The sequence below is a fragment of the Ruegeria sp. BHSC276 genome, from assembly GCF_059612945.1.
In genome coordinates this window covers 165,771-274,360 of record NZ_JBXWRP010000005.1, presented here as the reverse complement: position 1 = coordinate 274,360, position 108,590 = coordinate 165,771, and the positions used below count along the sequence as shown (strand labels likewise).

117 protein-coding genes and 1 pseudogene (2 of these 118 cut by a window edge) are annotated in these 108,590 nt (G+C 63.9%); 58 read left to right on the top strand and 60 right to left on the bottom strand.

Annotated elements, in window-relative coordinates; translation table 11 throughout:
• Together AC2FMD_RS10470 and rsmI are read right to left on the bottom strand one after the other, a co-directional pair.
• Positions 1–248, bottom strand: the 5' portion of a protein-coding gene (locus tag AC2FMD_RS10470) for a YraN family protein (protein WP_496682081.1). Its footprint begins 124 nt before the window's first position; the window shows 248 of its 372 coding nt (coding positions 1–248); its start codon is at positions 246–248; the stop codon falls past the left edge of the window.
• Between the two features lies 1 nt (position 249).
• The gene (gene rsmI, locus AC2FMD_RS10465; RefSeq protein WP_496742213.1) at positions 250–1,107 is read right to left on the bottom strand and encodes a 16S rRNA (cytidine(1402)-2'-O)-methyltransferase; all 858 of its coding nucleotides are present in this window, start codon (positions 1,105–1,107) and stop codon (positions 250–252) included.
• Positions 1,108–1,195: 88 nt separating this feature from the next.
• On the opposite strand from rsmI, the gene AC2FMD_RS10460 reads away from it, so the two are divergent.
• Genes AC2FMD_RS10460 through murJ form a run of 3 tightly spaced genes read left to right on the top strand, consistent with a single transcriptional unit; the run spans position 1,196 to position 6,673 of the window.
• On the top strand, positions 1,196–2,356 hold the full coding sequence (locus AC2FMD_RS10460) for a penicillin-binding protein activator (RefSeq protein WP_496742212.1): 1,161 nt from the start codon (positions 1,196–1,198) through the stop codon (positions 2,354–2,356).
• Positions 2,316–5,135, top strand: coding sequence for a [protein-PII] uridylyltransferase (locus AC2FMD_RS10455; RefSeq protein WP_496742211.1), 2,820 nt, complete (start codon positions 2,316–2,318; stop codon positions 5,133–5,135). The genes AC2FMD_RS10460 and AC2FMD_RS10455 overlap by 41 nt, the downstream gene beginning before the upstream one ends.
• Positions 5,132–6,673, top strand: a complete 1,542-nt coding sequence (murJ, locus tag AC2FMD_RS10450; RefSeq protein ID WP_496688109.1) for a murein biosynthesis integral membrane protein MurJ — start codon at positions 5,132–5,134, stop codon at positions 6,671–6,673. The genes AC2FMD_RS10455 and murJ overlap by 4 nt, the downstream gene beginning before the upstream one ends.
• Before the next feature lie 3 nt (positions 6,674–6,676).
• Here the strand turns inward: murJ and AC2FMD_RS10445 are convergent, their stop codons facing one another.
• The gene (locus AC2FMD_RS10445) at positions 6,677–7,363 is read right to left on the bottom strand and encodes a rhomboid family intramembrane serine protease (protein WP_170342144.1); all 687 of its coding nucleotides are present in this window, start codon (positions 7,361–7,363) and stop codon (positions 6,677–6,679) included.
• Between the two features lie 86 nt (positions 7,364–7,449).
• Here AC2FMD_RS10445 and trpS point away from each other — a divergent pair, with 86 nt between their 5' ends.
• The gene (gene trpS / locus AC2FMD_RS10440) at positions 7,450–8,478 is read left to right on the top strand and encodes a tryptophan--tRNA ligase (RefSeq protein WP_496742210.1); all 1,029 of its coding nucleotides are present in this window, start codon (positions 7,450–7,452) and stop codon (positions 8,476–8,478) included.
• Positions 8,479–8,536: 58 nt separating this feature from the next.
• Here trpS and AC2FMD_RS10435 read toward each other — a convergent pair whose 3' ends face one another.
• Positions 8,537–9,586, bottom strand: coding sequence for a Glu/Leu/Phe/Val family dehydrogenase (locus AC2FMD_RS10435; protein WP_496794981.1), 1,050 nt, complete (start codon positions 9,584–9,586; stop codon positions 8,537–8,539).
• Between the two features lie 129 nt (positions 9,587–9,715).
• Between AC2FMD_RS10435 and AC2FMD_RS10430 the strand changes: the two genes are divergently transcribed.
• From AC2FMD_RS10430 to AC2FMD_RS10365, 14 genes are all read left to right on the top strand, one after another.
• Complete coding sequence (locus AC2FMD_RS10430; protein WP_496682099.1) at positions 9,716–10,177, top strand: Lrp/AsnC family transcriptional regulator; 462 nt, start codon at positions 9,716–9,718, stop codon at positions 10,175–10,177.
• Between the two features lie 58 nt (positions 10,178–10,235).
• Positions 10,236–11,099 carry a branched-chain amino acid aminotransferase gene (locus AC2FMD_RS10425; RefSeq protein ID WP_496682101.1) on the top strand — a complete coding sequence of 288 codons (864 nt, stop codon included), beginning with the start codon at positions 10,236–10,238 and terminating at the stop codon, positions 11,097–11,099.
• Between the two features lie 67 nt (positions 11,100–11,166).
• Positions 11,167–11,622 carry a universal stress protein gene (locus tag AC2FMD_RS10420; protein WP_005978853.1) on the top strand — a complete coding sequence of 152 codons (456 nt, stop codon included), beginning with the start codon at positions 11,167–11,169 and terminating at the stop codon, positions 11,620–11,622.
• Positions 11,622–12,215 (top strand): 2-hydroxychromene-2-carboxylate isomerase, encoded by a 594-nt coding sequence (locus AC2FMD_RS10415; RefSeq protein ID WP_496682103.1) that lies wholly within the window; start codon positions 11,622–11,624, stop codon positions 12,213–12,215. The genes AC2FMD_RS10420 and AC2FMD_RS10415 overlap by 1 nt, the downstream gene beginning before the upstream one ends.
• Positions 12,216–12,284: 69 nt before the next feature.
• A complete protein-coding gene (locus AC2FMD_RS10410) occupies positions 12,285–12,848 on the top strand; it encodes a NifU family protein (protein WP_496682105.1) in 564 nt (187 codons plus the stop codon).
• Positions 12,838–13,428, top strand: coding sequence for a tRNA (adenosine(37)-N6)-threonylcarbamoyltransferase complex dimerization subunit type 1 TsaB (gene tsaB / locus AC2FMD_RS10405; protein WP_496794980.1), 591 nt, complete (start codon positions 12,838–12,840; stop codon positions 13,426–13,428). Before AC2FMD_RS10410 ends, tsaB begins: the two co-directional genes overlap by 11 nt.
• Entirely contained in the window at positions 13,425–13,838 is a 414-nt protein-coding gene (locus AC2FMD_RS10400) for a GNAT family N-acetyltransferase (protein ID WP_496794979.1), read from the top strand. Before tsaB ends, AC2FMD_RS10400 begins: the two co-directional genes overlap by 4 nt.
• A 159-nt stretch (positions 13,839–13,997) precedes the next feature.
• The gene (locus tag AC2FMD_RS10395) at positions 13,998–14,996 is read left to right on the top strand and encodes a BMP family lipoprotein (protein ID WP_496682109.1); all 999 of its coding nucleotides are present in this window, start codon (positions 13,998–14,000) and stop codon (positions 14,994–14,996) included.
• Between the two features lie 113 nt (positions 14,997–15,109).
• Entirely contained in the window at positions 15,110–16,639 is a 1,530-nt protein-coding gene (locus tag AC2FMD_RS10390; protein ID WP_496682111.1) for an ABC transporter ATP-binding protein, read from the top strand.
• 1 nt (position 16,640) lies between these two features.
• Entirely contained in the window at positions 16,641–17,735 is a 1,095-nt protein-coding gene (locus AC2FMD_RS10385) for an ABC transporter permease (protein WP_496682113.1), read from the top strand.
• Entirely contained in the window at positions 17,735–18,703 is a 969-nt protein-coding gene (locus tag AC2FMD_RS10380) for an ABC transporter permease (protein WP_496742208.1), read from the top strand. Before AC2FMD_RS10385 ends, AC2FMD_RS10380 begins: the two co-directional genes overlap by 1 nt.
• Positions 18,704–18,790: 87 nt before the next feature.
• The gene (locus tag AC2FMD_RS10375; RefSeq protein ID WP_496794978.1) at positions 18,791–19,711 is read left to right on the top strand and encodes a sulfite exporter TauE/SafE family protein; all 921 of its coding nucleotides are present in this window, start codon (positions 18,791–18,793) and stop codon (positions 19,709–19,711) included.
• Positions 19,712–19,840: 129 nt separating this feature from the next.
• Positions 19,841–20,761 (top strand): sulfite exporter TauE/SafE family protein, encoded by a 921-nt coding sequence (locus tag AC2FMD_RS10370; protein WP_496682119.1) that lies wholly within the window; start codon positions 19,841–19,843, stop codon positions 20,759–20,761.
• Positions 20,762–20,783: 22 nt separating this feature from the next.
• On the top strand, positions 20,784–21,527 hold the full coding sequence (locus AC2FMD_RS10365; protein ID WP_496682141.1) for a TIGR02186 family protein: 744 nt from the start codon (positions 20,784–20,786) through the stop codon (positions 21,525–21,527).
• A gap of 3 nt (positions 21,528–21,530) precedes the next feature.
• Here the strand turns inward: AC2FMD_RS10365 and AC2FMD_RS10360 are convergent, their stop codons facing one another.
• The 7 genes from AC2FMD_RS10360 to AC2FMD_RS10330 all read right to left on the bottom strand — a co-directional run bounded on the left by AC2FMD_RS10360 (position 21,531) and on the right by AC2FMD_RS10330 (position 28,427).
• A complete protein-coding gene (locus AC2FMD_RS10360) occupies positions 21,531–22,259 on the bottom strand; it encodes an SDR family oxidoreductase (RefSeq protein ID WP_496742205.1) in 729 nt (242 codons plus the stop codon).
• A complete protein-coding gene (locus AC2FMD_RS10355; protein WP_496794977.1) occupies positions 22,256–23,788 on the bottom strand; it encodes an ATP-dependent DNA helicase in 1,533 nt (510 codons plus the stop codon). Before AC2FMD_RS10355 ends, AC2FMD_RS10360 begins: the two co-directional genes overlap by 4 nt.
• 51 nt (positions 23,789–23,839) lie before the next feature.
• Positions 23,840–24,478 carry an acyl-homoserine-lactone synthase gene (locus AC2FMD_RS10350; RefSeq protein WP_496682126.1) on the bottom strand — a complete coding sequence of 213 codons (639 nt, stop codon included), beginning with the start codon at positions 24,476–24,478 and terminating at the stop codon, positions 23,840–23,842.
• Between the two features lie 82 nt (positions 24,479–24,560).
• Positions 24,561–25,280 (bottom strand): helix-turn-helix transcriptional regulator, encoded by a 720-nt coding sequence (locus AC2FMD_RS10345; RefSeq protein WP_496742201.1) that lies wholly within the window; start codon positions 25,278–25,280, stop codon positions 24,561–24,563.
• Positions 25,219–25,437: a hypothetical protein gene (locus AC2FMD_RS10340; RefSeq protein WP_496682143.1), complete on the bottom strand. Its 219-nt coding sequence runs from the start codon at positions 25,435–25,437 to the stop codon at positions 25,219–25,221. The genes AC2FMD_RS10345 and AC2FMD_RS10340 overlap by 62 nt, the downstream gene beginning before the upstream one ends.
• 205 nt (positions 25,438–25,642) lie before the next feature.
• Entirely contained in the window at positions 25,643–26,929 is a 1,287-nt protein-coding gene (gene ccrA / locus AC2FMD_RS10335) for a crotonyl-CoA carboxylase/reductase (protein ID WP_496682128.1), read from the bottom strand.
• 112 nt (positions 26,930–27,041) lie between these two features.
• Positions 27,042–28,427: a 1-acyl-sn-glycerol-3-phosphate acyltransferase gene (locus tag AC2FMD_RS10330; protein WP_496688088.1), complete on the bottom strand. Its 1,386-nt coding sequence runs from the start codon at positions 28,425–28,427 to the stop codon at positions 27,042–27,044.
• Between the two features lie 146 nt (positions 28,428–28,573).
• On the opposite strand from AC2FMD_RS10330, the gene AC2FMD_RS10325 reads away from it, so the two are divergent.
• The 3 genes from AC2FMD_RS10325 to deoD all read left to right on the top strand — a co-directional run bounded on the left by AC2FMD_RS10325 (position 28,574) and on the right by deoD (position 31,704).
• Positions 28,574–30,541 carry a protein meaA gene (locus AC2FMD_RS10325; protein ID WP_496682131.1) on the top strand — a complete coding sequence of 656 codons (1,968 nt, stop codon included), beginning with the start codon at positions 28,574–28,576 and terminating at the stop codon, positions 30,539–30,541.
• Between the two features lie 115 nt (positions 30,542–30,656).
• The gene (locus AC2FMD_RS10320; RefSeq protein ID WP_496742199.1) at positions 30,657–30,974 is read left to right on the top strand and encodes an H-NS histone family protein; all 318 of its coding nucleotides are present in this window, start codon (positions 30,657–30,659) and stop codon (positions 30,972–30,974) included.
• Positions 30,975–30,993: 19 nt separating this feature from the next.
• The gene (deoD, locus tag AC2FMD_RS10315; protein ID WP_496682136.1) at positions 30,994–31,704 is read left to right on the top strand and encodes a purine-nucleoside phosphorylase; all 711 of its coding nucleotides are present in this window, start codon (positions 30,994–30,996) and stop codon (positions 31,702–31,704) included.
• A 30-nt stretch (positions 31,705–31,734) separates the two neighbouring features.
• Here the strand turns inward: deoD and AC2FMD_RS10310 are convergent, their stop codons facing one another.
• The 11 genes from AC2FMD_RS10310 to AC2FMD_RS10260 form a co-directional block, all read right to left on the bottom strand.
• Positions 31,735–32,580: an urea carboxylase-associated family protein gene (locus tag AC2FMD_RS10310; RefSeq protein WP_496742197.1), complete on the bottom strand. Its 846-nt coding sequence runs from the start codon at positions 32,578–32,580 to the stop codon at positions 31,735–31,737.
• A gap of 325 nt (positions 32,581–32,905) precedes the next feature.
• Entirely contained in the window at positions 32,906–33,052 is a 147-nt protein-coding gene (locus AC2FMD_RS10305; RefSeq protein WP_496688082.1) for a hypothetical protein, read from the bottom strand.
• A gap of 136 nt (positions 33,053–33,188) precedes the next feature.
• Positions 33,189–33,968, bottom strand: a complete 780-nt coding sequence (locus tag AC2FMD_RS10300) for a succinate dehydrogenase iron-sulfur subunit (protein WP_496683194.1) — start codon at positions 33,966–33,968, stop codon at positions 33,189–33,191.
• A gap of 12 nt (positions 33,969–33,980) precedes the next feature.
• Positions 33,981–35,786 carry a succinate dehydrogenase flavoprotein subunit gene (gene sdhA / locus AC2FMD_RS10295; RefSeq protein ID WP_496683195.1) on the bottom strand — a complete coding sequence of 602 codons (1,806 nt, stop codon included), beginning with the start codon at positions 35,784–35,786 and terminating at the stop codon, positions 33,981–33,983.
• A gap of 19 nt (positions 35,787–35,805) precedes the next feature.
• On the bottom strand, positions 35,806–36,177 hold the full coding sequence (gene sdhD / locus AC2FMD_RS10290; RefSeq protein WP_149776948.1) for a succinate dehydrogenase, hydrophobic membrane anchor protein: 372 nt from the start codon (positions 36,175–36,177) through the stop codon (positions 35,806–35,808).
• A gap of 13 nt (positions 36,178–36,190) precedes the next feature.
• Positions 36,191–36,577 (bottom strand): succinate dehydrogenase, cytochrome b556 subunit, encoded by a 387-nt coding sequence (sdhC, locus tag AC2FMD_RS10285; RefSeq protein ID WP_149776949.1) that lies wholly within the window; start codon positions 36,575–36,577, stop codon positions 36,191–36,193.
• 215 nt (positions 36,578–36,792) lie between these two features.
• Positions 36,793–37,455 (bottom strand): DUF1194 domain-containing protein, encoded by a 663-nt coding sequence (locus AC2FMD_RS10280; protein WP_496741600.1) that lies wholly within the window; start codon positions 37,453–37,455, stop codon positions 36,793–36,795.
• A gap of 60 nt (positions 37,456–37,515) precedes the next feature.
• Positions 37,516–38,544 (bottom strand): MaoC family dehydratase, encoded by a 1,029-nt coding sequence (locus AC2FMD_RS10275; protein ID WP_496741596.1) that lies wholly within the window; start codon positions 38,542–38,544, stop codon positions 37,516–37,518.
• Positions 38,544–38,750: a DUF1737 domain-containing protein gene (locus AC2FMD_RS10270; RefSeq protein WP_496683208.1), complete on the bottom strand. Its 207-nt coding sequence runs from the start codon at positions 38,748–38,750 to the stop codon at positions 38,544–38,546. The genes AC2FMD_RS10275 and AC2FMD_RS10270 overlap by 1 nt, the downstream gene beginning before the upstream one ends.
• A gap of 12 nt (positions 38,751–38,762) precedes the next feature.
• Entirely contained in the window at positions 38,763–39,317 is a 555-nt protein-coding gene (locus AC2FMD_RS10265) for an NnrU family protein (RefSeq protein ID WP_496741592.1), read from the bottom strand.
• A gap of 6 nt (positions 39,318–39,323) precedes the next feature.
• Complete coding sequence (locus AC2FMD_RS10260) at positions 39,324–40,181, bottom strand: HpcH/HpaI aldolase/citrate lyase family protein (RefSeq protein ID WP_496741590.1); 858 nt, start codon at positions 40,179–40,181, stop codon at positions 39,324–39,326.
• A 179-nt stretch (positions 40,182–40,360) separates the two neighbouring features.
• On the opposite strand from AC2FMD_RS10260, the gene AC2FMD_RS10255 reads away from it, so the two are divergent.
• Positions 40,361–40,666 (top strand): hypothetical protein, encoded by a 306-nt coding sequence (locus AC2FMD_RS10255; protein ID WP_496741588.1) that lies wholly within the window; start codon positions 40,361–40,363, stop codon positions 40,664–40,666.
• Between the two features lie 3 nt (positions 40,667–40,669).
• Here the strand turns inward: AC2FMD_RS10255 and AC2FMD_RS10250 are convergent, their stop codons facing one another.
• Positions 40,670–41,425, bottom strand: a complete 756-nt coding sequence (locus AC2FMD_RS10250) for a sulfite exporter TauE/SafE family protein (protein ID WP_496741586.1) — start codon at positions 41,423–41,425, stop codon at positions 40,670–40,672.
• Between the two features lie 160 nt (positions 41,426–41,585).
• Here AC2FMD_RS10250 and mdh point away from each other — a divergent pair, with 160 nt between their 5' ends.
• Positions 41,586–42,548 carry a malate dehydrogenase gene (mdh, locus tag AC2FMD_RS10245; protein WP_496683221.1) on the top strand — a complete coding sequence of 321 codons (963 nt, stop codon included), beginning with the start codon at positions 41,586–41,588 and terminating at the stop codon, positions 42,546–42,548.
• Positions 42,549–42,646: 98 nt separating this feature from the next.
• Here mdh and AC2FMD_RS10240 read toward each other — a convergent pair whose 3' ends face one another.
• On the bottom strand, positions 42,647–43,639 hold the full coding sequence (locus AC2FMD_RS10240; RefSeq protein ID WP_496794976.1) for a zinc transporter ZntB: 993 nt from the start codon (positions 43,637–43,639) through the stop codon (positions 42,647–42,649).
• 378 nt (positions 43,640–44,017) lie between these two features.
• On the opposite strand from AC2FMD_RS10240, the gene sucC reads away from it, so the two are divergent.
• The 7 genes from sucC to lpdA all read left to right on the top strand — a co-directional run bounded on the left by sucC (position 44,018) and on the right by lpdA (position 52,956).
• Entirely contained in the window at positions 44,018–45,211 is a 1,194-nt protein-coding gene (gene sucC, locus AC2FMD_RS10235; RefSeq protein WP_496683226.1) for an ADP-forming succinate--CoA ligase subunit beta, read from the top strand.
• Positions 45,212–45,295: 84 nt separating this feature from the next.
• The gene (sucD, locus tag AC2FMD_RS10230) at positions 45,296–46,180 is read left to right on the top strand and encodes a succinate--CoA ligase subunit alpha (RefSeq protein ID WP_496683228.1); all 885 of its coding nucleotides are present in this window, start codon (positions 45,296–45,298) and stop codon (positions 46,178–46,180) included.
• A gap of 44 nt (positions 46,181–46,224) precedes the next feature.
• A complete protein-coding gene (locus AC2FMD_RS10225) occupies positions 46,225–46,767 on the top strand; it encodes a DUF805 domain-containing protein (RefSeq protein ID WP_496688058.1) in 543 nt (180 codons plus the stop codon).
• Positions 46,764–49,718, top strand: a complete 2,955-nt coding sequence (locus AC2FMD_RS10220) for a 2-oxoglutarate dehydrogenase E1 component (protein WP_496683233.1) — start codon at positions 46,764–46,766, stop codon at positions 49,716–49,718. The genes AC2FMD_RS10225 and AC2FMD_RS10220 overlap by 4 nt, the downstream gene beginning before the upstream one ends.
• A 6-nt stretch (positions 49,719–49,724) precedes the next feature.
• Positions 49,725–51,224 carry a 2-oxoglutarate dehydrogenase complex dihydrolipoyllysine-residue succinyltransferase gene (gene odhB / locus AC2FMD_RS10215; protein WP_496741582.1) on the top strand — a complete coding sequence of 500 codons (1,500 nt, stop codon included), beginning with the start codon at positions 49,725–49,727 and terminating at the stop codon, positions 51,222–51,224.
• A 4-nt stretch (positions 51,225–51,228) separates the two neighbouring features.
• A complete protein-coding gene (locus AC2FMD_RS10210; protein ID WP_496711656.1) occupies positions 51,229–51,498 on the top strand; it encodes a hypothetical protein in 270 nt (89 codons plus the stop codon).
• A 69-nt stretch (positions 51,499–51,567) separates the two neighbouring features.
• Entirely contained in the window at positions 51,568–52,956 is a 1,389-nt protein-coding gene (gene lpdA, locus AC2FMD_RS10205; protein ID WP_496741580.1) for a dihydrolipoyl dehydrogenase, read from the top strand.
• 18 nt (positions 52,957–52,974) lie between these two features.
• On the opposite strand, the gene AC2FMD_RS10200 is transcribed toward lpdA, so the two are convergent.
• The gene (locus AC2FMD_RS10200) at positions 52,975–53,553 is read right to left on the bottom strand and encodes a TetR/AcrR family transcriptional regulator (RefSeq protein WP_496794975.1); all 579 of its coding nucleotides are present in this window, start codon (positions 53,551–53,553) and stop codon (positions 52,975–52,977) included.
• A gap of 102 nt (positions 53,554–53,655) precedes the next feature.
• On the opposite strand from AC2FMD_RS10200, the gene AC2FMD_RS10195 reads away from it, so the two are divergent.
• On the top strand, positions 53,656–54,249 hold the full coding sequence (locus tag AC2FMD_RS10195; RefSeq protein ID WP_490360231.1) for an NAD(P)H-dependent oxidoreductase: 594 nt from the start codon (positions 53,656–53,658) through the stop codon (positions 54,247–54,249).
• Here AC2FMD_RS10195 and AC2FMD_RS10190 read toward each other — a convergent pair whose 3' ends face one another.
• The 4 genes from AC2FMD_RS10190 to AC2FMD_RS10175 are packed head-to-tail and all read right to left on the bottom strand — an operon-like array spanning position 54,250 to position 57,155.
• Entirely contained in the window at positions 54,250–54,855 is a 606-nt protein-coding gene (locus tag AC2FMD_RS10190; RefSeq protein WP_496794974.1) for a pyridoxamine 5'-phosphate oxidase family protein, read from the bottom strand.
• Entirely contained in the window at positions 54,839–55,582 is a 744-nt protein-coding gene (locus tag AC2FMD_RS10185) for a lysophospholipid acyltransferase family protein (RefSeq protein ID WP_496741577.1), read from the bottom strand. Before AC2FMD_RS10185 ends, AC2FMD_RS10190 begins: the two co-directional genes overlap by 17 nt.
• A complete protein-coding gene (locus AC2FMD_RS10180; protein ID WP_496794973.1) occupies positions 55,582–56,481 on the bottom strand; it encodes a cell division protein FtsX in 900 nt (299 codons plus the stop codon). The genes AC2FMD_RS10185 and AC2FMD_RS10180 overlap by 1 nt, the downstream gene beginning before the upstream one ends.
• Positions 56,478–57,155 (bottom strand): cell division ATP-binding protein FtsE, encoded by a 678-nt coding sequence (locus tag AC2FMD_RS10175; RefSeq protein WP_496741573.1) that lies wholly within the window; start codon positions 57,153–57,155, stop codon positions 56,478–56,480. Before AC2FMD_RS10175 ends, AC2FMD_RS10180 begins: the two co-directional genes overlap by 4 nt.
• 182 nt (positions 57,156–57,337) lie before the next feature.
• On the opposite strand from AC2FMD_RS10175, the gene AC2FMD_RS10170 reads away from it, so the two are divergent.
• Positions 57,338–58,081 (top strand): zinc-ribbon domain-containing protein, encoded by a 744-nt coding sequence (locus AC2FMD_RS10170; protein WP_496741571.1) that lies wholly within the window; start codon positions 57,338–57,340, stop codon positions 58,079–58,081.
• A 6-nt stretch (positions 58,082–58,087) separates the two neighbouring features.
• Here AC2FMD_RS10170 and AC2FMD_RS10165 read toward each other — a convergent pair whose 3' ends face one another.
• The 3 genes from AC2FMD_RS10165 to AC2FMD_RS10155 form a co-directional block, all read right to left on the bottom strand.
• Complete coding sequence (locus AC2FMD_RS10165; RefSeq protein ID WP_496683255.1) at positions 58,088–60,625, bottom strand: TIGR02302 family protein; 2,538 nt, start codon at positions 60,623–60,625, stop codon at positions 58,088–58,090.
• A gap of 36 nt (positions 60,626–60,661) precedes the next feature.
• Positions 60,662–61,927: a diaminopimelate decarboxylase gene (gene lysA, locus AC2FMD_RS10160; protein WP_496741569.1), complete on the bottom strand. Its 1,266-nt coding sequence runs from the start codon at positions 61,925–61,927 to the stop codon at positions 60,662–60,664.
• 69 nt (positions 61,928–61,996) lie between these two features.
• Positions 61,997–62,602, bottom strand: a complete 606-nt coding sequence (locus AC2FMD_RS10155) for a TetR/AcrR family transcriptional regulator (protein ID WP_496741567.1) — start codon at positions 62,600–62,602, stop codon at positions 61,997–61,999.
• A gap of 140 nt (positions 62,603–62,742) precedes the next feature.
• Between AC2FMD_RS10155 and AC2FMD_RS10150 the strand changes: the two are divergent.
• Both AC2FMD_RS10150 and AC2FMD_RS10145 read left to right on the top strand, forming a co-directional pair.
• Positions 62,743–63,174 (top strand): annotated as a pseudogene (locus AC2FMD_RS10150) (DUF8051 family protein).
• 92 nt (positions 63,175–63,266) lie between these two features.
• A complete protein-coding gene (locus AC2FMD_RS10145) occupies positions 63,267–63,455 on the top strand; it encodes a hypothetical protein (protein WP_496741565.1) in 189 nt (62 codons plus the stop codon).
• A 440-nt stretch (positions 63,456–63,895) separates the two neighbouring features.
• Here AC2FMD_RS10145 and AC2FMD_RS10140 read toward each other — a convergent pair whose 3' ends face one another.
• Positions 63,896–64,078 carry a hypothetical protein gene (locus tag AC2FMD_RS10140; protein ID WP_496711645.1) on the bottom strand — a complete coding sequence of 61 codons (183 nt, stop codon included), beginning with the start codon at positions 64,076–64,078 and terminating at the stop codon, positions 63,896–63,898.
• The gene (argH, locus tag AC2FMD_RS10135) at positions 64,075–65,466 is read right to left on the bottom strand and encodes an argininosuccinate lyase (RefSeq protein ID WP_496741563.1); all 1,392 of its coding nucleotides are present in this window, start codon (positions 65,464–65,466) and stop codon (positions 64,075–64,077) included. Before argH ends, AC2FMD_RS10140 begins: the two co-directional genes overlap by 4 nt.
• 21 nt (positions 65,467–65,487) lie before the next feature.
• Here argH and AC2FMD_RS10130 point away from each other — a divergent pair, with 21 nt between their 5' ends.
• The 10 genes from AC2FMD_RS10130 to yddG all read left to right on the top strand — a co-directional run bounded on the left by AC2FMD_RS10130 (position 65,488) and on the right by yddG (position 73,481).
• Positions 65,488–66,054, top strand: coding sequence for a TlpA disulfide reductase family protein (locus tag AC2FMD_RS10130; RefSeq protein WP_496688019.1), 567 nt, complete (start codon positions 65,488–65,490; stop codon positions 66,052–66,054).
• Between the two features lie 81 nt (positions 66,055–66,135).
• Positions 66,136–66,465, top strand: coding sequence for a hypothetical protein (locus AC2FMD_RS10125; protein WP_496741561.1), 330 nt, complete (start codon positions 66,136–66,138; stop codon positions 66,463–66,465).
• Positions 66,466–66,524: 59 nt separating this feature from the next.
• Positions 66,525–66,911 (top strand): hypothetical protein, encoded by a 387-nt coding sequence (locus AC2FMD_RS10120; protein ID WP_496741559.1) that lies wholly within the window; start codon positions 66,525–66,527, stop codon positions 66,909–66,911.
• Complete coding sequence (locus AC2FMD_RS10115; protein ID WP_496741557.1) at positions 66,908–67,879, top strand: sterol desaturase family protein; 972 nt, start codon at positions 66,908–66,910, stop codon at positions 67,877–67,879. Before AC2FMD_RS10120 ends, AC2FMD_RS10115 begins: the two co-directional genes overlap by 4 nt.
• 89 nt (positions 67,880–67,968) lie before the next feature.
• Positions 67,969–68,160: a hypothetical protein gene (locus tag AC2FMD_RS10110; protein ID WP_496711640.1), complete on the top strand. Its 192-nt coding sequence runs from the start codon at positions 67,969–67,971 to the stop codon at positions 68,158–68,160.
• A gap of 86 nt (positions 68,161–68,246) precedes the next feature.
• Entirely contained in the window at positions 68,247–69,080 is an 834-nt protein-coding gene (locus AC2FMD_RS10105) for an EAL domain-containing protein (protein WP_496688011.1), read from the top strand.
• A gap of 196 nt (positions 69,081–69,276) precedes the next feature.
• Positions 69,277–70,452, top strand: a complete 1,176-nt coding sequence (locus AC2FMD_RS10100) for an acetyl-CoA C-acetyltransferase (protein ID WP_496682987.1) — start codon at positions 69,277–69,279, stop codon at positions 70,450–70,452.
• Between the two features lie 196 nt (positions 70,453–70,648).
• Positions 70,649–71,371 carry an acetoacetyl-CoA reductase gene (gene phbB, locus AC2FMD_RS10095; protein WP_496741553.1) on the top strand — a complete coding sequence of 241 codons (723 nt, stop codon included), beginning with the start codon at positions 70,649–70,651 and terminating at the stop codon, positions 71,369–71,371.
• A 299-nt stretch (positions 71,372–71,670) separates the two neighbouring features.
• Entirely contained in the window at positions 71,671–72,618 is a 948-nt protein-coding gene (locus AC2FMD_RS10090) for a transcriptional regulator GcvA (RefSeq protein WP_496682990.1), read from the top strand.
• Positions 72,615–73,481, top strand: a complete 867-nt coding sequence (gene yddG / locus AC2FMD_RS10085; protein WP_496741550.1) for an aromatic amino acid exporter YddG — start codon at positions 72,615–72,617, stop codon at positions 73,479–73,481. Before AC2FMD_RS10090 ends, yddG begins: the two co-directional genes overlap by 4 nt.
• Here the strand turns inward: yddG and AC2FMD_RS10080 are convergent.
• The 3 genes from AC2FMD_RS10080 to AC2FMD_RS10070 all read right to left on the bottom strand — a co-directional run bounded on the left by AC2FMD_RS10080 (position 73,471) and on the right by AC2FMD_RS10070 (position 74,747).
• A complete protein-coding gene (locus AC2FMD_RS10080) occupies positions 73,471–73,641 on the bottom strand; it encodes a YdcH family protein (protein ID WP_496682994.1) in 171 nt (56 codons plus the stop codon). The genes yddG and AC2FMD_RS10080 overlap by 11 nt on opposite strands.
• A 120-nt stretch (positions 73,642–73,761) precedes the next feature.
• On the bottom strand, positions 73,762–74,535 hold the full coding sequence (locus tag AC2FMD_RS10075) for a tRNA1(Val) (adenine(37)-N6)-methyltransferase (RefSeq protein WP_496741548.1): 774 nt from the start codon (positions 74,533–74,535) through the stop codon (positions 73,762–73,764).
• Positions 74,532–74,747 (bottom strand): putative signal transducing protein, encoded by a 216-nt coding sequence (locus AC2FMD_RS10070; RefSeq protein ID WP_496741546.1) that lies wholly within the window; start codon positions 74,745–74,747, stop codon positions 74,532–74,534. Before AC2FMD_RS10070 ends, AC2FMD_RS10075 begins: the two co-directional genes overlap by 4 nt.
• A gap of 56 nt (positions 74,748–74,803) precedes the next feature.
• On the opposite strand from AC2FMD_RS10070, the gene AC2FMD_RS10065 reads away from it, so the two are divergent.
• Entirely contained in the window at positions 74,804–75,802 is a 999-nt protein-coding gene (locus AC2FMD_RS10065) for a polyprenyl synthetase family protein (RefSeq protein ID WP_496683003.1), read from the top strand.
• On the opposite strand, the gene AC2FMD_RS10060 is transcribed toward AC2FMD_RS10065, so the two are convergent.
• From AC2FMD_RS10060 to soxR, 4 genes are all read right to left on the bottom strand, one after another.
• Positions 75,795–76,616 (bottom strand): 4-(cytidine 5'-diphospho)-2-C-methyl-D-erythritol kinase, encoded by an 822-nt coding sequence (locus AC2FMD_RS10060; protein WP_496711635.1) that lies wholly within the window; start codon positions 76,614–76,616, stop codon positions 75,795–75,797. The two genes, AC2FMD_RS10065 and AC2FMD_RS10060, sit on opposite strands and share 8 nt — an antisense overlap.
• Positions 76,606–78,273 (bottom strand): tetratricopeptide repeat protein, encoded by a 1,668-nt coding sequence (locus AC2FMD_RS10055; RefSeq protein ID WP_496741540.1) that lies wholly within the window; start codon positions 78,271–78,273, stop codon positions 76,606–76,608. The genes AC2FMD_RS10060 and AC2FMD_RS10055 overlap by 11 nt, the downstream gene beginning before the upstream one ends.
• Positions 78,274–78,423: 150 nt before the next feature.
• Entirely contained in the window at positions 78,424–80,070 is a 1,647-nt protein-coding gene (locus AC2FMD_RS10050) for an electron transfer flavoprotein-ubiquinone oxidoreductase (RefSeq protein ID WP_496687996.1), read from the bottom strand.
• 136 nt (positions 80,071–80,206) lie between these two features.
• Entirely contained in the window at positions 80,207–80,662 is a 456-nt protein-coding gene (soxR, locus tag AC2FMD_RS10045; RefSeq protein WP_496683011.1) for a redox-sensitive transcriptional activator SoxR, read from the bottom strand.
• A 90-nt stretch (positions 80,663–80,752) separates the two neighbouring features.
• Between soxR and AC2FMD_RS10040 the strand changes: the two genes are divergently transcribed.
• The 3 genes from AC2FMD_RS10040 (at position 80,753) to AC2FMD_RS10030 (ending at position 82,847) form a co-directional block, all read left to right on the top strand.
• Complete coding sequence (locus AC2FMD_RS10040) at positions 80,753–81,133, top strand: VOC family protein (RefSeq protein ID WP_496683014.1); 381 nt, start codon at positions 80,753–80,755, stop codon at positions 81,131–81,133.
• A 238-nt stretch (positions 81,134–81,371) separates the two neighbouring features.
• On the top strand, positions 81,372–81,842 hold the full coding sequence (gene greA, locus AC2FMD_RS10035; protein ID WP_496683017.1) for a transcription elongation factor GreA: 471 nt from the start codon (positions 81,372–81,374) through the stop codon (positions 81,840–81,842).
• A 12-nt stretch (positions 81,843–81,854) separates the two neighbouring features.
• Entirely contained in the window at positions 81,855–82,847 is a 993-nt protein-coding gene (locus AC2FMD_RS10030) for a hypothetical protein (protein WP_496741538.1), read from the top strand.
• Positions 82,848–82,936: 89 nt separating this feature from the next.
• On the opposite strand, the gene AC2FMD_RS10025 is transcribed toward AC2FMD_RS10030, so the two are convergent.
• The 5 genes from AC2FMD_RS10025 to AC2FMD_RS10005 form a co-directional block, all read right to left on the bottom strand.
• Positions 82,937–83,335 carry a GNAT family N-acetyltransferase gene (locus AC2FMD_RS10025; RefSeq protein WP_496794972.1) on the bottom strand — a complete coding sequence of 133 codons (399 nt, stop codon included), beginning with the start codon at positions 83,333–83,335 and terminating at the stop codon, positions 82,937–82,939.
• 113 nt (positions 83,336–83,448) lie between these two features.
• Entirely contained in the window at positions 83,449–84,708 is a 1,260-nt protein-coding gene (locus tag AC2FMD_RS10020) for a molybdopterin-binding protein (RefSeq protein WP_496741534.1), read from the bottom strand.
• A gap of 20 nt (positions 84,709–84,728) precedes the next feature.
• Positions 84,729–85,238: a molybdopterin-guanine dinucleotide biosynthesis protein B gene (mobB, locus tag AC2FMD_RS10015; RefSeq protein ID WP_496741532.1), complete on the bottom strand. Its 510-nt coding sequence runs from the start codon at positions 85,236–85,238 to the stop codon at positions 84,729–84,731.
• Complete coding sequence (gene mobA / locus AC2FMD_RS10010) at positions 85,235–85,891, bottom strand: molybdenum cofactor guanylyltransferase MobA (RefSeq protein WP_496741530.1); 657 nt, start codon at positions 85,889–85,891, stop codon at positions 85,235–85,237. Before mobA ends, mobB begins: the two co-directional genes overlap by 4 nt.
• A complete protein-coding gene (locus AC2FMD_RS10005; RefSeq protein ID WP_496741528.1) occupies positions 85,881–86,825 on the bottom strand; it encodes a formate dehydrogenase accessory sulfurtransferase FdhD in 945 nt (314 codons plus the stop codon). Before AC2FMD_RS10005 ends, mobA begins: the two co-directional genes overlap by 11 nt.
• On the opposite strand from AC2FMD_RS10005, the gene AC2FMD_RS10000 reads away from it, so the two are divergent.
• Positions 86,824–87,540 carry an AzlC family ABC transporter permease gene (locus AC2FMD_RS10000; RefSeq protein ID WP_496741526.1) on the top strand — a complete coding sequence of 239 codons (717 nt, stop codon included), beginning with the start codon at positions 86,824–86,826 and terminating at the stop codon, positions 87,538–87,540. The genes AC2FMD_RS10005 and AC2FMD_RS10000 overlap by 2 nt on opposite strands.
• The gene (locus AC2FMD_RS09995; protein WP_496683035.1) at positions 87,537–87,869 is read left to right on the top strand and encodes an AzlD domain-containing protein; all 333 of its coding nucleotides are present in this window, start codon (positions 87,537–87,539) and stop codon (positions 87,867–87,869) included. Before AC2FMD_RS10000 ends, AC2FMD_RS09995 begins: the two co-directional genes overlap by 4 nt.
• On the opposite strand, the gene AC2FMD_RS09990 is transcribed toward AC2FMD_RS09995, so the two are convergent.
• From AC2FMD_RS09990 to AC2FMD_RS09960, 7 genes are all read right to left on the bottom strand, one after another.
• The gene (locus tag AC2FMD_RS09990) at positions 87,858–88,490 is read right to left on the bottom strand and encodes a hypothetical protein (RefSeq protein WP_496687967.1); all 633 of its coding nucleotides are present in this window, start codon (positions 88,488–88,490) and stop codon (positions 87,858–87,860) included. The two genes, AC2FMD_RS09995 and AC2FMD_RS09990, sit on opposite strands and share 12 nt — an antisense overlap.
• Positions 88,491–88,506: 16 nt before the next feature.
• Positions 88,507–88,641: an aa3-type cytochrome c oxidase subunit IV gene (locus AC2FMD_RS09985; protein WP_496683040.1), complete on the bottom strand. Its 135-nt coding sequence runs from the start codon at positions 88,639–88,641 to the stop codon at positions 88,507–88,509.
• A 68-nt stretch (positions 88,642–88,709) separates the two neighbouring features.
• Positions 88,710–89,294, bottom strand: a complete 585-nt coding sequence (locus tag AC2FMD_RS09980) for a hypothetical protein (protein ID WP_496741524.1) — start codon at positions 89,292–89,294, stop codon at positions 88,710–88,712.
• The gene (locus tag AC2FMD_RS09975; RefSeq protein WP_496741522.1) at positions 89,281–91,119 is read right to left on the bottom strand and encodes a glycerophosphodiester phosphodiesterase family protein; all 1,839 of its coding nucleotides are present in this window, start codon (positions 91,117–91,119) and stop codon (positions 89,281–89,283) included. Before AC2FMD_RS09975 ends, AC2FMD_RS09980 begins: the two co-directional genes overlap by 14 nt.
• 64 nt (positions 91,120–91,183) lie before the next feature.
• Positions 91,184–91,636 (bottom strand): DUF6173 family protein, encoded by a 453-nt coding sequence (locus AC2FMD_RS09970; RefSeq protein ID WP_496741520.1) that lies wholly within the window; start codon positions 91,634–91,636, stop codon positions 91,184–91,186.
• Positions 91,637–91,640: 4 nt separating this feature from the next.
• Positions 91,641–92,687 (bottom strand): MBL fold metallo-hydrolase, encoded by a 1,047-nt coding sequence (locus tag AC2FMD_RS09965; RefSeq protein WP_496741518.1) that lies wholly within the window; start codon positions 92,685–92,687, stop codon positions 91,641–91,643.
• On the bottom strand, positions 92,687–94,390 hold the full coding sequence (locus AC2FMD_RS09960; RefSeq protein WP_496711624.1) for an acyl-CoA dehydrogenase: 1,704 nt from the start codon (positions 94,388–94,390) through the stop codon (positions 92,687–92,689). Before AC2FMD_RS09960 ends, AC2FMD_RS09965 begins: the two co-directional genes overlap by 1 nt.
• Positions 94,391–94,525: 135 nt before the next feature.
• On the opposite strand from AC2FMD_RS09960, the gene AC2FMD_RS09955 reads away from it, so the two are divergent.
• On the top strand, positions 94,526–95,476 hold the full coding sequence (locus AC2FMD_RS09955) for an L-threonylcarbamoyladenylate synthase (RefSeq protein WP_496727579.1): 951 nt from the start codon (positions 94,526–94,528) through the stop codon (positions 95,474–95,476).
• Here the strand turns inward: AC2FMD_RS09955 and AC2FMD_RS09950 are convergent, their stop codons facing one another.
• Positions 95,477–96,031 (bottom strand): YqgE/AlgH family protein, encoded by a 555-nt coding sequence (locus AC2FMD_RS09950; RefSeq protein ID WP_490359821.1) that lies wholly within the window; start codon positions 96,029–96,031, stop codon positions 95,477–95,479.
• A gap of 144 nt (positions 96,032–96,175) precedes the next feature.
• On the opposite strand from AC2FMD_RS09950, the gene AC2FMD_RS09945 reads away from it, so the two are divergent.
• Together AC2FMD_RS09945 and AC2FMD_RS09940 are read left to right on the top strand one after the other, a co-directional pair.
• A complete protein-coding gene (locus tag AC2FMD_RS09945) occupies positions 96,176–96,988 on the top strand; it encodes a protein-disulfide reductase DsbD domain-containing protein (RefSeq protein ID WP_496683057.1) in 813 nt (270 codons plus the stop codon).
• A 4-nt stretch (positions 96,989–96,992) separates the two neighbouring features.
• The gene (locus AC2FMD_RS09940; RefSeq protein ID WP_496741516.1) at positions 96,993–97,424 is read left to right on the top strand and encodes an NUDIX hydrolase; all 432 of its coding nucleotides are present in this window, start codon (positions 96,993–96,995) and stop codon (positions 97,422–97,424) included.
• Here the strand turns inward: AC2FMD_RS09940 and AC2FMD_RS09935 are convergent.
• The 6 genes from AC2FMD_RS09935 to AC2FMD_RS09910 form a co-directional block, all read right to left on the bottom strand.
• The gene (locus tag AC2FMD_RS09935; protein ID WP_496794971.1) at positions 97,391–100,792 is read right to left on the bottom strand and encodes an efflux RND transporter permease subunit; all 3,402 of its coding nucleotides are present in this window, start codon (positions 100,790–100,792) and stop codon (positions 97,391–97,393) included. The two genes, AC2FMD_RS09940 and AC2FMD_RS09935, sit on opposite strands and share 34 nt — an antisense overlap.
• Positions 100,793–100,796: 4 nt before the next feature.
• Entirely contained in the window at positions 100,797–102,251 is a 1,455-nt protein-coding gene (locus AC2FMD_RS09930; RefSeq protein ID WP_496687657.1) for an efflux RND transporter periplasmic adaptor subunit, read from the bottom strand.
• Positions 102,252–102,358: 107 nt separating this feature from the next.
• Entirely contained in the window at positions 102,359–102,901 is a 543-nt protein-coding gene (moaB, locus tag AC2FMD_RS09925) for a molybdenum cofactor biosynthesis protein B (protein WP_496684345.1), read from the bottom strand.
• Between the two features lie 4 nt (positions 102,902–102,905).
• A complete protein-coding gene (locus AC2FMD_RS09920) occupies positions 102,906–103,526 on the bottom strand; it encodes a LysE family translocator (protein WP_496712263.1) in 621 nt (206 codons plus the stop codon).
• Positions 103,523–104,122, bottom strand: coding sequence for a metallophosphoesterase family protein (locus AC2FMD_RS09915; RefSeq protein ID WP_496684340.1), 600 nt, complete (start codon positions 104,120–104,122; stop codon positions 103,523–103,525). The genes AC2FMD_RS09920 and AC2FMD_RS09915 overlap by 4 nt, the downstream gene beginning before the upstream one ends.
• Positions 104,119–104,886: a uracil-DNA glycosylase gene (locus AC2FMD_RS09910; RefSeq protein ID WP_496741615.1), complete on the bottom strand. Its 768-nt coding sequence runs from the start codon at positions 104,884–104,886 to the stop codon at positions 104,119–104,121. Before AC2FMD_RS09910 ends, AC2FMD_RS09915 begins: the two co-directional genes overlap by 4 nt.
• A 93-nt stretch (positions 104,887–104,979) precedes the next feature.
• Here AC2FMD_RS09910 and AC2FMD_RS09905 point away from each other — a divergent pair, with 93 nt between their 5' ends.
• The 5 genes from AC2FMD_RS09905 to pyrC form a co-directional block, all read left to right on the top strand.
• The gene (locus AC2FMD_RS09905; RefSeq protein WP_496741510.1) at positions 104,980–105,585 is read left to right on the top strand and encodes a scavenger receptor class F, member 2; all 606 of its coding nucleotides are present in this window, start codon (positions 104,980–104,982) and stop codon (positions 105,583–105,585) included.
• 65 nt (positions 105,586–105,650) lie between these two features.
• Positions 105,651–106,586, top strand: coding sequence for an aspartate carbamoyltransferase catalytic subunit (locus tag AC2FMD_RS09900; protein WP_005979082.1), 936 nt, complete (start codon positions 105,651–105,653; stop codon positions 106,584–106,586).
• A complete protein-coding gene (locus tag AC2FMD_RS09895) occupies positions 106,583–107,101 on the top strand; it encodes a hypothetical protein (protein WP_496741508.1) in 519 nt (172 codons plus the stop codon). The genes AC2FMD_RS09900 and AC2FMD_RS09895 overlap by 4 nt, the downstream gene beginning before the upstream one ends.
• A complete protein-coding gene (locus tag AC2FMD_RS09890) occupies positions 107,086–107,472 on the top strand; it encodes a hypothetical protein (protein WP_496684328.1) in 387 nt (128 codons plus the stop codon). The genes AC2FMD_RS09895 and AC2FMD_RS09890 overlap by 16 nt, the downstream gene beginning before the upstream one ends.
• Positions 107,469–108,590, top strand: partial view of a dihydroorotase gene (pyrC, locus tag AC2FMD_RS09885; protein WP_496741504.1) — the 5' portion only. It continues 159 nt past the right edge of the window; only the first 1,122 of its 1,281 coding nucleotides appear in the window; the start codon lies at positions 107,469–107,471; its stop codon lies off the right edge, out of view. The genes AC2FMD_RS09890 and pyrC overlap by 4 nt, the downstream gene beginning before the upstream one ends.

Sequence of the window (108,590 nt, the reverse complement as noted above, 5' to 3'; positions counted from 1 at the left end):
GCATATATCCGGTCGATCTGGCGCTTGCTGATCCGTGCCGCGGCGCTGTCAAAGGTTTGGCTTTTCTTGACCTCGACGAACACAAGACCTTGCGCATCCCGGACGATCAGGTCGATCTCGCCCCCCGCGCCGCGCCAACGCCTGTGACAGACCTCGAACCCTCGTCTTTCGTAGTCGGCAGCGACGCTGTGCTCGGCCGCTTGCCCGGCGTGATAGGAAACCGAGCCCTGGACCGACCGTCGCGCCATATCATCCCTTTCCCAGTTGCAGGGCCTTTTGGTAAATCGGCCGCCTTGGCAAATCATACATCTTGGACACCAGATCTGCCGCATCCCGCACCGAGTGCGTTTCCAGAGCCTGTCGCAGCGCCTCTTCTACATCCGAATCGTTAACGGCTTGTGAATGGGCACGCTCCACCAGCAAGACGATCTCGCCCTTCACGGTGGCATCTCGATACTGCTCGGACAGCTCTGCCAAGCTACCCCGCCGGACTTCCTCGAACTTTTTGGTCAGTTCACGACAGACCGCGGCGTGTCGCTCATCGCCCAAGACTTGCGCCAGATCCGACAGGCATGCCCCCAAACGCTTGGGGGATTCGTAGAATACCAGCGTCCCGGGAATGTCGCGCAGCGCCTCGATCCGTGTTCGGCGGGCGCCTGACGCATTCGGCAGGAACCCGGCGAAAAAGAAGGCGTCCGTCGGCAGGCCCGCCAGGGTCAGCGCCGTCACTACAGCTGACGCACCGGGGGCGCAGGTCACGGTGAATCCGGCCTCGGCCGCCTGCTTGCCCAGGTCGTAACCCGGATCGGCGATCAGCGGCATCCCCGCCTCGGAGGCGTAGGCCACCGACTTGCCCTGTGCCAGTTCGTCCATGATCCGCTCGCGCGCGCCCGTGCCGCTGTGATCGTGATAGGACAGAATGCGCCGCCCTTCGAGCGGCACGCCGTGGATCTCCATCAGTTTGCGCAGGCTTCGTGTGTCTTCCGCGGCGATCACATCCGCCGAGGCCAAAACATCCAACGCCCTCAGCGTGATGTCGCGCGCCGTTCCGATCGGTGTGGCAACGAAATACAGCCCCCCCGCCAATCTAACCTTTTGGAAATTCAATGCTGGACCCTCGCAGCGTGACGTTTATTATCGCGGCGGCACCAAACAGCAGCGTCCCGTGCCGCCGGATCAGGGAGTTTTCATCGAGATGTCCACCGTTTGCAACCCCGTTCGCAAGATCGCGAAAATCGCCATCGGCATTGCCACTGCTGCGTTTCTGGCCGCCTGCGAGCCGGGCGCGACCGGCCGGGGCCCCTCGATCGATACCTCCGAGCCGGTTCCCGTTGCGCTGCTGGTGCCTCAGTCCAGCGATCCGTCGCTGGCCCAAAGCCTCGAGAACGCCGCGCGTCTGGCGATGGCGGATCTTCAGAACGCCCGGATCGACCTGCGGGTCTATGACACGGCCGGAAATCCGAACACCGCGACCGCGTCGGCGCAGCAGGCGGTGGCCGACGGCGCCAAGGTCATTCTGGGGCCCGTCTATGCCCAGGCCGCCAATGCGGCGGGGCTGGCAGTGCTGAGCAAGAACGTGAACGTGCTTTCGTTTTCGAACAACACCAGCATCGCGGGCGGCAATGTCTTCGTGCTGGGGCCGACCTTCGACAACACGGCCCGCCGGCTGATCAATTTCGCAGGCCGGCAGGGCAAATCGAAAATGGTTGTCGTCTACAGCAACGACGCCGCCGGGCAGTTGGGACGCGCCGCGATCGCCAACGCCCTTAGTGGCAGCCGAGTCGCCAATGCCGGCGAGGTCGGCTTTGACCGGTCTCAGCAGGGCGTGATCGACGCGGTTCCGGCGATCAAGGCCACGGTGGATCAGACCGGAGCGGATTCGATGTTCCTGACCGCCACGACCGCCGGCGCGCTGCCGTTGTTCACCCAATTGCTGCCAGAGGCCGGCGTGTCCCCCGCCCTGGTGCAATATATCGGCCTGACACGGTGGGACATCCCGGCGCAGACTCTGGAGTTGCCCGGGGTCCAGGGCGGATGGTTCGCCCTGCCCGATCCGGCCAAGGCCCAAGCCTATCGGCAGCGCTACAACGCGACCTATGGCGAGGCCCCGCACCCGATCAGTGGGTTGGCCTATGACGGTATCGCAGCCATCGGCGCCTTGGCCAGCCAGGGCAATTCGAACGCCCTGTCAGCGGCCGCGTTGACGCAGAACGCCGGGTTCCAGGGGGTGGGCGGCATCTTCCGTCTACGACCGGACGGCACCAACGAACGCGGTCTGGCGGTTGCCACGATCCAGAACAAACAGGTGGTTGTGATTGACCCTGCCCCACAAAGCTTCTCCGGCGCCGGTTTCTGAACCGCTTGCGCTGGCTCTGCAGCCCAGCGGCCCGCTGATCTGTGACGCCTCTGAGATTTTCGACAGCGATGCGATCGGCGCCCGGTTGTCAGCGGCCCTTATGGATACCTCTGACACGGCGGCGGCCCGCGCTGCGGTGGTGCGCGTGTTGCGCGACGCGCAAAAGGCCGGGCGTCAGGCCATTGCCGAAGCGTTCACCGCCCGCCCTTTCGACGCCCGTCCATTGACCCGGTCCTACACCTATCTGACCGACGGGCTGGTCTGCACCGCGTTGCAGGTGGCCAGCACCCGGCTGCATCCGCTGGCGAATCCGACCCAGGGTGAAAAGATCGCCGTGATGGCGGTCGGCGGGTATGGGCGTGGGGAAATGGCACCGTTCTCGGATGTCGATCTGCTGTTCCTGACGCCCTACAAGATCACTGCCTGGGCCGAAAGCGTGATCGAATCCATGCTGTACATGCTGTGGGATCTGCGGCTGAAGGTCGGTCATTCGTCGCGCACGATCCGCGACTGCCTGCGCCTGGGCGAGGATGATTTCACGATCCGGACCGCGATGCTGGAGCACCGGTTTCTGGGCGGCGACGCGGCCCTGGCCGCCGAGCTCGAACAGCGGCTGAAATCTGACCTGTTCAAGGGCTCGGAACGCGAATTCATCGAGGCCAAGCTGCACGAACGGGACGCGCGCCACCTCAAACAGGGCGAGCGCTACGTGGTCGAGCCCAACGTGAAAGAAGGCAAGGGCGGGCTGCGCGACCTGCAGTCGCTGTACTGGATCGCCAAATATATCTACGGCGTGCAAGATGTGGCCGAGCTGGTGCCTCTCGGTCTGTTTACCGCCGACGAGCTCAGAACTTTCTCCCAAGCTGAAGAATTCCTGTGGGCGGTGCGCTCCCACCTGCATCTGGTTACCGGGCGGGCGACCGAGAAATTGACCTTTGATCTTCAGGTCGAAGTTGCCGAGCGTATGGGATACGAGGACCGCGCGGGACGTCGTGCGGTCGAAATCTTTATGCAGCGCTACTTCCGCGAGGCCACCCGAGTCGGTGAGTTGACACGGATTTTTTTGACGAAGCTCGAAGCGGCCCACATGAAGAGCGCGCCCCTGCTGGAACGTATCTTCAGCCGCAAACCGCGGGTCAAGCCGGGGTACAAGGTGGTGCACGGGCGTCTGGACGTGGCCGACCCCGACAGCTTCCTGTCCGACAAGCTGAACCTGCTGCGCCTGTTCGAAGAGGGCCTGCGCACCGGTATGCTGATCCACCCCGATGCCATGCGGCTGGTCACCGCCAACCTGCACCTGATCGACGATGACATGCGTAACGACAAAGAGGCGCGGCGCATCTTTCTGGATCTGATGCTAAAACACGGCAATCCCGAACGCGCGCTGCGCCGCATGAACGAACTGGGCGTTCTGTCGGCCTTCATCCCCGAATTCGAGCCCATCGTGGCGATGATGCAGTTCAACATGTACCACAGCTACACCGTGGACGAACACACGATCCAGTGCATCACAAACCTGGCGCAGATTGAACGCGGCGAGTTGGTCGAGGCGCTGCCCTTGGCCTCGTCGATCCTGAAGGGCGGCGTGAACCGTCGGGTGCTGTATGTCGCGCTGTTGCTGCATGACATCGGCAAGGGCCGCCCCGAGGATCATTCGATTCTGGGGGCCCGGATCGCCCGCACGGTGGCGCCGCGGCTGGGGCTAAACAAGAAGGAATGCGAAACCGTCGAATGGCTGGTGCGCTATCACCTGCTGATGTCGGACATGGCGCAGAAGCGCGACATTTCCGACCCGCGCACGGTCCGCGACTTCGCCAAAGCAGTGAAAACCGTCAAACGGCTGGACCTGCTGACGGTTCTGACGGCCTGCGACATCCGCGGGGTGGGGCCCGATACCTGGAACAACTGGAAGGCCACCTTGCTGCGCGCGCTGCACGCCGAAACCAAGCGGGCGCTGGAAACCGGGATGGAGGATCTCAACCGCGCCAACCGGGGCGCCGAGGCCAAGAAGGCGCTGCGCGAGGCGCTGGCGGGCTGGTCCAAGGCCGATCTCAAGACCGAGACCGCGCGGCACTATGACCCGTATTGGCAGGGTCTGAACCTCGAAACCCATGTCGAGTTCGCCGAAATGCTGCGAGCGCTGGAACACGGCGGCGACCCGGGCGCCATGGAAATCCGTCTGCACCCCGACGAGGACCGCGACGCTACCCGTGCCTGTTTCGCCATGGCCGACCATCCCGGCATCTTTGCCCGCATCGCCGGGGCGCTGGCGCTGGCGGGGGCCAACGTCGTGGATGCGCGCAGCTACACCACCAAGGACGGTTATGTCACCGATGCCTTCTGGATCCAGGATTCCGAAGGTCACCCCTTTGACACGGCCCGCTTGCCACGCCTGACCCAGATAATACACAAGACATTGAAGGGCGAAGTGGTCGCCCGCGACGCGCTCAAGTCTCGCGACAAGATCAAGAAGCGGGAAAAGGCGTTCAATGTTCCGACCCACATCACCTTCGACAACGAAGGTTCGGAAATCTACACCATCATCGAGGTCGACACCCGCGACCGCCCCGGCCTGCTCTACGATCTGGCCCGAACCCTTGCGGCGGCCAATGTCTATATCGCCAACGCGGTGATCGCGACCTATGGCGAGCAGGTGGTGGACACGTTCTATGTCAAGGACATGTTCGGGCTGAAATACCATTCCGAGTCCAAGCAGCGCGCGCTTGAGGCCAAGTTGCGCAGCGCCATCGCCGAAGGCGCCGAGCGGGCGGCCTCATGAAGCAGATCCGCCTGTTTTCGGGCCTGTTCACGGTCGGGTTCTGGACCCTGGCCAGCCGCATTCTGGGATTTGCGCGCGAAATCCTTCTGACCGCGCTGATCGGCCCGGGACCCGTGATGGACGCCTTTGTTGCGGCCTTCCGCCTGCCCAACATGTTCCGCCGATTCTTCGCCGAGGGCGCTTTCAACGCGGCCTTCGTTCCGATGTTTTCGAAACGGCTGGAAGGCGGCGAGGACGCGCAAGGGTTTGCGCAGGATGCGTTCAACCTGCTGGCAACGGCCGTTCTGGCGCTGGTCGGGCTGGCCATGGTCTTCATGCCGGGGCTGGTCTGGCTGACGGCCGAGGGGTTTTATGGCGACGAACGTTTCGATCTGGCGGTCGGGTACGGTTATGTCGTCTTTCCCTACATCCTGTTCATGTCTCTGGCCGCGCTGTTTTCCGGGGTTCTCAATGCCACCGGTCGCTTCGCCGCCGCTGCTGCGGCTCCGGTCCTGCTGAACATCTTCGCCTGCACGGCACTTATCGTAGGCGCGGTAACCGGGGGCGAGGTCATCCGTTGGCTCATTGCCGTCATACCCATTGCCGGGGTCGCTCAACTGGCGCTGGTTTGGGTCGCCACCGAACGCGCCGGAATTCGCATCCGGTTTGGCCGACCGAAGCTCAGCCCTGACATGCGCAAGATGGTTCGGATCGCGGTACCAGCCGCCCTTGCGATGGGGGTGACTCAGGTCAATCTGGTCGTAGGGCAGTTGGTCGCGTCAAAGACCGAAAATGCCGTCAGTTGGCTGTTCGCTGCAGACCGTCTGTATCAGCTGCCGCTGGGCGTGGTCGGCATCGCCGTGGGCATCGTGCTGTTGCCCGACCTGTCGCGTCGTCTGCGCGCGGGTGACGGCGATGGTGCGCGCAACGCTTTTTCCCGCGCCGGAGAATTCACCCTCTTGTTGACTATTCCGGCAACCGTGGCCTTCGTACTCGTCCCGGTCCCGCTGGTTTCGGTCCTGTTCCAACGCGGCCAGTTCACCCCCGAAGACACGGCTGCCACCGCACTGGCCGTGGCGGTCTATGGCGTCGGCCTGCCGGCCTTCATGCTGCAAAAGCTGCTGCAACCGCTGTTCTTCGCGCGCGAGGATACCCGTTCGCCCTTCCGGTATGCCGTGGTGGCTATGGTCATCAACGCCGTTCTGGCTTTTGGGCTGTACCCGATCGTCGGCTGGATCGCCCCTGCCATTGCGGCCTCGGCCGCCGGGTGGGGCATGGTGGCGCTGTTGGCACTGGGTGCCCGACGCATGGGCGACGAGGCCCGTTTCGACGACAGGTTCAAGCGCCGCGCGCCCAGAATATTGGTCGCTTCAATAGGAATGGGTGTGGCGCTGGTCGTGGCAATGCAGATGTTCGGCTGGGCATTCGACATTCCGGGTTGGCGGTATCTGGCGTTACTGGCCCTGATCGTGGTCGCCGCAGTGTCTTACTTCCTTCTGGGCCACCTGCTGGGTGCGTTCCGCCTGTCCGAGTTCCGGTCCGCCCTGCGAAGGTCCTGACCGTCAATCCCGCCGGATACGCCCCACCAGCCGCGCCCATCCTCCCGGTGCCACGAAAAACGACAGCCCGAACCCGGTCGCGAACCCACCCAGATCGGCAACCCAATCCGAGGTGCCGCCGAAGATCAGGCCGAACAGCAATTGGATGCCCATCAGCACCGCGATTAACTGGAATGCCCGTGCCTGGTTCTCTCCGACCAGCGACAGCCTGCGCCATAGCAGCCAGGTGAACGCGCCGATCAGGCCATAGACCGGCGGGAAGCCCCCGACCAGCGGATAGCGCGGGTCCAGCAGCACCGCATAGGCCAGCGCCCCGCCCACGCCGGACAGCACAAAGATCACCAGCATCGCAAAACCGCCAAACACCTCGCCCACCATCTTGCCCATCGCCAAAACAAAGACGCAGACAAAAAGCGCCTGGGTAAAACTGCCTGACACGAAGGGGTAGGTGAAGAACCGGATCACATGCTCGACCGGCCAACGCCCGTTCATCACCATCCAGTCGAAGATGTCGGCCGAGAAGGAATAGCGCTGGATCGCCTCCAGCCGCCAGCCTACCGCGCCGGGTCCGCCGACCAGGCCGCGCGTGCCGAGGGTGAAGGCCAGTTCGATCCCCATGATGAACAAGACCAGCGCCACCACCACGGGTGGCAGGGGGTTCACGGGAGGTGTGTAGTGCTCGCTGCTCATCGGGCGGGCCTTTCGCGGCTGTTGACGTCCCTTTGCCTCATGGGTAAGCGACGGAGGCTTATTTTTCCAGACGGGAGTTCCCTTCCATGACCGAGACCAAGTTCACGCCGCGCGTGTTTTCCGGCATTCAGCCCTCGGGAAACCTGCATCTTGGCAACTACCTTGGTGCGCTCAAGCGTTTTGTGGACATGCAGGGGCCGGAGATGGAGACCGTGTACTGCATGGTAGATCTTCACGCGATCACCGTCTGGCAGGATCCCAAGGAACTGGCGCATTCCACGCGCGAGCTGTGCGCGGGCTTCATCGCCGCCGGCATCGACCCCGAACAGTCGGTCCTGTTCAACCAGTCCCAGGTGCCCGAGCACGCGCAACTGGCCTGGATCTTCAACTGTGTCGCGCGCATGGGCTGGATGCAGCGCATGACCCAGTGGAAGGACAAGGCTGGCAAAAACCAGCAGAACGCTTCTCTGGGTCTGTTCGCCTATCCCTCGCTGATGGCCGCTGACATTCTGGTCTATCACGCGACCCATGTGCCGGTGGGCGACGACCAGAAACAGCACCTTGAACTGACCCGCGACATCGCCATCAAGTTCAACCACGACTATGGCGTCGATTTCTTCCCGATCACCGAGCCGGTGATCGAGGGCGCGGCGACGCGCGTGATGAGCCTGCGCAACGGGGCCAAGAAGATGTCCAAGTCGGACCCGTCCGACATGAGTCGGATCAACATGACCGACGATGCCGACACAATCGCCAAGAAGATCCGCAAGGCCAAGACCGACCCCGACGCCCTGCCCTCGGACGTGGACGGGCTGGAAGGCCGCCCCGAGGCGCGCAACCTGGTCAACATCTATGCCGCGCTCAGCGATCAGACGGTCGAGCAGGTTTTGTCCGAGGTCGGTGGCAAGCAGTTTGGTGAATTCAAGCCGATGCTGGCCGATCTTGCAGTCGCAAAGCTGTCGCCGATCTCGACCGAGATGGCGCGGCTGATGGGCGATCAGGCCGAGATCGACAGGATCCTGGACCGTGGCGCGGAACGGGCGCGGGAGATCGCGGCTCCGATCCTCAGCCGCACCTACGAGATCGTGGGGATGGTGGGCGCCGGCCGCGCCTGAGAACCAGATGGAAACAGCAACGCCGCCCCGGATCCGGGGCGGCGTTTTTCGTTGCAGATCAGGCAGCCTGCGGGTGAAGTTTTTCCTCGACGATGGATTCAGCCACCACATGGGGGCTGACGCCATCCACCTTGGCGCGGGTCAGGATGCGGTCCATCGTCCGCTCCAACGCCTCGAGCCGCTGACCGACCCAAGCTTCGCGGTCCTTGATCTTCAGGATTTCGGTCGCCACGTTCACGATCCCGCCGCCATTGGCCACGAAATCCGGGGCGTAAAGGATGCCGCGGTCATGCAGTCGCTGCGCGTCGACATCGGTTGCCAGCTGATTGTTGGCCCCTCCGGCCACTGCGCCGACCTTCAGCAGCGGAATGCTGGTTTCGTTCAGGATGCCGCCGATCGCGCAGGGCGCGAAAATATCCGCCTCGGCCGCATAGACCGCATCAGGCGCAACGGCCTGCGCCGCGAACCGGTCCGCCAGCCGGGTAGTCTGGCCCGCATCGATGTCGGTAATCACCAGTTTCGCCCCTGCGTCATTCAGCAGCGCACACAGGTGTTCGCCCACATGGCCCAGCCCTTGCACTGAGATGGTCTTGCCGCTCAGGTCGTCGGACCCGAACCGATGCCGCGCAGTCACGCGGATGGCGTTGAAGATCCCGCGGGCGGTGATGGGCGACGGGTCGCCGCTGGCGAACGGGCCATCGGACAGACCGGCGACATATTCGGTTTCGGTGCCGATCTGGGCCATGTCGGCCGGGGTCATCCCCATGTCCTCGGCCGTCCAGTACCGGCCACCAAGGCTTTGCACAACGCGCCCGAAGGCCTGCAACAGCCGGGGCGTCTTGTCCGCGCTCGGGTCGCCGATGATAACGGCCTTGCCCCCGCCCAGCGGCAGATCGGCCGCTGCGTTCTTGTAGGTCATGCCCCGCGACAGGCGCAGCGCATCGTCCAGCGCCTCGGACGGGTGACCATAGGTGCGCATCCGCACACCGCCCGCTGCAGGCCCCAATTGCGTGGAGTGGATCGCCACAAAGCCCGAAAGCCCGCTGGCGGCGTCTTTGAATTCGACCACACGCTCGTGATCTGGCGCGTCAATCGTGGTTATTTCCATTTTGCTCCTCCGGAAAGACAGATAGAGTTTGCCACATCGGACCGAGCGATTTTCGCCAATAGATGCTGGTCAGAACATACCTCTTGGCGATAGTAATAATCTGAGCCGATTATTTTAGGGATTTTCTCCATGGACCAGATCGACCGCAAGATCGTGCGCGCGCTGCAGCAGGACGGACGAATGACCGTTCTGGACCTGGCCGAAAAGGTGGGCCTGTCGCCCACGCCCTGCGCACGACGCCTGGAGCGCCTGCGCCGCGACGGGGTGATCACCGGATATTCGGCGCAGGTCGACCCCGAGAAACTGGGCTTTGGCGTCACGATTTTCGTGTCTGTCGAACTGGAGAAACAGGACCGCAACGCCATCGACGCATTCGAACGCGCCATCCTGCGCTGTGACGAGGTGATGGAGTGTTACCTCATGACCGGCTCGCGCGACATCCTGCTGCGCGTCGTGGCGCGTGACCTGACCGCCTTCGACGCGTTTCTGGAGAACCGGCTGATGCAGATTCCGGGCATCCGCAACCTACGCTCCAACTTCGCCCTGCGCGCGATGGTCAAGCGCGACGTGTTGCCATCGTCGGCCGGATAATCTGCTGGACCTCGGGCGCGCGCGCTCCTACGGTTCGGCGGAATTGACGGAGGGCACAATGGCAGTCGGCAAGAATATCCGCACCTATTTCGATGGAACATGGCACGATGGCGATGCCCCGATCATGCGGGCCGCGGACCACGGGGCCTGGCTGGGATCATCGGTGTTTGACGGCGCGCGCTATTTTGACGGAATGGCGCCCGATCTGGCGGCGCATTGCGACCGGGTGAATCGCTCGGCCGAGGCGCTGATGCTGACCCCAACGGTGTCAACGGAACGGATGGTCGAGCTGGTCCAGGAAGGGCTGGCGACCTATCCCAAGGATGCCGCGGTGTACATCCGCCCAATGTACTGGGGCATCGACGGCGACGCGACCGCGATCGTGCCGCAGGCCGGAAGTACCGGGTTCGCGATCTGCCTGGAAGAGATCCCGATGGCCCCCGAAACCGCTTCGGCCACCCTGACCACCACGCGGTTCCGCCGGCCGGTCCTGGAAAACGCCGTGGTCAACGCCAAGGCCGGGTGCCTGTATCCCAACAACGCGCGCATGCTGACCGAGGCCCGCTCCAAGGGGTTTTCCAACGCGCTGGTGGCCGATGCCCTTGGCAACGTGGCCGAAACTGCAACCGCCAACATCTTCATGGTCAGGGATGGCGAGGTCTTTACCCCCATTCCCAACGGCACCTTCCTTGCCGGCATCACCCGCGCGCGGCACATCGACAACCTGCGCCGCGACGGGGTGACGGTGCATGAAACGGTGCTGTCCTTCGACGATTTCCGTGCGGCGGACGAGGTGTTCATGTCCGGCAACATGAACAAGGTCACACCGGTGACGGCCTTTGACGATACCCAGTACCAAGTCGGCCCCGTCACGCGCCGGGTGCGGTCCTTGTACTGGGACTGGGCCGCAAGCGCCCGTTAGTTGGCCCGACCGAGTTGCCAGACTGCCAAGGCTGGGGCATGATCGCCAAAATCTTGAGAGGACAGTCATGCGCAAGTTCCTTGTAGTTCTGGATGACAGCCGCGAATGCCTGAATGCCATGCGCTTTGCGGCCATGCGGGCGGCGCATACGGGCGGCGGCGTGACCATCCTGTCGGTCATTCCGCCGGATGAGTTCAATCACTGGATCGGCGTGTCCGAAGTGATGCGCGAAGAGGCCCGCGAACGCATCCACGCCCATTTCGAGGTCTTCGCGAAATGGATGCGCGACAAGCAGGGGATCGAACCCGAACTGGCAATCCGAGAAGGCGAGCCGGTGGCCCAGATCATCGAACATATCCGCTCGGACCCGGAAATCGGGGTTCTGGTTCTGGGGGCCGGCACGGGCAAGAAGGGGCCCGGGCCGCTGGTCACACAACTGACCCGCAACGCCGGCGGCTTGCCGATTCCGATCACCATCGTGCCGGGCGACCTGAGCAAAGAGAAGCTCGAAGAGATCACCTGATGCCCGCCACCCTGCACTTCTGGTTCGATTTCGCCTCGACCTATTCTTACCTAAGCGCCATGCGCGTAGAACGGGAGGCGGCGCGGCGCGGGGTGCGCGTGGAATGGCAGCCATTTCTGCTGGGTCCCATTTTTGCCGAACAGGGCTGGACCACCTCGCCTTTCAACATCTACCCGACCAAAGGCCGGTACATGTGGCGCGACATGGAGCGGCTGTGCGCCTTGCGCGGCCTGCCGCTGACCCGTCCGGACCCGTTTCCGCAGAACAGCCTGAAAGCGGCGCGCCTGGCGCTGGCGCTTCCAGACTCCGGCCCACGGGCCGCGTTCGCGCGGGCCGTCTTCTCGGCCGAATTCGGAGATGGCCGCAACATATCCGACGACACAGTCCTGCAGGATGCGCTGTCCCAGGCAGGCGCCGCACCCGAGATGCTGGACCAGCTGTCAGATCCGGCCATCAAGGCCGCCCTGTTCGAACAGGTCGACCGCGCCAAGGCATTGGGCCTGTTCGGCGCGCCCAGCTTCGTGGCCGGCTCGGACCTGTTCTGGGGTGACGACCGTCTGGACATGGCGATCGAGCATGCAGCCCTGGATTAGAATCGTTCCAAATCTTGACTTCCCCGCGCCCGGCGCGCATATCAGACGCAAGCGATACGGAGCGCCGCCATGTTCATCCAGACCGAATCCACGCCGAACCCGGCAACTCTGAAATTCCTGCCCGGCCAGACCGTGCTCGAGGCGGGCACCGCGGATTTCCCGACGGCCGAGGCCGCCGAAAACTCGCCGCTGGCCAAACGCATCTTTGCGGTAAAGGGCGTAACGGGTGTGTTCTTCGGCAACGACTTCGTGACCGTCACCAAGGATGACGACGTTCAGTGGGACCACATCAAACCCGCGATCCTGGGCGCGGTGATGGAGCATTACCAATCCGGCCAGCCGGTCATGGGGGCTGGGGCGGATGCGGCCTCGGGTCACGCGGAACACACCGGCGAAGATTCGGAAATCGTCAATCAAATCAAGGAACTGCTCGACAGCCGCGTCCGCCCCGCCGTGGCGCAGGACGGCGGCGACATCACGTTCCACGGGTTTGATCGCGGTGTTGTCTACCTGCACATGCAGGGGGCCTGCGCGGGCTGTCCGTCTTCGACCCTGACTCTGAAGATGGGGATCGAGAACCTGCTGCGCCACTACATTCCCGAAGTGACCGAGGTTCGCCCCGTTGCCGTCTGAGCCCAAGGTTCTGGCCTTTGACACATCGGCCGCGCATTGCGCGGCCGCTTTGATTTGCGGCCCGGACATCATCGCCAGCCGTGCCGAACCCATGGCCCGCGGTCAGGCCGAGCGATTGATGCCCTTGCTGCAGGACATCCTGCCCGAGGCCGGGCTGGACTGGTCCGGGCTGGACGCGATCGGCGTCGGAACCGGGCCAGGAAACTTCACCGGCATCCGCATCTCGGTCTCGGCCGCGCGTGGTCTGGCGCTGGGCCTGAACAAACCCGCAGTCGGGGTGTCGGGCCTCGAAGCCCTGGCCGCGCTGGCCCCTTCGGGCCACATTCCGGCCATCCCCGCCCCGCGGGACCAGGTCTATTTGCAGAAGCCGGGAGCCGCACCGCAAGTTCTGCCTCGGGATCAGGCAGAATCACTGGGGCCGCTGTTTACCAACGACGACCCGGAGCAGCTGGCCTGCGCGATCGCGCGCATCGCCGCGCAACGCCGGACCCTGCCGCAAACACCGCCCGCGCCGTTGTATCTGCGCCCGGCCGATGCCGCGCCGTCGCGCGACGCGCCGCCGGTCCTACTGGATCCATGACGCCACAGGAGATGGCCGAAACCCATGCCGCGGCCTTTACCCAGTCGCGCCCCTGGACCGCGTCGGAGTTTGCCGATCTGACTGCAGGCCGTTTCACGCATGTGCTCGGAAACAAATCTGCTTTTGCCCTGTTCCAGGTCATTGGCGACGAGGCCGAGCTGCTGACCATTGCAACCCATCCCGACCGCCAGAGGCAGGGACTGGCGCGGGCGCTCATGCAGGGCTGGCAGACGCGCGCCAGCGCTCTGGGCGCGTGCCGCGCCGTTCTGGACGTCGCGGACGACAACATTCCGGCCATTGCACTCTATCAAAGTTGCGGTTATGCGCCCTGCGGTCTGCGCCGGGCCTATTACAGGCGTCCCGGGGCGAACAATGTCGATGCAATTATGATGGAGCGCACGCTGCCCTGACGAAAGCCGAGCGATTCCGAGACCAATTGGTCAAAAAGCGGTTGACCATGTCAGTTTCAGACGGCCTTAATTGCCGCTATCACAGCAGTTCTGCTCGCTCTGAGCGGGGCTGGGCGTAAGACCCGGTCCCGAAGTCATAATAAACAACGGGAGTATATGATGACCCTGATGAAATCCTTGATGGGCGCAGCCGCCGCCTTTGCACTGACGGCCGGCGCAGCCATCGCCGAACCGGCAATCATCTTCGATCTTGGCGGCAAGTTCGACAAATCGTTCAACGAAGCGGCCTATAACGGCGCCAAGCGCTGGGCCGACCAGACCGGCAAATCCTTCCGTGAAATCGAGCTGCAGTCGGAAGCGCAGCGCGAACAGGCCTTGCGCCGTTTTGCCGAAGCTGGTTCCAACCCGATCATCACCATGGGCTTTGCCATGGCCGATCCGCTGGCCGCTGTCGCGCCCGATTACCCGGACACCAAGTTCGTCGCTGTTGACGTAACCTGGCTGGACGCACCCAATATCCGCCAGATCGGCTTTGCCGAGCATGAGGGTTCGTACCTGGTCGGCATCCTGGCGGCCATGGCCTCGAAAAACGGCACCGTTGGCTTCATCGGCGGTATGGATATCCCGCTGATCCGTCATTTCGGGTGCGGCTACGCCCAGGGCGCCAAATCGGTGAACCCCGATATCAACGTCGTCGCCAACATGACCGGCACCACCCCGGCCGCATGGAACGACCCGGTGAAGGGCTCGGAGCTGACCAAAGCGCAGATCAGCCAAGGCGCTGACGTCATCTATGCCGCGGCCGGCGGCACTGGCGTGGGTGTCCTGCAGACCGCTGCAGACGAAGGCATCCTGTCGATCGGCGTAGACAGCAACCAGAACCACCTGCACCCGGGCAAGGTTCTGACCTCGATGCTCAAGCGCGTGGACGTTGCCGTGTATGACGCCATGAAAGCAGGCGAGGACGTCGAAACCGGCGTGTTCACCATGGGCCTGGCCGAAGACGGTGTGGGTGTTGCCATGGACGAGAACAACGCGCCGCTGGTGACCGACGAGATGATGGCCGCCGTTGAGAAGGCGCGCCGCGACATCATCGACGGCAATGTCACCGTCGTCAGCTACTACGAGAACGACAGCTGCCCGGCACTGCAGTTCTGATATCGCACGGGGCGGGGGAGGCCCTCCCGTCCCGCATCCACTCATGCCGCTGTTTCGCAACGACCCGATGATCGCGAGTTCAGCGCAGCTTTTTCGGCAATCGAGGACAAGACATGACAGTCCCCGCCATCGAGCTCAAAGGGATTTCCAAAGCCTTTGGGCCAGTTCAAGCGAACAAGGACATCTCGATCAGCGTCGCCCCCGGCACGATCCACGGGATCATCGGTGAAAACGGTGCGGGCAAATCCACGCTGATGAGCATTCTTTACGGCTTCTACAAGGCCGACAAAGGTGAAATCTGGATCAACGGCAAAAAGACCGACATTCCCGACAGCCAGGCCGCGATCGCCGCGGGTATCGGCATGGTCTTTCAGCATTTCAAGCTGGTTGAAAATTTCACCGTTCTGGAAAACATCGTTCTGGGCGCCGAAGATGGCGGGCTGCTGGCCCCCTCGCTGGCCAAGGCCCGCAAAGAACTGAAAGAGCTCGAGCAGGAATACGAGCTCTTCGTAGACCCCGACAAGCGCATCGACGAGATCGGCGTGGGCATGCAGCAGCGGGTTGAGATCCTCAAGGCGCTGTATCGCAAGGCGGAGATCCTGATTTTGGACGAACCCACCGGGGTGCTGACCCCGGCCGAGGCCGACCAGCTGTTTCGCATCCTCGATCGGCTGCGCGCCGAAGGGAAGACCATCATCCTGATTACCCACAAGCTGCGCGAGATCATGGAGGCCACCGATACGGTGTCGGTGATGCGCCGCGGCCAAATGACCGCCACGGTCAAGACCGCCGAGACCAACCCCGAGGAGCTGGCCGAGTTGATGGTCGGGCGCAAGGTTCTGCTGCGCGTCGACAAGGTGCCGGCCAAACCCGGCAAGCCCATTCTGGAAATCGAGAACCTGCGGGTGACGGATTCAACCGGTGTCGAGCGCGTCAAGGGCATCGACCTGACGGTTCGCGCGGGCGAGATCGTAGGCATCGCGGGCGTCGCCGGAAACGGGCAGTCCGAGCTGCTCGAGGTGTTGGGCGGAATGCGCCCCGGATCGGGGACGATCAGAATGAACGGCGTTCCTCTGGCGTTGAGCGGGCCGGGGTCGGACGGGCAAGCGCGCCGCTCCCAGGGCATCGCCCATGTGCCCGAGGACCGGCAGCGGGAAGGCTTGATCATGGATTTCCACGCCTGGGAAAACGTGGCGTTCGGCTATCACCGCGACCCGGCCTATCAGCGCGGGATCTTCATGGACAACGCCGCCCTGCGCGCCGACACCGAACGCAAGATCGAGAAATTCGACGTGCGTCCGCCGAATGGCTGGCTGTCGGCCAAGAATTTCTCGGGCGGGAACCAGCAGAAGATCGTCGTGGCGCGCGAAATCGAGCGAAACCCCGACCTGCTGCTGGTGGGTCAGCCGACCCGCGGTGTGGACATCGGGGCGATCGAGTTCATTCACAAGCAGATCGTCGCCCTGCGCGACCAAGGTAAGGCGATCCTGCTGGTCTCGGTCGAACTGGAAGAGATTTTCTCTCTGTCTGACCGGATTGCCGTGATGTTCGACGGACATATCATGGGCGAGCGCCTGCCCCATGAAACGGATGAAAAAGAACTGGGCCTGTTGATGGCCGGTGTTGCGGGGGAGGCCGCGTAACATGGACAAGATGCCAAAATGGGCCGACGTCATTCTGATCCCGCTGATCAGTCTGATCCTGGCCGCGATCCTGTCGACCCTGGTCATTCTGGCCATCGGCGAAAACCCAGTCGAGGCGGTGAACCTGATGGTCACCGGCGCGCTTGGGTCGACCTATGGCTGGGGCTACACCCTGTATTATGCCACCAACTTCATGTTCACCGGTCTGGCGGTCGCGGTGGCATTCCACGCGCGTCTGTTCAACATCGGCGGCGAAGGCCAGGCAATGTTGGGCGGACTGGGCGTCGCCATGGTTTGCCTGTATGTGCCGTGGCCGCACTGGAGCATCGCCCTGCTGGCGGCCATGGCCGCCGCGATGCTGTTCGGGGCGGCCTGGGCGGCGATTCCGGCCTATCTGCAGGCCAAGCGCGGAAGCCATATCGTGATCACCACGATCATGTTCAACTTCATCGCCGCGGCGCTGCTGAACTACATGCTGGTCAACGTGATGCGGCCGGCCGGTTCGCAAGACCCGGCGACCGCCCGCTTTGCCGAGGCGGTACATCTGCCCACGCTGCACGAAATGCTGGCACCGATAGGAATCAACTTCTCCAAGGCCGCCCCGGCCAACATTTCGCTGATCGTGGCGCTGTTGGCCTGTGTCGTGGTTTGGGCGCTGATCTGGCGCACCCGTCTGGGCTATGAAATCCGGGCCTATGGGCATTCGGAGACCGGTGCGGTCTATGCCGGTATCTCGCCGGTGCGCATCACCATCGTGGCGATGCTGATCTCGGGCGCTTTGGCGGGTCTGATGGCGATCAACAACGTCATGGGCGAGGCCGAGCGGCTGGTTCTGAACTCGACCGAGGGCGCAGGCTTCATCGGCATCGCCGTGGCCCTGATGGGCCGCTCGCACCCGTTCGGCGTGTTCCTGGCGGCCATCCTGTTCGGCTTTCTGTACCAGGGCGGCGCGGAACTGGCGCTGTGGACCTCGATCCCGCGCGAACTGATCGTGGTGATCCAGGCGCTGGTGATCCTGTTCACTGGGGCGCTGGACAACATGGTGCGCATGCCGCTTGAAAAGCTGTTCCTGGCCCTGCGCAAGGAGGCGAACTAATGGACTCCTTCCTGACACTGATTCAAGTTCTGGATTCGACCGTCCGCTTGGCCACGCCGCTGCTGCTGGCCTGTCTGGCAGGGCTGTATTCGGAACGCGCGGGCATTTTCGACATCGGCCTCGAGGGCAAGATGCTGATGGCTGCGTTCTTCTCGGCGGCGGTTGCGGCCGTCACCGGATCGGTCTGGCTGGGCCTGCTGGCCGGGATCGCAGCGTCGCTGGTGTTGTCGGCCCTGCACGGGCTGGCCTCGATCACCTTCCGCGGCAATCAACTGATTTCGGGCGTGGCGATCAACTTTCTGGCGGCAGGCCTGACCGTGCTGATCGCACAGGACTGGTTCCAGCAGGGCGGCCGCACGCCCTCGCTGTTCGGAGGCGGCCGGTTCGAACCGATCACATTCCCCTTTGCCGAGGCGCTGAGCGGCGTCCCGATCATCGGGCCCATCTACTCCGAACTGCTGTCGGGCCATTCGATTCTTGTATATGTGGCGTTTCTGATGGTTCCTGCCACGTGGTGGGTGCTGTTCCGCACCCGTTTTGGGCTGCGGCTGCGCGCGGTCGGGGAAAACCCCGCCGCCGTTGATACCGCAGGGGTTTCGGTGGTCGGCCTGCGCTATGCCGCCGTGGCCATCTGCGGTGTTCTGTGCGGGATCGCCGGGGCCTATCTGGCAACCGGGTTGCAGGCCGGTTTTGTCAAGGACATGACCGCCGGCCGCGGGTTTATCGCACTGGCAGCCCTGATCTTCGCCAAGTGGCGCCCATGGCACGCCATGTGGGCCTGCCTGCTGTTCGGGCTGCTGCAGGCGGTGGCGCTGCGGTTCCAGAATATCGATCTGGGAGGCATCGTGATCCCGGTGCAGGCCATGGACGCGCTGCCCTATATCCTGACGGTCGTGATCCTGGCCGGTTTCGTCGGCAAGGCCATTCCCCCGAAGGCAGGGGGCGAGCCGTACATCAAGGAGCGATAAGGCCAGTTCGGGACTGATTGGCAGTCCTGTTCGCTGCACAGCGGCATGCAGAGTTGATTTTGCATGCCGCAACCGCTCTAAAGGGGTATGCACGTCTACCTTCCCATTGCCGAAGTGTCCGTGAGCCCCTCCCTTTTGCTGGGTATCGGAATCACGGTCGGATTCCTGTCGGGAATGTTCGGCGTGGGCGGCGGTTTCCTGATAACCCCGCTGTTGTTCCTGATCGGCATTCCGTCGGCCGTCGCCGTGGCGACCTCGGCCAAGCAGGGGGTGGCATCTTCGTTTTCGGGTCTACTGGCCCATCTGAAAAGACGCACCGTCGATCTGAAGATGGGATCGGTTCTGCTGGGCGGCGGCCTGCTGGGCGCCACGATCGGAATGATCGCTTTCAACGCCCTCAAGCATCTGGGACAGGTCGATCTGGCGGTCCAGCTTTGCTATGTGGTGTTCCTGGGCCTGATCGGCAGCATGATGTTCGTTGAAAGCGTGCTTTCCATCCGTCGGGCTCGGCAGGCAGGCGGTACCGTTTCCGCGGGCCGCCGTCGGCGCGGATGGATTCATGGCATGCCGTTCAAGACCCGGTTCAGGGCCTCGAACCTTTATGTCTCGATCATCCCGCCGGTGATGGTGGGCTTTGGCGTCGGGGTCTTGTCGGCCGTCATGGGCGTGGGCGGTGGGTTCATCATGGTGCCGGCCATGATCTATATCCTGGGGATGCCGACCAAGGTCGTGATCGGGACTTCTCTGTTCCAGATCATCTTCGTCGCCGGCTTCACGACGATGATCCATGCCTCGACCAATTTCAGCGTCGATATCATCCTTGCCCTTTTCCTGTTGATCGGAGGCGTCGTCGGCACCCAGTTCGGAACCGGTCTGGGCGCCCGCCTGAAATCCGAGCAGCTGCGCATCCTTCTGGCGGTGATGGTCATGATCGTCGCCGCCAAGGTTGGGCTGGACCTGACCATCGATCCTGTCGAACACTACAACCTGTCTGAATTTCTTGGATAGAACTTATGGTCCGGCACCGCTTCGACACTCACTCACGACCGCCCCGAGAATCCACTGGGCTTGGGCCGGCACTGTCTCCGGCCCCCGCGTTCAGCCCTGCCCCCGCAGATTCAGGAGCGTGTTGACAGCATGTATATTTACCTTCCCATTGCCGAAGTCTCCGTAAATGCCTTTCTTCTGTTGGGGCTGGGCGGAATGGTGGGCATCCTGTCGGGCATGTTCGGGGTCGGCGGAGGCTTTCTGATGACCCCACTGCTGTTTTTCATCGGCATCCCGCCGGCCGTCGCGGTCGCCACCGAGGCCAACCAGATCGTGGCGTCGTCATTCTCGGGGGTGCTGGCGCATTTCCGACGAAAGACGGTCGATCTGAAAATGGGCTGCGTTCTGCTGGTGGGCGGCCTGTTAGGGGCCGCGCTGGGTGTCGTGGTGTTCAACTACCTCAAAAGCCTCGGCCAGGTCGATCTGCTGGTCAAGCTTTGTTACGTGGTATTCTTGGGCGTCGTCGGCGGCCTGATGTTCATCGAAAGCCTGAACGCGCTGCGCAAATCCCGCCGGGCCGGAGGGCCGGTGGCCAAACGCCGTCAGCGCGGATGGATCCATGCCCTGCCCTTCAAGATGCGGTTCCGGACCTCGGGCCTGTATATTTCGGTGATCCCGCCGGTTCTGGTGGGTCTGTGCGTCGGCGTACTGTCGGCCATCATGGGGGTCGGCGGTGGCTTCATCATGGTGCCTGCAATGATCTATCTGCTGGGCATGCCGACCAAGGTGGTCGTAGGGACATCTCTGTTTCAGATCATCTTCGTCACCGCCTTCACCACAATGTTGCATGCCACCACGAACTATACCGTGGATATCGTGCTGGCGGTGCTGCTGTTGGTCGGAGGTGTGATCGGCGCGCAAATCGGCACCGTCATCGGATCACGCATGCCCGCCGAACAGTTGCGCGTGCTGCTGGCCGCGCTTGTTCTCGCGGTCTGCGCCAAACTGGCACTGGATCTGCTTCTCCAACCGGCCGAGCTCTATTCGCTTGGCACCGACGGAGGGCACTGACGTGTTGCGCTGGATTCTAGCCATGGTGTTGCTGTCCCTGCCCGCCGCGGCAGCGCAGGAACAGGTCGTTCTAGGCCTCAGCCAGGACCGGGTTGCCATCACCGCCGATTTCGACGGTTCCGAAATTCTGATTTTCGGCGCCGTCAAGCGCGAGGCGCCCATTCCCGACGGGCCACCGCTGGAGGTGATCGTGGCCGTGGCCGGCCCGTCCGAACCGGTCATGGTCCGCCGGAAGGAAAAGAAATTCGGCATCTGGGTCAACACCGACAGCGTCCTGGTCGATTCCGCGCCCAGCTTTTATGCCGTGGCGACCAGCGCCCCGTTCAACGAGATCATCAGCGACACCGAGGACCTGCGCTATCGGATCTCGATCAAGCGCGCGATCCGCTCGGTCGGGGCCGCGATGCATATCCGGCAGGCGCAGGACTTTGCCGAGGCGGTCGTCAGAATCCGCGAGGACGAAGGCCTGTACTCGATTCGTGAAAACACCGTTGCCGTGGATGAACAGACGCTGTTCCGCACCTCGATCGACATGCCCGCTGACCTGACCGAAGGCGACTATCTGACCCGCATCTTCCTGATGCGCGGCGGTCAGGTGATTTCGGAATTCGAAACCACTATCGACGTACGCAAGGTCGGGCTGGAGCGGTTCCTGTACAACATGTCCCGCCAGCAGCCTGTCTGGTACGGGCTGATGTCGCTGGTGATCGCGATCGCGGCGGGATGGGGGGCATCCACGGCCTTCCGGCTGCTGCGTGAAAGTTGAGGCCTAGCCGCGGCCGATATAGGGCATCGTGGTCGCCATGACGGTCATGAACTGAACATTCGCCTCGGGCGGCAAGCTGGCCATGTGCAGAACCGACCGCGCCGCATCCTCGACCGCCATCGTCGGGTCCGGCTCGTGCCCTTCGGCAATGGCCCGTTCAACCAGACCCTGCACCATCGGGGTACGCGCGTTTCCGATGTCGATCTGACCGCAGGCAATGCCGAAGGCCCGCCCGTCCAAGGACAGGCTGCGCGTCAAACCGGTTATGGCATGTTTGGTAGCGGTATAATGCACCGAGTTCGGACGCGGCACATGCGCCGCGATCGAGCCGTTGTTGATGATGCGTCCACCTTGCGGGCTCTGCCGCCGCATCGCACCGAACGCGGCGCGGGCGCACAGAAACATCCCATTCAGATTCACGTTGACGCTCTGATACCAGTCGTCCAGCGCGATCTCGTCGATCGTTCCGGCGGGCGGAAAAATGCCGGCGTTGTTGAACAGAACATCCAACCGTCCGGCCTGCACCTGAAATGCATCGAACGCTGCCGACACCGCTTGGGGGTCCGTCACGTCGGCCACCAGCGGAATAGCGTTTTCGCGCGCGGCGGCCATCTGGTTCAGCTTGTCCGCACTACGCGCCAGCAGGCCGACCTTCCAGCCCTGATCCAGAAACAGTTCGGCGGTGGCTCGCCCGATCCCCGAGCTGGCGCCGGTTACGATGATCGTCTTCATGTCTCCTCCGCCTCCAGCGTAAGTTTTGCGGCCGGGACCGCGCGCAGGTCGTCAACCTGCAACGGGTGGCTCGGCTTCGAAAGCCTATTTCGCACCACCCAGATCAGCCGCTCTTGCGCCCGGGTGATGGCCACATAGGCCAGCCGTTTCCAAAGGGGTTGCCCGGCCTCAGTCCGGCCCATCCGGGCGGCGGCGTAAAGGTCAGGGGCAAAGACCTGCACCGTGTCCCACTGCGAGCCCTGCGCCTTATGGATCGTCACGGCGGCCCCATGCAGAAACGTGGCCCCCATGCGCGCGGCAAAGGGGATGAAGGGCTCTTCCTCGTCCGGTTTTTCGATCTGCACGATCGAAGCGGCGCTCACCTGCGGGTCCTCGGCCCCCATGACATGCAGCCGCGAGAACCCCGGCTTGCGCCCCGGTCCCAGATAGATCACCTGCGCGCCCTTGATCAGCCCGCGCGCCTCGAGGTCGAGCCGCTTCTTGCGGTGCTTCAGCGGCAGCTCGATCCCATCGCAAATCAACGGTTCGCCTTCCAACAGCTCGGTCTCGGGGGCCCCATGCACCTGGCGGAAGGCCTGGATCAGCCGGATACGCGTCGCGTTCCGCCAGACCAGAACCGGGCTGCGGGCCATCAGGTCGACCTCGACCCGCTGGCCCCAGACCACGCGGTCATCCGTGCGGGCGGTCTGCTCGACAAGGCGTTCGAAATCCTCGAACCCCATCGCCGGATCGGCCAGCGCATGGGCCAGGTCCAGAATGGGGTTGTCGGCCTCTTGCCGGTGCACCCGGTGCAGGATCAGCTTGCGCGGTTCCGGCAAAGCATCGAACACCATCGACCCGGACTGGTTCACCGGCGCCAACTGCGCCGGATCGCCGAACAGCAGCAGGGTGGGAAAGATCTCCTTGAGATCCTCGAACTGCCGGTCGTCCAGCATCGAGGCCTCATCGACGAACCCGATATCCAGCGGCTCGTCGCGCCGTTTCCAGCCGGTGATGAAATCCGACCCGCGCAGGCCGGCGGCGGCCAGAGCACCGGGGATGGACTTGTTGTTGGCGTAAAACGCGGCGGCGCGGTCCAGCGCCTCGTCGGTCAGGCCTTCAATCTCGGGGCGGTCGTCGTTGCCCGCCAGCCATACGGCGATCCGCTCGTATTCCGGATCATAGACCGGCGTGTACAGAATCCGGTGAATGGTGGTGGCCGGAACACCGCGCAACCGCAACACGCTGGCGGCCTTGTTGGTCGGGGCCAGAATGGCAAGGCTGCGCTTGTCCTTCGATTTGCGGCTTTCATAGTCGCCCGAGACGATCTGAACTCCGGTCTCGGCCAGCGCCTTGTAAAGTTCGGCCAACAGCAGGGTTTTGCCCGACCCGGCCTTGCCGATCACCGCCATCACCCCCGACTCGCCTTGGCCGGGCAGCTTGAGCAGCGCATCGTCTTCCAGGTCCACGCCTGCGGTTTTCAGCATCTGGGCGATGCTGTAGAAGGCGGCGGCCTGGTCTTCGGAAAATGTGACCTTGGGCAGAGACATGGCGCGACCCTACAAGGCCGCGCCAGTCTGCGCCAGATGCGGAATACAACGTCAGGCAGACAGTGCGAACCGATGCCGCGCGGTGGACCCAAAGGCTGTTCGGAACCACAGCCGCGACAGCTCGCGCGGGATGCCCGCCCGCTCCGCCACACGGTTGCAGTCCTCGGCCGAATAGGGCCACAGTCCGACCGAGATCTGGTCGCGCCCAGTTCCCTCCGAGCCCAGCACGATCGGAGACGACCCGATCAGGCGATAGATGCGAATCATGCGCGCATCAAAGACCCCCGCGATGTGGGTCAGGCCAAAGCCCTCCATCACTTCGCCGCCGCTCAGCATGATGGCACCGGCCGTGTGCGGGCTGGCCCCGCGCGACAGGCAGAATCGGGTCACTTCCCAGATCAGGGGGCTGCAAATCGGTCGACCTCCGGTCAGATGTCCAAACACGTCATTCACCATGACCGAGCCCGTCGTCGGCAGAATTCGCATGGACCCGCCATGGCTGCCATCCGGCTCCTCCCAGATCACATACAGCGGGTTCAGATCATCATACTGGTCCCGCTCCTCGCCTTTTTCGTTGACGTGAACGTCCCACCCCAGGCGGGTCTTGAATTGATCGGCGCGGTCGCGAAACATCCCCTCGGCCAATTTCGGAAATTTATGAAGTTCGTCAGCGTATAAATAACGCAGCATGACTTTTCCCCTTGTCGTCCAGTGCTGGAACGAAGGGGGTACAAAGCCATGGTTAATTTACTGTGTTTGGGGCGCGCGGCCCTTAAACCACTATTAATCCCCGGCTCAGGGCTTTTGCAATGGCGTGCGTGGTGTTCAACGCCCCCAGCTTGGCCCGCGCGCTTTCGATATAGACCCGCAGCGTGTGTTCGGAAATCGACAGGGAATGGGCGACCTGCGCCCGACTGTAGCCAAGGGCCAAAAGTGTCATGGCATCAATCTCGCGCGGCGACAGCGAACGGGGCGAATCCGGTTGCCGGGACCGCTCGAATTCCAGCGCCTTTCGGTTGAAGTAATGCGCGATCAGGATCAGTTCGCGGCCATATGCGCCGATGAAGGCCTGCCACGCGTCATCCGCACATGAATGGTTCACGGTAAAGAGGGCAAACTGGCCATTCGGGCCGCGGATAGGTATCGAGTAACCTTGATTGCCGACCCCGTGCGCCAATGCATCCTTCAAAAAGGCCTTGGCGACCTTGCCCGACCAGTCCAGCGCCTTCCAGTCAACCGGCTGGAACCGTTGGAAACAGCCCAGAATGACCGGATCGATGCGATGATAGTTGCGCTCCTGATAGCGCTCGGCCCAGGCGTCGGGATAGGTCGTGCACCCATATTGTTCGCCGCCGCCATCGACCCAGTGATACACGATGTGATCGATTTTCAGCTTGTCGCGAAGCCCGACGGCAACCGCGCCCAGTTCGTCAAGCGTGCTGGTGTTTTCCAAGTCCTCCAGGACCTGACTCAAATCGACCTGCGTTCCCATTCGACGGTGCCCGCGCCTCACGCTCGAGGGACGCAATCTCGGCCGCTGCAATCAGCTTCGTGTCATCAAGCTGTTCGGCCAAAGCCGTCAGCCCATTGGCAACTGCGAAGGCGTTGAGGTCCGACAGTACGTCCAGTATCCACTCATTCTGCGCCATCAGGGTCGCTCCGAAACAGTTAACGAAGGGTTAACACAACCATAACATGTGTGTGATTTTGTTGCATATTCGCTTCTTTCTACTCCCCAAAAATGGCGGGTCCGCAATCTCCAAGCGACTGAAGTTCAAGCAGGGGCTGCAAAACAGAAAACGCCCGCGAGTCGCCGGAACGATTCGCGGGCGTTGATGTGTTTCAACGCCCCGCTCAACCGCGAGCGTCCAAGACCTCCTCGAGGGTGCGTAGCCCGGTGCGCGGCGCCTGAACCAGAACCGACATGTTTCCTGGCTTGTGCTCGTTGCGCATCATCTTCATGTGGGCTTCGGGCAGTTCGTTCCAGGGGAACACCTCGGACATGCAGGGATCAAGCCGCCGTTCGAGCATCAGTCGGTTCGCCGCCGAGGCCTGCTTGAGATGCGCGAAATGCGACCCCTGCAGGCGTTTCTGGTGCATCCACATGTACCGCACGTCGAAGGTCAGGTTGTAACCGGTGGTGCCGGCGCAGATGACCACCATGCCGCCCTTCTTCACCACGAACGTCGAGACCGGGAAGGTGGCTTCGCCGGGGTGCTCGAACACCATGTCGACATTCACGCCCTTGCCGGTGATGTCCCAGATCGCCTTGCCGAATTTGCGGGCTTCCTTGAACCATTCGGCGTATTCGGGTGTGTTGACCGTAGGCAACTGACCCCAACAGTTGAAATCCTTGCGGTTGATGACACCCTTGGCGCCCAGCCCCATGACGAAGTCGCGCTTGCTTTCGTCCGAGATCACGCCGATTGCGTTGGCGCCCGCCGTGTTGATCAGCTGGATCGCGTAGGAGCCCAGACCGCCCGACGCGCCCCAGACCAGAACGTTCTGGCCCGGCTTCAGGTCATGCGGTTCATGCCCGAACAGCATCCGATAGGCAGTGGCCAGCGTCAGCGTGTAGCAGGCGCTTTCCTCCCAGGTCAGATGCTTGGGGCGCGGCATCAGCTGCTGCGCCTGCACGTTGGTGAATTGCGCAAACGACCCATCGGGCGTTTCATAGCCCCAGATCCGCTGGCTGGGTGAATACATCGGGTCACCGCCGTTGCATTCCTCGTCGTCGCCGTCGTCCTGGTTGCAGTGGATCACGACCTCGTCGCCGACCTTCCAGCGTTTCACCTTGTCGCCCACCGCCCAGACGATGCCTGATGCATCCGAGCCCGCGATGTGATACGGGGCCTTGTGGCCATCAAAGGGGCTGATCGGTTTGCCGAGCGAGGCCCAAACGCCGTTGTAGTTGACGCCCGCCGCCATCACCAGAACCAGTACTTCGTGGCTGTCCAGCTTGGGCACATCGACCACCTCCAACTGCATCGCAGTGTCGGGCTCACCGTGGCGCTCCTTACGGATGGCCCACGCATACATCTTCTTCGGCACATATCCCATCGGCGGGATTTCACCCATTTCGTAGAGGTCTTTTTCCGGTGCCTCGTAGGACGCGATGCCGCTGTCGGTGTCCAAAGCCATTGTGGCCTCCTCTGTCAAACATGTTCGCCGCGACGCAGAATCGCGCGCTTCATAGGCTGGAATATTGGCCCATGAGTAATTTTGCAACCCATTTCGGATCATTATTGAAATTTTATGACCCAGCAGCCGCAGAAATTTCTTTTGCAGCCGCAGAACCATCCGGGTCTTCGCTGATGGGCGCTGAGGCGGCATAATACTGCATCAGATCCAACCGCTCGACCGATGGCGACAGCATACCGTTGTTTCTGCTCAGTATTCGCCGTTCGACCAGTTGTTCGATCGCTGGCGAAATAGCTTTCAGGTCTTCGTCCGTCGCGCCTTCCCGCCGCATCAGTTCGGCGATGCGTGACTGAACGTCAGACTCGGAGATGGTGCCGTTCTCGCGAACGAGCCAACACGCGGCGGGCGCTGGTACCAAAGGAATTGCCCGACCGATCCGACGCATCAGTTCTCGGGCCAGATCCGTCATCAAGTCCGGGCCAGCTTGTTTGCGGAACTCCTGCAGCGAAATGGGCAGGCCGTACCGAACCGAGGCCAAGCCGAACCGCTTGTAGCGCCCGATGATACGGCGCCATACCTGTTTCAGGCTCCACCTTGTGATCACGCCGATCCGAGCGCGAAACCGCCGTTCGCTGCCCAGGGCGGCAGCGGTCAGGATCGTATCCTCCAGCACCCTGTCATAGTTCAGCGCAACCGGCACGAACACCACATCCCGCCCATCGGGGCTGGTGCCGTCGATGATGTATTTCAGCAGCCCTAGCTTGGGTCGGCCCAGCGCCCCGGTCAGGCTTAGGCCACCTTCAGGAAACATCGCCTGCGTGACACCGGCATTGGTGGCCAAGCGCACATAGCTGGCCAGAACCTGCCGGTAGAGTTCGCTGCCGGACTTGCGCCGGATGAAATAGGCTCCCATCGCGCGGATCAACCGGCTGAGCGGCCAGACCCGTGCCCACTCGCCCACCGCATAGGACAGCGCCGACTGTTGCGCGGCCAAATAGGTCACCAGAACATAATCCATGTTGCTCCGGTGATTCATTACAAAGACCACGGTTGCTTTGGGATCGATCTCCTTCAATGCGGCCTCGTCCTCGTGGCTGAGGCGGACATTGTAGAACGCGTTGCTCAACCACCGAGCCAACCGAATGGCAAAGCTGAAATACATGAAGGCCGAAAACGACGGGACGATTTCCCGGGCGTATCGCCGGGCCTGCTCGAACGCGACCGCTTCGGGGATACCATGTTCTTCGGCGTGGTGCTGAACAGCCTGACCAACCTGCGGGTCATAGATCAGGCGTTGGATCATGTCATGACGCTCGGCCAGTTTGAACGGCTGGATTGGCCGTTGCAGGCGCTGGTTCAACCGTTCAACAGCCCGTTCAAGCCGGCGGCGAAAGAACCAGCGCACCGACGGGAACAGGAAATGCGAGGCAAAAGTGACCGCGGCAAACACCACGATCAGAACAAACAGCCAAATCGGTAGCTCAACGGTCTGCGTCATGCCGGCACAGTGCCATCAAACCGCCGCCGTCACAATCGGCAGCACACCGTACATGCCGCAACGCAGCGAATTGACATGTGCTGAAAATTGCGCTTTAGAACCCATGAGAGAAATATTGTTACCCATCGACGCATGAGGCTCTGACCATGACGCAGACGCAGAAAGACCGCCCCTGGCTCATCCGAACCTATGCCGGTCATTCCACGGCCAAAGCCTCGAACGCGCTGTACCGGTCCAACCTGGCCAAAGGGCAGACCGGTTTGTCGGTTGCCTTCGATCTGCCGACGCAGACGGGTTATGACAGTGATCACACCCTGGCCCGGGGCGAGGTCGGCAAGGTCGGGGTGCCGGTCTGCCACCTGGGGGACATGCGGGTTTTGTTCGATCAGATCCCGCTGGAGCAGATGAACACGTCGATGACGATCAACGCCACAGCCCCTTGGCTGCTGGCGCTGTATATCGCGGTGGCCGAGGAACAGGGCGCCGATGTGTCCAAGCTGCAGGGCACGGTACAGAACGATCTGATCAAGGAGTATCTCAGCCGCGGCACTTATGTCTGCCCACCCAAGCCCTCGCTCAAGATGATCGCGGATGTGGCCGAGTACTGTTATTCGAACGTACCGAAATGGAACCCGATGAACGTGTGTTCCTATCACCTGCAAGAGGCCGGCGCGACGCCCGAGCAGGAGCTGGCCTATGCGCTGGCCACCGCCATCGCGGTCCTGGACGAGTTGCGTCCCCGCGTTCCGGCCGAGGATTTTCCGGCGCTATGCGGCCGCATCTCGTTCTTCGTGAATGCGGGCATCCGATTTGTCACCGAAATGTGCAAGATGCGGGCCTTTGTCGACCTTTGGGATGAAATACTGCAACAACGTTATGGCGTGGAAAACCCCAAGTTCCGCCGATTCCGCTATGGCGTTCAGGTCAACTCGCTGGGCCTGACCGAGCAGCAGCCCGAAAACAACGTCTATCGCATCCTGATCGAGATGCTGGCCGTGACCCTGTCGAAAAAGGCGCGCGCCCGGGCGGTGCAATTGCCCGCCTGGAACGAGGCACTGGGCCTGCCGCGCCCCTGGGACCAGCAATGGTCGATGCGAATGCAACAAATCCTGGCCTATGAGACAGACTTGCTGGAATATGACGACCTGTTCGACGGCAACCCGGTGGTCGATGCCAAAGTCGAGGAACTGAAGCAGGGCGCCCGGGCCGAGCTGGCCAATCTGGAGTCGATGGGCGGTGCGGTTGCGGCGATCGACTACATGAAATCGCGGCTGGTGGATTCCAACGCCGAGCGGCTCAACCGGATCGAGCGCAACGAGACCATCGTCGTCGGCGTGAACCGCTGGACCGAGGGTGAGCCCTCGCCGCTGCAGACCGAGGATGGCGGGATCATGGTCGTCGATCCGGCGGTCGAACAGGAACAGATCGATCGCCTGAACGACTGGCGTGCCGCCCGCGATGACGCCGCCGTGAGCGCGGCGCTGGCCGATCTGCGCGCCGCCGCGCAATCGGGCGCCAACATCATGGAGCCCTCGATCGCCGCGGCCAAGGCCGGCGTCACCACCGGCGAATGGGCCGAAGAGATGCGGCGCGTCTTTGGCACCTATCGTGGCCCGACGGGCGTTTCGGGGTCGGTCTCGAACAAGACCGAAGGCTTGGACGACCTGCGGGCGGCGGTGGATGCGGTCAGCGACCGCCTGGGGCGTCGCCTGAAATTCCTGGTGGGCAAACCAGGGCTGGACGGCCATTCCAACGGTGCCGAGCAGATCGCTTTCCGCGCCCGCGACTGCGGCATGGACATCACCTATGACGGCATCCGCCTGACCCCCGAGGAAATCGTGAAGTCGGCCATGGATCAGCAAGCTCATGTGATCGGCCTGTCGATCCTGTCGGGCAGTCACCTGCCGTTGGTTCAGGAAGTCATGACACGCCTGCGCGAAGCTGGCTTGGGTGATATTCCCGTTGTCGTCGGGGGCATCATCCCGGACGAAGACGCGGATCGCCTCAGATCGATGGGTGTTGCCAATGTCTATACTCCCAAGAATTTCGAACTGAATGCGATCATGGGAGACATCGTGGCGTTGGCAGATCCAAAAACGATCGCCGCAGAATAAAACAGAAATGAGCGCGCTTATTATTCGATTTCAGTAAAAAAAGATTAGAAAACAAAGAAAGTTCTCCTTACCGTGTGCGGACAATTCGCAACCGAAATTGACAGGTACGGGGAAAATGGCGATCAATCTTGAAAAAATGTCGCGTCAGGAACTTCTGGAATTGCGCGGCCAAATCGACACGGCCTTGGAGAATGCCGAGGCCCGCGAGCGCGAAGAAGCCCTGAAAGCGGCTGAACAGGCCGCGGCGGCTTATGGGTTCTCGCTGTCGGACCTGACGGTGAAGGCGTCCAGATCTGGAAAGAGCGGCAAAGCCAAGGCAAAATACCGGAATCCGACTGACCCTTCGCAAACTTGGACGGGGCGCGGGCGCAAACCGAAATGGGTACACGAAGCGCTGAAAGCCGGAGCAGATATAACCGATCTCGAAATCTGAATGAGGGTTTTGTACCAAAATGACAATTCACATTGGCGCCGAAAAAGGTGAAATTGCCGAAACCGTGCTTTTGCCCGGCGACCCCTATCGCGCGAAATGGGCAGCGGAAACTTTCCTGAGCAATGTCCGCCAGATCAACGATGTGCGCGGAATGCTGGGATTCACCGGCGAATGGAAAGGCAATCCGGTCACCATTCAAGGCAGCGGAATGGGAATGCCCTCGCTGTCTATTTACGTCAATGAACTGATCCGGGACTACGGTGCGAAAACCCTGATCCGCATCGGCTCGTGCGGTGGCATGCAGGAAAACGTCAAACTGCGCGATGTGATCATTGCGATGACGTCAACGACGCTCAGCACGCCGTCTCGGGGCATCATGAAAGAGATCAACTTCGCGCCCTGCGCCGACTGGTCGCTGTTGCAGGCGGCCGTGCAGGCGGCCGAGGCGAAAGGAACCCCGATGCATGTCGGCGGTATCTACTCGTCGGACGTGTTCTATGACGAACGCCCCGACCTGAACGAGCAGATGGTGCGCCACGGCATCCTGGGTGTCGAGATGGAGGCCGCCGAGCTGTATATCCTGGCCGCACGGCACAAATGCCGCGCTCTGGCGGTTCTGACCGTGTCCGATCACCTGCTGACCGGCGAGGCCCTGCCCTCGTCCGAGCGCCAGAGCAGCTTTGGCGACATGGTGGAAATTGCGCTGCACGCCGCCTTCCCGAACGCCTGAAGCCAACCGGCCCGGGGCTATTCCCGGGCCTCAGCGCCCGTGCGAGCGGTCATAGCCATTGGGCGCCGGGCTTTGCCATCCGGTCAACGTCCCTTCGGCAGGCGCAAACACTTCGACAAGCAGCGGATGACAGGCGGCGGTGTCCGATGAATGCTCGGCCGAGCAATCCCCGCCCGGGCATGCGCTGAGGTCGCCCAGCAGATCGATTTCAGCGAAAAACTCCAGATAGTCGCCCGGACGCACCGGCGACGCCTTCATGAAATACTGCCCGGTATCGCGGGTGAAGCCGGTGCACATGAACACGTTCAGCACGTCGTGCACGGCCGGCTCGGCCTCGGCCAGCGAAAGGCCCAGATGGTCGGCCAGCGCGCGGGTCAGGTTGGAATGGCAACACTGGTGATACTGCGTGCCCGACAGCAGATTGCCGGTGTAGGGGTCGCAGCGCGTTCCGATCACGTCATGCACCGACCCGCCATATTCGTCGATTCCATACCAGTCCAGCGTGTCGGCCACGATCGTCGCCATGGGGCGCAGATGGGGAAAGCTGGACCACAGCCGCTCGCCCGTCGTCACGTGGGTTCCGTGCAACGCGCGGGTCTTGCCTGAATAGAAACGCTCGGACAGGTCGTGCAGGCTCCACAGGTTCAGGTCACCGACCTGCGGGCCCTCGACCGAAGTAATGCGAAAGAAATGCCCAGCCGGAACCTCGAAACACCGCGCATCGCGTGGCGGGACCAAAACCTCGCCCGTTTTGCGCGCGGTTGACCGGGCCGCCCCAAGCAGCGGCATGTCCGGCGCCGACAGGCTGTCATTGGGATAGCAGATCACCGGAGCGATGGCCCGGCGGGCGGCGGCGTCGGGTGGTGGGTTCGTCATGCTGCGTCCGTCCATGTTTTCGACACAGTGACGCAGATCGCGGCGGCGGGAAACCCCAAGGATTCGCTGGCGCCGAAATGTCAGGTTCCGGTTCGCTCGCACCGGTTCGGCTGCGTCTCGGAACGGGACACGGCACCGCAGAATGCACAGCTCCAGATCCCGTCCTTCCGGTGTCGCCGCCAACGACAGTCGCGCGTCAGCGCCGACGTGCGCGATCGCCAAAAGAAATAGGCGAATACACCGGCGGCGAGCAGGAGCAGAAGAATAGGCATGCCCCTGCTTCGCTCACATCGTGCCGATGTTCAAGCCCAACCCCCGCCGCACATCAGGCCGCGTTGGCGTATTCGAACAGTTCGGGTTCCTTGTCCTCGGCGTGTTTCGCCGGCGCGGGTGTATAATAGGCCCAAGCCTGCTCCAGCAACTTCAGGGCTTCGGTTGCATCGGTTTTGGCGGTGCTGTTTTCGGTTTTCATCGGAGTGATCCTGTTTCCAATCCGTCACTCCTCCCCAGCGCCAAACATAAGCCCGACCGGGGCGGCGCACATCCGATGATTTCACATGTGGGCCATGCACTTGCCGCAATGCGGCAAGTGCGGTCTTGGTTCGGGGTCAAACGGTGCGTTCGACCATCAGCTTCTTGATCTCGGCAATCGCCTTGGCCGGGTTCAGACCTTTGGGGCAGGTCTTGGCGCAGTTCATGATCGTGTGGCAGCGATACAGCTTGAACGGATCCTCGAGCTGATCCAGACGCTCGCCCGTGGCCTCGTCACGGCTGTCGATGATCCAGCGATAGGCATGCAGCAGCGCCGCGGGGCCAAGATAACGGTCGCCGTTCCACCAGTAGCTGGGGCACGAGGTCGAGCAGCTGGCGCACATCACGCATTCATAAAGGCCGTCGAGCTTCTTGCGGTCCTCGATCGACTGCCGCCATTCTTTCGCAGGCCGGTTGGTCTTGGTTTCCAGCCACGGCATGATGCTGGCGTGCTGCGCATAGAAATGCGTCAGATCGGGGATCAGGTCCTTGACCACCGGCATGTGCGGCAGCGGATAGATCTTCACGTCGCCCTTGATCTCGTCCATGCCGTAGATGCAGGCCAGCGTGTTGATCCCGTCGATGTTCATCGCGCAGGAGCCGCAGATCCCCTCGCGGCAGGACCGGCGGAAGGTCAGCGTCGGGTCGATCTTGTTCTTGATGTAGATCAGCGCATCCAGGACCATCGGGCCGCAATCGTCCATGTCGACGAAATAGGTGTCGACCCGCGGGTTCTGGCCATCGTCCGGGTTCCAGCGATAGATCTGGAACTTGCGCACGTTGCTCGCCCCTTCGGGCTTGGGCCAGGTCTTGCCCGTCGTGATGCGCGAATTCTTGGGGAGGGTCAGTTGTACCATGTGTTCCTCTCCTTAGAAGGTCCGCGCCTTGGGCGCGATCTTTTCAAGGCTGATGCCGCCCTGTTCTTCGGGCGTCAGCGGATCGACGATGACCGGGCGATAGCTCAACTCGACCGAGTTGCCCTCGACCCGCGCCACGGTGTGCACGCGCCAGTTCTCATCGTCGCGCTCGGGGAAGTCCTCGTGCGCGTGGGCGCCGCGGGATTCCTTGCGCGCCTCGGCACCAACGATGGTGGCCAGCGCGTTGGGCATCAGGTTGGTCAGCTCCAGCGTTTCCATCAGGTCGCTGTTCCAGACCAGGCTGCGGTCGGTGACCTTCAGGTCGTCCAGCTTTGCCGCGATCGCGGTCATCTTCTCGACGCCTTGCGCCAGCGTCTCGGCGGTGCGGAACACGGCTGCATCTTCCTGCATGGTCTTCTGCATTTCCAGCCGCAATTCGGCAGTCGGGGTCGCGCCGTTGGCGTTGCGCAGCGCGTCGAACCGGTCGAAGGCCTTGTCGACCGACGCCTTGTTCAGCACCGGGTTCGGCGCTTCGGGGTCCACCACCTTGCCGGCGCGGATCGCGGCGGCCCGGCCGAACACCACCAGGTCGATCAACGAGTTCGAGCCCAGCCGGTTGGCGCCGTGCACCGAGGCGCAGCCGGCCTCGCCCACGGCCATCAAGCCGGGCACCACGGCGGTGGGGTTGTCGGCGGTCGGGTTCAGCACCTCGCCCCAATAGTTGGTCGGAATGCCGCCCATGTTATAGTGCACCGTCGGCAGAACCGGGATCGGCTCCTTGGTCACGTCGACGCCGGCAAAGATTTTGGCCGATTCAGAGATCCCCGGCAGCCGCTCGGCCAGAGCCTCGGCCGGCAGGTGCGACAGGTTCAGGTGGATGTGATCACCATTCTTGCCCACACCCCGCCCTTCGCGGATCTCCATCGTCATGCAGCGGCTGACATAGTCACGCGGCGCCAGGTCCTTGTAGTGGGGCGCGTAACGCTCCATGAACCGTTCGCCTTCCGAGTTGGTCAGATATCCACCCTCGCCGCGCGCGCCTTCGGTGATCAGACAGCCCGAGCCATAGATGCCGGTCGGGTGGAACTGCACGAATTCCATGTCCTGCAGCGGCAGACCCGCGCGGGCCACCATGCCACCACCATCGCCGGTGCAGGTATGGGCCGAGGTCGCGCTGAAATAGGCGCGGCCGTAACCGCCCGTAGCCAGCACGACCATCTTGGCGTTGAAGACATGCATGGTACCGTCGTCCAGCTTCCAGCAGACGACGCCCTGGCACTGACCGTCCTCGGACATGATCAGGTCGATCGCAAAATACTCGATGTAGAATTCCGCGTTGTTCTTCAACGACTGTCCGTACAACGTGTGCAAGATCGCGTGACCGGTCCGGTCGGCGGCGGCACAGGTGCGCTGCACCGGCGGGCCCTCCCCGAATTCAGTGGTGTGGCCACCGAAGGGGCGCTGATAGATCTTGCCTTCCTCGGTCCGGCTGAAGGGCACGCCATAGTGCTCCAGCTCATACACCGCCTTGGGCGCCTCGCGCGCCAGGTATTCCATCGCGTCGGTGTCACCCAGCCAGTCCGAGCCCTTGACGGTGTCATACATGTGCCACTGCCAGTGGTCGGGGCCCATGTTCGACAGCGACGCCGCGATGCCGCCCTGTGCCGCGACGGTGTGCGAGCGCGTCGGAAAAACCTTGGTCACGCAGGCCGTGCGCAGCCCCTGCTCGGCCATGCCCAGCGTGGCCCGCAGCCCGGCCCCACCGGCGCCGACGACAACCACGTCATATTCGTGCGTTTCGTATTCGTATGCAGCCATTTCTTTCAGCTCCGGGGTGTTAGAGGGCGATGCGGGCGATGGCAAAGATGCCAGCGGCGGCCGCGCCATAGGACAGACAGGTCACGAGGATGATCAGAACCTTTTCAAGCGTGCCGTGCACATAGTCCTCGATCATCACCTGCGCGCCATCGGCGAAGTGCTTGAAGCCAACGGCCAGCGTCAGCGCCGCAACGATGGCCGGGAACGGGCGCGAATAGTAGTCCAGCATCACGTCATAAGGCTGGCCCAGGGTCGGCCCGAAGGTAAAGACGAACAGCGGCACGAGGATCAGCAAGGCAACCGAGCTGACCTTCATCGCCCAGAAATGCTGGGTGCCGGATTTGGCCGAGCCCAGGCCAAGGGCACGCTTGCGGTCGGTAAGGTAACGCATGTCAGGCCTCCGGTTATGCAACGATCAACAGGGTGACGAGGGTCAGAACGACCGATCCGATCACGACCGCCCAACCCAGCTTGTAGGCAGTGGGCAGGTCCAGCCCGACGGCGTTGTCCCAGATCAGGTGGCGGATGCCGGCCAGGGTGTGGTACCACAGCCCCCACAGCGACAAAGCCATCACCAAGTCGCCCAGCAACGACGTAATCACGGCATTGGCGGTCGCATAGGCCTCGGGCGAGGTGGCCGCGGCCAGGAACCACCACACGATCAGCAGCGCCGCCACCAACATGGCGTTGCCGGTGATCCGCGTGAGGATCGAGGTGACAGAGGTCAACTGTGGACGATAGATCGACAGATGCGGCGAAAGCGGGCGGTTCCCCCGATTGACATCGGCCATGGCGGCTCCTTTTTGGGTTGGCTACCGAAGGTTTTACTGCTTTTTACATCTCTGTCACGCGCCGCAGGCGCAAAAAAGAGCAAATTGCGCGCAAATGACCCTATTGGCCGTTTTTTGTGATCACGCAAAATATTCCCGTGATCACAAATCTCATCGCCACCCGTCAATGTTAGCGTTTTCAGGCCGCAAGCGATGTGATCACGAATCTTTTTCCGTCACTTGACCCTGGCCGTCTGGCGGGTGACTTCGCGCAGCAGTTTCTTGCGGATACGTTCTGGATAGTCTTCAAAACCCGCAGCCGAGACCACGAAAGCACCTTCGCCCACGATGACGTTTTCATAGAAATAGGCGGTCAGATCGGGCTCGCTTTCCTCGATGGCGATGGCGTTCACGGTGATCCCCTGACGGCGCAGCAGGTCGTGTATTTCGGTCGGCTCAATGCCTTCGTTCGACACCCCGTCGCCCGAGATGTCGATCAGGCGGCGCTTGCAGTCTGGTACGTCCATAAAACTGTTCACGGTCATTTCCAACGCCTCGCCGATCGCGGTCGAGAAGTTGCGCCACACGCGCGGATCTGTCGCCACCTGTTCCGCAAATGCGTCCACCGCGGCGAACCCGTCGATGCGGGTCCAGGGGATGGTGACACGCTGCCGCGACTCGCCAGTCCATTGCACCAGCATCAGCCGGGCCTGGCCGCGCACCAGCGCCTCGGACACGACCGGGTCGCGCAACCCGGCCGCCAGCCCATCCATCTGGATGCGGTATTCCGAACTGTCGACCGAGCCGGAAACATCCACGGCCAAAGCCAGCGCCAGATCGCAGGCCGACGCCGGGCGGCCGAGACAGAGCGCAGCAGCAAGGATACGCAGAAAAGACATGAGCCGAACCTAGCACGGTTCGGCCCGGTCGGGATCACAAGACTGTGGGGGTCAGCCCGCTCAGATCGGCATCAGCGCCCAATAGTCCAGATCCAGCAGCACGTCGGGGCTGTACTTTCCATCCGGGCCGCGCAGGGCATAGGGCTCGCCGCCCTTGGTCGCCACCAGTCGCAGGCGGATGGCACCCACACCCGGCACGCCGGTTTCGGCCTTGTCCAACACCTCGGACCACGCCTTGATGGTGTCTCCGGCGAAACAGGGGTTGGCATGGGCACCGCCGTTCAGGCCGACGATCATCTGCGCATTGGCCAGCCCGTTGAAGGACAAGGCGCGCGCCATCGAGATCACATGGCCGCCATAGATCAGCCGCCCATCGGGTCGGAAAGTCAGGTCGAAATGCACTTTGGCGGTGTTCTGCCACAAGCGGGTGGCCAGCATGTGCTCGGCCTCTTCCACGGTCACGCCATCGACATGGTCGATGGTTTCGCCGATCTGGTAGTCACCCCAGCGGTGCGGATCACCTGCCAGAGCAAAGTCATATTTGCTGAAATCCAGCCCGTTCGGCACCATGAGGTCGCCGGGCTCCAGCGCCTTTTTCAGGTCCGGCACCACGGTTTCCGGGGCAGGCGCATCAAGGTTCGATTTCCGCACCATCACCCAGCGCACATATTCGATCACCACCTCGTCGCGCTGGTTCAGCCCGCGCGTGCGCACCCAGACCACGCCGGTCTTGCCGTTCGAGTTCTGTTTCAGCCCGATGACCTCGGATTCCGACCGCAGGGTGTCTCCGGGATAGACCGGCTGCAGCCAACGCCCCTCGGCATAGCCCAGGTTCGCGACCGCGTTCAGCGACACATCCGGAACCGTCTTGCCGAACACCACATGGAACGCCGCCAGATCGTCGATCGGGCTTTGCGGCAGGCCGCAGCTCCGGGCGAACTCGTCCGAGGAATAGAGCGCGTGGCGCGCGGGATAGAGCGCATGATAGAGCGCTCGCTCACCCACCGTCACGGTGCGGGGCACCGCATGGTGCAGCACCTGCCCGATGGAGTAGTCCTCGAAAAAGCGGCCCGGATTGGTTTTTGCCATTACTGCTGTCCCAGTTTCATGTCAGGGGAATAATCGGCCGCGACCTGCTTGGTCACGGCCTGCGCACAGCGCATCTTGTTGGTGGACGGATCGAAGGCATAGGCCGGAGAGCCGTGCAGCTCCCACCCTTTGGCCAGCGCCTCGGACACCTTGTGGCAGAAGGCCGAGGTGTCCTCTTCGGTCAGCAGTCGATAAAGTTTCGCCATCACGTCACCCGCCTAGCCTGGGAACGGAGACGGGCCGACCAGCCCGTGAATGTAGCCGATGACGCCCAGCAGCACGATCGAGGCCGCGAAGAACATCGCATCCTTGCCCAGCGTTCCCGGCTCGCCCGGGGTCCAGTCGGGCTCGGACTTGTTGATGACGATCACTTCGACCACCGCCCATGCCAACAGGCCGCCGAACAGGATGATCGACGCCAGATCACCATTGACCAGCAGATGCGCAAAGGCCCAGAGCTTGAACCCGCCCAGCATCGGATGACGCACCTTGTTCAGCAGTCGGCCCTTGGTTCCGGCCGGGCTCATCATCCAGATCGCGATCAGCACCAGCAGGTTGTTGATGTGGATCATGAAGCTGGGTGGTGCCCAGACATGGATGAAATCGGTCATGCGATAGCCGAAAATCATAAGCAGGATCGACACGACCAGCGCACCCGCAACGGCCCCCTTGCCGGAATCGCCCATGGCCGCGCGGCGGGCGGGCATCAGGCGCTTGAACAGATGTGCCGCCCACCAAAGCGCCACACCGAGAATGAGAAGAACGAAGCCCATGCTGGCTTACCCCACTTGCAAAGCTGATATCGCCTCTGCTTTTGCCAGAATTTCGCGGGCAGTTACAACGTGCAGATTTTCCACGATCTTGCCATCGACCACAGCAACGCCCTGCCCCTTGGCCTCGACCGCTTCGAAAGCGGCGATCTGACGGCGGGCCAGGTCGATCTCGGCTTCGGAGGGGGCGAAGGCGGTGTTGGCGGTCTCGACCTGCGCGGGATGGATCAGGGTCTTGCCGTCGAAACCCATGTCGCGGCCCTGCGCGCATTCGACGGCCAGCCCCTCGGTATCCTTGAAGGCGTTGTAGACACCATCGACGATCACCAGCCCCTCGGCCTTGGCGGCCAGCAGGCACAGGCCCAGCGAGGTCATCAGCGGCAGGCGGTCGGGGCGGAAGCGGGTCTGAAGCTCTTTGGCCAGATCGTTGGTGCCCATGACAAAGCCCGCCATCAGCGGATGCGCCGCGATCTCGGCCGCGTTCAGCATGCCGCGCGGGGTTTCCATCATCGCCCAGATCGGCAGGTCGCCGGTGATTGCGGCCAGTGCATCGACATCGGCGGCCGAGTTGACCTTGGGCAGCAGCACCACGTCGGCATCCATCTCGCGCACGGCCTCGGCATCGGCGCGGCCCCAAGGGGTGTCCAGACCGTTGATTCGCACGATCTTGACGCGCGGGTCATAGCCGCCCGACGCCAGCGCGGCCTTGAGCGTTTCACGGGCATTGTCCTTTTCATCGGCGGCAACGGCGTCTTCAAGGTCAAAGATGATGGCATCGACGGGCAGCGAGCGCGCCTTGTCGAGCGCCCGTTCCTTGGAGCCTGGAATGTAGAGAACGGATCGGTAGGGGCGCTGGCGCGGGTCCATGGGAACCTCTCGTTGAAATAAAGTTGCGCAGAATGGGGCATTTTTTGCCGGAAAGTTCAAGCGCAAAATCGCCGCATTGCAGCATGTGACGCGACGCCCCCCGCAACGCGCGTCGCCTTAACCGGATTTCGGCATGGTTGGGCCAGCCTTTCTCGGGCAACAGGCAGAAGGGGCTGACGATGAAAATGACGTTTCTAAAGATGACGATGGGTCTGGGCATCATGGCGCTGGCCGCGCAGCAGTTGCAGGCGCAGACGCCGAACTGTGCGCCGCGGGCCGATGCGCTGCGTCGGCTGGCCGAGACCTATGGTGAGACCCGACGCGGCATCGGCATGGTGCAGCAGGGGGCGGTGATGGAGGTCTTTGCCTCGGACGAAACCGGCACCTGGACGATCACCGTGACCTTGCCGGATGGCATGACCTGCCTGATCGCGGCAGGCGAGGCCTATGAGGTTCTGGCCGAAGCGTTGCCGCCCAATGCCTGACGTTCAGGTCAGCGCGTCCCAGATCAGTTTCGAGCCGGTCAGGGTCAGCAGAACATAGGCGATGCCGAAGAAGACCCGCTCGGACATCATCCAATGGGCGCGCACGCCCAGCCAGGCGCCGAGGATGGCGAAAGGGGTCAGCAGCAGGTCGGCCCAAGCGGTCTGCAGGGTGAACATGCCCAGATAGGCATAGGGGAGGAACTTGGCGATGTTGATGACCCAGAAGACCAGCACGGTGGTGGCCTGGAACTCGGTCTTCGTCAGGCGCTGTGACAGCAGATAGACGGCGGCGGGCGGGCCGCCGGCGTGGCTGACGAAGCTTGTGAAGCCGGCGACCAGCCCCGCGAACAGCCCGGCCGGAGGCGGCAGGCGGTTGGCGAAGCCGCGCACCCAGCCGCGGGTCTGCGCCACATGCCAGACAACGAAGCCCACCGAAATGCCCCCGATCAGCAGGCGCAGCAGGTCTTCGTCGGTCGCCCGGTACAGCAGCGCGCCCAGCGCCACGCCCGGCACCGCGCCCAGCATCAGCAGACGCGCGTCGGGCCAGTTCCACCGTTTCCAGTAGGGGCGCAGGGTGGCCAGGTCGATCACCATCAGGATCGGCAACATTAGCGCCAGCGCCTGCCCCGGATCAAGGATCAACGCCAGAATCGACGACGACGCAAAGGCCACGCCCGAGCCGAAGCCGCCCTTGGAAATGCCTGCAAAGATCACGGCCGGGATCGCCACGGCAAAAAACATCAGGTTCAATTCGACCATGCGGCGGCCTCGAAACGGCTTGTCCTGCGGGTGGTTTAGCGCAACCGGCCCGGGGCAGGCAAACGGTATGCGGTCGCATGCCGCGCCGCAGAACCCTTGCGCAACGGCGTTTTAGCGACTAGCACAACCGCGATTTCAAAACCGACCGGAGACAATCCAAATGGCCAGACCCAAGATCGCGCTGATCGGCGCAGGTCAGATCGGGGGCACGCTTGCCCACCTCGCAGCAATGAAGGAACTGGGGGATGTCGTTCTGTTCGACATCGCCGAGGGCATCCCGGAAGGCAAGGCGCTGGACATCGCCGAATCCGGCCCGTCCGAGGGCTTTGACGCCAAGCTGAAGGGCACCCAGTCCTATGAGGACATCGCAGGCGCAGACGTCTGCATCGTGACCGCCGGCGTGCCGCGTAAGCCGGGCATGAGCCGTGACGACCTGCTGGGCATCAACCTGAAGGTGATGAAGTCGGTCGGTGAAGGCATCGCCGCCCACGCCCCCGACGCCTTCGTCATCTGCATCACCAACCCGCTGGACGCGATGGTCTGGGCGCTGCGCGAGTTCTCGGGCCTGCCCCACAACAAGGTCTGCGGCATGGCCGGCGTGCTGGACTCGGCCCGCTTCCGCCACTTCCTGGCCGAAGAATTCGACGTGTCGATGAAGGACGTCACCGCCTTTGTTCTGGGCGGCCATGGCGACACGATGGTGCCATCGGTGCGCTATTCGACCGTTGCCGGCATCCCGCTGCCCGACTTGGTCAAGATGGGCTGGACCACGCAGGAGAAGCTGGACGCCATCGTCCAGCGCACCCGTGACGGCGGCGCCGAGATCGTCGGCCTGCTGAAGACCGGCTCGGCCTATTACGCGCCCGCCACCTCGGCGATCGAAATGGCCGAAGCCTATCTGAAAGACCAAAAGCGCGTTCTGCCCTGCGCGGCCTATTGCGATGGCGAGTTGGGCGTGAAGGGCATGTATGTAGGCGTTCCTACCGTAATCGGCGCCGGCGGCATCGAGCGGATCGTGAACATCCAGTTGAACGCGGAAGAACAGGACATGTTCGACAAGTCGGTCAACGCCGTGAAGGGTCTGGTTGAGGCCTGCAAAGGCATCGACAGCTCGCTGGCGTAACACCCGGCTCGGGTCACCGGGGCTCCGGTGGCCTCGTCAAACAATCGATCGTCGCCCCGCTGGTGCCCACCGGCGGGGCGTTTCGATTGACAGGACGGTCAGCGAAACATCCCAAGCCATCGCGCCACCAGCAACAGCACCCCTCCCAGGGCCACCAGCAGCAAACAAACAACCCAGAATGCGTTCGGGTCTTGGGCCCCGGGGATGCCGCCGACGTTGATCCCCAGCACGCCAGCCACCAGACCCAGGGGCAGAAATACGGCGCTGACAACTGACAATACCAGCATACGGTTGTTCATGCGTTCGGCACGTTCATCCATCAGCTGGTCGAGAATGATCTGAACCCGTTCGCGCACGGCCGCCAGATCTTCGCCAATGCGGTAGATGCGCTCCGAGGCTTCGCGCAATCTCGACCGGTCATAGGGCTGCAGCCAGGGCAAATCTTCGATCTCGAGCGTCGTCAACGCATCGCGCTGTGGCACCAGGTATCGCCGCAGAACGATGGATGACCTGCGGATCGCCGCGAGTTCGGCCCGGGAAATTTCGGCATCCGGCTCCAACAGCAACTCCTCGAGGTCATCCACGCGTTCGTTCAGATCGGTGATGGCGGGCTCGGCCCGGTCGGCCAGCCGCAAGGCCAACCGCGCGACGAAGTCACCTGGCGATCGCGGTGCCTGCCCACGATCGATTGCCGCCAGCATGTCCGCAACCGCATCCAGTGGGCGGCGCCAGACACCGATGATCTTTGTTTCCGTCAGCCACAGTCGGACCGAGATCATGTCCTCGGGCGGCTGCCCCTCCAGCAGGTTCACGCCCCGCAGGTTCAGGATGACGCCTCCGCCATGCACGGTGCAGCGGGGCCGTGTTTCGCCGGCCATCAGCGCATCTATCACGAACTCGTCCAGCCCGGCGGCGCGGAGCAGCGCAACCGTGCCTTCTCCCCCAAGACGCAAGTGCTGCCAGGCAAACTGCTCTTCCGGACCGCGGGGTGACCAAGCGGGAAAGCCATCGGCATCCAGCAGCCGCGCATTGCCAGATCCATCGAAGATCATGGTCATCGTGTCGGGAAGGGAAGGAGTGGTCACTGTCATCCGCTCAGTCATTTCTTATTCGACCCAAGTATCTTGACGGATCAAGACAGGTCCAGACAGGTCCAGACAGGTTAGCGGCCAAGCGCGCCGGCGCCAAGTCATTCGAATTCGGCGAGGCCCGATACTCCACCGCGATCCGAGCCAGTACTGTTGGCGCAAACGGCTTAGAAGGCGGCTCTTGAATGTATTTTTGCGACAGATTCTCGGCGGGTCGAATCAACATCAACCAACTCATCTTTTGTGATCACACCCCAAAATGCCGTGATCACAAAAACGGAAAATCCTCGGCAAAAACCTTCTTCCGGTAAGAAAACCCTTTAATTTTGCCCGTTGGACACCCCTATAACGATCCAATCGTAGTCAGACGGGACAGTTTCGATGAACATTCACGAATATCAGGCCAAGGCCCTTCTTCGCAGCTATGGCGCGCCGGTTTCGGACGGTCGCGCGGTGCTGCGTGCGGAAGAGGCGAAAACCGCAGCCGGTGAACTGGACGGCCCGCTTTGGGTGGTCAAGGCGCAGATCCATGCCGGGGGCCGCGGCAAGGGTCACTTCAAGGAACCCGACGCCGGCGACAAGGGCGGCGTGCGTCTGACCAAATCGGTAGAGGAAGCCGCCGAGGAAGCCAAGAAGATGCTGGGCCGCACGCTGGTTACGCACCAGACTGGCCCCGAAGGTAAGCAGGTCAACCGCGTGTATATCGAGGCCGGATCGGGCATCGAGCGCGAGCTGTACCTGGCCCTGCTGGTCGATCGCCAGACCAGCCGCATCTCGTTTGTGTGCTCGACCGAAGGCGGCATGGACATCGAGGAAGTGGCCGCCGCGACGCCCGAGAAAATCCTGTCCTTCTCGGTTGACCCGGCCACCGGCTATCAGCCGTTCCACGGCCGCCGCATCGCTTTCTCGCTGGGTCTGGAAGGCGGGCAGGTCAAGCAGTGCGTGCGCCTGATGGGCATCCTGTACAAAGCCTTCGTCGAGAAGGACATGGAGATGCTGGAAATCAATCCGCTGATCGTGGCCGAGGGCGGCGACCTCAAGGTGCTGGACGCCAAGCTGAGCTTTGACGGCAACGCGATCTATCGCCACCCCGACATCGCCGAACTGCGCGACACCACCGAGGAAGACCCCAAGGAGTTGGAAGCCAGCAAATACGACCTGAACTATATCGCGCTGGATGGCGAGATCGGCTGCATGGTCAACGGCGCGGGCCTGGCCATGGCCACGATGGACATCATCAAGCTTTACGGAGCCGAGCCGGCCAACTTCCTGGACGTGGGCGGCGGCGCCACCAAAGAGAAAGTGACCGAGGCGTTCAAGATCATCACCAGCGACCCGAATGTCAAAGGCATCCTGGTCAACATCTTCGGCGGCATCATGCGCTGCGACGTCATCGCCGAAGGCGTCGTCGCCGCGGTGAAAGAGGTGGGCCTGAAGGTTCCGCTGGTGGTGCGTCTGGAAGGCACCAATGTCGAGAAGGGCAAAGAGATCATCAACAGCTCGGGCCTGGACGTGATCGCCGCCGACAACCTGGACGACGCCGCGCAGAAGATCGTGAAGGCGGTCAAGGGCTGAACCCGTTAACGCAGGGCGGGTCACGGCCCGCCATTCCGATGAATGCTGGCGGGTCGGACCCCGCCGAAAACAGGAGAACGCCAAATGGCAGTCCTCATCGACGAAAATACCAAAGTGATCTGTCAGGGCTTTACCGGCTCGCAGGGCACGTTCCACTCTGAACAGGCCATCGCCTATGGCACCAAGATGGTCGGCGGTGTGACGCCGGGCAAAGGCGGCATGACCCATCTGGGCCTGCCCGTGTTCAACTCGGTCCACGAGGCCAAGCACCAGACCGAGGCCAACGCCACCGTGATCTACGTGCCGCCGCCCTTTGCCGCGGATTCGATCCTCGAGGCGATCGACGCCGAGATGGAAGTGATCGTCTGCATCACCGAAGGCATCCCGGTGCTGGACATGATGAAGGTGAAGCGCGCGCTGGAAGGCAGCAAATCGCGCCTGATCGGCCCGAACTGCCCCGGTGTCATCACGCCCGACGCCTGCAAGATCGGCATCATGCCCGGCCACATCCACAAGCGTGGCTCGGTCGGCGTCGTGTCGCGTTCCGGCACGCTGACCTACGAGGCGGTCAAGCAGACCACCGATGTGGGTCTGGGCCAGTCCACCTGCGTGGGCATCGGCGGCGACCCGATCAAGGGCACAGAGCATATCGACGTGCTGGAGTGGTTCCTGGCCGATGACGAGACCGAGTCGATCATCATGATCGGCGAGATCGGTGGCTCGGCCGAGGAAGAAGCCGCGCAGTTCCTGGCGGATGAGGCCAAGAAAGGTCGCAAGAAGCCGGTCGCCGGGTTCATCGCTGGCCGCACGGCGCCTCCGGGCCGCCGCATGGGTCACGCGGGCGCCATCGTCGCCGGCGGCAAGGGCGGTGCCGAAGACAAGATCGAAGCCATGCGCAGCGCCGGCATCGTCGTGGCCGAAAGCCCCGCCAAGCTGGGCGAGGCCGTGCTGGAAGCGATCGGCAAGTAACCTGCCGGCCCGACTTGCGGGCCGGCCCCAGCGGAGCGAAACACATGACCTTCACCGAAGCCGTCAGAACGTGTTTCTCCAAGTATTTCACCTTCTCGGGGCGGGCCTCTCGCCCCGAGTATTGGTATTTTTTGCTGTTCATCGTGATCTGGAACGCGATCGCCGCGGTCATCGACTGGCAGTTCTTCACCCAGGTTACGACGATCCAGACCGAGGCCGGAACCTCGGTCACCGCGGTATCCAGCCAGCCGGTTCAGACGATTGTCGGCCTGATCGTGTTTTTCCCGCATCTGGCCGTGGCCTGGCGGCGGATGCACGATACCGGGCGCAGTGGGCTTTATGCCCTGCTACCGGTCCTTCTGATCCTTGGGGCTGCGGCCGTTCTGGTCTTTGGCATCGGCCTCGCCTCGAGCTTCCAGCATGGCGGAAACCTCGACATCCTGTTTACCCGCGCCACGCTGCTGATCGTGATCCCGACGCTGCTGGTTCTTTTCGTGTCGCCCCTGCTGGTGCTGTGGTGGCTGTCCCGCCCCAGCCAGCCGGGCACCAACAAATACGGTCCCAACCCATATGAGGTAGCCCAATGACCGAACACTCGCCCAATTCCGCCTTCCATGCCTCGAGCTTCATGCAGGGGCACAATGCCGAGTATCTGGAGCAGCTTTACGCCCAGTACACCAAGGACCCCGGCGCCATCGACGCGGCCTGGGCCGAGTTCTTCCGGCAGATGGGAGATGCAGCACCCGACGTCCAGAAAGAGGCGCAGGGCCCCTCCTGGGCGCGCCCCGACTGGCCGCCGATGCCCAATGATGACCTGACCGGCGCCCTGACCGGCGAATGGGCCGAGACCGATGCCAAGGCGGCCGGCGACAAGATCAAGGAAAAGGCCGCCAAGGCGGGCGTCGAGGTCAGCGACGAGCAGGTCAAGCGCGCAGTGCTGGACTCGATCCGCGCTCTGATGCTGATCCGGGCCTACCGCATCCGCGGGCACCTGGTTGCCGATCTCGACCCGCTCGGCATGCGCTCGACCGAGCCCCACCCCGAGCTGGACCCCAAGACCTATGGCTTCACAGACGCCGACATGGACCGGCCGATCTTCATCGACAACGTGCTGGGTCTGCAAGTCGCCAGCATGCGCCAGATCGTCGAGATCGTGAAGCGTACCTATTGCGGCACCTTCGCACTGCAGTACATGCATATTTCCGACCCGGAACAGGCCGCCTGGCTGAAGGAACGGATCGAGGGCTACGGCAAGGAAATCGCCTTTACCAAGGAAGGCCGCAAGGCGATCCTGAACAAGATGGTCGAGGCCGAAGGCTTCGAGAAGTTCCTGCACGTGAAATACATGGGCACCAAGCGGTTCGGCCTGGACGGGGGCGAGGCGCTGATCCCGGCGATGGAGCAGATCATCAAGCGCGGTGGCGCGCTGGGTCTGAAGGAAATCGTCATCGGCATGCCGCACCGCGGCCGTCTGAACATCTTGGCCAACGTGATGGGCAAGCCGTACCGCGCCATCTTCAACGAATTCCAGGGCGGCAGCTTCAAGCCCGAGGACGTGGACGGCTCGGGCGACGTGAAATACCACCTGGGCGCCTCGAGCGACCGCGAGTTCGACGGCAACACCGTGCACCTGTCGCTGACGGCGAACCCTTCGCACCTGGAGGCGGTAAACCCGGTTGTTCTGGGCAAGGTCCGCGCCAAGCAGGACCAGCACGGCGACACCGAGCGCACCCAGGTCATGGGCGTTCTGCTGCACGGAGACGCGGCCTTTGCCGGTCAGGGCGTGGTGGCCGAGGGCTTTGGCCTGTCGGGTCTGCGCGGCCACCGCACCGGCGGCACCATGCATATCGTGGTGAACAACCAGATCGGCTTTACCACCGCGCCGCATTTCTCGCGTTCGAGCCCCTATCCGACCGACATCGCGCTGATGGTCGAGGCCCCGATCTTCCACGTCAACGGCGACGACCCCGAGGCGGTGGTGCATGCGGCCAAGGTGGCGACCGAGTTCCGGCAGAAGTTCCACAAGGACGTGGTCATCGACATGTTCTGCTATCGCCGGTTCGGTCACAACGAGGGCGACGAGCCCATGTTCACCAACCCGATCATGTACAAGAAGATCAAGACCCACAAGACCACGCTGTCGCTGTACACCGAGCGGCTGGTCAAGGACGGTCTGATCCCCGAGGGCGAGATCGAGGACATGAAGGCCGCGTTCCAGGCGCATCTGAACGACGAGTTCGAGGCCGCCAAGGAATACAAGCCCAACAAGGCCGACTGGCTGGACGGGCGCTGGTCGCATCTGGACAAGAACAAGGAAGAATATGTCCGCGGCGAAACCGCGATTTCGCCCGACACCCTGGCCGAGGTCGGCAAGGCGCTGGTGAAGGTGCCCGAAGGCTTCGCCCTGCACAAGACGGTGGGCCGCCTGCTGGAACACAAGAAGCAGATGTTCGAAACCGGTCAGGGCTTTGACTGGGCCACCGGCGAGGCGCTGGCCTTCGGGTCGCTGCTGACCGAGGGCTACCCGGTGCGCCTGTCGGGGCAAGACGCCACCCGCGGCACCTTCAGCCAGCGCCATTCGGGCTTTATCAACCAGGAAACCGAAGAGCGCTACTATCCCCTGAACCACATCCGCTCCGGACAGGCCCAGTACGAGGTGATCGACTCGATGCTGTCGGAATACGCGGTTCTGGGCTTCGAATACGGCTATTCGCTGGCCGAGCCCAACGCGCTGGTTCTGTGGGAGGCCCAGTTCGGCGATTTCGCCAATGGCGCGCAGATCATGTTCGACCAGTTCATCAGCTCGGGCGAAAGCAAATGGCTGCGCATGTCCGGCCTTGTCTGCCTGCTGCCGCACGGGTTCGAGGGGCAAGGCCCCGAGCACTCGTCGGCGCGACTGGAGCGGTTCCTGCAGATGTGCGGCCAGGACAACTGGATCGTGGCCAACTGCACCACGCCCGCGAACTATTTCCACATCCTGCGCCGTCAGCTGCACCGCACCTTCCGCAAGCCGCTGATCCTGATGACGCCGAAATCGCTGCTGCGCCACAAGCTGGCCATCAGCAATGCCGAGGACTTCACCACCGGGTCCAGCTTCCACCGGGTGCTGTGGGACGACGCGCAAAAGGGCAATTCGGACACGCAACTGGTGCCCGACGACAAGATCAAGCGCGTGGTGATGTGTTCGGGCAAGGTCTACTACGACCTGCTCGAGGAGCGCGACGCGCGCGGGATCGACGACATCTATCTGCTGCGGATCGAGCAATACTATCCGTTCCCGGCCCATTCGCTGATCAACGAGCTTGAGCGGTTCAAACAGGCCGAGATGGTCTGGTGCCAGGAAGAGCCCAAGAACCAGGGCGCCTGGAGCTTCATCGAACCCAACATCGAATGGGTCCTGACCCGGATCGGCGCCAAGCATACCCGGCCCAGCTATGTGGGCCGCGCCACCTCGGCCTCGCCCGCGACGGGTCTGGCCAGCCAACACAAAGCCCAACAAGAGGCGCTCGTGAACGAAGCGCTGAGCATTGAAGGATAAGAAACGATGACGATTGAAGTTCGTGTTCCAACGCTTGGCGAGTCGGTGACCGAAGCCACCGTTGCGACCTGGTTCAAGAAGCCCGGCGACACCGTGGCGGTCGATGAAATGCTGTGCGAGCTCGAGACCGACAAGGTCACGGTCGAGGTGCCTTCGCCCGCCGCCGGCGTGCTGGGCGAGATCGTCGCGGCCGAAGGCGAGACCGTGGGTGTCGATGCGCTGCTGGCCACGATCCAGGCCGGCGAGGGTGCCGCCCCGACCAAGGCCGAAGCCGCCCCGGCGGCTGCCCCTGCGGCCTCGGGCGGCAGCGTTGACGTGATGGTGCCCACGCTGGGCGAATCCGTGACCGAAGCCACCGTTTCGACCTGGTTCAAGAAGGTGGGCGACACCGTCGCGCAGGACGAAATGCTGTGCGAGCTGGAGACCGACAAGGTCTCGGTCGAGGTTCCCGCCCCCGCCGCCGGCGTTCTGGCCGAAATCCTGGCCCCCGAAGGCGCAACCGTCGAGGCCAACGGCAAACTGGCGGTGATCTCGGGCGCTGAAGCAGGCGCCGCACCTGCTGCACCGGCCGCGGCTGCCCCTGCCCCTGCAGCAGCCGCCACCGGCAAGGACGTGGCCAATGCGCCGTCGGCCGAAAAGGCCATGGCCGAGGCCGGCCTGTCGGCCGATCAGGTCACCGGCACCGGCCGCGATGGCCGCATCATGAAGGAAGACGTGGCCCGCGCCGTCGCAACCGCCGCAGCCCCTGCCGCGGCCGCCCCGGCACCGGCCGCAGCCCCGCGCGCACCCGTGGCCGCCGAGGATGCCGCGCGCGAGGAACGCGTGCGCATGACGCGCCTGCGCCAGACCATCGCCAAGCGCCTGAAGGACGCGCAGAACACCGCCGCGATCCTGACCACCTACAACGAGGTGGATATGACCGAGGTGATGTCCATCCGCAACCAGTACAAGGACCAGTTCGAGAAGAAGCACGGCGTGCGCCTGGGCTTCATGTCCTTCTTCACCAAGGCCTGCTGCCACGCTTTGAAAGAAGTGCCCGAGGTCAATGCCGAGATCGACGGCAATGACATCGTCTACAAGAACTATGTCCACATGGGCGTCGCCGCCGGCACCCCGCAGGGTCTGGTGGTTCCGGTGATCCGCGACGCCGACCGGATGTCGTTCGCCGAGATCGAGAAGGCCATCGCCGAGAAGGGCAAGCGCGCCCGCGAAGGCAAGCTGAGCATGGCCGAGATGCAGGGCGGCACCTTCACCATCTCCAACGGTGGCGTCTATGGCTCGCTGATGTCCTCGCCGATCCTGAACCCCCCGCAGTCGGGCATTCTGGGCATGCACAAGATCCAGGAACGCCCGATGGTCATCAATGGCGAGATCAAGATCCGCCCCATGATGTATCTGGCCCTGTCCTATGACCACCGGATCGTCGATGGCAAGGGCGCGGTCACCTTCTTGGTGCGCGTGAAAGAGGCGCTGGAAGATCCGCGCCGCCTGCTGATGGACCTGTAATCGCATGGCAACGCATGTTCTATGGCAGGCCGACGTGGCCGATTTCGACGCCTGGCTGAAGGTGTTCCGCGAGGATCAGCCCATGCGCAAGGCGGCCGGGATCGTCGACCTGCATGTGTGGAAAGACCCCGATCAGCGTGACCACGCGGTGGCGCTGTTCGCAGTCGCCGACCTGGACAAGGCCCGGGCGTTCTTCGACTCGGAAGAACTGGCCATGCATCACGAACGCGGTGGCGTGGCACATATCCAGGTCAAGCTGCTGACACCGGTCTAGGCCGAAACACCGGCGGCCCGCACTTCGGGTCGCCGTTCAAAATACACTCCGCGGATTTGGGAGAACAAAATGGCTAACTATGACGTCATCGTAATCGGCGCCGGTCCCGGCGGCTATGTCTGCGCCATCCGCTGCGCGCAGCTGGGCCTGAAAACCGCCGTCGTCGAAGGGCGCGAGACGCTGGGCGGCACCTGTCTGAACGTGGGCTGCATCCCCTCGAAGGCGCTGTTGCATGCCAGCCACCAACTGCACGAGGCCGAGCACAACTTTGCCAAGATGGGCCTCAAGGGCAAAAGCCCCTCGGTCGACTGGAAACAGATGCAGGCCTACAAGCAGGACGTGATCGACACCAACACCAAAGGTGTCGAGTTCCTGTTCAAGAAGAACAAGATCGACTGGCTCAAGGGCTGGGGCTCGATCCCTGCGCCCGGCAAGGTCAAGGTCGGTGACGACGTGCACGAGGCTAAGAACATCATCATCGCCACCGGGTCCGAGGCGGCCTCGCTGCCCGGCGTCGAGGTGGACGAGAAGGTCGTCGTAACCTCGACCGGCGCGCTGGAGCTGGGCAAGATCCCGAAAAAGCTGGTGGTGATCGGCGCAGGCGTGATCGGGCTGGAACTGGGCTCGGTCTACCAGCGTCTGGGCGCCGAGGTGACGGTGATCGAATACCTCGACGTCATCACCCCAGGCATGGACCCCGAGGTGCAGAAGATCTTCCAGCGCATCCTGAAAAAGCAGGGCCTGAACTTCGTCATGGGCGCCGCGGTGCAAAAGACCGAGGCGACCAAGACCAAGGCCAAGGTGACCTACAAGCTGCGCAAGGATGACAGCGAGCACGTGATCGAGGCCGACACCGTTCTGGTCGCCACCGGGCGCAAGCCGTTCCATGACGGTCTGGGGCTGGAGGCGCTGGGGGTCGAGCTGACCCCGCGCGGCCAGATCAAGGTGGGCAAGGACTGGCAGACCAACGTGCCGGGCATCTACGCCATCGGCGACGTGATCGAAGGCCCGATGCTGGCTCACAAGGCCGAGGACGAAGGCATGGCCGCCGCCGAAGTGGTTGCGGGCAAGCATGGCCATGTGAATTATGGCGTCATTCCGGGCGTGATCTACACCTGGCCCGAGGTTGCCAATGTCGGCGAGACCGAAGCCACCCTCAAGGAGCAGGGCCGCGCCTACAAGGTCGGCAAGTTCAGCTTCATGGGCAATGGCCGCGCCAAGGCGAATTTTGCTGCCGACGGGTTCGTCAAGATCCTGGCCGACAAGGAGACCGACCGTATCCTGGGCTGCCACATCATCGGCCCCGGTGCGGGCGATCTGATCCACGAGGTCTGCGTGGCGATGGAATTCGGCGCCTCGGCCGAGGATCTGGCCCTGACCTGCCACGCGCACCCGACCTATTCCGAGGCCGTGCGCGAGGCCGCGCTGGCCTGCGGCGACGGTCCGATCCACGCCTGATGAGTTCGGCTCCGGCGGTCAGGCCGCCGGAGTCAGCCACGCCCGCAGATAGGTTTCCAGCCGGTCGGTGAATGTCGTCGCCGAATGTAGGGCGCAGAATTTCAGTGACATGGCCTGGATGGCAAAGGCCTGCACGCCCTCGGCCAGCAGGTCGGTCGACACGTCCTGTCGGACCTCGGCCTGATCCAGCCAAATCATCACGATCCGAAAGTATTTCTCGAAGCAATAGGCGATCGGCCCGATTTCAGAGATCGCGGCGGCACCGGAATAACGGATCAGCAGGTCGAACACATAGCGTTCCGACATCATAAAATCATGCACCGGGGCCAGGGCCTCGATGATCTGGGGCACGGTGTTCGGCGTTTCCGCCGCCTGCGCCTGATCCAGACAAGCGTCCAGTTTTTCGCCGATCAGGATCTCCATCAGCGCGTCCTTGTCGTGGAAATGGGCAAAGAAGGTGCCCTTGGCCACACCGGCGGCCTGCACCACCTCTTCCACGCGCAATGCCTGGTATCCGTTCTTTTGCACCACATCCGCCGCCGCCTGCAGCAGCTTGGCGCGGGTTTTCAGGGTTCGTTTCTGAATTGTCTTATGCATGAGGCTTGTTCGCATGTTTTTTGACCGTGGTCAAATTTTATATTGACCGTGGTCATTTTTTGATTCTATAAAATGACCGTGGTCAATTTTAGGAGAATCCCGATGCACCCCAAGAAAATTCTCATCCTCGACGGTCACCCCGCCGAAAGCAGCCTGTCGCGCACCTTTGCCGACACCTATGCCGAAGCCGCCCGCGCCAAGGGCCATGACGTCAAGACCGTTCACCTCAGCGATCTGGAGTTCGATTTCGATTTCGGACAGGGCAACTATCATGATTTCAAACCGCTGGAGCCGGTTTTGGAACAGGTTCTGCAGGACTTCGAATGGAGCGATCACCTGGTTCTGACGACGCCTATGTGGTGGGGTGGCCTGCCTGCCAAGCTCAAGGGGCTGATCGACCGGATGTTCATCCCGGGCCGCACGTTCGACACCCGCAATCCCAACAAGCTGGGGCTGCCGGCACCGATGCTGGGCGGGAGGACCGCGCGCGTCATCATCACCTCGGACACGCCGGGCTGGTTCATGCGGCTGGCCTATCGCCGGGCGCTGATCCACCAGATGCGCGGTCAGGTTCTGGGGTTCGTCGGGTTCAAGCCGACGCGGTTCACCTGGTTTTCCGGTGCCAGCTACCCCAAGCAAGACAGCGTTCAGAAATGGATCGCGCGGGTCACCCGGCTGGGCGCAGCGGCAGCGTGATCACCACATTGTCTTTGCGGCGCGCGCACCCCATTCCCGGTCGTAGCGTGCGCCGCCTTCCTCGCCCTGCGACACCTCGGCCAGGATCTCGCCCACTGTCGGCAATCCGGCACTGCGATCGCCGCCGGTCCAGGTTTCGGCCCGCATCAGCGCGCGGGCGCATTGCGTGTAGATTTCCCCGATTTCGATAACGATCACGGTGGCCGGTTGCTTGCCCTGTTTCTCGAACCGGGCGCGCAGGTCGGAATCGGCCGTCAACCGGGCAGTGCCATTCACCCGCACCACGTTGTTCGAGCCAGGCACCATGAACATCAGCGCCACACGCGGATCGCGCACGATGTTGCGCAGGCTGTCCAGGCGGTTGTTGCCGCGCCAGTCGGGCAAGGCAAGGGTGCCGGGGTCAAGTTCCGTGACTACCGGGCCGTCATCACCCCGGGGGCTGCCATCCACCCCTTCTGGCCCCACCGTGGACAGCACGCACAGACGCGACGCCATAATCCATTTACGGTAAAGCGGCGTCAGCTGCCGCGCGACCTTGCGCAACGAGGCCGCGCCGGGGGTGCCGTACAACGTCTCGAGCGCGGTGATGTCATTGATGTACCGCATCCGGATCAAACCCAACTTCGCGCATCAATTCGTTCGAGCGCGTCTCGATCACTTCTTCCAGCCTGGCCAGAAAGTTTTCGCGATCGACGCCCGGTTCGATCGGGTCGAGGAACTCGACGATTGCATGGCCGGGTTTACGCAGAATTCCCGACCGGGGCCAGAATACTCCCACATTGGTGGCCGCCGGCACGCAGGGGAAGCCCAGCCCCTCGTACAGAACGGCGGAGCCGACCTTGTAGGGCTTGTAGACCCCCGGCGCCACGCGGGTGCCCTGCGGATAGATCACCAGCTGTCCGGGTTCGGTAAACTCCTTGGCGACGTCCTTGACCATCTTGGCCACCGCGGCGCCGCGTTTGCCTCGATCGACCGGTATACAACCCAGTCGACGTGCGTACATACCGATGATTGGAGTCCACAGCAGTTCGCGCTTCATGATGAACTTGCCGTGGGGAACCGCGTCAAAGATCAGGATGATGTCGAAGAATGACTGATGCTTTGCGGCGATCACCACCTCGCCCGTGGGCACGTTGCCGCGCACCTCGCCGCGAATGCCCACCATCCAGCGCGCCAGCCAAATAGTGGTGCGCGCATAGATCTTGCAGGCGCGCAAGGCCCCGCGCTTGGAGAACAGCGCATAGGGCGCGAAGACCAGGCCCAGAACCGCCATCCATGCGTAGATCGTGACCATGAAGATCAGCGAGCGCACCCATTGGAACGCCATTGCCATCACGAAAGCTCCTTCAATTTGCGACGGGCCGCCGACCATGTCGCGGCAAAGGCCACTGCCGCGCCCAGAATGGGGATTACAGCAGGCAGTAGCCAATCGAATCCCTGAAACCCAAGGCCGGTCAGGAAACCGCCAGCGTCCGAGGCCTCGGGCAGCAGCAGCACCCCGGTCAGGCCCAGAACCGCCCCCACCACGGCACCGAAAAACGCGCGCCAGGTAAACCGCCGCACGAAAGCGCCGGCGATGAAACGGTCGCGCGCGCCGACCTGACGCAACACCTCGATGATCTGGGCGTTGGCCGCAAGCGAGGCATTGGCCGCAAGCGTGATCATCGCCGCCGTGGCCCCACCGATCAGCAGGATCGAGACCCAGCCCAACCGCCGCAACGAGGTAGCCGCATCGACCAGCGGCTCGCGCCAGCGAGAATGGTCATCCAGAACGGCTCCGGGCACCTCGGCCGCCAGCCGCAGGCGCAGGCCCATCGTGTCCAGCCCCGGCTCGCCCTCGATGATTTCGATCAGCTGCGGCACCGGCAGCGTGTCCAGCGGCAGGTCTGGTCCAAACCAGGGGGCCAGCAGCGCGGCCTGCTCCTCGGCGCTGATCGCGCGGGCCGAGGCCACGCCGGGGGTCTGTTTCAGAACCGCCAACGCCGCCTGCGTCTGCGCGGCGCGCTGTTCAGCGGGCGCATTGATCCGCAGAGTGGCCGCTCCGGCCAGCTCCGAAGCCCAGCGATCGGCCAACCGGCCTGCGGCCAGCGACAGCGCCAGCGCGAACATGGCCAGAAACGCCATCGCGCCCGAGACGAACAGGGTCAGATGGGCGGTGAAGCCGGTGGGCGGCACCACGCGGTCTGCCCTTGTGTCGCGGCGCAACAGTGTGCGGATGTCCTGCCCGATCATAGGTCTGCCCCTGCCAGATGCAGCCGCCGCCGCGATATCCGCAGCACCCGCGCCTGCACATGGCTTTTGGCCGCCCGGATCAGGCTCAGGTCATGGGTGGCGATCACCACCGTCTTGCCCATGCGGTTCAGCTCGATCAACAGCTGCATCAGCCGCTGCGACATCTCCCAATCTACGTTTCCGGTGGGCTCATCCGCGAGCACCACGTCGGGCGACAGGATCACCGCGCGGGCCAGCGCAGCCCGTTGCCGCTCGCCGCCCGACAGTTCGGGCGGCAGGGCGTCCATGCGGCTGCCGAGGCCGACCCATGTCAACAATTCGGCAAGATCGGCACCGTGGGACTCCTCCGCGCGGCCCGAGACCATCAACGGCAGGGCCACGTTCTCGGCCAGGGTCATGTGATCCAGAAATCGGCAATCCTGATGCACCACCCCGATCCGGCGCCGCAGCAGGGCCATCTGATCGCGGTCCAGCCGGGCGATGTCCTGATCAAAGGCGCTGATCCGCCCCGAACTGGCCAGCAGCGCGCCATAGCACAGTTTCAGCAGCGTGGTCTTGCCAGCCCCCGACGGCCCGGTGAGGAAATGGAAAGACCCCGGCTGCAACTGAACCGAGACATCGCTCAGCAGCTCACCGCCACCATAGCCGTAGCTGACATTTTCCAGCTCGATCACGCCTGCCCCCATTTTCGGTTGCGCCCTTCTTGCCCGAGCCCGCCCCCGGTTTCAATGCCCGCACCGGGTCCATTTGGCGACACTTGGCACGACCTGCGGAAATCGCGCTTTGCTGATATATCTTAACGGACTATCATCCTTGGAAAAATGACGAACTGGCCCATGCCGGCCGCGGAGGCTGTATGCGACTAACATGCCCGAACTGTAACGCCCAGTACGAAGTGCCGGACGATGTCATTCCGGAAACCGGTCGGGACGTGCAATGTTCCAATTGTGAACAGACATGGTTCCAACCCAAGCATCCCGACAAGGACGGTCAGACGGATGTGGCCGAAAATGAGCCCGCACCGACCTCGACCGAGACGCCGCCTGAAGACCCAGACGAGCCTACCGCGCCCAAGCCGGAAGACACGGCCAGACCTGCGCCCGGATCCGAAGCCCCGAAACCGGAGCCGCGCAGCAGCGTGGACCCCACGGTCGCCAGCATTCTCCAGGAGGAGGCCGCCCGCGAGGCGGAATTGCGCGCCAAGGAAGGCACCAGCCTTGAAAGCCAGCCGGATCTGGGCTTGGACACTCCGCCCAAACCGGCGCCCTCCACCAAGCCGCCCGCTGCCACCGAAATCGCAAGCGACGCCGCGCAGACTGGCGCCTTGCCGGACGTGGACAGCATCAATTCCAGCCTGCGCGGGGATGCGGCGGCAGACGCCGCCCCTGCAACCGAGGCGGCACCGCGCCGCTCGGGCGGGTTCATGCGCGGGTTTGCCCTGATGCTGATCATCGGCGTGGTGCTGTTTCTGATCTACGGAAATGCCCGCCAGATCAGCGAGGCGGTACCGCAGGCCGAACCGGTCCTTCAGTCTTATGTGAACCTGGTCGATCAGGCCCGCGTCTGGCTGGAAACGCAGGCGGGTTCGGCAGCCGAATAGGCCGCTTCAGAACCGTTCGAGCAACCGCTTGAGATATTCGAGTTCGATCTTCGGGCGGTCTGTTTCGCCGGTGCGACGGCGGATTTCATCCAACAGCTCGCGCGCGCGACGATAGACGTCTTCGCCCTGCAGCAGGTTCTCGTCCGTCGAGATCGACCCCGCCGCGCCCGGATTCCGGCCCAGCGGATCGCGATTGTTGGCCTGCATGTCGCCATCCTGCGTGCCCTGACCCGGCTGGTTCTGCTGATTCTGGGCCATGGCTTCGCCTAGTGACCGCATGCCCTCGCGCAAGGCCTCCATCGCTTCGGACTGACGGTCGATGGCCTCGGCCAGATCCTGATCGCGCAGGGCCTGTTCGGCCTCGTCCATGGCCCGCCCGGCGCGGCCCAGCGATTCCCGTGCCGCGTCGCCTTCGGGCGTTCCGGCCCCCGGTAAGTTCTGTTGCTGGCGTCGCAATTCTTCCCGCAGCGCCTGCTGGCGATCCGCCAGCATCCCTTCACCGCTCTGGCCTTCGCCGGATTGGTCCGAGCCCTGCCCGCCTTGACCCTCGTGGCTCTGGCCCCGGCCCTGCCCGCCGGACTGGCCCTCGTTGCCCTGGCTTTCACCGGCCCGAGCCCCCGGGTTGAACTGTTCCTGCAGGTCGCGGAAGGCCTCGTCGCTCAGGCCCTGTTGTTCGCGCAGGGTTTCGGCCAAGCCTTCCATGGCTTGTTGCCCTTCCGACTGGCCGCCCTGACCCTGACCTTGGGTCACGCGCATGTTTTCCATCATCTGCTGGAATTCCTCCAGCGCCTGCTGCGCCTCGGCCATGCGGCCCTGTTCCATCAGTTCCTGAATGCGGTCCATCATGCGCTGCAGGTCATCCTGCGTCATCTGCATGGTCTCGCCGTTCTGGTTCTGCTGACCCTGCTGGCCGCCCTGATTCTCTTGCGCCAATCGCTGTAGTTGGCGCAGATATTCGTCGGTCGCCTCGCGCAGTTCCTGCATCAGATCGGCGATCTCCTCGTCGCTGGCGCCGTTCTTCATCGCCTCGGTCAGCCGTTCCTGCGCCCGGCGCATCCGTTCCAGCGCATCCGCCAGCGTGCCTTCCTCGATCAACAGGGCTAGATCCCACAGCGCCTGGGCGATTTCCTCCTGCTGTTCCGGTTTCAGACCGAACTCGGTGAAGGTTTCCAGCCGGCGCAGGATGAAGCGCAGGCGTAGATAGGCGGTTTCCGAGCGGAAGATGTCTTCGGGACGGTGCGACACGGCGCGCAGCACCTGCGCCACGCGCGGCGCGTTAGCCCGCGCCCACAACAGATCGCGCCGCTGTTCGATCACCGCCGCAGCGAGCGGGTCAAAGAACCGACGCGCGGGCAGCGCGGTTTGATAGGGTTCGGCATCCGAAGTCTGATCGGCGGCATCCTGCGCCGACAGGGTTATCCTGACCGGCAGATGCGCCCAGGGGTGCTGCGAGAAATCCTCGATAAGGTCCTCGGTGAAATCGCTGCGGTCGCCGGCGATCGGCATCGGCAGAGGAACGGTGATGGCCTCGCGCGGGTCGGGCACCGTGGCCAGGCCGTAACGGCGGTCAACCGCGGCAAGGTCCAGCTCAATCCGGGCCTCGCCCGAAACCACGCCGTAATCGTCGCGTGCCGCAAAGGGAAGTTTCATCTGCCCCCCCGCCTCGGCGGTCGGCGGCGCCGCCACGTCGATCTGCGGCCGCGTGTCAGCGATAATCTGGACCGACCAGTCGCGCCCGGCCGGACCTTCGATCGACAGGCGGCCGGATTGCTCGGCGATGAAATCCTGTTCCGGCTCCGTTGCGGCCTCAGCCCCGCCGCGCGAGGTTGTTTCCGTCAGGCTGTGCGCCCCGACCGCACCGTAGAATCGCAGGGTAACATGGCTGCCTTGCGGAATAGACAGGGTCGAGCCGGACTGATCGGCCAGATACAGGGTCGGCAAGCCGGTATAGCGGGGCGGCTCGACCCAGCCTTCCCAGCTGGGACCCTGACCCGCCGTCGCGGCACCCGGCGTCATTTCCGTCACCGACCCGATACGCCAGAACGAGCCGAACACCAGCCCCACCACCAGCGCCAGCATGGCGACGAAGCGCAGACCAAAGGGATCTCTCCGGTTCAGGTCCAGATCCGGTCGGACCGGCCCGGCCTGGGCCGCTCGCGCGGCCATACGCGCCTGATGCGCTCGCCACAGCGCCACCGAATCCGGGTCCATCGCGCCGATGGCCTGATCGTCCATCAAAGCCTGGATAGGTCGTCCGGGCAGGGTTTCGTCCAACCGGACCAGTGCCTGCGCCCGGGTTGGCAGGTGAAACCTGCGCGCGCCCCAAATCAACGTCGCACACAGCGCCACGGCGGCCATCCCGCCCGCGATCCAGACCGTTTCGACGCCGACCATGTCCTGAACGCCCAGCATCAGCAGGCCCAGAACCAGCATCAGCAATGACAGGAAAGGCCAAAAGGCCCGCAACGCCTGCTCGGCCAGCATCCCGCCATGGGTCAGCCACAGGGACGCCTTGGGAATGGGCAGGTTCGATCTGTCGGTCACGGCGGGCCTCCGGGTCAGGCCCGCGCGGTCATCGCGTCAGAGCCATTCCGGTATGGTATCGCGGTTTATGATTTCGTCAAAGGTGGGCCGTTCACGAATAACCGCAAATTGATCGCCATTCACCAGAACCTCGGGGATCAGCGGGCGGGTGTTGTATTCGCTGGCCATCACCGCGCCATAGGCACCGGCGCTGCGAAATGCGACCAGATCGCCGGGGGTCAGCGGCGGCATGTTGCGCTGCTTGGCAAAGGTGTCGCCGGTTTCGCAGACCGGGCCGACGATGTCATAGGGGCGCTGCTCGACCCCCGGTGCGGGTTCGATGACGGGGACGATGTCATGATAGGCATCGTACATGGCCGGACGGATCAGATCGTTCATCGCCCCGTCCAGGATTAGGAAATCGCGCCCTTCGCCCGACTTTACATAGATCACCTTCGACACCATCAGCCCTGCGTTACCCGCGATCAGGCGGCCCGGCTCGATCTCGATCTCGCAGCCCAGATGGCCCAGCGTCTCCTTGATCATCGCGCCGTATTCGACCGGCAGCGGCGGCGCCTCGTTCGAACGCGCATAGGGGATGCCCAGGCCGCCGCCCAGGTCCAGCCGACGGATGTCGTGGCCTTGCGCACGCAGCTGTTCTGTCAGCTCGGCGACTTTGGAATAGGCCAGGCGGAACGGCTCCAGATCGGTCAGTTGCGAGCCGATATGAACGTCGATGCCCACCACCTTCAGCCCCGGCAGGTTGGCGGCATGGGCATAGACCTCGGGTGCACGGGCGATCGGGATACCGAATTTGTTTTCGGATTTACCTGTGGCGATTTTGGCATGTGTTTTGGCGTCAACGTCCGGGTTCACGCGAACGGTGATCGGCGCGATCACGCCCAGTTCCTGCGCGACGGCGTTGATCACCTCCATCTCGGGTTCGGATTCGACGTTGAATTGGCGAATCCCACCTGACAGAGCGGTGCGGATCTCCTCGGCCGTCTTGCCCACGCCCGAGAAAACGATCCTGTCGCCCGGCACGCCCGCCGCCTTGGCCCGCAGGTATTCCCCGCCCGAGACCACATCCATCCCCGCGCCTGCCTGCGCCAGCGTTTTCAGGATGGCCTGGTTGCTGGCCGCCTTCATCGCATAGCAGACCAGATGGTCGGTGCCCGCCAAGGCTTCGTCGAACAAGCGAAAGTGCCGCAGCAGCGTCGCCGTGGAATAGACATAGAACGGCGTGCCGACCGCCTCGGCGATGTGGGCGATCGGGACATCCTCGGCGTGTAGCGCGCCGTCGCGGTACAGAAAATGATCCATGTCTGCGCGCTTAGACCATAACGGCCCTGCGGATCAACGGGGTTTGCGGCGCGGGCAGGCAAACAGGGCCTAGCCCGGTGGCGCCACGCCGCCCCTCAGGCCGGTCTCGAGCAGGGCCAACGTGGCATCCCGCCGGGCCTCAAAGACATCTTCCCCGACCCCGAAGATCGCCAGATGGATCACCAGCCCGTCCAGCATCGCCGTCACCGCCTGCGCCGCGGCCTGCGCACTCAGGTCGCTGCGGATTTCACCCGCGCGGATCAAGGGGGCCAACTGATCCGCATAGTGATCGGCCAGCCAGGCGAAGAACCCGCCGATGATCTCGGCCGCACGCGGGTCCTGGAAACCGGGGCCCAGCACGTCAAAGAACAGCCGCGTCGCCGCCAGACGGTCGGCGGGCATGGTCAGGCGCAGCCCCATTATGAATTGGTCCAGCGTCTGCGGGGCCGGGATGTCGCTGATACGAGCGCGGATATCGTCGAAGTATCGCTGCAGCAATGCCAGCAGCATTTCCTCCTTGCTTTGGAAATACAGATACAGTGTGCCCTTGGCCATCCCGGCCTGGCGGGCCACGTCTTGCATTTTGGTGGCGTGATAGCCCTGATCCAGAAAGTATGCCACGGCCGCATCCAATATGCGCCCCTGCATCTCTTCTCGATCGACGATCTTCGGCATCTTGCCCCTCAATTTTCTTACGGCGCGCCCCTCTTGACGCCGATTGGACGCGGCGTCACGCAATTTCAATCTTTTAATGACTTGCCGGTCATTTAAGCCGTCTCCATTTGTGACCCAGCAGTCATTAAAAGGGTTCTGTGATGGCGCACTCGTCACAAATCAACGCCGGCCCAACGCGGCCTGTGGCGTCCCAACCCACGGCCACAGCCGCCAAACTGATGCTTCTTCTCGTCGCCAGCTTTGTCACGCTGGTCCCCGGTGGCCCGATCGAGACCCGGGACTTTTCCGGGCTGGGCGAAACAGTATTCTGGGGTTTCAACGCCTTTCTGATCGCGCTTGCCCTGCTGGCGGTGGGGTCGGCGGTGGCCATGCTGCGCGGCTCGGCCGTCGCAAGCTGGGGCGCCATCGTGGCGGCCTAGGGATACATCTTCGTGGTCCTGCTGGACCTGGGTCATGTGTTCCCGACATCACCCGACCCGATCCCGCTGATGCTGGGGCTGGTCGAGATCCTGGATTTCATCCTGGCCGTCTATGTCCTGGCGCTGGCCCATCGCGGCCTGGGCGATTTCTGAACCCGCCTCACACACCCGAACCAGAGCTTGGGCCACGCCCCGACAGGCGCGGCACCGACGCCTGTTGAACATCCCAAACGGAAGGAAAATTCATGTTGTTCACGGAACAATTCAAAGTGGCGGCCTTGCCGCTGGCCCTGATCACGGCCGCCTGCAGCGGCACCGGGGCGCAACACCAACCCGTTCTGGCAGCCGAGCCGGGCCCGGCTTATGCCGCTGATCTGGACCAGTGCCGCGCCCTGGCCAAGTCCCAGAACCTGTGGAACCCGAAAACTCGGTAACAGGCCCTGATCGAGGCCGGAGTCGGCGCTCTCGCCGGTCTGTCGGACGATACGGTCGGCAACGCCGAAGGCGCTTTGGCCGGTGCGGCCGTGGGATCGGCGGCGGGGACCGTCGCTGGCGCGGCCGAAATGCGCAATACCCGGCGCGACATCTTGATCGAGTGTCTGCGCCAGCGCGGACACTCCGTGGCCGGCTGACAAACGCAGGCAACCGATCAGAAGGTCTTTGAAATCCCTGCCCGCGCGTAACCAGAAACGGACACTCCAGCCCCTAAGCGCGCGGGCTCTTCCACAGGCTGCGACCGCTGTGCGCTCGTGGGCTCGCAGGCCGCCAGTACAGCAAGCGACAAGATCAGGCCGATCAGTTTCATATCTATGCCTTTTCCTCGGGTCACATGCGACATGGTGGCTGGCGCGCCGCTTTCAAGCAGATTGCGGGATCAAATCCCGAAAAACACGCTGATCGGCCCCTTGTGCAAGCCAACCCCGCCACCGACATAAGCGCCGCTGCTCGACACGCCCACATTGGCGTTCAAGGTCGGCTGAACGGGCTCTCCGTCGGCGCCGCAGGCTGCCAAAGCCAAGGCGGCCGCGATCGGGGCAATCACTCGCAAGGTTGTCATTTCAGCAACTCCTTCCAACGGGCGATCTGAGCCCGGACCTGGTCCGGGGCCGTACCACCATAGGACTGGCGCGAGTTTACCGAATTATCCACGCCAAGGACAGAATAGACATCCTGCGTGATGCCCTCGTGGACCGATTGCATGTCCTCGAGCGTCAGATCGGGCAGGTCGCAGCCCTTCTTCTCGGCCATGGCGACCAGCGATCCGGTGACGTGGTGCGCATCACGGAAGGGCAGGCCCAGCACACGCACCAGCCAGTCGGCCAGATCGGTCGCGGTGGAAAAGCCCGAGCCGGCGGCAGCGGCCAGGCTGTCGCGGTTGGCGGTCATGTCCTTGACCATGCCTTCCATTGCGGCCAGCGCCAGCATCCAGTTGTCGGCGGCGTCAAAGACCTGTTCCTTGTCTTCCTGCATGTCCTTGGAATAGGCCAGCGGCAGGCCCTTCATCACCATCATCAGCGCCGTGTTGGCACCAAAGATCCGGCCCACCTTGGCGCGGATCAACTCGGCGGCGTCGGGGTTTTTCTTCTGCGGCATGATCGACGAGCCGGTCGAGAACCGGTCGGACAGGGTGACGAAGCGGAACTGGGCCGAGGACCAGATCACCAGTTCCTCGGCAAAGCGCGACAGATGCACGGCGCAGATCGAGGCCACCGACAGGAATTCCAGCGCGAAGTCCCGGTCGCTGACCGCATCCAGCGAGTTGGCGGCGGGCCGGTCAAAGCCCAGCGCCTGCGCCGTCATGTGCCGGTCGATCGGGAAAGACGTGCCGGCCAGCGCCGCAGCACCCAGCGGGCATTCGTTCATCCGGGCGCGCGCATCCCGCACGCGGCTGAGGTCGCGGCCGAACATCTCGACATAGGCCATCATGTGGTGGCCCCAGGTCACCGGCTGCGCGGTCTGCAGGTGGGTGAAGCCGGGCATGACCCAATCGGCCCCGGCCTCGGCCTGCGCCAAAAGCGCGCGGATCAGGGCCAGCAGGCCGGATCCGGCGGCGTCCAGCTGATCGCGGACCCACAATTTGAAATCGGTCGCCACCTGGTCATTGCGGCTGCGGCCCGTGTGCAGGCGGCCTGCGGGCTCGCCGATGATCTCTTTCAGCCGTGCCTCGACATTCATGTGGATGTCTTCCAGCGCAGTCGAAAACTGGAACTCACCGCGTTCGATCTCTGACAAAACGGTGAGCAGCCCTTCCCGAATGGCCTCGGCATCACTATCACTTATGACGCCCGTGGCGGCCAGCATGGCGGCATGGGCACGCGAGCCCGCGATGTCCTGGGCCGCCATCCGTCGGTCGAACCCGATCGAGGCATTGATCGCCTCCATGATCGCGTCTGGTCCGGCGGCAAAGCGGCCGCCCCACATCTGGTTCGAGGATTGTTCGGTCATGCTGGAAAACCCGGAGTTGATATGCGCCTGTTTCGTCTGATCCCCCTTTATATGGCCCTTGCGCTGGGTGCAAATGCCGCTTTGGCCGCCGACACGCAGGCCTTGGCCGACCTGCGCGAGGGCAGTCTGAAACGCCTGATCCTGCATTCCGAGCCGAAACCGGTCTCGGACGCGGAGTTTCTGCTGGAAGATGACGGCGGCACGGCCACACTGGCGGACTATCGCGGCAAATACGTTCTGCTGAACTTTTGGGCCACTTGGTGCGCACCCTGCCGCAAGGAGATGCCCCAGATCGCCGAGTTGCAGGAGGAATTCGGCGGAGACCAGTTCGAGGTTCTGACACTGGCCACCGGCCGCAACTCGCCCGCGGGGATCAAGAAGTTCTTTGACGAAAACGGCATCACCAACCTGCCCCGCCACCAGGACCCGAAACAGGCCGTCGCGCGTGAGATGGGCATCGTCGGCCTGCCGATCACCGTGATCATCGACGCCGAAGGCCGGGAAATTGCGCGGCTGATCGGCGATGCCGAATGGAACTCGGACAGCGCCAAGGCGATCATCGCGGCCCTGCTGCACCCCGAAAGCTGACCGCCTGACGGGCCTTTTGTGCTAGACTGGAACCGGCCTGAACAGGGCCGGTTTTTCATTGGAAACAGACAGGAGGCTGAGATGAAACCGGTGGTTTTGCTGATCGGCCGGCTACCCAACGTGATCGGCGACGTGGCGCGGCAACTGGACCACCTTCCGATCCAGTGGCTGGGCGCGCATGATCCGGACGAGGTGCGGCGGCAACTGGACGCCGAACCGCGCATCGCCTGCGCGATCCTGGGCGCGGGCCTCGATGACAAGGTGCGCGGCGAACTGTTGGGTATCATCGCGGCGCGGCGGCCGGATATCTGCATTCACCTCAAGGATCGCGCCTCGGGGCCCGAGGGGCTGGTGCCCTTCGTCGAGCGCGTTGTCCGGCACGAGCTGCTGGAGCCGCACGACGCCCCCTGACGCAACGCCACCTTTGACAGGGCCTGACCCCGCTTGCACTCTGCCTGCGGGAGGACATCATGCCGCTGGAAATCCTGCTGGTTCTGGTGGTCGGTGGCATTGCCGGCATCACCGCACTGCTGCATCTGACGGGCAAATCGCGCCTGCGCGTGCTGAGCGCCGACAGCGCGCGCGCCGAATGGGTGCGCCATTTTCCCGACGACACCATCATCGACGTCACCCTGACCCATGACGGCCACGCGGCGCTGGTGCGCACCGAGACCGGGCCGGGCCTGTTGTGGTCCTTTGGCGCCGACACGGTGGCCCGCCACCTGCGCGATTTCGACTGGATCGAGCACCCCGAGGGCATCGAGGTGCAGTTCCACGACTTCGCCACCCCCGGCGTCACCGTCCGCCTTGACGAAACCGAGCGCCGCCACTGGCGCCACCTGCTGGAGCCCGCATGACCGACCAGATCAGTTTTCCCGATGTCGTCCAATGGGCAGTCCCGTTCTTCATCGCCGCCATCCTGGCCGAATTTCTATGGATCGCCATGAAGGGCCGTGGCGGCCGGTATGAAACCCGCGACGCCGTGACCTCGCTGATTATGGGGGCAGGCAACATCGCGTCCGGGTTCCTGCTGGGCTTCATCGCCTACGGATTCTTCATGTGGCTGTGGAAGATCACGCCCTTGGATCTGGGCACATCGATTCCGGTGATCATCCTGTGCTTTGTGCTGGATGACCTGCGATATTACTGGGTGCACCGGTTCGGGCACCGCATCCGCTGGGTCTGGGCCAGCCATGTGAACCACCACAGCTCGCAACACTACAACCTGACCACCGCCCTGCGGCAGACCTGGACCTATACCTTCACCTTCATGATGGTCGTGCGTGCGCCGCTGATCCTGCTGGGGTTCCACCCGGCGATGGTGCTGTTCTGCGGCGGCCTGAACCTGATCTACCAGTTCTGGATCCACACCGAGGCCATCGGCAAGATGCCGCGCTGGTTCGAGGCGGTCATGAACACCCCCAGCCACCACCGCGCCCACCACGGCCGCAACGCGCGCTATCTGGATTGCAACTATGCCGGAGTGTTCATCATCTGGGACAAGCTGTTCGGCACATTCGTCCCCGAACAGGAGGACGACCGGGTCGATTATGGCCTGGTGCACAATATCGGCACCTTCAACCCGCTGCGCGTGGCCTTTCACGAATGGGTGGCCATTTGGCGTGACGCGACGCAACCGGGCCTGACCCTGAAACAGCGGCTGGCCTATTGTTTTGCCCCGCCGGGCTACAGCCATGACGGCAGCCGCGACAGCTCCGAGCAGATCAAGGCCAAGCACCTGGCCCGCCACCCCGAAGATCGCGGAACACCCGGTTTCGAGCAATTCGATAAAAATCTGCCCAACCAACAAGCGGAACGGGCCTGATCACGCGGCGGTGATGACAGGCCGGCCTTGAATCTCCGCCCCCCGGAACCACATCGCCTTGGGTAAATTTGCCCAACCCGGAGGTCCCGATGACACGATTCACAGCTTGTTCGACCATCGTCGGTCTGTTGGGTCTGGCCACCGCAATGCTCAGCGCACTGGCCGCGCAACCGCTGTCGGGGCTTCTCGTTCTGGGTCTGGCCGGTATGGGGTTCGGGATGCTGGGCGCTGTCATCGGCGCCGTCGTGGCAATGCAGCCAATCACCTCGTCCACCCGCTGAAGCGGCCCGCCCTTAACCGCAAATTCACCTGTTGCACGCGAAACTGAGAGGGAACCGATTTCGGTGTCTCGGAAGGATTCGGCGCGATGGGGAAAAAGGATTTGTCAGATCTGCCGGAAGGCGCGGACAGCCCGCTGAATTCGGCCGTCTCTGCGCGCGACAGATCGGCCGTGCAAATGGCGACCGAGGCGGTCAGGCACAGGCAGTGCCACCTGGCCTATCAACCGGTGATGCAAGCCCGGCCGCCCCACGGGGTCGCCTTCTACGAAGGGTTCATCCGCGTTCTGGACGAAACCGGCCGGGTGATTCCCGCGCGGGAATTCATGCCGCAGGTCGAAAACACCCCGATCGGGCGCGATCTGGATTGCGTGGCGCTGGAAAAAGGCTTGCGGGCAATGGCCCGCAACCCCGAAATCCGACTGGCTATCAACATGTCCGCACGCTCGATCGGCTATGCGCGCTGGTCGCGCGTGTTGGAGCGGTTTTTGAAACGCGACCCCACCATCGGCGAACGGTTGATCCTGGAAATCTCCGAGGATTCCGCCATGCAGGTGCCGGAACTGGTGATCGACTTCATGGACCGACTGCAGGACAAGGGGGTCGCCTTCACCCTGGATGATTTCGGGGCCAGCAACTTCAGCTTCCGCCATTTCCGCGAGTTCTTTTTCGACGCCGCCAAGATTGACGGACAATTCGTGCGCGGCATCAGCACCAACCCCGACAATCAGGCGCTGGTCCGCGCCCTGATCGCCGTGGCCCGCGAATTCGAAATCCTGGTGATCGCCGAATCGGTCGAGACCCGGGAGGACGCCGAGTTCCTGATGGCCAGCGGCGTGGATTGCCTTCAGGGATTTCTGTTCGGCGCCCCGTCGGTCAAACCACCGTGGGAACAGAAAAGCGCCGAGAAAACCGCAAGTTGAGCGCCTCATGACCGCGCCAGCCCGTCCCCCGGTCGCCGTCTGAGACAAGCTGTCCGTTGCTGCACATGCAGCGTTGCGCTATTGCAGAGGGGCTGGAGCGGGGGATCACGAGGCGCTCTTGCATCGTCAGAGAGGCTCTCTGCGACCTGCGCCGTCAGATTTCCCATTAGGACCATGACGGTAAAGGAATGACTCAATGACAAACGTTGTAATCGCATCCGCCGCGCGTACGGGCGTCGGCAGTTTTGGCGGTTCGTTCGCGAACACCCCCGCACATGATCTGGGCGCGGCCGTTCTGGAAGCCGTCGTCGAACGCGCCGGGATCGATAAGGCTGAGGTGAGCGAGACCATCATGGGCCAGGTCCTGACCGCGGCACAGGGCCAGAACCCCGCCCGTCAGGCCCACATCAACGCCGGCTTGCCCACGGAAAGCGCGGCTTGGGGCATCAACCAGGTCTGCGGCTCGGGGCTGCGCGCCGTCGCACTGGGCGCTCAGCACATCCAGCTGGGCGATGCCGAGATCGTCTGCGCCGGCGGTCAGGAAAACATGACCCTGTCGCCCCATGCGGCATCGCTGCGCGCAGGCCACAAGATGGGCGACATGACCTATATCGACACGATGATCCGCGACGGTCTGTGGGATGCGTTCAACGGCTACCACATGGGTCAGACCGCCGAGAACGTGGCCGAGAAGTGGCAGATCAGCCGCGACATGCAGGACGAATTCGCCGTGGCCAGCCAGAACAAGGCCGAGGCCGCGCAGAAGGCCGGCAAGTTCAAGGACGAGATCGTGCCCTTCACCATCAAGACGCGCAAGGGCGACATCGTGATGGACAGCGACGAATACATCCGCCACGGCGCCACCATCGAAGCCATGCAGAAGCTGCGCCCGGCCTTCACCAAGGACGGAACCGTGACGGCGGCAAACGCGTCCGGCCTCAATGATGGCGCAGCGGCGACCCTGCTGATGTCCGCCGACAACGCGGAAAAGCGCGGGATCGAGCCGCTGGCCCGCATCGCGTCCTACGCAACCGCCGGGCTGGACCCGTCGATCATGGGCGTCGGGCCGATCTATGCCTCGCGCAAAGCGTTGGAAAAGGCCGGCTGGTCGGTTGACGACCTGGATCTGGTCGAGGCCAACGAGGCCTTTGCCGCACAGGCCTGCGCCGTGAACAAGGACATGGGCTGGGATCCCTCGATCGTAAACGTCAACGGCGGCGCCATCGCCATCGGCCACCCGATCGGTGCGTCGGGCTGCCGGGTTCTGAACACCCTGCTGTTCGAAATGAAGCGCCGGAACGCCAAAAAGGGCCTGGCAACCTTGTGCATCGGCGGCGGCATGGGCGTTGCCATGTGCGTGGAGCGTCTCTGAGGCCGAAGCCGGTTAGCCGGCCCCGCCGTACCGCCTTTGGGGTGGCCCTTGCGATCCATCGCGCAAGGGCCACAAGGATGACGCAACCCGGCAACTCTTCTGCGGCGCGGCAATTTTCCGAAGAAAGATTATTGCGTAGCTGTAGCGGTTTTTGTAGCAACATTATCAAGCCATATTTTCAATGGAGGAGTCTTAAATGGCACGAACAGCTCTCGTAACTGGCGGCACCCGCGGCATCGGCGCGGCGATTTCCAAGGCGCTGAAGGCCGAAGGATACAATGTCGCCGCCTCGTATGCGGGGAATGACGAGGCCGCGGCCAAGTTCACCGAAGAAACCGGCATCCCCACCTACAAATGGAACGTCGCGGACTATGACGAGTCCAAGGCCGGGATCGCGAAGGTCGAAGCGGATCTGGGGCCGATCGACATCGTGGTCGCCAATGCTGGCATCACCCGCGACGCGCCGTTCCACAAGATGACCCCCGAACAGTGGCACCAGGTGATCGACACCAACCTGACGGGCGTGTTCAACACCATCCACCCCGTCTGGCCAGGAATGCGTGAGCGCAAGTTCGGCCGGGTGATCGTAATCAGTTCGATCAACGGTCAGAAGGGCCAGTTTGCCCAAGTGAATTACGCCGCCACCAAGGCGGGCGATCTGGGCATCGTCAAGTCGCTGGCCCAAGAGGGCGCAAGGGCGGGCATCACGGCCAACGCGATCTGCCCCGGCTACATCGCGACCGAGATGGTCATGGCCGTTCCGGAAAAGGTACGCGAGGCCATCATCGGCCAGATCCCAGCCGGTCGCCTGGGCGAACCGGAAGAAATCGCCCGCTGCGTGGTGTTCCTTGCTTCCGACGATTCGCAATTCATCAACGGTTCGACCATTTCGGCCAACGGGGCGCAGTTCTTCGTCTGATCGCGCTTGAAAAACGAAATCGGGCCGACCCCTTGGGCCGGCCCTTCTTATATCCCGTAAGAACGCGCGCGCTGCGCTCAGCGGGAACCCGTGACCCATTTCCAGAAACTCCGGACCAGCGCGCCACGCTCTTGATGAGCGCGTAGAATCGCCTTTTGCGCGGCGGGGTTTGTCGTCATCTCGATCATGGCGGTCCCTTTCTGATTAAATTGAACTTGACTTGCACTAAATATGACTTTTGCTCTTAAAGGGCGCAAACGAGAGTTTTTCCCATGTCGCATAAGAATTTCTGAATCGAAATGAGTGATCGCCTTCCCCCGCTGACCGCCCTGCGCGCCTTTGACGCCGCTGCCCGACACATGTCCTTTGCCAAGGCCGCGGACGAGTTGAACGTCACGCCGGCAGCCTTGTCGTTTCAGATCAAGTCGCTGGAGGAACACTTAGGCCAGCCGCTGTTCCGCCGCCTGAACCGCGCGGTCGAACTAACCGAGGCCGGGCGGACTCTCGCCCCCGGCGCGGCCGAGGGCTTTGCCCGGCTGCAAGCCGCCTGGGCCGCGACGCGCCGGTTGCAGGACAACACGTCACTGACGATCACTGCGGGTCCGGCCCTGACGGCCAAGTGGCTGGCGCCGCGCCTTTATGAATTCGCCCGTGCACATCCCGAGATCGACCTGCGGTTCTCGGCCACCTTGCGCAACCTGGATTTCGACCGCGACGACGTGGATGTGGCGATCCGGTTCGGCTATGGGCAGGATGACGGACTGTATTCGGTTCCGGTGCGGCCCGAGTGGTTGACCCCGGTCATGACACCCGAACTGGCCGAGCGGTATCCGACGCCGCAAAGCTTGACCGAGGCGCCCCTGATCCATGACGACTCGATCGGTTTCCTGAACCCGCCCTGTGACTGGCCCGCGTGGTTCCGTGCGGTCGGGGTGGACTTCACGCCGACCCATGGCACGCATTTTTCAAACGCCGACCATGCCATCGACGCGGCGGTGGCGGGGATGGGCGTTGCGCTTGGGCGGCGGCCCATGATCATCAAGGACGTGATCGAGGGCCGACTGGTCACCCCGTTCAGGATCGCTATCGAAACCAAGGCCCGGTTCCGGTTCCTGTGCCGCAAGGGCGAAGAGACCCGTCCTCAGATCGCAGCCTTTCGCGATTGGTTCCTTGCGGAAATCGAAAAAACTGCGCACATATCCGACGGTTTCACAATCATCCCGGTCGAGGACATTTCCCCCGCATGACCAAGACCCGTGCCACCGCCGTCGGTTTTGTCGCCGTATTGTTGTGGGCCTTGCTGGCCCTGTTCACCGTTGGCTCGGCCCCAACTCCGCCGCTGTTGCTGAACGCGATCTGTTTCAGCATCGGCGGCACGCTGGGGCTGATCTGGGCATGGCGCAGCGGCGGGTTGACCCAGTTGCGTCAGATCAGCTGGAAGGTGTTCACCTTCGGCACCTTGGGGTTGTTCGGGTATCACGCGCTGTATTTCTCGGCCCTGCGCATGGCGCCTGCAGCTGAGGCAGGTTTGATCGCCTATCTCTGGCCGCTGCTGATTGTGCTGTTTTCGGGACTGCTGCCCGGAGAAACCCTGCGCGTGGGGCATCTGCTGGGGGCCTGCCTAGGCTTTTCCGGCGCCGCGCTCATCATCACCGGCGGCGGCAGCACCGGATTTCGGGCGGAATACCTGCCCGGCTATGCTCTGGCGCTGCTGTGCGCGCTGACATGGTCGGGGTATTCCGTGCTCTCGCGGCGGTTGGGCCGGACACCCACCAGCTCGGTCGCGGTATTCTGCGTGTTGACCGCGCTTGCCTCGTGGGCGCTGCATTTCGGCCTCGAGCACACAGTTTGGCCGCAAGGCACGTTGGGCTGGGCCTCGACCGTCGCGCTGGGGCTGGGGCCGGTGGGGCTGGCCTTCTATGTCTGGGATATCGGAGTCAAGCAGGGAGACATCCAAATGCTTGGCACCAGTTCTTACGCGGCGCCACTGCTGTCGACCCTAGTGCTGGTTGTGGCCGGGATCGCCGCGCCCTCGTGGACGCTGGCGATCGCGGCCGTTTTGATAACCGGCGGCGCCGCGATTGCGGCGCGGGCTAGCCTCAGGCGCTGACGGAGAGACGCTCGATCTCTTCCTTCAGCTTCAGCTTCTGTTTCTTCAGTTGGGCAATGTGGAGATCGTCAATCCCGGGCGCGCGCTGGGCTTCTTCGACCTGGAGACTGAGGCTTGCGTGCTTCTTCTTCAGTTCACTCAGATGTGCGCTAACGCTCATGGCGATCCTCCTTCTCTGTTGATCTATCTGACATGGGAAGTTGACCACATCATTTCCACCCTGTCACGCTGCAGACGCACAGAATCTGTCACAAATCCGACAATTTCGGCTGGTCTTTGCCTAAAGCTGCCCGGGCCAGCGCAGCGGCCGCCCTTGTCGCAGGACATCGGACACCGCGGGCGCATAGCTGTCCTCGTCGCGCTCATGGCGGTCGCCTTGATGCAGAATCAGCGGCGCATGCAGGCGAAACGCAGCCCGCCCGCCTTTGCGCGCGCGCAAGATCACCAATTCGGCGGCCCGTCCTGGGCGCGGCGCCAGGGGTAGGATTTCGAGCGACCCCAGCCGATCCGTGCAGGCGGCCATAAGGTCCGGCAGGCGGTCGGCGCGTTGTATCATGTGCAGATAGCCGCGCGGCGCCAGACGACGGGCCGCGGTCTCGACCCATGCGACCAGTGGGGTTTGTTCACCCAGCGCGATGCGCCGACCGGCATCCGCGGCGGCGCTGTGCGCACCAGCACGGTAATAGGGCGGGTTCGCGATGACGTGATCGAACTGAAGCTGGCGCAGCTCGGACGGCAAAAGGGCCAGATCGGCGGCGTGGACCGACAGGGCAACACCGTTTTCGCGTGCGTTCCGCCGGGCCAGATCTGCATAGGCCGGCTGCAATTCCACACCAGTCAGGCGTAGATCAGGAACCCGGGCACCGAGGCAAAGAACCGCAGCTCCGGCCCCGCACCCCAGTTCCAGCACGGACTGGCCGGGGCTGGCCGGAACCGCCGCGGCAAGCAGAACCGGATCGACACCGGCCCGATATCCGTCGCGCGGCTGCCACAGGCGCAGGCGCCCGCCCAGAAAATCGTTGCAGGTCAGATCGGTATCGGCAAACGCGGTCATCGCCCCAAGGGAATGTCGTTGTCGCGCATTACGCGCTGCGCGCGCGCGAGATCTTCGGTCCGGACCATCAGCCTGCGGGGGAAGATGCCGATGCCGCCTTCGAGCACGCTCATATTTACGTCCATCTCAAAGCAGTCTATATCCTCGCCCTCAAGGAGAGCGGACGCAAAGGCCATGACGGTCGGATCGGTGCTGCGCAGAAGTTCTTTCATGGGGATGGATGTAAGGGCAAGGCGGGGCGAAAGTCGAGCCTTGTGACAGGAGTGTGATGGACATCGGCACGATCTCGAAACCGCATGAGCGACTGGCCGAGCTGCTGGCCGGCGAAATGGACGCGGTGAACACGTTGATCCGCACCCGCATGGCCTCGGAGCACGCGCCCCGCATCCCCGAGGTGACCGCGCATCTGGTTGAAGCGGGCGGCAAGCGCCTGCGCCCGATGCTGACCCTGGCTGCCGCGCGGCTGTTCGGCTATGACGGCGATCATCACATCCGCCTGGCCGCCACGGTCGAATTCATCCACACCGCCACGCTTTTGCATGACGACGTCGTGGACGAGAGCGCCCAGCGGCGCGGCCGGCCCACCGCCAACCTGCTGTGGGACAACAAGTCCAGCGTGCTGGTCGGCGACTACCTGTTTTCGCGCAGCTTCCAGTTGATGGTGGAAACCGGGTCTTTGCGGGTTCTGGACATTCTGGCCAATGCCTCGGCCACGATTGCCGAAGGCGAGGTGCTGCAGATGACCGCTGCCACCGACCTGCGCACCGACGAGAGCGTGTATCTGCAGGTCGTGCGCGGCAAGACCGCGGCGCTGTTTTCCGCGGCGACCGAGGTGGGCGGCGTGATCGCCGGCGCCTCCGAGGAGCAGGTCCGGGCGCTGTTCGCCTATGGCGACGCGCTGGGCATCGCCTTCCAGATCGCCGACGACCTGCTGGACTATCAGGGCGACAGCGAGGCCACCGGCAAGAACGTGGGCGACGATTTCCGCGAGCGCAAACTGACCCTGCCCGTCATCAAGGCGGTTGCGCAGGCCACCCCCGAGGAACGCGCCTTTTGGGAGCGCACCATCGAAAAAGGCCGCCAGCAGGATGGCGACCTGCAACACGCGCTGGGCCTGATGCGCAAATACCGCACGCTGGACGCCACCCGCGCCGATGCGCTGGGCTGGGCCGCCAAGGCCAAGGCGGCGCTGGCGGTTCTGCCCGACCATGAAATCCGCGACCTGTTGCGGGATATGGCCGACTATGTCGTAGCGCGCCTCAACTGAGCGTCACCGCCCGGCACCACCAATCCGCCTGCGCAACGCCGATCTCGTAAGCTGCGAAATGCGCGGCCTTCATCGTTGGGTACAGCGCGAAACAGGTCGACCCCGACCCGGACATCCGCGCTAGCAGCGCATCCCGCGTACCTGACAACGCATCCAGAACATCCGCGATTTCCGGAGCAAGACCAATCGCTGCGGGCTGCAGGTCGTTGCGCTGCCCGCGCAGCCAGTCGGCGCAGTGTTCCGGCCCGTCAAACGCCGGCAGGTCGGCCGGCATTGCAGGATTGTCGTGCGCGGCCAAGGCCTTGAACACCGGCCCAGTGGGCACCGGCACACCGGGATTGACCAACAAGGCGGGAAGCGGCGGCAAAGCGACCGGGCTGATCCGGTCCCCGATTCCCTGCATCCGCGCCGCGCGGCCCAAGGTGCAGACCGGAACATCGGCGCCCAGGGCCAGCGCAATGTCCAGCGGGATCTCGGCGCCTTCGGGTGACAGAACCCGCAAGGTGGCCGCCGCATCCGACGACCCGCCGCCAATTCCGCCCCCGTGCGGCAGCACCTTGTCCAGATGAACCCGCCCCCGCCAGCCCATCGCCTGCGCCGCCTTCCAGACCAGGTTTCGCGCGTCGGTCGGCACGCCTTCGGCATGTTCGCCAGACACCGAGATTGAAAGATCAGGGCCTGGCTCCAGGGTCAGCCTGTCGCCCAGATCGGCGAAAGCCACCAGCGAATCCAGCAGGTGATAGCCATCGGCGCGTCGGCCGGTCACATGCAGGGTCAGGTTGATCTTGGCGGGTGCGAAACCCTCAATTGCCATTGGCGACCTTCAGCGGTTCGGCCCCCTCTTCGGCCAGCACAGCGTCGAGGCCGATCTCGAGCTTGCGGCGGATGCGGTCCGGGTCCGCCTCGCCATCGGTGTCTTCGGGGTCGATGAAGGACAGGGCGCGCTTCCATTGGGTCTCGGCCTCACGCAGGCGTCCGACGGCCCAGTAGACATCGCCCAGATGGTCGTTCACTACCGGATCCACCGGCATCAGCTCGACCGCGCGTTCCATGTGTCCGACCGCCTCGTCATAGCGGCCCAGCCGGAACAGCACCCAGCCCAGACTGTCGACGATATAACCGCTGTCGGGTTGGGCCGCCACGGCGCGTTGGATCATCTCAAGCGCCTCGTCCAGCTTTTCCCGCCGCTCGACCAGCGAATAGCCGAGGTAGTTCAGAACCTGCGGCTGATCCGGGTTCAGTTCAAGCGCCTTGCGGAAATCGGCCTCGGCCTTGTCCCAGTTCTTCAGTCGCTCGTGGCTGATGCCGCGCGCATAGTACAGAAACCAGTTGCCGTCGGAGTTCGCCTCGGTCAGCTCGATTGCGCGGTTATAGGCGGTGACGGCCGCGGCATAGTTCTCCTGCCGCCGCTGAAGGTCGGCCAGCGCGACGTGAACACCGGGCAGGTCGGGCTGCCGCGCGGCAAGGTTTTCCAGCACTTCGGCGGCGGCGTCGGTCTTGCCCATCCGGGCAAGGACATCCGCCCGGCCCAGTTCGGCAACATGGAAATCACTGCTGGAGGGCGGCACCATCCGATAGGCGGCAACCGCCAGATCATGCTGCTCCAACTCCTCCAGCAATTCGGCGCTCAGGAGAATGGCGTCGATGTGATCGGGCCGCAGATAGGTCGCCACGCGGGAATACAAAAGGACATAATCATGCGCCGCCTCGGTGTTCAGCGCCGCGCCGACGGTAAAAAAGACCTCGGCCACGCCGTCCTGCGCCGACCGGACATGCGTGAAAGGCAGGGTTTCCTCGGCCTGCAACCGGGCTGTATAGGCCTCGATGGTCGGATCGCTGCCCGAAGCAAAGACCGTTTCAAGGAATTGCAGCGCGTCGGCGTTGCGGTCCAGTTGCGACAGAATCTCGACTCGCGCCAGTGCCGCCCGGCGCGAGAACCGCGCGACGCGCCCCTCATCGGCGCCGAAAATCGCTTCGGCGCCTTCGAAATCACCCACCGAGGCAAGCGCCAGCGCCTTGTGATACAACGCAAATTCTCGCAGCCCGTCCTGCGCGGCGACGGTATCGAACTGCTCCATGGCCTTGGTCATCTCGCCCTGGCCGATATGCGCCCAGGCCAGCATCAGCCCGTCAACCAACGGGCCCACGCCCTGGCTCTCGGGGTCGCGGGCCATAAGTTCGGCGAATTGCCCGCGTTGCACCAGATCGGCGGCGATGACCATGCGCGCAGCCTGATTGACGAAACCGTCGGCCTCCATCTCTTGCGCCAGGGGCAGGGCCCGTTCGATTTCGCCCAAGGCCACGCGGGCCAACAGGACGCTTTCCATCAAACGCTGATTCTGGGGATCGAATGCCAGCGCCCTAGTGTAGTATCTTTCGGCGGCGGCATAATCGCTTTCATAAATCGCCTGCCGGCCGGCCAGATAAGCCCCTGCACCGGTGTCCGCCACCGCCGAAACACTCAGAGACATTCCGAGAACCGCGGCCCATGCCGCACGATGCACCAGAGAAACCACCAAGAACCTGCCTTGTCTGCCTGTACCTGCAGCACAAGCTAGGGCCTTGGCCGACCAGAGGCAATGGCCCAGCGGTCACGGCTGTGCCATTGCCCCGTTTCCTGCCTACATGTTGGGATAGTTCGGACCGTCCCCACCCTGCGGCGTGGTCCAGTTGATGTTCTGGCTGGGATCCTTGATGTCGCAGGTCTTGCAGTGCACGCAGTTCTGGAAGTTGATCACGAAACGCGGCTGATCCTCGTCGCGCACGATCTCGTAGACGCCCGCCGGGCAGTACCGCTGAGCGGGTTCGTCATATTTCGGCAGGTTCACTTTCACCGGGATCTGGGGGTCGGCCAGCTTGAGGTGGCAGGGCTGGCTTTCCTCGTGGTTGGTGAAGGAAAACGCCACATTGGTCAGCCGGTCGAAGGACAGGGTGCCGTCGGGTTTCGGATAGTCGATGGGCTGATGCTTGCTGGCTTCTTCGGTGGCTTCGGCATCGGTCTTGCCGTGACCTAGCGTGCCGAACAGCGAAAAGCCCAGTGTGTTGGTCCACATGTCCAGACCACCCAGAGCCAGCGAGGCGGTCAGGCCCCATTTCGACCACATCGGCTTGACGTTGCGGACCTTTTTCAGATCGGCGCCGATGGCACCGTTGCGCACTTCGGTCTCGTAATCGGTCAACTCGTCGCCGCCGCGGCCGGCCTTGATAGCCTCGAACGCGGCCTCGGCGGCTGCCTTGCCCGACAGCATCGCGTTGTGGTTGCCCTTGATCCGCGGCACGTTGACCATGCCCGCCGAACAGCCCAGCAGAGCCACGCCCGGCGCCACCAGCTTCGGCATCGACTGGTACCCGCCCTCGGTGATCGCGCGGGCGCCATAAGCCACGCGCTTGCCGCCTTTCAGCAGGTCGGCCACCATCGGGTGATGCTTGAACCGCTGGAATTCCATGTAGGGAAACAGGTGCGGGTTCTTGTAGTTCAGGTGCACCACGAAGCCCACATAGACCTGGTTGTTTTCCAGGTGATAGATGAACGACCCGCCCCCGGCATTGCCGCCCAGCGGCCAGCCCATCGTGTGGGTGACGCTGCCTTCCTTGTGCTTGGCGGGGTCGATCTCCCAGATCTCTTTCATGCCGATGCCGTATTTCTGCGGCTCTTTCCCGGCCTGCAGGTCATATTTGGCGATCACTTCCTTGGACAGCGACCCGCGCACCCCTTCCGACAGGAAGACGTATTTGCCGTGCAGTTCCATCCCCGGTTCGGTGTTGGGGCCATATGATCCGTCAGGCTCCAGCCCGAACACGCCGGCCACGACACCCTTGACCTCGCCATTGTCGCCATAGACCAGTTCTGAACAGGCCATGCCGGGGAAAATCTCGACGCCCAGCGCCTCGGCCTGTTCGGCCATCCATCGGCAGACATTGCCCATCGAGACGATGTAGTTGCCGTGATTGTTCATCAGCGGCGGCATCGGCCAGTTCGGGATGCGCAGCTGGCCGGCCTCGCCCAACATATAGAAATTGTCTTCGCGCACAGGCACGTTCAGCGGCGCACCCTTTTCCTTCCAGTCGGGGATCAGCGCATCCAGGCCGCACGGGTCCAGCACCGCGCCCGACAGGATATGCGCGCCCACTTCCGAGCCCTTTTCCAGCACGACCACGTTTAGGTCGGCGTCCAGCTGTTTCAGACGAATGGCCGCAGACAGGCCCGCGGGGCCTGCGCCCACGATCACCACGTCGTATTCCATCGCTTCGCGTTCAATTTCGGCCATCGTGGGCTCCTCCGCTAACTATCCGAATTGGCGCCTGGGGCGCGGGCTCGGCGAAATTTTGTTTCCCGGCTGATTACCTGCTGGAAAAGACCTTGGTCAATCAAAACACGGCGTAACATTGCTGCAATGCGGCAGATCAGCCCTCGGGCGCGTCACCCATCAGGTACCTGGGACCGCTACCATAGGTTTTTGCCCGGTCGTCGGGGTTGTAGAGCGCGCACTTCGGCAGGCTCAGGCAGCCGCAGCCGATGCAGCCGTCCAGATTGTCACGCAGACGCAGCAGGGTGTCGATTCGCTGATCCAGATGCGCGCGCAGGCCAAGGCTGATCTTTTTCCAATCCGCAGGTGTAGGCGTGCGGTTGTCGGGCAGCCCGGCCAGAACCTCGCGGATTTCAGGCAGGGTCAGGCCGAACTGCTGGGCGATCATCACGAAACTCAGCCGACGGATGTCGGCGCGCTGGTACCTCCGCTGACCGCCCGGATTGCGCCACGGGGAAATCAGCCCCTGCGCCTCGTAATAGCGGATGGCGGATACCGCCAACCCCGTGCGGCGAGCCAGCGCGCCGATGGAAAGGCCCTCGGATGCGGGCATGATCTCCTCCCGAAAAAAATCTCTTGAGCTAAAGTTAGGTTTAGGAATTACGGTGAGTCGAAACAAGCCTGAACATGAAAAGGAGACCCCATGATGGCGACGCTGGAACACACGAACTTCACCGTCCGCAACCCGCAGGCGACCGCCGCCTGGATGCAGGACGTATTCGGATGGAAGACCCGCTGGGAGGGCCCGGCGATCGCGGGCGGCTATACCGTGCATGTGGGCAGCGCGCATACCTATCTGGCGCTTTACGCCCCGGCCGACCCGAAACCGTCGGGCGAAAGCAGCTATGACACCATCGGCGGGCTGAACCATGTGGGCGTGCTGGTCGAGGACATCGACGCAACCGAAGCCAAGGTCCGCGCCGCGGGCTTCGAGCCGCACAACCACGCCGACTATGAACCCGGTCGCCGGTTCTATTTCGACGACGACAACGGCATTGAATTCGAGGTCGTTCAATATGATTGAGATGCTCTGGTTCGGCGCCGAGGCGCATCGTTGGAAACGCGGTGATCTGCTGGGGCATCGGCACAATCGGAAACCCCCACCACCCCGACGGCGTTAAGTTGCGGATTGCAGGGGCCAAACCCCTTGGCCTCTTGCATTTCACGCCATATTTGGGTCAGGTAATTGCCAACCCATCTTTCGCCCCGACGCTGGTCTCATGCGGCGGGGCGACTCAATTTGTGCGTGGAAAAAAGAAGATATGGAAAAGATCCCCATGACGCCCGCGGGCTTTGCCGCGCTCGAGGCAGAGCTCAAGCAACTCAAGTCCGTTGAACGCCCCGCGATCATCGAGGCCATCGCCTCGGCGCGCGAACTGGGCGACCTGAAGGAAAACGCAGAATACCACTCGGCCCGCGAAAAACAGGGCTTCATCGAAGGCCGCATCAAGGAACTGGAAGGCGTTCTGTCGCTGGCGGACGTGATCGATCCGACCAAACTGTCGGGCGCGATCAAGTTCGGTGCCAAGGTCACGCTGGTGGACGAGGACACCGACGAGGAAAAGACCTGGCAGATCGTGGGAGAGCACGAGGCCAATATCGAAAAGGGCCTGCTGAACATCAAATCGCCCATCGCCCGTGCCCTGATCGGCAAGGAAGAAGGCGACAGCGTCGAAGTGCGCACCCCCGGCGGCGTGCGCTCTTACGAAGTGCTGAGCATCCACTACGCCTGATCGGAGCGCGCCATGTCGGGCCAAGACCCTGATCCGGACAGCAAACGGCCCACCTGGCTGGGCATCTATGACCGTCCGGGCCGACCCAGCGTCACCGGGATCGAGATTGCGGCCGCGGCCCTCAGCCTGATCTGGCTGGTGGTGGCCGTGGTCTTTCTGGTGCTGCCCGAGCAGACGCAGGCCGGCAGTTTCATCGTGATGCTGCTGGCGGTGTTCATGCCGGTGGCGATGATCTGGGTAGGGGCGCTGGCCATGCGCGCGAGCCGCATCATGCGCGAAGAAAGCGCCCGGCTGCAGACCGCGATCGACGCGATCCGCCAGGCGTACGTATCGCAGCAACAGCGGTCGGCCAGCACCTACGAACCCGCGGTGGCCCGGAAACTGGATGAAATCGCTGCGGCTGCCCGGCACACCCAAAGCACGCTGGCCACGTTCTCCAGCAAGCGGCGGGATCTTGCGCCGCAGGCAAGACCTGCTGCGCCCTCGGGCCAGACCTCGTTGGAACTGGGCACCCCGGCCGAAGAGTTAGCGACTCCTCTGCCCACCGACATTTTCATCCGGGCGCTGAACTTTCCCGAAACCGCCGAGGACACCGAAGGCTTCAACGCCCTGCGCCGCGCCATGAAAGACCGCAAGACCGCGCAACTGGTGCAGGCCGCCGAGGACGTGCTGACCCTGCTCAGCCAGGAAGGCATCTACATGGACGACCTGCACCCCGACATGGCCCGCCCCGAGGTCTGGCGGCAGTTCGCCAAGGGCGAACGAGGACGTTCGGTCGCTGCGTTGGGCGGTATCCGCGACCGGTCGTGCCTGGCGCTGACCTCGGCGCGGATGAAGCAGGACCCGATCTTTCGCGATGCGGTGCATCACTTCCTGCGCCGCTTCGACACCATGATCGTCGAGTTCGAACCTCAGGCCAGCGACGCCGACCTGACCGCTTTGGGCGACACGCGCACGGCGCGCGCCTTCATGCTGCTGGGCCGGGTGGCCGGGACCTTCGACTAGCCACCGTCCGGTACCACCCACCGCATTTTCGTGGCCGAACTGAAGCCGAACCGGTGTTTGAACGGGCCGGTACGGTCCTGCCCGATCGCCTAAAACCCTTCGCGCTCGTACAGGATACGCGCGCGCGGGTTGGTGTCGATCACGTCCAGTTGCACCTCGTGCATGCCCAGCCCCTGTGCCTCGTCCTTGATCGCCCGCAGTAATAGGGTCCCGACACCCTGCCCGCGCGCCTCGGTCGCTACGCGTATGCCATCCAACTGGAACACGCCCGGCTTCAGGTCGCGCTCCAGAACGCTCAGGATCAGGCCGCGCCATACGGCGCCGAACCAGCCATAGACCCGGGCCAGATCCGCCGGCCCGCCCCCAGCCCGCCCTGCGTCAGCCCGCCGTCGCGGGTCTTTTACCCCGCCAACCCCGGCATCCGACCATCCGCATCCCGCGCCACCAGAGCGAAATCGGGGTTCAGCGCCCGTTCGAAAAAAGGCCATGCCGCGCGCGTCCGGCCTCATGACGCGCGACAGTTTGCCCAAAAACGCCTGCCAGAACCGCTCAGCCGCCCGCGCGGGCGCATCGGGGGAAAACCCGCGAGAGACCGAAACCGTCACAGGCCGAAACTGCCATAGGGTATGAAGCGAACCGGGTCTCCGGGCTGGATGTCCAGCGGGCCGTCCGGCAGTTCGACCAGCCCTTCGGCCCAGCTGAGCCCGCTGATGCGACCCGACCCTTCCGAGTGGAACACCTCGACCCGACCGTCGCGGACCCGGGCGCGCAGGTACTCACGGCGGCCCGGTTTCTTGCGCTTGGCGAACGCGGCGGGCAAGTCAAAGCCCTGCGGCTGCTGCCAACCCTCGCCCGCCATCAGGCCCAGCGCGGGCCGGGCAAAGATCAAAGTGCAGATCATCGCCGCCACCGGATTGCCCGGCAGGCCGAACACCGGCGTGCCCTGCCACAGGCCCAACGCCAGCGGGCGGCCCGGCTTCAGCGCGATGCGCCATTCCTGCAAGGCTCCCGTCGCCCGCAACAGGGCCGAGACATGATCCTCGTCCCCCGCCGAAGCGCCGCCGCTGGTCAGGATCGCGTCAGTCTGTTGCGCGGCCTGGTCCAGCCGGTCTCGCAGCACGGTCCGGTCGTCACCCACGCGGCCCACATCGACCGGCACAAAGCCCATCCGTTGCAGCATCGCCAACAGCATCGGGCGGTTCGCATCATAGATCTGACCCGGCCCCGCGGCCTGGCCCGGATCACGCAATTCATCGCCGGTGGACATAACCCCCACGCGCAAGGGGGTGCGGACCGGGACCTCGGCCACGCCCACCGCCGACAGCAGCGCCAGATCGGCGGGTGTCAGGCGTCGCCCGGCCGGCAGAGCCAAGGCGCCGGCCTGCACGTCTTCGCCCGCCTTGCGCGTGTTGGCACCGGCCTTCAAAGGCCCATTGAAGGCGATGTGGCCGTCCTGCACGGCCACATCTTCTTCGAGAATGACGGTGTCCACCCCCTCGGGCAGCGGTGCGCCGGTCAGAACGCGCAGCGCCTGACCCGCCGGCACAATCCCCGCGAAAGGCACACCCGCCGCCGCGCGCCCCTCGGTCAGCAGCAAGACATTCGGGCCCTCGGGCCGACCACCGGCAAAGCCGTACCCGTCCACCGCCGTGTTGGGCAGCGGCGGATTCGACCGTTGTGCGATCACGTCCTGCGCTAGAACGCGCCCGCAGGCTTGACCAACGGGCAGGGTCTCGACACTGGCCACCGGGTGCAACCGGTCGCGCAACAGGGCCAGCGCGTCATCGACCGGGGTCCATTCGACCCCCGGCGGCAGGGCGAAACAGTCGTTTTTCAGCGGTGGAGGCGCAATCTTCGGCATGATCCGGTCCTCGGGCATGGTCAGGGGCTGGGCCGCGGCCCCAAGCCGACCTCGGTCAGGATGAAATCGGCAATGGCCGGCGTGTCGTTCAGATCGAAGACCGGACGGTCCAGATCCAGCGGCGTGTCGCTGGCCACCGCGCGGATCGTCGGATCGTCGGCGGCGATCAGCGGGTTTCTGGGCTGGGCGCGAAAGGCCTCGACCTTGGGGTGGCGCGCGCGCTTGTAACCCTCGACCAACACCAGATCGACCGGGGACAGACGCGCCAGAAGGTCGTCCAACGGCGGCTCGGGCGCGCCGCGCAGCTCTTGCATCAAGGCGATGCGGCGGCTGGATGCCAGCAGGACCTCGGACGCCCCGGCGGTTCGGTGACGGTGGCTGTCGGTGCCCGGCTGGTCCACGTCAACCGCGTGGTGAGCGTGTTTGACGGTCGAGACACTGAACCCGCGTCCGGTGATCTCAGCCACTAGCCGCTCCATCAATCCGGTCTTGCCCGCATTCTTCCAGCCGGTAACGCCATAGACCTTCATGCCCGCTCCAACAGTTGCTGCGCCCGGATCAGATCTTGTGGCGTGTTGACGTTGAAGAACGGATCGAAAGGATCGGCCGAAAACAGCGCCTCGCGCCCGTCATGGCGGTCGGTCCACAGAACCACCTTGCGCAACCCGTCCGTCAGGGCCGCGCGCAGGTCGTCGCGCAGAGCCACGGGCCACAGGCCAAAGGTCGGGTGCCGGTTGACCCGGCGGCCACCGCCGGATTTCAGCGCCTCGTCACCGGTGCGCGGCGTGGTGGCCAGAACCAGCGGATGAGCCTGCCCCTGCGCCGCCAGCACTAGCCGGTCGACCAGATCGCGCGGGAAGAACGGCGTGTCGGCGGCAGCGGTGACGATACAATCAGCGCCCTGCCCCGCCGCCCAATCCAACCCGGCCAGCACACCCGCCAAGGGACCAGCGTAACCCGCGATGCTGTCCGGCAGGACCGGCAGGCCAAGATCAGCAAAGCGTGCCGGATCGCCATTGGCGTTCAGCGCCAGCCCGGCCACCTGCGGCACCAGCCGGTCGGTCACATGCGCCAACAAGCTTTGCCCACCCAGTTGCAACAACCCCTTGTCGCCGCCGCCCATCCGCGTGGCCAGACCCCCCGCCAGTATGACGCCGAGGGGGCGTGATGCTTCAACTCCCATTGGCACTTTTCCTTCGGTGCTTCGGGTCCTCGACCGGCACGCTGGCCGGGTCCGCGTCGCGCAGCAGCCGGTCCTCGCCCGACAGGCACACAAAGCGCTGGCCGCGCATCCGGCCGATCAGGGTCAGGCCGACCTCGCGCGCGATTTCGACGCCCCAGGCCGTAAAGCCCGATCGCGAGGCCAGAACCGGGATGCCCATCATCGCCGTCTTGATCACCATCTCCGAGGTCAGCCGCCCGGTGGTGTACAGGATCTTGTCGCCGGCCGCCTCGCCTTCGGACAGCATCCAGCCGGCGATCTTGTCCACCGCGTTGTGGCGGCCCACGTCCTCCATATAGACCAGCGGGCGACTCTCGCGACACAGAACCGTGCCGTGGATCGCCCCGGCCTGCAGGTACAGCGATGGCGTGCGGTTGATCTTGGCCGCCAGATCATACAGCCACGAGGTGCGCACCTGAACCTGCGGCAGGCGCACGCCTTCCAGCCCCTCCATCATGTCGCCGAACACCGTGCCCACCGCGCAGCCGCTGGTGCGGGTCTTTTTCTTCAGCTTGTCCTCGTACGAGGTTTCGCGGGCGGTGCGCACCACCACGGTTTCCAGATCGTCATCGTAATCGACGCGCGTGATCTCGTCATCGGGGCGCAACATGCCCTGGTTGCGCAAAAATCCAAGAGCCAGATATTCGGGGTAATCGCCGATGGTCATTGCGGTCACGATCTCTTGCGAATTGAGGAAGATCGTCAGCGGGCGCTCTTCGACAACCGAGATGCGGCTGACCTCGCCATTCTGGTCCACCCCCTCGACCGCGCGGGTCAACCGCGCCGCGCCCGGATCGGGGGCGATGATGTATTCCGACAGATCGACTTCAGTGGCCAATTGCAACCCTCTCTCTGACCCGCTACTGCTGCGCAGACCACCATAGGATCTAGCCATGGCAACCTCCACATCCAAGTCATACTATTGGCAGGGTTTTCGCGACGGGACCCCGTTCGTCTTCGTGGCGGTGCCCTTCGGCACTCTGTTCGGCGTCTTCGCGACCGAGGCCGGGCTGAACATCGTGCAGACCATGGCCTTTACCTCGACCGTGTTCGCCGGCGCCGCGCAATTCGCCGCCCTGCAACTGCTGCAGGACGGAACACCCACCGCGATCATCCTGATCTCGGCCCTGGCGGTGAATCTGCGGATGGCGATGTACTCGGCCTCGCTGACGCCCTATCTGGGTGCGGCGCCGCTGTGGCAACGCGCCTTCGCCGCCTATCTGACGGTGGACCAGTCCTATGCCTGCTCGATCGTGCAGTTCGAGAAGGAACCCGGCATGACCGTCGCCCAGCGCATGGCGTATTTCGTCGGCTCGGTCACGCCGATCACGCCGCTTTGGATACTGGCCACCTATCTGGGCGCGGTTCTGGGCACGCGAATTCCCGAAAGCTGGGCGTTGGATTTCGCTCTGCCGATCACCTTTCTGGCGATGATCGGCCCGATGATGCGCACCCCGGCTCATGTGGTCGCCGCGCTGGTGGCCATCATCGTGTCGCTACTGTGCGCAGGGGTGCCGTACAATCTGGGCCTGCTGATCGCAGGGTGCGCGGGCATGGTGGCCGGGGCGCAGGCCGAGGTGATGCTGGAACGTAGAAAGGCCCTGCCATGAGCGCGCCCGATCCGATCACCATCTGGACCATCATCCTCGGGCTGGCAATCGGCAGCTACGGCTTGCGTTTCGTCTTCATCGGCCTGATCGGAGACCGGCCGATGCCGCCTTGGCTGCTGCGGCATCTGCGCTATACCGCGGCGGCAATTCTGCCGGCGCTGATTGCGCCGCTGGTGGTCTGGCCGACCGCAACGGGTGGCCAGCCCGACCTGCCCCGAATGTCGGCCGCGGTGGTCGCGCTGAGCGTGGGCCTGATCACCCGAAACGTGTTGGCCGCGATCTTTGCCGGGGCCGGCACGCTGTACGGGATGCTCTACCTACTGGGCTGAGGCCGTCTCAAGCTGGTTGAGCAGCGCATTGTTCGCGGCCAACCCGGCCTGCAGATCGGCGCTGTCATTTTCCCGGTATTCCGTCGTGACGACCCCGGGAATCTGTCCGAACTGATCGGACAGCTTGACCGGATAGAAAGTGGTCTTGATCTGTTCGAACCCCGGCACCTGCTGCAGCAGCCGCGCGGCCGAGTGGGCGCAGTAGGCCCCCGGAACCGGACCCAACTGTTTGGCCACTTGATAGGCGATCTCGGCCTGCTGGGGCGTCACCTGGATGGTCTGGATGCGCGCATAATGCGTCTCACGCGCGTGCGAACTGCGATAGGCGCGCTCGACCGCGGGGGTGATGCCATAAAGAACGTCATCCTTGATCGGCACCACATCGGCACGGAATGACCCGGCCGGGTCGAAGATCACCCGCTCGCTGGCGCTGATCATCAGCGACGTGTGCGCTCCGGCCCCCGTGCGCGTGTTGATCATCGTGTACAGGGTCAAGGTCGGCGGACCCGGATCGCGGTACGACCGCGCCACGATCTCGGCCGGATCGGCCTGAGGGCGTTGCGAGCCAGTACAGCCCGCCACCGCAACCGCCAGCAGGGAGGCGATCAGAATCCGCAACATGCCGATCTTTTCTGGATCAGGCCGCGAAGATCGCGAGGAACAGAAGAACGAAGAAGATCACCGCCACCGACCAGGTGGTGAACTTGACGAAACCGTTGAAAGTTTTGCTCTGTTCGGTGATGTCCATCTCGCCGTGCTTGTAGTCAGCCATGTGTCCAAGAATCCCAATTCGCGTGTTTGCCCGATTGGATAAATGATATTTTCGGCCGTGTCACGACGTCAATCGCGCGCAGTTAGACCATCTTGATCCTGCCCCGGCGGTTCTCCGGCAAATATCGAACAGTCCGGGTAGCCAAACCCCCAGCGCCACGGCAGTCCGGTGCAGGGCCCGCCGCCGAAACGCACCGCCATATACATCGCCTCGGCCGTGATCGACATGGCCGAAATCACCTGTTGGGGCGTCATGTCATAGCGGGCGGCATAGTCTTGGGCCTGAGCGGCCCCGAAATCCTTGACGCATTGGCGCAAGGCCCGGTCGGCGGCGAGGCGCGCGTCATAGCTGGCCTCGGGCGTCACCGCCCCGCCCGCATCGTGATAGGCACGGTCATGTGTCACGCAGCAGGATTCCCACGGCGGGTGTGCCTCGTAGACCGCGGCGAAGCTGGGAAAAGTGTCCGCGACCAATCGCCAGCTGGCCGACATACCGCCCGAACAGCCGTCGCTTTCGAACGGCGTCAGCGAATGACCCACCGATTGAGAGATCAAGGCCCGGTGCGCCGGCAGTTCCACACTGCGGATCACGTCTTGCGCGGCAACGGGCAGAGCTAGGCAGGCCAGAAGCGGCCACAGCTTACGGGCTTTCATCGCGCATCGCCTCGGTATCGACCGACAGGCCAAAGGTCGTGGCCAACCACAGCAGCAGCCGCTCGCCAGGTTCCATTTCGGCGCGGACACGCAGCACCTCACGCGCCATGGCAGGGCGGTCGGTGATCAGACCATCGACTCCCATCGAGGCCATCGACGACATCTGCAGCGGGTCATTCACCGTCCAAACATAGATATCCTTGCCTGCATCATGGACCGAGCGGATCAGCCCGGGCGTGACCATCCCGGCATTCACCGCGACGAAATCGCCCTCCAGCCCGGTCAGATCGCCCACCGCCGTGGCGGCCAGAACGCCGGCGCGCCAGTCCGGGCGCAGCGCCTTCATCTTCTGCACCGCCGGGTATTTGAGCGACATGGTGGCGATGTCCTGCTCCATCCCAAATTCTTCGACGATGGCGGCCACGCGGTTTTCCAGGTCCACGTCATGGCCATAGTATTTCAGTTCGATGATGACCTTGGATTTACCATTCGCAGCTTGAAGAACCTCGCGCAGGGTCGGAGTGCGCTGATCGGCATATTCAGGCCCGAACCAACTGCCGATGTCGATCTGCGCCACATCCTCTATCGTAGCATCCCAGACCTTCAGATTGACCCCGCCCAGCTTCATGAAGTCGCTGTCATGGGCCACGATCACCTCGCCGTCGGCGCTTTCCTGTACGTCGATCTCGACCCAGTCGGCCCCGTCTTCGATAGCCTTCAGGACCGAGGCCATCGTGTTTTCCGGCCGCAGCGCCGCCGCGCCCCGGTGGCCGATCACGTCGGCATGATCGGGCGCCGATACCCGGTCCAGCACGTCCTGGCTGAACCAGATACCGGCCAGCAGGGCGGCGACGGCGGCGGTGACGGTCACCAAAACCGGGGCACGCAGGTTTCCGGCTTCGGGATGAGGAAGCTCTGCCGCCCGCGGTTCAAAAAACGCATCCAGCAGAACCGCCAGCGCGCCCAGCGCCACCGCCGCCAGCACCAATCCGGCCAGAGACCACAGCCCGGCCACCAGCAGGCTGAGCGTCAGGGCAAACCGCAGGTTCGTGCCCTGTTCGAGAGGTACAAGGTGGAACAACAGGCTGGCCACGGCGGCAATCAGCGCGGCGATCGCCAAACGTACGACCAGCCACAGCGCCAGGTCGATCTTCAACCGGCCGCGCTTGCCCTCCATTCGCCGGGCGCTTTCGGCAAAGGCCCCTGAAGGGGCAACGCCCTCGAACAACACCAGATGCAGGGCCAGCGCCCACGCCGACAGGCGGCGGATCAGCACCCAAGCCAACGCCAGCACCACGAGTCCGATCAGCGCGACGGCTACCCGGAAAGCGGGCGGGTGGAAGGTCAAGTAATAGTTGATGTCGTATTCGGTCAGCGTCCACCACGCGATCAGGCCCGCGACCGCCACGAAGGGCACCGCCAGGACAAGAACGCGCAGAATGAAGCGCACCGCGAAGGAAAACAGCGACGGCAGGCGCGACAGGATCAGCCGCAAGGCCGACCCGCCCGCCCGCCATGGGTCACTGTCGCCGATCCTGAGCGATCCGGCCATGACCGAAAAGACGAACACCTCGGCCAGCAGGAACAGGCCCAGAATGACCACCGCCGCCACGAAACCAACCGGCGACAGGATGAACATCGCGATGTCCTGATCGGTCAGCGCTGTTTGATCGGACATCATCACCGCCAGGTTCACGGTGAAAGCGACACCGGGTGCGATCAGCGCGATCAGCAGCAGCCGCACCGCCAGATAGATGGGGACAAAGGTCCGGCGCCGGGCCCACGCCCCGCGATAGGCTTCTGTTACGGTTGAGAAATGTGACACGCCGGCCCCCTTCGAATGCTGAATTCATTCAAGGCCGCGCAGATGCGAATTGCAAGCGTGACGCTCAGCCTTCCTCTAGCTTGGCCGCCAGGCGGAAGCCGATGCGGGTGGCGGGCTTGTCCTCGACCGTTTTGGGCAGGGCGCGCAGCATGACGTTCAGCTGGCTGACATGCTGCACCAGCTGGGTGCGTGCGCCCGAACCGTCCGAGCCGTAGAAAGTGATCACGTCGGGGTCGAAATATCCCATCCCCTCGATCCGCATCACACCGGCGTCACCGCCGGTAAAGCCCATGGCGACCTCGTGATCGGCATCCAGCGTTTCTTCGAAATTCTGGATGTACAGGATCAGCCGCTCATACGCCCACTGGGCGGGGCTTTTGCTGTCGACCGGCTGGCGCAGGGGTTCGGGCAGATCCTTGGTGCCCGACGTGCTGTCCGGGTCGGCATGCACCTCATAAAACCGGGGTAGAGCCGCCGCTTCGGCGGCCTCGGCCGAGGTTTCGATCTTGTCCTGCATCGTCTCAACCATTGCGCTGATACACCCATGCGCCGTCCTCACGGCGCGCCCGGGTCACGGCTCCAGTGTGATAAAGATGGTTCAGATGCGCAACCGCCTCGACCAGAGCAAGACCGTATTCACCTTCACGGATGGAACGTTTGAACAGGGGCACAAAACAGTCCGACGCCGCCTTGGGCGCGTTCAGATCGTCCAGCAGGCGTGCAAGAGCGCTGTGATGGTTCTCGATTAGTTGTTTCATGCGGATCGGCAGGCCGACAAAGGGCAGCTTGTGCCCCGGCAACACCAACTGATCGGGCCGCGCCAACTGTTGCAGGCGCTCGCAGGCTTCCAGCCAGTCAGCCACCGGGTCGGCCATCGGTTCGGTGGCATAGACGCCCAGGTTCGGGCTAATCGAGCTGAGGATCTGGTCGCCCGAGATCACCAGATTGTCGTCGCGGCTCCAGAACGTGGCGTGTTCGGGGGCATGGCCATTGCCCATATGCACGTCCCAATCACGCCCGCCCATGCGGATCACGTCGCCCTGCTTGATGCGGAGAAAGCCCAGAGGCATCGGATAAACCGTGTCGGCAAAATTGAAAGGCCGCTCGGACATGCGCTTGGCCAGGATCTCGGGGGCCATGCCGGCGCTGCGGTAGAACTCCAGCGTCTCTTCCGGCCAGTTCTCCTGCACGTCCAGCGTCAGCATTCGCGCGAACAGCCATGCGGTACGGCTCGAAACCAGATCGGCGCCATGCTCCGACTGGAACCATCCGGCATTTCCGACGTGGTCAGGGTGGTGATGCGTAACCACCACCCGGATCACCGGCTTGCCCGCAAGCGGCCCGGCCATAAGGTCGGACCACAGGCCGCGCGTCTTTTTCGATGAAATCCCGGTGTCGATCACCGTCCAGCCATCGCCGTCATCCAGAGCGTAGACGTTAACGTGGTCCAGCGCCATCGGCAGCGGCAGGCGCATCCACAGCACGCCCTCGGCGATTTCGGTGGCCTGTCCGGGCGCGGGCGGCTCGGGCCAGGGATGGCGAAACGCCGGAGGCCGCGCGCCGTCCATCACGCGGCCAGTTCGTCAGAGCTGAGCGCGAACAGGTCATTGGCTCCGATCTGCACCTGATCCAGCAGGCCAGCGTATTCCGGCAGGCGCGCGGTGATGTAGTACCGCGCCAGCTTGGCGCGCGGACCATCCGGATCGGCCAAAGCGGCGATCAGGTGGAAATGCGCGCCCAGCACGCGAGCAAAGGCGTTCAGATAGGCCACGGCCCCGGCAAAGCGGTTGTTCATGTCCTCTTGCGCCACCAGCCACTCGGTCGCCTCGCGTAGGGATTCGGTCGCCTCCCATACCGGGCCGGCCAGCTCGGGCACGGTGGCGCGGGCGCGCTCGGCGTGATCTTCGATCTCGTCCAACAGGCGGGCGGCGGCTTCGCCCCCGTCCATCATCTTGCGGCCAACAAGGTCCATGGCCTGAATGCCGTTGGTACCCTCGTAGATCGCGGTCACGCGGACATCGCGGTAGTACTGCGCGGCGCCGGTTTCCTCGATATATCCCATGCCGCCATGCACCTGAACGCCGGTTTCTGCCACGCGCATGCCGGTCTGGGTGCCGAACGCCTTGCAGATCGGGGTCAGCAGGGCCGCCCGCGCGGCCCAGTCGGCGTTGCCGGTGGCCTTGGCCATGTCGATGGCCGCGGCATTGGCCAGCATGATCGCACGGGCGGCGAACAGGTCGGCCCGCATGTCCATCAGCATCCGGCGCACATCGGCATGATCGATGATCGTGCCCGAAGGCGTCTTGCCCTGCTTGCGTTCCAGAGCATAGGCCAGCGCGTGCTGATAGGCGCCCTCGGCCGCGCCCACGCCCTGACCGCCGACGCCGAGGCGCGCGTTGTTCATCATCGTGAACATGGCGGCCATGCCCTTGTGTTCCTGGCCCACCAGCCAGCCCTTGGCGCCGTCATACTGCATCACGCAGGTGGGCGAGCCATGCAGGCCCATCTTGTGTTCCAGCGACACCACCTTCAGGTCATTGGCCACGCCCGGATTGCCGTTTTCATCGGGGATGTACTTGGGCACCAGGAACAGGGAAATCCCCTTGGTCCCCGGCGCGCCATCGGGCAGACGGGCCAGAACCAAGTGGCAGACATTCTCGCAGAAGTCATTGTCGCCCCACGAGATGTAGATCTTCTGCCCGGTCACCGAATAGGTGCCATCGCCGTTGGGTTCGGCCCTGGAGGTCAGCGCGCCCACATCCGACCCGGCCTGCGGTTCGGTCAGGTTCATCGTACCCGACCATTCGCCCGACATCAGCTTGGGCAGGTACAGCGCCTTGAGTTCCTCGCTGGCGTGGTGTTCCAGCGCCTCGATCTGACCCTGACTCATCAGCGGGGCCAGTTGCAGCGACAGGCAGGCGGCGCTCATCATCTCGTTCACCGCGGTGGTCACGGTCATGGGCAGGCCCATGCCGCCGTATTCCGGATCACCGCTCATGCCGATCCAACCACCCTCGGCGATGGCTTTCCAGCCATCGGCATAGCCCGGCGAGGTCCGCAGAACCCCGTTTTCCAGCCGCGCGGGGTGCAGATCGCCGGGGCGCTGCAGCGGGGCCATCACCTCTTCGCACATCTTGCCGGCCTCGGTCAGGATGGCGCTGACCACGTCCGGGGTGGCCTCGGCGAATTTCTCGGTCGCGGCGACGTCCTTGAAGCCCACGACGTGGCCCAAAAGAAACTCGTAATCGGAAATAGGCGCGCGATATGGCATGGTTTCCCCCGGAAATCCTGTGTTGGTCGCATTGTCGGGCTTGGCTTCCACGGCCCGCGTCGGTATTCATCCAAGCTTGTTCGATTACCTATCCGTCCGCCTGTTGCAAGCAACCAAAACGCCGCGTCACCAGCCATGAGCTTCCAGAACACGCAGAGTCTGACCGCCGATGCCGCCGGAATCGCCGACGCTGCCGAGTTGCTGCGCCAGGGCCGGCTGGTCGCCTTTCCGACCGAGACGGTCTATGGGCTGGGCGCCGATGCCCGCAACGGCAACGCGGTCGCGGCGATCTATGCCGCCAAGGGCCGGCCCAGCTTCAACCCGCTGATCGCCCATGTCGCCTCAGTCGAGGCGGCGCAGCGCCACGTGGAGTGGTCGGATCAGGCCCAGCAGCTTGCGGATGCCTTCTGGCCCGGCCCACTGACGCTGGTGCTGCCGCTGCGGGCGGGGCACGGGGTGTCGTCGCTGGTGACGGCGGGGCTGGACACGCTGGCCGTTCGGGTGCCGGCCCACCCCACCGCACAGGCGCTGCTGCGCGCGGTCGACGGACCCGTGGCTGCGCCGTCGGCCAACCCATCGGGGCGGATCAGCCCCACCACCGCGGCCCATGTACGCGAAGGTCTGGACGGGCGCATTGCCGCGATCCTGGATGATGGCCCCTGTGCCGTAGGCCTGGAATCGACCATCGTCGGGCTGGCTGGCGCACCGGCCCTGCTGCGCCCGGGCGGTGTCGCCGCCGAGCAGATCGAAGCCGTTCTGGGCACGAAGCTGAGCCATCACAAGCCCGGTGACCTGCTGACCGCACCGGGCCAGTTGCAGTCGCACTACGCCCCGGACGCCGCTGTTCGACTGAACGCCGAACAGCGCCGAGGGGACGAGGTGCTGCTGGGCTTCGGGCCGGTGGCCTGCGATCTGAACCTGTCGGAACGGGGCGACCTGCTCGAGGCTGCCGCGAACCTGTTCGCCTATCTGCACAAACTGGACAAATCCGGGCGTCCGATCGCGGTCAGCCCGATCCCCGGCCACGGCTTGGGCGCCGCAATCAACGACCGCCTGCGCCGCGCCGCCGCCCCGCGCAATTCCTGATCAGGCCCGCCCGGCGCTGGCCGACAGAGTCAGCGGATCGACCCCCAGCGTAGCCAGTGCGGCCTCCCACTTGTCATCGTCGGGCAGATCAAAGACCAGTTTCGAGGTCGCCTCGGCAGTCAGCCAGCCATTCAGGCCGATCTCTTCTTCCAGCTGCCCCGGCCCCCAGCCGGAATAGCCCAACATCAGCATCGCGTTCAGCGGCCCCTTGCCCGCGGCGATATCCTCGAGCACGTCCAGCGTGGCGGTCATGCTGAAATCGCCGGCCACATGCAGCGAATGCAGGTTCGCGTCATAGTCGGAACTGTGCAGAACGAACCCGCGCGACAGCTCGACCGGGCCGCCGAAATGCACGAGGCGCTCGCCCACGATCGGGATCTGACAGGGGATGTTCAACTGGCCCAGCAACGTCTTGACCCGCAGGTCCGACGGCTTGTTCACGATCAGACCCATCGCGCCATCCTCGCCATGGCTGCAGATGTAGACCACCGAGTGGTCAAAGCGGGGATCGCCCATTCCGGGCATCGCGATCAACAGTTTTCCGGTCAGATCCATCGGTTGAAGACTCTTTCTTCGTATTCCCCCACAATGGCCCCGCGTGCCCCGGATTGGCAAGGGATCACGCCAGATTTCGCAGCTTTGCCGCAGGTGACCGGAACGTGACTTGGCAAACCGGGCCACAACACGCATGTATGAACCATGACCAGCATGTTCAAATCCCTTGCCACGATCCTGTCGACCTGCCTTTTTCTGGCCGCGCCGGTCCGGGCGCAGGGCGTGGACGACATCGTGCAACTCGACATCCTGGATGGAGGGCTGTCGCAGGACGGCACCTATCTGGGCGCTCTGCGCCTGCGGCTCGAGGATGGCTGGAAGACCTATTGGCGCGCGCCCGGCGATTCCGGCATTCCCCCTCAGTTCGACTGGGGCCGGTCCGACAATGTCGGCGCGGTGTCCGTCATCTGGCCCGCACCCGAGGTATTCGACCAGAACGGCCTGAAATCGATCGGCTACGCCAGGCAGGTCGTGCTGCCGATCAAGATCACGCCCAAGACCGCTGGCCAGCCGGTTCGGCTGAGGGGCGAGGTCGATCTGGGCGTCTGCAAGGACGTGTGCATTCCGGCCACGCTGGGCTTTGACCACGCGCTGGACGCGGGCGCGCCTCGCAATCCCGCCATTGCAGCGGCATTGGCGCAGAGGCCCTATTCCGCGCGCGAAGCCGGCGTATCGTCCGCCACCTGCCACCTGAAACCCACGGCGGATGGCCTGTCGGTGCAGGTCAGGATCTCGATGCCGCCGGCCGGCGGTGCCGAAGTGGCGGTGATCGAACCGAGCAACCCCGCGCTGTGGGTATCACCGGCCGAAACCACCCGGCAGGGCGGCACCCTGATTGCCTCGGCCGAGGTGGTCAGCGCCGACGGCGGGCCCTTTGCTCTGGACCGGTCCAACCTGCGGATCACGGTTCTGGGCGCGCGCCACGCAGTCGACATCCGCGGCTGCAGCGCCGGTTGACCCTATGAGCCGGTCCCCCCGAATCGGCGCCCTGGCCGTGGTGGTGCAGGACGGGCAGGTGCTGCTGGTACAGCGCAGCAAGACCCCAGATGCGGGGCTTTGGGGATTTCCCGGTGGGCATGTGGAGTGGGGCGAGACCGTCCTGCAGGCCGCAGCCCGCGAGTTGCTAGAGGAAACCGGCGTGACCGCCAGCCCGCAGCACTATCTGGGCAACCTGGACCTGTTGCACCGAGACGAGACCGGGCAAGTCCGCGCGCACTACCTGCTGGTGGGGGTGGCCTGCCGGTTCGAGTCGGGCACACCCAAGGCCGGCGACGACGCGCTCGACGCGGCCTGGTTTCCCACCGAACGTATCCTGAGCGGCGCCCTGCCGATGAGCGCGCGCGTGCCGGAACTGCTGATTCAGGCCCTCGCCCGGGCCGAGAACCGCGCATAGAGCAGGCTCGACACCAGCATCCCGACGACCAGAATGACCACGGCTCCTGCCGCAAAGGCACCCAGCCCCATGCGCAGGATCGCAGGCCCGTCAGGCCCGCCGTAAAAGCCCGCGACAACCCCGGCCGGGGCGCCCGCAACCAACGGCCAGACCATCGTGACCATCATCCACATCAGCATCGCGGCACCGGTACCCATGGCCGAGGCGCGCACCACCCGGTCCGGCGCGCGCAGCGCCCTGCGCATCGCGGTCATGGGGCGGGCAACGTCATTCAGTATGGCCAGCAGCGCCGGCACCAGCAACAGAACCAGAACCATGCCGAACGCCAGCCCATAGACCAGCGTGATCACCGTCGGCTTGAGGAACTGAGCCTGTTGCGACCCTTCGTACAGAAGTGGGGTCAGCCCCAGAACCGTAGTCAGCGTGGTCAGCATCACGGGCCGCAGACGGTCGGCAGTGCCTTCGATGATCGACGGCACCAGCCCGCGCTCCTGCCGGTACTGGTCGATGGTCGTGACCAGCACGATCGAGTCGTTGATGATGATCCCGGTCATGCCCAGCAACCCCACCACAGTGAACATGCTGAGCGGAACATCCCAGATGTAGTGACCCCAGATCGTGCCCACCAGGCCGAAGGGGATGATCGACATCACCACCAGCGGTCGGGTCCAGCTGGCGAAGACCCAGGCTAGCACAAGGTAGATCCCGGTCAGGCACAGGATCAGCCCGGTTCGGGCCTCGGCCAGGAATTCGTTTTCCTGTTCGCTCAGGCCGGCCATGCGCCAGTCGACCTGTTTGTCGGCGGCGATCTTTGGTAGAATCTCGTCTTGCATGGCGCGGGCGATTTCCGCAGCGCGGGCCGGGTCATCCTCGGAGATGTCGCCCTTGACCGTCACCACCCGAAGCCCGTTCTCCCGGCGTACCGTCGAGAACCCCGACTTGCGCTGAACCGAAACGATGTCGGCCAACGGCACATAGACACCCTCGGGCGAACGCATCAGGGTGCGTTCCAGAAAATCGGCCGTCAGTTCGCCTTCTGGCAGCTCGACCCGGATCTCGGCACTGCGGGGTCCGTCAGGGAAGGTCGCGGCCTCGATCCCGTTCAGGCGGTTGCGCAGCACCCGGCCCAGTGTCTCGATGCGAAAGCCCAGCGCCTCGCCCTGGGCCGTCAGGTCCAGAACGAACTCTTCCTTGTCATAGGCCAGGTTGTCTTCAAGCGCCGAAACCTCGGGGTATTTCGACAGCTCGGCTTGCAGCGCCTCGGACGCAGCCTTCAACGTGCTCACGTCGGCGCCATAGAACTGTACGTCGATCGCATCGCCCCCTGGACCCGAACGCCAGCCCCGGAAGCTGAGCAACTCGACCTTTGGGTGGCGCGGCGCGAATTCCTGCAGCTCGCCCACGAATTCGAAACTGGAATAGGGGCGCAGGTCGGCGTCGATCAATTCGATCGAGATGCCACCCAGCAGATCGCTGTCCTTGCCCTGCGCGGCCGACAGGCCATAGCCGGCGCTGCCGCCGACCTCGGCCAGGACATAATCGATGGGGTTGCGGCCATGGCGTTCTTCGTAGATCCGGCCCAGTTCCTCGGTCGCGCGCTGCAGCATGTGCATCATTTCCAAGGTATCCGCGCGGGTGGCGCCCTCGGCCATGATGAAATTGCCGGTGACCGAGCCGCGCTCGGGGGCGTTGAAGAACCGCCAGGTCACGTCGCCCCGGATGAACAGCGCGATCTGGCTGGCCAAGATGGCGACCATCAGCGCCACCACCACATAACGCGCCCAGATGGCCCAGGCGACCAGCGGGCGGAACAGATGGTCGCGCACCCAGCGAAAGCCCCGGTTCACCACCCGGTTGGGCCAGTCGTACCAGTGTTCCTTCGCCGAATGCGCAATGGCGTGGGACATGTGGTTGGGCAGGATCAAAAAGCATTCGACCAGCGAGGCGGCCAGCACCGCGATCACGGTAAAGGGAATGTCGCGGATCAGCTCGCCGAACCGGCCGCCGATAACGGTCAGGCCGAAAAAGGCGATCACCGTCGTGACGGTGGCGGCAAGGACTGGCATCGCCATGTGCCGGGCCGCGCGTTCAGCGGCAACCACCGGTGGCTCGCCCAGGCGGCGGGCGCGGAAATCGGCATGTTCGCCCACTACGATCGCGTCATCGACCACGATGCCCAGCGTGATGATCAACCCGAACAACGAGACCATGTTGATCGACAGCCCGCCGATATACATCAAGGCGATGGCGGCCGACATGGCCACCGGAATGCCTGCGGCCACCCAGAAGGCAATGCGGGCGTTCAGGAACAGAAACAGCAGGCCCACCACCAAGCCCAGCCCCATCAGGCCGTTGTCGATCAGGATGTCCAGCCGGTCGGTGATGGCCTGCGCGCGGGTGCGGATCAGGTCGATCGTGATGCCTTCGGGCAGGGTGGCCTGCATCTCGGCCACCACGTCTTCGACCGTGTGCTGAATGCCGATCGCGTCGCCTAGGTTCGATCGGTCCACGCGGATCGACATGGCCGGGTTCTCGCCCACGAAATAGCTGCGGTTACGGGTCACGCCCTCGAGCCGGATCCGCGCGACGTCGCGCACCACCAGCTTGGACCCATCGGGATAGTTGCGCAGCACGATGCCCTCGATCTGTTCGGGGCTACGCTTTTCGATCCCGGTACGGATCCGGGCATTGGCCCCAGACACATCGCCCGCAGGGTTGACGGTGACTTCGGCGGCAATGGCGGCGGCGATCTCGGACATCGTGATGTCGCGGGCGATCAACTGCGCGGTGGGAACCTCGACCACGATGCGGGGTGCGGCCAGCCCCCGGATCGTGGTACGGGTCACGCCGGCCGCGAACAGGCGGTTGATCAACTCGTCCGTTAGCCGGGCCAGCTGCTCGGCCTCAACGGGGCCGGTGATGACCACATCCGTCACCCGATCGCTCCACGCTGACCGCCGGATCGAGGGCTCTTCGGCGTCCTCGGGCAGGTTGGTGACGCTGTCGATGGCGGTGCGCACGTCTTCGATCGCGCGGGCCATGTCCCAGTTCGGTTCGAATTCCAGGGCGATGTTCGCGGTTCCCTCCCGCGAAGTCGCTTCGGTGGTGGCGACGCCATCGATCCCCTTCAGCGCGGGTTCGAGGATCTGGACGATGCCACTGTCCATGTCCTCGGGACCGGCGCCGTCCCATTCGACGTCGATTTCCACCCATTGCATCACGACATCGGGAAAGAACTGCGCCCGCATGTTCGGGGCCGCGGCCGCCCCCAGGACCAGCATCACCACCAGCAAAAGGTTGGCCACGGTCCGGTGCCGGGTGAAATAGCTCAGCAGGCCGCCGGCCGCATCCGGGATCCCGCGCATCATCGCGCTAGCCCCCCGTCCGGGTTTCCAGGCGCTGCACCAGTGACGCAGGCACCTTCGAGGCGGCCAACTGGTTCAGCACCCGGGTCTTGACCTCTTGCGGCATACGCTCACTGGCCTCGACTTGGGCCACCAGCCGCGCGCGCTGTTCATCGCTCAGCTCGACCATGTCGGGGTCGGCGGCCGCGCTGTCCTCGATGCGGACGGGGCGCACCCGGACACCGGCGCCTAGCAGCGGCGTGCGCGCCACCACCACTTCGCGCCCGGCAAGGCCCGCCCCGCGCAACAGAACCGCGTCACCCTGTCGGCGCACCAGCTCGACGGGTAGAACCGCAAGGCGGTCCTCGCCCTCGAGCACAAGCACCGTGCCCTGCGCATCCAGCGCCGAGGCCGGCAGGCGCACCACGTTTTCCAACGGCTGTTCCTGCACCGAGACGGTGACGAAATCGCCCGGCTTGAACCCCGTCGTCTGATCCAGCCGCGCAAAGATCAGACGCCCGGTCTGGCCTTCGCCAGCCGAACCGCTGTCACGGCTGATGCGTCCGGTGGCGACCAGATCGGTCCCCGTCACCTCGAGCGAGACCGTGACCGGCGCCGTGATCAGCGCGCCCCGCTCGTCCAGCAGGCGCACATATTGCGCGGTGGACACCCGGAACGCGACCTCGAGCGCCTGCGGATCCACCAGTTCGGCCAGCTTTTCGTTCGCGGTCACCAGCCCGCCCTCGACCAGCGACACACCCGAAAGCGTGCCGTCGAACCCGGCCCGGATCGTCATGTCATCGACATCGCGTTCGGCCGAGTCCAAGGCGATCTGGGCGCGCGCCAGCAGCGTGGTCGCCTGATCGACCCGCGACTCGGCCTGGGCCAGCGCGATCCGGCGCGACAGAACCGTCTGGCGGGCGGAGGCGGCGGCCAGTTCCGCCTCTTCGACGCTGGCCGTTGCCCCGACCCCGCGCTCCAGCAGATCCTTCTGGCGTTGCAAGGCCCGTTCGCGCAGGTCGGATTGCGCCTGCGCGGCGCGCAGTTCGTCCTGCGCCAAAAGCAGCGCGCGTTCCGCGTCGCGCTGTTCGAACTGCGCATCCAGCAGATCCGATCGCGCCCGTTCAAGCACGGCCAACGCATCGGCGGGGTCCAGTTGCACCAGAACCTCTCCGGCGCGGACTTCGCCGCCCTCTTCGAAATTCTCCGCCAGGCTGATCACGCGCCCGCCAAGCGCAGCCCGCAACTCCAGCCGGCGGCGGCTCTGGACCTGTCCGAAAGCCTCGAGATACGGGGTGGCCGTCGTCACCTCGGCCTTTTGCACGGTGACGGCGAATACCCGTTCGCGCGGGGGCGGCGGGTCGGAATCGCGGGTCATCACCTCTTGCACGGCACCGGTGATCAGTTGCGCGGCCACCAGCAGCAACGCCAACATCAGCGACGCCAGAAAGATACCGACAAGGCTTTGCCGCAGAAATCGCATCGATAATTCACTCCGGTCGCAGCAGGCTGCCATGCACACGAACGTAGCCTGACAGCAAAAAATGCCAAGCCACAAGGCAGTTAACCCACCTGAAACGCACGACCAGTCTACTTCCGTCGCAGGTGTTCGTCCAATCTAGGCATGATTTCCACGAAATTGCAGGGGCGGTGGCGGTAGTCCAGCTGTTTTTCGAGGATCCCGTCCCACGCATCCTTGCAGGCACCGGGGCTGCCCGGCAAGGCGAACAGATAGGTCCCGCCCGCCACGCCGCCCGTGGCCCGCGACTGCACCGCCGAGGTGCCGATCTTTTCCATCGAGATCAGGGTGAAAACGGTTCCGAAGGCCTCGATTTCCTTTTCGTAGACATCGCGGTGCGCCTCGACCGTTACGTCGCGCCCGGTCAGCCCCGTTCCGCCGGTCGAGATGACCACGTCGATCCGGGGGTCGGCGACCCAGGCGCGCAGCTGGTCGGCGATCTGGTCGCGTTCGTCCCGGATGATCTTGCGGTCGGCCAGGATGTGACCGGCGCGTTCGATCCGGTCGACCAGCGTCTGGCCCGACCGGTCCTCGGCCATGGACCGGGTGTCCGACACGGTCAGAACGGCGATGCGGACAGGGATGAACTCGATCGTTTCGTCGATGCGGGACATGGGTTCAGGTCCTTTCCATGACGGCCAGCCGCACCGCGAGCGCCGCGAAAACGCCGCCGCTGACCCAGCCCAGAATGCGCGAGGCGCGCGGGCTGGAGACCAGCACCCGCCCGGCTCCGCCGGCAAAGGCCCCAACCAAGCCGTTTACCACCAGCCCGCCGACGGCGATGATCGCGCCCAACGTCAGGAACTGCAGCAGGACCGACCCGCTGTCGGGCGAGACAAATTGCGGGATGAAGGCCAGCACGAACAGGATCACCTTGGGGTTGGTCAGGTTCACCAGCATCCCGTCGCGAAAGGCGAAACGCGTGGGCCGGGCCGGTGTCTCGGCCAAGATCGCCCCGTTGCGGATCGCGCCCCAGGCCAGATACAGCAGATACCCGACGCCCATCCAGCGGATCACGTCGAACAACCATGGCAGCGCCGCAACTGCTGCGCCCAGGCCCAGCCCGGCCAGCAGAACATGCACCATCAGACCCGCCGACACCCCGGCGCTGGCCACGACCGCCGGGCGCGCGCCCGAACGCAGGCCCTGCCCAAAACAAAACATCATGTCGGCCCCGGGCGTGAGGTTCAGCGCCAGGGCCGCCGGAACGAATGCCAGCAGCGTGGTGGCTTCAATCATGTCTCGACCTCGAACCAGTTGACCTTGGGGCCTAGGTTGGCCACCTGCGTGCGGCCGATCCTGCCGCGTGCGCCCCAGCTGTCGTGGATATGCCCGCAAAAGTTGAATTCGGGCTGAATCCGTTCGATCGCATCGCGCACCGCGACCGAGCCGACGGACAGTCCCTGCGATGTGACATCCCCGCAGGATTTAGGCGGCGAATGGGTGATCAGGATATCGGCCCCGTCGCAGCGGTTCAGCAGTTCTTCGGCCTCGGCCTCGGTCAGATCGCAGGACCAGTCTCCGAAGGGCGTGACCGGCACGCCATAGCCCAGCCCGAACAGTTCAACGCCGTCCAACGTCATGCCCGACCCGTGCAGCACATGCACGCCGTCCGGCGCGGCCCGGGCCAGTTCCTCGGCGCTTTCGGCATTGCCGGGCACCAGCACCATTGGCGCTGAAATGCCCGACAGCATCTCCATCGCCTGATCCAGCCCTTGCCGCCCGTTGCAGTAATCTCCAGCCCCGATCACCAGATCCGTGTCCGCGCTGGCCGCTACCAGTTCGGCCGCCCTGTTGCGGGCCAAGTGCAGGTCGGAAAAGGCCAGTATCTTCATCTATTGCCCTCCAGAAACGCGCGCAGTTCCAACAGATCGGCCCAGGCCTGACGCTTGGCATGGGGTTGGCGCAACAGATAGGCCGGGTGCAGCATTGGCAGGACCGGCAGGTTCAGCGCCTGATCCCACTGACCGCGCAGCCGCGTGATGCCGCGTTTGCCCAGTACTGCCTGACAGCTGATGTTGCCCATCACCACCAGAACCTTCGGCTTGGCCAGGGCCACGTGCCGCTCCAGAAACGGCTGCATCATGGCAATCTCGTCCGGCCGAGGGTCCCTGTTTTGCGGCGGGCGCCAGGGCAGGACATTGGTGATGTAGACGTTTTGGGCGCGGTCCATATCGATCGCGGCCAGCATCCGATCCAGCAACTGCCCGGCGCGGCCGACGAATGGCTTGCCCACGCGATCCTCATCACGACCCGGAGCCTCGCCGACGATCATGACAGGCGCACCGGCGGTGCCGTCGGCAAAGACCAGGTGCCGCGCGCCGCGCTTCAGGTCGCAATGAGCGAACGCCTCCATCGCCGCGCGCAGTTGATCCAGAGACGATGCGGCCGCAGCCGACTTTTTCGCCTCGGCCACCGGGTCCAGCGCAACCGGCTTCTGCGGCGCGGCCTGAGGCGCAGCAGGTTTCCGCGCCTTGGGCGTCGTGTCCGGCAGGGCATAGCGATCGATCGGGGTGTCGACGATCGCGTCGGTCACACCCAGTTCGACCTGCCATTCCAGCAGGGCGCGCGCGGTAAAAGGATCAAGGGCCGATTCCATGCTCATCAATCTAACCAGCTTTGCGAGAAGGGAAAGCGAATTGGCCTTGCCTTGACCCGTTGCCCGACCGACCATGGCCCTGTCATGGTCGGAATGCTGAAACTCCTGTTGATTGCCCTGTTCGTCCTGCCGACTGGCACGGCCTTGGCCCAGTCGTTTCTCGATGATCGCGGACAATGCCGCGCGGGCCAGTTCCAGTGCGGTCTGAAATGCTGCTCGGTCGGCCAACGCTGCAGCTTTGACGGGTTCTGCATTCAGGCCGGGGGCACCTATTGCGGCGGCGGGCGGTCCTGCGGACCGTTCGAGAAATGCGTGGCCGGGGGCACCCGATGTGCACCGGCAGGGGCGAACAAATGCGCCTCGCGGCTGGATTGCCCGGGCGGGACCTTTTGCAACGGGCGCGGCGAATGCGAGCGCAGTTCGCCAGACTTCGACCCCTCACCGAAACCGGCAACGCCCTGCGACGACGGGCGGACCTGCGCACCCGGCTCGACCTGCCTGCCCGGCGGAGGTTGCACCCGCCCCGGCTGGTACCTGTGCGAAGAGACCGGATCGCAATGCCGCACCGGGTTCAAATGCTCGGCCAATCAAGGCTGCGTGCCCAGAAAGGCCGTCGATTGCGGATACGGCAAGTGGTGCAAACCCGGCGAGCGGTGCCTGCCCGAAGGCGGATGCGAGAAACTACCCGATGGGGACTGAGTCCAGTTGCCCCGACGCGCTGTGCTTTCTATAAGCGGCGCGACTGTCAGACAGGAGCCCGGCCCATGCGTTTCGCCCATCGTCACCTACTTGGCATCGAGCATCTGTCCCAATCCGACATCACCGCCATTCTGGACCTGGCCGAAAAATACGTCGATCTAAACCGGCAATCGGCCAAGCACTCGGACGTTCTGGCGGGGCTGACCCAGATCAACATGTTCTTCGAGAACTCGACCCGCACGCAGGCCAGTTTCGAACTGGCGGGCAAGCGTCTGGGCGCGGATGTGATGAACATGGCGATGCAGGCCAGCTCGATCAAAAAGGGCGAGACCCTGATCGACACGGCGATGACGCTGAACGCGATGCATCCCGACCTGCTGGTGGTGCGGCATCCGCATTCGGGCGCGGTGGATCTGCTGGCCCAGAAGGTCAACTGCGCGGTGCTGAACGCCGGTGACGGGCGGCACGAACACCCAACGCAGGCGCTGCTGGATGCGCTGACCATCCGCCGGGCCAAGGGGCGGCTGCACCGGTTGAACGTGGCGATCTGCGGGGATGTCGCCCATTCCCGCGTGGCGCGGTCAAACCTGATCCTGCTGGGCAAGATGGAAAACCGCATCCGCCTGATCGGCCCACCGACGCTGGTGCCCGCGCAATTCGCCGAATTCGGGGCCGAGATCTATGACGACATGACTGAAGGCCTGCGCGACGTGGACGTTGTGATGATGCTGCGCCTTCAGAAAGAGCGGATGGATGGTGGGTTCATCCCGTCGGAACGGGAATACTATCACCGCTATGGCCTGGACGCCGCCAAGCTGGCGCTGGCCAAGCCGGACGCCATCGTGATGCATCCCGGCCCGATGAACCGCGGCGTCGAGATCGACGGGACGCTGGCCGATGACATCAACCGCTCGGTCATCCAGGAACAGGTCGAGATGGGCGTCGCCGTGCGCATGGCCGCGATGGAGTTGCTGGCCCGCAACTTAAAGGAGGCGGCATGAGCGATCTGACCCTATCCTCCGGCGAGCGCGGCGTGATCCGCCTGTTCGCGCTGGACATGCGCCCCGAAGAGGCGAAGTTCCTGCGCGAACCCGGCGCGGCGGATCAGGTCCTTGGGGTCTCGGGGCTGGACCCCGAGCAGATCGACGTCTTTCCGGTGTCCGACCTCGAGGATCTGGGCCTCTACGGCTATCTCAGCGAGGGCTGCGGCGTCTCCGAGGACCAGCTGGACCGGGCCAAGCTGGAGTCGGTCGACGGCTGGGCTCTGGTGCTGCGCAGCGCCGCTTTGGGTGGGCGCGCGGCCACATTGGACCCCGACCCGCGCCTGCGCCTGATCGGCCTTTACACCGAAGAGGCCACGAACTGGACCGGCGGCACTATCGCGACCGAAAGCGCGAGACCGTACTCAGCCGCGCCGAACCCGGTTTCGAGCGAGCAACCCCGCCGGACGGGATCGGCCATACTTGCCCTGATCATACTGCTGGTCATCGGAGGTGCTCTGTGGCTGATCCTGTGATCTTTGCGCCGGACAAGGGCGCCTATGTCCGCACCAACGCCTGGCTGGCCGCGGGCGCGATGGCGGGCGCGATGTTCGTGCTGTGGCTGATCGGCAATCCCTATGTCTGGACCGGCGCCCCGGCCGGTCTGGCGGCGGTGGGCGTCCGGGCGTGGTACCTGGCGTCGGAGGAACTGGCGACCAACTGGCAGATGACCAACACCACCCTGACCGGCCCCGGCGGACGCAGCGTGCCGCTGAAGCAGATCGCGGCCGTGAATATCATGGGCAGCTTCGTGCAGATCGTCACCAAGGGCGGCGACAAGCACCTGATCAAGTACCAGACCGACCCGGCCGCCACCAAAGCTGCGATTGAAAGGGCAATGGCATGACCAACCTGATCTTCACCAACGCCCGCCTTATCGACCCCGAAGCCGGAACCGACGCGCTGGGCTGGCTGCACGTGGCCGATGGACGGATCGTGGCCAGCGGGGGCGGTTCGGCGCCCGCAGCGGACGCGCAGATGATTGATTGCGGCGGCCAGTGTCTGGCCCCCGGCATCGTCGATATCGGCGTCAAGGTCTGCGAGCCGGGCGAGCGACACAAGGAAAGCTACAAATCCGCGGGCCTTGCCGCCGCGGCCGGTGGCGTGACCACAATGGTCACCCGACCCGACACCTTGCCTGCGATCGACACGCCGGAAACGCTCGAATTCGTCACCCGCCGCGCCCAGGCCGATACGCCCGTCAACGTGCTGCCCATGGCCGCCCTGACCAAGGGCCGCGACGGGCGCGAAATGACCGAGATCGGGTTTCTGATGGATGCGGGTGCGGTGGCCTTTACCGACTGCGACCATGTGGTGGCCGATACCAAGGTGTTTTCCCGCGCACTGACCTATGCCCGGGCCTGCGGCGCGCTGGTCATCGCCCACCCGCAGGACCCTGGCCTGAGCCACGGGGCCGCCGCCACCAGCGGCAAGTTCGCCGCCTTGCGCGGTCTGCCAGCCGTTTCGCCCATGGCCGAACGCATGGGGCTCGACCGCGACATCGCCTTGCTGGAAATGACCGGCGCCGCCTATCACGCCGATCAGATCACCACGGCCCGCGCCCTGCCCGCGCTGGAGCGGGCCAAGCGCAACGGGCTGGACATCACCGCCGGCACCTCGATCCATCACCTGACACTGAACGAACTGGACGTGGCGGACTATCGCACCTTCTTCAAGGTCAAGCCGCCGCTGCGCTCCGAGGATGACCGGCAGGCGGTGATCGAGGCCGTGCGCTCCGGCCTGATCGACACGATCAGTTCGATGCACACGCCGCAGGACGAGGAAAGCAAACGGTTGCCGTTCGAAGAGGCGGCCTCGGGCGCGGTGGCGTTGGAAACCCTGCTGCCGGCTGCGCTGCGCCTGTATCATGCCGATCAACTGGACCTTCCGACCCTGTTCCGGGCCATGGCGCTGAACCCGGCGAAACGACTGGGGCTGGACTGCGGCCGCCTGAGCGCGGGCGCC

Bases quoted from the DNA above. Each gene is read 5' to 3' on its own strand.
- AC2FMD_RS10460 (WP_496742212.1), top strand. From the start codon at position 1,196: ATGTCCACCGTTTGCAACCCCGTTCGCAAGATCGCGAAAATCGCCATC.
- murJ (WP_496688109.1), top strand. From the start codon at position 5,132: ATGAAGCAGATCCGCCTGTTTTCGGGCCTGTTCACGGTCGGGTTCTGG.
- AC2FMD_RS10445 (WP_170342144.1), bottom strand. From the start codon at position 7,363: ATGAGCAGCGAGCACTACACACCTCCCGTGAACCCCCTGCCACCCGTG.
- trpS (WP_496742210.1), top strand. From the start codon at position 7,450: ATGACCGAGACCAAGTTCACGCCGCGCGTGTTTTCCGGCATTCAGCCC.
- AC2FMD_RS10435 (WP_496794981.1), bottom strand. From the start codon at position 9,586: ATGGAAATAACCACGATTGACGCGCCAGATCACGAGCGTGTGGTCGAA.
- AC2FMD_RS10430 (WP_496682099.1), top strand. From the start codon at position 9,716: ATGGACCAGATCGACCGCAAGATCGTGCGCGCGCTGCAGCAGGACGGA.
- AC2FMD_RS10425 (WP_496682101.1), top strand. From the start codon at position 10,236: ATGGCAGTCGGCAAGAATATCCGCACCTATTTCGATGGAACATGGCAC.
- AC2FMD_RS10420 (WP_005978853.1), top strand. From the start codon at position 11,167: ATGCGCAAGTTCCTTGTAGTTCTGGATGACAGCCGCGAATGCCTGAAT.
- AC2FMD_RS10415 (WP_496682103.1), top strand. From the start codon at position 11,622: ATGCCCGCCACCCTGCACTTCTGGTTCGATTTCGCCTCGACCTATTCT.
- AC2FMD_RS10410 (WP_496682105.1), top strand. From the start codon at position 12,285: ATGTTCATCCAGACCGAATCCACGCCGAACCCGGCAACTCTGAAATTC.
- AC2FMD_RS10400 (WP_496794979.1), top strand. From the start codon at position 13,425: ATGACGCCACAGGAGATGGCCGAAACCCATGCCGCGGCCTTTACCCAG.
- AC2FMD_RS10395 (WP_496682109.1), top strand. From the start codon at position 13,998: ATGACCCTGATGAAATCCTTGATGGGCGCAGCCGCCGCCTTTGCACTG.
- AC2FMD_RS10390 (WP_496682111.1), top strand. From the start codon at position 15,110: ATGACAGTCCCCGCCATCGAGCTCAAAGGGATTTCCAAAGCCTTTGGG.
- AC2FMD_RS10385 (WP_496682113.1), top strand. From the start codon at position 16,641: ATGGACAAGATGCCAAAATGGGCCGACGTCATTCTGATCCCGCTGATC.
- AC2FMD_RS10380 (WP_496742208.1), top strand. From the start codon at position 17,735: ATGGACTCCTTCCTGACACTGATTCAAGTTCTGGATTCGACCGTCCGC.
- AC2FMD_RS10375 (WP_496794978.1), top strand. From the start codon at position 18,791: ATGCACGTCTACCTTCCCATTGCCGAAGTGTCCGTGAGCCCCTCCCTT.
- AC2FMD_RS10370 (WP_496682119.1), top strand. From the start codon at position 19,841: ATGTATATTTACCTTCCCATTGCCGAAGTCTCCGTAAATGCCTTTCTT.
- AC2FMD_RS10365 (WP_496682141.1), top strand. From the start codon at position 20,784: ATGGTGTTGCTGTCCCTGCCCGCCGCGGCAGCGCAGGAACAGGTCGTT.
- AC2FMD_RS10360 (WP_496742205.1), bottom strand. From the start codon at position 22,259: ATGAAGACGATCATCGTAACCGGCGCCAGCTCGGGGATCGGGCGAGCC.
- AC2FMD_RS10355 (WP_496794977.1), bottom strand. From the start codon at position 23,788: ATGTCTCTGCCCAAGGTCACATTTTCCGAAGACCAGGCCGCCGCCTTC.
- AC2FMD_RS10350 (WP_496682126.1), bottom strand. From the start codon at position 24,478: ATGCTGCGTTATTTATACGCTGACGAACTTCATAAATTTCCGAAATTG.
- AC2FMD_RS10345 (WP_496742201.1), bottom strand. From the start codon at position 25,280: ATGGGAACGCAGGTCGATTTGAGTCAGGTCCTGGAGGACTTGGAAAAC.
- AC2FMD_RS10340 (WP_496682143.1), bottom strand. From the start codon at position 25,437: ATGGCGCAGAATGAGTGGATACTGGACGTACTGTCGGACCTCAACGCC.
- ccrA (WP_496682128.1), bottom strand. From the start codon at position 26,929: ATGGCTTTGGACACCGACAGCGGCATCGCGTCCTACGAGGCACCGGAA.
- AC2FMD_RS10330 (WP_496688088.1), bottom strand. From the start codon at position 28,427: ATGACGCAGACCGTTGAGCTACCGATTTGGCTGTTTGTTCTGATCGTG.
- AC2FMD_RS10325 (WP_496682131.1), top strand. From the start codon at position 28,574: ATGACGCAGACGCAGAAAGACCGCCCCTGGCTCATCCGAACCTATGCC.
- AC2FMD_RS10320 (WP_496742199.1), top strand. From the start codon at position 30,657: ATGGCGATCAATCTTGAAAAAATGTCGCGTCAGGAACTTCTGGAATTG.
- deoD (WP_496682136.1), top strand. From the start codon at position 30,994: ATGACAATTCACATTGGCGCCGAAAAAGGTGAAATTGCCGAAACCGTG.
- AC2FMD_RS10310 (WP_496742197.1), bottom strand. From the start codon at position 32,580: ATGACGAACCCACCACCCGACGCCGCCGCCCGCCGGGCCATCGCTCCG.
- AC2FMD_RS10305 (WP_496688082.1), bottom strand. From the start codon at position 33,052: ATGAAAACCGAAAACAGCACCGCCAAAACCGATGCAACCGAAGCCCTG.
- AC2FMD_RS10300 (WP_496683194.1), bottom strand. From the start codon at position 33,968: ATGGTACAACTGACCCTCCCCAAGAATTCGCGCATCACGACGGGCAAG.
- sdhA (WP_496683195.1), bottom strand. From the start codon at position 35,786: ATGGCTGCATACGAATACGAAACGCACGAATATGACGTGGTTGTCGTC.
- sdhD (WP_149776948.1), bottom strand. From the start codon at position 36,177: ATGCGTTACCTTACCGACCGCAAGCGTGCCCTTGGCCTGGGCTCGGCC.
- sdhC (WP_149776949.1), bottom strand. From the start codon at position 36,577: ATGGCCGATGTCAATCGGGGGAACCGCCCGCTTTCGCCGCATCTGTCG.
- AC2FMD_RS10280 (WP_496741600.1), bottom strand. From the start codon at position 37,455: ATGTCTTTTCTGCGTATCCTTGCTGCTGCGCTCTGTCTCGGCCGCCCG.
- AC2FMD_RS10275 (WP_496741596.1), bottom strand. From the start codon at position 38,544: ATGGCAAAAACCAATCCGGGCCGCTTTTTCGAGGACTACTCCATCGGG.
- AC2FMD_RS10270 (WP_496683208.1), bottom strand. From the start codon at position 38,750: ATGGCGAAACTTTATCGACTGCTGACCGAAGAGGACACCTCGGCCTTC.
- AC2FMD_RS10265 (WP_496741592.1), bottom strand. From the start codon at position 39,317: ATGGGCTTCGTTCTTCTCATTCTCGGTGTGGCGCTTTGGTGGGCGGCA.
- AC2FMD_RS10260 (WP_496741590.1), bottom strand. From the start codon at position 40,181: ATGGACCCGCGCCAGCGCCCCTACCGATCCGTTCTCTACATTCCAGGC.
- AC2FMD_RS10255 (WP_496741588.1), top strand. From the start codon at position 40,361: ATGAAAATGACGTTTCTAAAGATGACGATGGGTCTGGGCATCATGGCG.
- AC2FMD_RS10250 (WP_496741586.1), bottom strand. From the start codon at position 41,425: ATGGTCGAATTGAACCTGATGTTTTTTGCCGTGGCGATCCCGGCCGTG.
- mdh (WP_496683221.1), top strand. From the start codon at position 41,586: ATGGCCAGACCCAAGATCGCGCTGATCGGCGCAGGTCAGATCGGGGGC.
- AC2FMD_RS10240 (WP_496794976.1), bottom strand. From the start codon at position 43,639: ATGACAGTGACCACTCCTTCCCTTCCCGACACGATGACCATGATCTTC.
- sucC (WP_496683226.1), top strand. From the start codon at position 44,018: ATGAACATTCACGAATATCAGGCCAAGGCCCTTCTTCGCAGCTATGGC.
- sucD (WP_496683228.1), top strand. From the start codon at position 45,296: ATGGCAGTCCTCATCGACGAAAATACCAAAGTGATCTGTCAGGGCTTT.
- AC2FMD_RS10225 (WP_496688058.1), top strand. From the start codon at position 46,225: ATGACCTTCACCGAAGCCGTCAGAACGTGTTTCTCCAAGTATTTCACC.
- AC2FMD_RS10220 (WP_496683233.1), top strand. From the start codon at position 46,764: ATGACCGAACACTCGCCCAATTCCGCCTTCCATGCCTCGAGCTTCATG.
- odhB (WP_496741582.1), top strand. From the start codon at position 49,725: ATGACGATTGAAGTTCGTGTTCCAACGCTTGGCGAGTCGGTGACCGAA.
- AC2FMD_RS10210 (WP_496711656.1), top strand. From the start codon at position 51,229: ATGGCAACGCATGTTCTATGGCAGGCCGACGTGGCCGATTTCGACGCC.
- lpdA (WP_496741580.1), top strand. From the start codon at position 51,568: ATGGCTAACTATGACGTCATCGTAATCGGCGCCGGTCCCGGCGGCTAT.
- AC2FMD_RS10200 (WP_496794975.1), bottom strand. From the start codon at position 53,553: ATGCATAAGACAATTCAGAAACGAACCCTGAAAACCCGCGCCAAGCTG.
- AC2FMD_RS10195 (WP_490360231.1), top strand. From the start codon at position 53,656: ATGCACCCCAAGAAAATTCTCATCCTCGACGGTCACCCCGCCGAAAGC.
- AC2FMD_RS10190 (WP_496794974.1), bottom strand. From the start codon at position 54,855: ATGCGGTACATCAATGACATCACCGCGCTCGAGACGTTGTACGGCACC.
- AC2FMD_RS10185 (WP_496741577.1), bottom strand. From the start codon at position 55,582: ATGGCAATGGCGTTCCAATGGGTGCGCTCGCTGATCTTCATGGTCACG.
- AC2FMD_RS10180 (WP_496794973.1), bottom strand. From the start codon at position 56,481: ATGATCGGGCAGGACATCCGCACACTGTTGCGCCGCGACACAAGGGCA.
- AC2FMD_RS10170 (WP_496741571.1), top strand. From the start codon at position 57,338: ATGCGACTAACATGCCCGAACTGTAACGCCCAGTACGAAGTGCCGGAC.
- lysA (WP_496741569.1), bottom strand. From the start codon at position 61,927: ATGGATCATTTTCTGTACCGCGACGGCGCGCTACACGCCGAGGATGTC.
- AC2FMD_RS10155 (WP_496741567.1), bottom strand. From the start codon at position 62,602: ATGCCGAAGATCGTCGATCGAGAAGAGATGCAGGGGCGCATATTGGAT.
- AC2FMD_RS10145 (WP_496741565.1), top strand. From the start codon at position 63,267: ATGTTGTTCACGGAACAATTCAAAGTGGCGGCCTTGCCGCTGGCCCTG.
- AC2FMD_RS10140 (WP_496711645.1), bottom strand. From the start codon at position 64,078: ATGACAACCTTGCGAGTGATTGCCCCGATCGCGGCCGCCTTGGCTTTG.
- argH (WP_496741563.1), bottom strand. From the start codon at position 65,466: ATGACCGAACAATCCTCGAACCAGATGTGGGGCGGCCGCTTTGCCGCC.
- AC2FMD_RS10130 (WP_496688019.1), top strand. From the start codon at position 65,488: ATGCGCCTGTTTCGTCTGATCCCCCTTTATATGGCCCTTGCGCTGGGT.
- AC2FMD_RS10125 (WP_496741561.1), top strand. From the start codon at position 66,136: ATGAAACCGGTGGTTTTGCTGATCGGCCGGCTACCCAACGTGATCGGC.
- AC2FMD_RS10120 (WP_496741559.1), top strand. From the start codon at position 66,525: ATGCCGCTGGAAATCCTGCTGGTTCTGGTGGTCGGTGGCATTGCCGGC.
- AC2FMD_RS10115 (WP_496741557.1), top strand. From the start codon at position 66,908: ATGACCGACCAGATCAGTTTTCCCGATGTCGTCCAATGGGCAGTCCCG.
- AC2FMD_RS10110 (WP_496711640.1), top strand. From the start codon at position 67,969: ATGACACGATTCACAGCTTGTTCGACCATCGTCGGTCTGTTGGGTCTG.
- AC2FMD_RS10105 (WP_496688011.1), top strand. From the start codon at position 68,247: ATGGGGAAAAAGGATTTGTCAGATCTGCCGGAAGGCGCGGACAGCCCG.
- AC2FMD_RS10100 (WP_496682987.1), top strand. From the start codon at position 69,277: ATGACAAACGTTGTAATCGCATCCGCCGCGCGTACGGGCGTCGGCAGT.
- phbB (WP_496741553.1), top strand. From the start codon at position 70,649: ATGGCACGAACAGCTCTCGTAACTGGCGGCACCCGCGGCATCGGCGCG.
- AC2FMD_RS10090 (WP_496682990.1), top strand. From the start codon at position 71,671: ATGAGTGATCGCCTTCCCCCGCTGACCGCCCTGCGCGCCTTTGACGCC.
- yddG (WP_496741550.1), top strand. From the start codon at position 72,615: ATGACCAAGACCCGTGCCACCGCCGTCGGTTTTGTCGCCGTATTGTTG.
- AC2FMD_RS10080 (WP_496682994.1), bottom strand. From the start codon at position 73,641: ATGAGCGTTAGCGCACATCTGAGTGAACTGAAGAAGAAGCACGCAAGC.
- AC2FMD_RS10075 (WP_496741548.1), bottom strand. From the start codon at position 74,535: ATGACCGCGTTTGCCGATACCGATCTGACCTGCAACGATTTTCTGGGC.
- AC2FMD_RS10070 (WP_496741546.1), bottom strand. From the start codon at position 74,747: ATGAAAGAACTTCTGCGCAGCACCGATCCGACCGTCATGGCCTTTGCG.
- AC2FMD_RS10065 (WP_496683003.1), top strand. From the start codon at position 74,804: ATGGACATCGGCACGATCTCGAAACCGCATGAGCGACTGGCCGAGCTG.
- AC2FMD_RS10060 (WP_496711635.1), bottom strand. From the start codon at position 76,616: ATGGCAATTGAGGGTTTCGCACCCGCCAAGATCAACCTGACCCTGCAT.
- AC2FMD_RS10055 (WP_496741540.1), bottom strand. From the start codon at position 78,273: ATGTCTCTGAGTGTTTCGGCGGTGGCGGACACCGGTGCAGGGGCTTAT.
- AC2FMD_RS10050 (WP_496687996.1), bottom strand. From the start codon at position 80,070: ATGGCCGAAATTGAACGCGAAGCGATGGAATACGACGTGGTGATCGTG.
- soxR (WP_496683011.1), bottom strand. From the start codon at position 80,662: ATGCCCGCATCCGAGGGCCTTTCCATCGGCGCGCTGGCTCGCCGCACG.
- AC2FMD_RS10040 (WP_496683014.1), top strand. From the start codon at position 80,753: ATGATGGCGACGCTGGAACACACGAACTTCACCGTCCGCAACCCGCAG.
- greA (WP_496683017.1), top strand. From the start codon at position 81,372: ATGGAAAAGATCCCCATGACGCCCGCGGGCTTTGCCGCGCTCGAGGCA.
- AC2FMD_RS10030 (WP_496741538.1), top strand. From the start codon at position 81,855: ATGTCGGGCCAAGACCCTGATCCGGACAGCAAACGGCCCACCTGGCTG.
- AC2FMD_RS10025 (WP_496794972.1), bottom strand. From the start codon at position 83,335: ATGGCCTTTTTTCGAACGGGCGCTGAACCCCGATTTCGCTCTGGTGGC.
- AC2FMD_RS10020 (WP_496741534.1), bottom strand. From the start codon at position 84,708: ATGCCGAAGATTGCGCCTCCACCGCTGAAAAACGACTGTTTCGCCCTG.
- mobB (WP_496741532.1), bottom strand. From the start codon at position 85,238: ATGAAGGTCTATGGCGTTACCGGCTGGAAGAATGCGGGCAAGACCGGA.
- mobA (WP_496741530.1), bottom strand. From the start codon at position 85,891: ATGGGAGTTGAAGCATCACGCCCCCTCGGCGTCATACTGGCGGGGGGT.
- AC2FMD_RS10000 (WP_496741526.1), top strand. From the start codon at position 86,824: ATGGCAACCTCCACATCCAAGTCATACTATTGGCAGGGTTTTCGCGAC.
- AC2FMD_RS10005 (WP_496741528.1), bottom strand. From the start codon at position 86,825: ATGGCTAGATCCTATGGTGGTCTGCGCAGCAGTAGCGGGTCAGAGAGA.
- AC2FMD_RS09995 (WP_496683035.1), top strand. From the start codon at position 87,537: ATGAGCGCGCCCGATCCGATCACCATCTGGACCATCATCCTCGGGCTG.
- AC2FMD_RS09990 (WP_496687967.1), bottom strand. From the start codon at position 88,490: ATGTTGCGGATTCTGATCGCCTCCCTGCTGGCGGTTGCGGTGGCGGGC.
- AC2FMD_RS09985 (WP_496683040.1), bottom strand. From the start codon at position 88,641: ATGGCTGACTACAAGCACGGCGAGATGGACATCACCGAACAGAGCAAA.
- AC2FMD_RS09980 (WP_496741524.1), bottom strand. From the start codon at position 89,294: ATGAAAGCCCGTAAGCTGTGGCCGCTTCTGGCCTGCCTAGCTCTGCCC.
- AC2FMD_RS09970 (WP_496741520.1), bottom strand. From the start codon at position 91,636: ATGCAGGACAAGATCGAAACCTCGGCCGAGGCCGCCGAAGCGGCGGCT.
- AC2FMD_RS09965 (WP_496741518.1), bottom strand. From the start codon at position 92,687: ATGGACGGCGCGCGGCCTCCGGCGTTTCGCCATCCCTGGCCCGAGCCG.
- AC2FMD_RS09960 (WP_496711624.1), bottom strand. From the start codon at position 94,390: ATGCCATATCGCGCGCCTATTTCCGATTACGAGTTTCTTTTGGGCCAC.
- AC2FMD_RS09955 (WP_496727579.1), top strand. From the start codon at position 94,526: ATGAGCTTCCAGAACACGCAGAGTCTGACCGCCGATGCCGCCGGAATC.
- AC2FMD_RS09950 (WP_490359821.1), bottom strand. From the start codon at position 96,031: ATGGATCTGACCGGAAAACTGTTGATCGCGATGCCCGGAATGGGCGAT.
- AC2FMD_RS09945 (WP_496683057.1), top strand. From the start codon at position 96,176: ATGACCAGCATGTTCAAATCCCTTGCCACGATCCTGTCGACCTGCCTT.
- AC2FMD_RS09940 (WP_496741516.1), top strand. From the start codon at position 96,993: ATGAGCCGGTCCCCCCGAATCGGCGCCCTGGCCGTGGTGGTGCAGGAC.
- AC2FMD_RS09935 (WP_496794971.1), bottom strand. From the start codon at position 100,792: ATGATGCGCGGGATCCCGGATGCGGCCGGCGGCCTGCTGAGCTATTTC.
- AC2FMD_RS09930 (WP_496687657.1), bottom strand. From the start codon at position 102,251: ATGCGATTTCTGCGGCAAAGCCTTGTCGGTATCTTTCTGGCGTCGCTG.
- moaB (WP_496684345.1), bottom strand. From the start codon at position 102,901: ATGTCCCGCATCGACGAAACGATCGAGTTCATCCCTGTCCGCATCGCC.
- AC2FMD_RS09920 (WP_496712263.1), bottom strand. From the start codon at position 103,526: ATGATTGAAGCCACCACGCTGCTGGCATTCGTTCCGGCGGCCCTGGCG.
- AC2FMD_RS09915 (WP_496684340.1), bottom strand. From the start codon at position 104,122: ATGAAGATACTGGCCTTTTCCGACCTGCACTTGGCCCGCAACAGGGCG.
- AC2FMD_RS09910 (WP_496741615.1), bottom strand. From the start codon at position 104,886: ATGGAATCGGCCCTTGATCCTTTTACCGCGCGCGCCCTGCTGGAATGG.
- AC2FMD_RS09905 (WP_496741510.1), top strand. From the start codon at position 104,980: ATGCTGAAACTCCTGTTGATTGCCCTGTTCGTCCTGCCGACTGGCACG.
- AC2FMD_RS09900 (WP_005979082.1), top strand. From the start codon at position 105,651: ATGCGTTTCGCCCATCGTCACCTACTTGGCATCGAGCATCTGTCCCAA.
- AC2FMD_RS09895 (WP_496741508.1), top strand. From the start codon at position 106,583: ATGAGCGATCTGACCCTATCCTCCGGCGAGCGCGGCGTGATCCGCCTG.